Genomic DNA, 115343 nt, shown 5'->3' on the forward strand with positions numbered 1-115343 from the left:
GATTCAACAACAGAAATGGCTTGATTTTCCATTTCATGTCTTTCTGAAGACAAAGATACACTCTTTTCTTGAGATTTGCGAATACGATAAAGCCATGTTCGCACATTACGCGGATTAATGAAGTACTTGTCTGATATCGCTTTTATTGACAAATTACTTGTCGAAATCTCATGCAGAATTGCTTCTCGAACACTTGCTTCACAGCGTTCATAAGGACGCCTTTTTCTAATTATATTATCCATAGTTTACATTTTAGTGTAAACCTTTTCTGCTATAAGACATTATAAACACAGGGCTAGTGACAAAGTGACATTAGTGACATTGAAAAAACTTTTTCTGGTAGCGTGTCTTTAGCTGGAATTGTTTTATCACCCCAAAAATTGACGTAGAACCAAAAAAGTTTTTTGTCAATTAATAATTTCGATGAAAATAAGTTTCTTGTGGTAAGCAAATAAAAATAACTCTATCAACAAAAATTGGTTCATTCGATTTTAGTCGAATGAACCAATTCTGATTATACGTAATGCTGACGAGTGTTCATGCGTGCTTCAACAACGTTTACTACATAATCGCCAAGCTTCTCACATTCCTGAATGATGTCCATATACATTGTTCCAATGGCATATGTATATTCATGAGAATTTACATCGTTGATGTTTTGTGTCTTCAGTTGATTGCGGAAATTATTGATTTCATTCTCAATATTGAAAGAGCGGTTTACGTCAATGTTTTCCTTGTTGTGAGTAAACATATAGTTCATATGTTCTAGGGCACTTTCTGTTAGTTCAAACATCTCATGAATGTGTTCATATTGTTTAGGAGTGAAATCTTCTTTGCCTGTTACACGACGATTTATAGTACGTGCAATGTTATAGCAACTATCTCCGATACTTTCAATCTCGCTTATCTCGCGTAGCATGGCACGAATCTTAGCCTTGGTCTCATCACTTAAATGTGCATCGCTTACCTGATCAAGGTATTTAGCGATTTCTATTTCCATGTTATCGCTGATGCCTTCGTATTTTTCAATACGACTGAAAATCTTAAGCAAATTCTTTTCGTCTTTTTCTTTTAAAAGATCGCGCACCATACCAAACATCCTTTGTATACGTTCTGAAAAACTGCATATCTCTTTTTGAGCTTCAAGTACACTTAGCTCTGCAGTTTTCATGATACCTGTCTGGATAAATCTCAGGCGGAAGTCATCTTCATCATTTTGCTTTTTAGGTCTTATAACTTTGCATACAATCTTTTCCATTTGAGGTATGAAACCTACAAGAACCAATGTGTTTGCTACATTGAATGTAGTGTGGAAAGCGGCTAGTACGAAACTTAACTTAGCGGTATTTCCAAGAAAATTTGGATCGGCTTTTGTTATAGTCTCGTCATATCCTACAAAGCCGCAAACCATATCTATAAACGGTTTGAAGATGCAAAGTACCCATACCACACCAAACATATTGAAGAACATGTGAGCAAAAGCGGCTCGTCTTGCCTGCGTGTTTGCCGTTAGTGCAGCGAGATTCGATGTTACGGTCGTTCCTACATTCTCGCCCATCACAAGTGCTATACCTTGATATATCGGTAACACCCCATTTGAGCAAAGAATCATTGTTATTGCCATTATGGCTGCCGAACTCTGCACGCACATTGTGAGTACACTTCCTATTAATAGGAATACCAATGTAGTAGTGAAACTATTTGGATCGAATGATGCAAAGAAAGCCAATACTGGTTGGTTGTGAGCCAAGTCCATATCAATACCGGTTTGTCTTAGAGTTCCCAAACCAAGGAACATAAATGATACTCCGAATATGAAGTCGCCAAGTATCTTACGCTTTTTTGAGTAGATTAGTAGTATAGCAATAAAGAAAGCGGGCCATACAAAATCTGTGATGTTGAATGAGAATCCTGCACTCATTATCCATGCAGTCAAAGTGGTTCCTATGTTTGCACCCATAATTACCGATATTGCCTGTGCGAGGGTTAGAAGTCCTGCGTTAACAAATGACACTGTCATTACTGTTGTTGCGGTAGAGCTCTGTACTGCGGCGGTAATGAATGTGCCGGTAAGGATTCCTGTGAAGCGGTTAGTGGTCATTGCTCCTAATACGTGACGAAGTTGGGGACCAGCCATCTTCTGTAAACTGTCGCTCATAGACTTCATTCCGAACATGAGAAGTGCGAGCGAACCAATAAGTTTAAAAAATATCCAAATCGACATAATTTATTTAATTTGTAATGTCTAAATTTTGTGGAGATGCAAAACTTTTATACCTTTGGAGAAAAGATGTTATAACAGTTAAGTTAACATTATTATTATATATATTAAATGCCAAGCTATGAAACAAGTAATACAAATCCGTTGCAAAAATAATAAAAAAACTCAAGACGTGGTAATAGGAAGCACACTTTCTGATGTTTTTTCTCAATTTAATATTGATATGCCATTCGGTCCCATATGTGCAAAAGTGAATAATAAAGTTGAAGGAATGCACTACAGAATATATCATAGTAAGGATGTAGAATTCCTTGATATGTATTCAGCGTCAGCTTCCCGTAATTATACGCGTACATTATTTTTCGTATTGTGCAAGGCTGTTCATGATATTTATCCCAAGAGTCGTGTAGTAATAGATATTCCTGTATCTAATGGGTATTATGTAAATCTGCAACTCGGACATACTGTAGGCCTTGAAGATGTTGATAACATAAGGGAACGGATGCAGAAAATTATCAGTGAGCATATGCCGGTTACAAGGCATGAAGTGCCAAGTGAGCAGGCGATAAAAATGTTTCGTGACCGTGGTGATGCGGCTAAGGTAAAGCTTCTCGAAAGCAGCGGTAGATTATATACGACATATTATCAGATTGGCAACTATGTTGACTTTTATTACGGTTCACTTCTCACTAATACTAGAAAATTGTATCTGTTTGGATTGGAAAAGTATTATGATGGACTTTTGTTACGTATTCCGTCCTTGAAAGATCCTTCTGCGTTACCTGAAATGACACGACAAGATAAAATGTTTGAAATATTCAAGGAACACCATAGATGGCAAGATATTATGGGTGTAAGAACCGTTGGGGATTTTAATGAGTCGGTGACAAATGGATATGCTACAGGACTAATTAATGTAAGCGAGGCTTTGCAGGAAAAAAAGATTGCTATGATAGCCGATGAAATAGCAAATCGCAAGGGAGTGAAGTTGGTGTTGCTTGCTGGACCATCATCTTCAGGAAAGACAACTACTTGCAAACGATTGTCAATACAATTACTTGCAAATGGAATAAAACCATTGCAAATAAGTCTGGATGACTATTTCGTGGACCGTGAACATACACCAAAGGATGATAATGGAGAATTTGATTATGAAAGTATATATGCACTGAATCTAAATCTTATCAATGAACAGTTTAATGATTTGTTCAGAGGTGAGGAAGTTGAATTGCCTAAATATAATTTTCAATCAGGGACAAGCGAGAAAAGTGGTAAGAAATTGAAAATGAGCGAGCATAACGTGTTAGTAGTTGAAGGAATACATGCACTTAATCCAGAACTGACATCACAAATACCTGAAGAACAGATATTTCGTGTTTACGCATCTGCCCTTACCACAATATTGCTTGATGATCATAACTATATACCTACAACTGATAATCGCTTGCTAAGGCGTATTGTAAGAGATTTTAAATATCGTGGAGTTACAGCTAAGGAAACTATCCATAGATGGCCTTCGGTAAGGGCTGGCGAAAATAAATGGATATTCCCATATCAGGAAAATGCTGATGCGGTTTTTAATACTGCTATGTTGTTTGAACTTGCAGTGCTCAAAACACAGGCAGAACCTTTGTTGGAGCAGGTTCCTGAAAATTGTGATGAATATAGTGAAGCTTACCGACTTTTGAAGTTTCTTAAATATTTTCAGCCGATTAGTAACAGGGACATTCCGCCAACATCTTTGTTGAGAGAATTTCTTGGTGGAAGCTCGTTTAAATATTAATTTACAAAAAGCGTGCTTTTTCTTTTGATAATCAATCAGCTAAGTTTTTAAAACATGCTGATACTTAAAAGATTAAGCACGCTTTGTAATCGTAATTTTTATAATTTATCTCCGTAACATAAATCACCAGCATCACCGAATCCTGGTACGATATATTTATGTTCATTCATTCCTGGATCAATGGCAGCGCACCAAATAGTGGTCTTGTCTTCTGGGAAAGTATTTTTTATATGTTCAATACCTTCTGGGGTTGCAATGACACAACATACGTGAATCTGTTTAGGAGTACCTTTAGTAACAAAAGCCTTATAACCAAGTTCCATACTTCCACCGGTTGCCAACATTGGGTCGGCGATGATGAGAATTTTCTCGTCAATGCTAGGTGTTGCAAGATACTCAATGTGTATGTCAACCTCATGATGTTCTTGATCTTTGTATTCGCGGTATGCACTTACAAATGCATTGCCGGCATGATCAAAAATATTAAGGAACCCATTATGAAATGGGAGTCCTGCACGGAAAATTGTTGCAAGTACAATTTTATCTGTTGGTACATTAATTTTAGCTATGCCTAATGGAGTGGCAACTTCCTTTTCGCTGTATTCTAATGTCTTTGAGAGTTCAAAAGCCTCGAATTCGCCGATACGTATAATGTTGTTTCTAAACAGTAATCTGTTTTTCTGATAATCAACATCCCGTATTTCAGCCAGATATTGGTTGATGATGCTGTTCTGCTCTGAGAAATTTACTATTTTCATAGGTCGTTTTATAATAATTTGTGCAAAGTTAGACAATTCTATTTATTTTGCAAAGTCTATTTTGCAAATGTCTTTTCAATCATGTTTTTTTTTAATTCTTTAACCTAAAAGTTTTTGTGTTATATGTTTTTTGATGGTGTAAAGTTTGTAATTCGATACAAATTCGTTATCTTTGCGGTCGAATTTTAAGGTAAAGCTAAGGATATAAATTTTTCACAACTTAAATACATTTGAATAATGGCAAAGTTTGACAAGTCTGTACTTGCTAAGTACGGTATCACAGGTACTACAGAAGTACTTTACAATCCTTCATTTGAAGTATTGTTCAACGAAGAGACAAAAGAAGGTCTCGAAGGTTTCGAGGTAGGTCAGGAAACAGAGCTAGGCGCTGTTAACGTTATGACCGGTGTCTATACAGGTCGTTCACCTAAAGATAAGTTTATCGTTGACGATGAGAATTCTCATGACACTGTATGGTGGGATTCTGATGAGTTCCATAATGATAACCACCGCACATCTAAGGAAACTTGGGGTGCAGTAAAGGAAATCGCAAAAAAAGAACTTTCAAATAAGAAGCTTTTTGTTGTTGATGGTTTCTGTGGTACACACAAGGACACACGTATGAAGGTTCGCTTCATCGTTGAGGTTGCTTGGCAGGCTCATTTCGTAACAAACATGTTCATCCGTCCTCAGAGCGAGGCTGACTTTGAGCAGGAGCCTGATTTCATCGTTTACAATGCTTCTAAGGCAAAGGTTACTAACTATAAGGAACTTGGTCTTAATTCAGAGACAGCTGTTGTATTCAACGTTACTTCTAAAGAGCAGGTTATCGTAAACACATGGTACGGTGGTGAAATGAAGAAGGGTATGTTCTCAATGATGAACTACTTCCTCCCACTTAAGGGTATGGCTTCTATGCACTGTTCTGCTAATACAGATATGAGCGGTGAGAATACAGCTATCTTCTTCGGCCTTTCTGGTACAGGTAAGACTACATTGTCAACAGATCCTAAGCGTAAGCTTATCGGTGATGACGAGCACGGATGGGATGATAAGGGTGTGTTCAACTTCGAAGGTGGTTGCTACGCTAAGGTTATCAACCTTGACAAGGAATCAGAACCTGATATTTACAAAGCAATCCGTCGCGATGCTCTTCTTGAGAACGTAACTGTAGCTAAGGATGGTACAATTGACTTCAATGATAAGAAGGTTACAGAGAATACTCGTGTATCTTATCCTATCTACCACATCAAGAATATTCAGCGTCCTGTTTCTCAGGGTCCAGCTGCAAAGCAGGTTATCTTCCTTTCAGCAGATGCATTCGGAGTTNTTCCTCCAGTGTCTATCCTGAACGCAGAGCAGACAAAATATTACTTCCTTTCTGGTTTCACAGCTAAACTTGCAGGTACAGAGCGTGGTATCACTGAGCCAACTCCTACATTCTCTGCTTGTTTCGGTCAGGCTTTCCTTGAGNTTCACCCAACAAAGTATGCTGATGAGCTAGTTAAGAAGATGGAGAAGAGCGGTGCTAAGGCATACCTCGTAAACACAGGTTGGAATGGTACAGGTAAGCGTATCTCTATCCGTGACACACGTGNTATCATCGATGCAATCCTTGATCACTCTATCGATGCAGCTGACACAAAGATAATCCCATTCTTCGATTTCGTAGTTCCTACAAAGTTGAATGGTGTTGACACTAACATCCTTGACCCACGTAATACTTACTCAGACGCTAGTCAGTGGGACGTTAAGGCTAAGGATCTTGCAGCCCGTTTCATCAAGAACTTCAAGAAATATGAAGGCAATGAAGCAGGTAAGGCTCTTGTAGCTGCTGGTCCAAAGCTATAATCTTTGAAGATTAAAACTTTATATATTAAGCTCGCTTTCTTTGGGAAGCGAGCTTTTTTATTTTTTCCACCTTTTAACTAATATAATATTCTATCAATTAGTTTGCTAAAAAGCATTGACCGAATGATTTAATCACTGTTTGCCGCTTTAAAGTAATAGTTTTAAGTAAAACAAACTTAAAAAACGTTCTTATAATCATTATTTTACATAATAAAGGATAGAATTATTGCCCTATTTGCAGAATTCTGATTAAATTTGCAGACAAAAACTTGCGGGAACGTATTTTCTCGTGGCATTTAATAATATAATAGAGTGTAATGAAGAGGAAGTTATTATCCTTGGCAGCGCTGCTTTCAGCCATATTTGTTTTTACATCTTGTTTAAACAGTGATAATGAAGTAACAACTTATTATGGCGATACCGCTATAACAAGTTTTTCTGTTGGTACGCTTAAATATTATGAGCATACTACATCATCAACCGGTAAGGACAGCGTTTACCAGACCACTCTTAGTTGTAGTGGGTATAAGTTTTACATAGACCAGGCTAAACGTGAGATATACAACCCTGATTCATTGCCATATGGTATTGATGGTAAAAAGGTGTTGTGTGCGGTTTCGTCAAAAAACAGTGGAAGTATTGTTATAAAGAGCACGAATAGTGACAGTTTGGCTTATTATTCAAGTACTGATTCCTTAGATTTCAGAACTCCACGTGAATTCCGTGTCTATAATCAGGAAGGTACAGCTTATCGTGCATACACAGTCCATGTAAATATTCATAAAGAGGTAGCTGACTCTTTCCGTTGGGATGCTACTTCTGCGGTGAATGATGACATAGCAAATCTTTCAGCAATGAAAGGTGTTGCTCTGAATAGTCAGATATTCCTTATGGGAAACAATGGTGGGGTTGTAAAACTTTTCACAACTTCGCAGAACAATGTTGCAGGGTGGAGTGAACTTACTCCTAATGTAGCACTGACAACTGATGCTTATAAAAGCCTTATTGTAAAAGACGATTATATATACACTTACAATAATGGGAGTGTAATAAGAAGTAAGGATGGGAAATCTTGGGAAACAGTAAGTAATGAACCGCTTACTAGGCTCGTGGGAAGCACATCAACCAATTTATATGCATTAAGTGAAAGTGGAATAAAGAGTTCTGCAGATAACGGTGCAACTTGGACTCTTGATAGAGTTGATGATGCTCTGACTTTGCTTCCAACTGACAACGTTAATATGTTTAGTTTCGCTTCTATTGTTAATGATAATACTAATAACCTTGTCCTTGTAGGAAATCGTGACGCATCTTATACTACTGATGCTTATGCGATGGTATGGGGAAAGGTAGAGGAAAATGCGGCTGGAAGTGAAAATCAGCCTTGGACGAATTACAATATAACAGAAGATAACAAATATCCAGCTCCACGTCTTACTAATCTCCAGACTGTAAAATACGGAGACGCAATAATGGCATTTGGTGGAAGTGGACTTGGTGCAAGTACAGAGAAAGCCTTCTCTAAATTCTATATGAGTTATGATAAAGGCATAACTTGGCAGAAAGACTCGTTGATGTCGGTGCCAACTGGATTTAAATGTGCTGCTGCTTCTTTTTCTCTTGTTGCCGATAACAATAGTTGTATCTGGGTTATATGTGGAGGAAGTGGACAGGTCTGGAAAGGACACATAAATCAGGTGGCCTGGAAAGAAGAATAGTTTGAAAAAATGCGAAAGGTCGTTTTGATGATAATGCTGATTATCTCTGCCGCTTCAATGAGTGCGCAGAAAGATTACGACTATCGTATGGAAATCGGAGGCGGCTTGGGACTGACTGGATATCTTGGTGATTTTAATGGTAATATCACTAAAGATTTGAAGCCAATGTTCACCGTAGTGCTAAGACGCAACATAGACCATTATATGGCATTGAAGTTGGCTACGTCATATGGAAAGCTGAAAGGCAGTTCAGCAGAGGCAAATACATTTTATACTGAATATGCTGATGGCAAATATAATTTCAATAATTCTATTGCTGACGTGAATCTCAGCTATGAGTATAATTTCTGGCCTTACGGTACAGGATACGACTATCGCGGTGCGCAGCGTTTTACGCCATTCATAAGTGGTGGTATCGGTGTCACATATTGTGATTGCTCGAGTAATGTTTTTACTGCTAATATTCCACTTGGTGTGGGCCTTAAATACAAAATAGGTGAAAGACTAAATGCAGGACTTGAATGGGCTATGCATTTTTCGTTAAGTGATAAGCTCGATGGAGTTAAAGATCCCTATGGCATAAGTAGTTCTGGTTTGTTTAAGAATACTGACTGCTACTCATCACTGCTTTTAACAATCACTTATAGTTTCATGCCAAAGTGTACAACATGTAATAAAGAGTAGACTATATATATGAATAAATCATTGGATATGACACGAATACCAGAGCATATTGCCATTATTATGGATGGTAATGGACGCTGGGCTGCCGAAAAGAATAAGCCGAGAAGCTTTGGTCATCAGGCTGGTGTTGATGCCGTTAGAAGAATAACATCTGAATGTGTTCGCCTTGGTGTTAAATATCTCACCCTATATACATTCTCTACGGAAAACTGGAACCGACCAGCTGATGAGATAAGCGCACTAATGGGACTTGTACTAAGTTCTCTTGAAGATGAAATATTCATGAAAAACAATGTGCGTTTCAGAGTTATTGGTGATATAAAAAGACTGCCACAACAAGTGCAGGATAAGTTGGGTGAAACCATGGAGCATACAATCAACAATAATGCAATGACGATGGTTGTTGCTCTGAGCTATTCAAGTCGTTGGGAGATAACAAAGGCTGTACATGATATAGTTAATGAAGCTGCTGATAAATTTGTTTCAGGACAACTAGATGAAAGTGCTGTTGAAAAAATGATTACTGAGGAAACAATAAGTAAGCATCTTGAAACAAACTTTATGCCTGACCCGGATTTGCTGATACGTACCGGTGGTGAATTGAGAATAAGCAATTATATGTTATGGCAGATCGCCTATTCTGAACTCTATTTCTGCGATACATATTGGCCAGACTTTGGTAAAAATGATTTGCAGGAAGCAATTTTAAGTTATCAGAATCGTCAAAGAAGATTTGGCAAAACTGAGGAGCAAGTTGAAGCAGATAAGTAAATTACAGATAATAATAGTAAAGATTCGAAACATCTTTTAGAATGAATAATATAAAGAAGGCAATTATACTGACAGTGGGTCTTACCCTTGGACTGTATGCACAAGCACAGGACAAAATCCTAAACCCTGATATTTCTTATGCAGGTACACCGCGTACTTGTACTATTGGTGGTATCAATATCTCTGGTGTTGAGGGCTATGAAGACTATATGCTTACTGGAATTTCTGGTTTGCAGGTAGGACAGGAGATAGAGATTCCTGGATCTGAGATTACAAATGCTGTAAAGCGTTATTGGCGTCACGGTCTATTCTCTGATGTTCAAATCTCAGCAGATTCCATTGTCGGTAGAAAGGTATATCTACACATTGCATTGAAGACTCGTCCTCGAGTTTCGACTATCAACTACGAAGGATTGAAAAAGAGTGAACGTGAAGATATGGAGCAGAAGCTCGGTCTGCTTAAAGGTTCACAGATTACGCCTAATATGATTGATAGAGCAAAGATTCTTGCGAAGAAATACTTTGATGATAAAGGCTTTAAAAATGCAGAGATTGTTATTAATCAGCATGATGATGTTGCCAATAAAAACGAAGTTATTCTTGATGTTATCGTAGATAAGAAGCAGAAGATGAAGGTTCGTACGATTACTATTGATGGCAACAAGGAACTTGCTGACAGTAGGATAAAGGGTGGATTATTTAAAAAAGGTGCTTTTGCTAAGACTCATGAGGCGGGTAAGTTAAGCAGTTTCCTTAAGGCTAAAAAATACACACCTGAGAGATGGGAAACTGATAAGAAAAAGCTTATAGAAAAATATAATGAACTTGGTTATCGTGATGCTACAATATTAAAAGACAGCGTTTGGAATAATGATCCAAAGCATGTTAATATATATATAAAGTTAGATGAGGGACAGAAATATTACCTTCGTAACATCACATGGGTTGGTAATACGGTATATACGACAGACTATCTGAATAATATCTTCGGTATGAAGAAGAATGATGTTTATAATCAGAAACTTCTCCATAAACGTTTGAATGAAGATGATGATGCGGCTGCTAACTTGTATTACAATAATGGTTATGTGTTCTCAAGCATTACTCCTACGGAGGTGAACATTGTAGGTGATTCAATAGATCTTGAACTACGTGTTATTGAAGGGCCTCAGGCATATCTTAGTCATGTCCGTATCAATGGTAACGACCGTCTTTACGAGAATGTTGTTCGTCGTGAGTTGCGTACGAAACCTGGTGACCTTTTCTCAAAGGAAGCCTTAATGCGTTCTGTACGTGAGTTGGCATCAATGGGACATTTCGATCCTGAAAAAATCAATCCTGATGTTAAACCTTCTCCTGAGGACGGAACTGTAGATGTAAACTATAATCTTGAGCAGAAGAGTAATGACCAAGTAGAGTTCTCTCTCGGTTGGGGACAGACTGGTGTTATAGGTCGTATAGGTTTGAAGCTTAACAACTTCTCTATGGCAAACCTATTTAATAAGAATAAGGAACATCGTGGTATAATGCCAATTGGTGATGGTGAGGTTTTAAGCCTCGGTGCACAGACCAATGGTACATACTATCAGAGTTATAATGCTAGCTACTCAACTAACTGGTTTGGTGGGAAACGCCCTAACCAATTTAGTGTGAGTGCATATTTCAGTAAGCAGACTGACGTTTCTAGTACATATTATAATAGTTCTTACATGAACAACTATTATAGTTCTATGTATGGTTATGGAAACTACAACTACAATAATTACGAGAACTATTACGACCCTGATAAATACGTAAAACTTTATGGTGTCAGTTTAGGATGGGGTAAGCGCCTCCGTTGGCCTGATGATTATTTTACTTTGTCAGCGCAGTTGTCTTATCAGCGTTACGATTTGAAAAACTGGAGCTATTTCCTGATGACGAATGGTTCTGCAAACAACCTCAATATTAATTTGACTTTAAGTCGTACATCAACTGATAACCAACTCTATCCACGTAAGGGTTCTGAATTTAGCGCAAGTGTAACGCTTACTCCACCATGGAGTGCCTGGGATCACAAGGATTATAAGAATCTTGCAAATAATCCATATTCTGCGACCTACTCTGCCGAACAACAGGAAAAGTACAGATGGGTTGAATATCATAAGTGGAAGTTCAAAGCAAAGACATATACAGCACTTAGTGGAGGACAGAAATGTTTCGTTCTCATGACACGTGTTGAAATGGGATTGCTCGGAAGTTACAATAAATATAAGAAGTCTCCATTTGAAACATACTATGTCGGTGGTGACGGTATGAGCGGATATTCTACAGGTTATGCTGAAGAGACTATCGGACTCCGTGGTTATGAGAATGGTTCACTTGCATATAATGGTTATGCTTACGACCGTTTCACATTGGAACTTCGCTATCCGTTCATGTTAGGCAACACAACTATCTACGGTCTTGGATTTGTTGAAGCTGGTAACGCATGGAGTGATACTAAATACTTCAATCCATTTGACATGAAACGTAGTGCTGGTCTTGGTGTGAGAATCTATTTGCCAATGGTCGGCTTGATGGGTATTGACTGGGCTTATGGTTTTGATAAAGATAATGTCAATGGAACAAAGGGTGGAAGTCAGTTCCACTTTATCTTAGGACAGGAATTCTAACATATAAAAAAATAAAGTATGAAAAAAACAGTATTGATGTTTGTTATGCTCTTATCGGCAATGACAATGAGCGCACAAAAGTTTGCTCTCCTTGATATGGAATACATACTTAAGAATATACCGGCTTACGAACGTGCAAACGAACAGCTGGATCAAGTGAGCAAGAAATGGCAGGCTGAAGTTGAAACTTTGAATACTGAAGCCAGCACGATGTATAAAAACTATCAGAATGAAATAGCTTTTCTTTCTCAGGAACAAAAGAAGGCAAAGCAGGAGCAGATAATGGCTAAAGAAAAATCAGCTGCAGAACTTAAGAAAAAGTATTTCGGTCCTGAAGGTGAATTGTTCAAGAAGCGTGAAAGCCTTATATCTCCAATTCAGGATGATATCTATAATGCAGTAAAAGAAATTTCTGATATGCGTGGATATAGTTTAGTTCTTGACCGTTCAAGCGATCAAGGAATTATATTCGGAAGTCCTCGTATAGATATATCTAACGATGTACTTCAGAAATTAGGATATGCTAAATAATTAATATAAATATAAATTTAGAACACATGAAAAAAATTATTTTAATGTTGATGTTGTTCGCTCCTCTAGCTACATTCGCTCAGAAGTTCGGACATCTTAATGCTCAGGAAGTAATGTCTCAGATGCCTGAATTCATTAAGGCTCGTGGTGAGATGGAAGCAACCGCAAAGCAGTATGAGAATGATCTTAAGGCTATGCAGGATGAACTGACTCGTAAGAGCCAGGAGTATGATAAGACAAAGTCTACTATGAATGCTACAAAGCAGCAAGAGACCGAAACTGACCTTCAGACAATGTATCAGAAGATTCAGCAGACATACCAAGACAACCAGCAGGCTCTTCAGAAGACTCAGCAGGAAAAGATGCAGCCTATTACTACCAAACTTGTTAATGCTATTAAGGCTGTAGGCAAACTTGGTGGATATGTTTACATCATGGATGTAAGTGCAGGTATCCCATATATCAGCGATACTCTTAGTAAGGATGTTACAGCAGATGTTAAGACACAACTTAACAAATTGAAGTAATTTTCATACTCCGATATGAATAGAGTAGGGACGGAATGATATTCCGTCCCTACTTTCTCATAAAGGTAATCATATATTTTTTGTACAATTTCAATAATTAAGATAAGTAATACTTAATATTTGTTCAATTATGAAAAAGCTATTCTTGTTTCTTGCTTTCGCTGCATGTACCTTTGCAGCCAGTGCACAAGCTCCTTTAAAATTCGGCTATTTTAGCTTTGAGAATGCAATGAAGCAGATGCCTGATTATGCATTAGTGCAGCACAATATTAATGATTTGCAAGCTAAATACGATGCAGAGACCAAGCGTGTAGAAGAAGAGTTCAATAAAAAATATGAGCAGTTTCTTGACGGTCAGCGTGATTTTGCACCTACAATATTGCAGAAGCGTCAAGCTGAGCTTCAAGACATGATGGAAAAGAATGTTGCTTTCAAGCAAGAGGCTGCCCGCCTGTTAGCACAAGCACAACAAGAGGCCTATGATTCTTTAAAGGTAAAACTACGTCTTGCAGTAAAGGTAATTGGTGACCAGCGTGGATATGCTTTTATATTGAATACAGATAATGATGCAGTTCCATACGTAAATAATGCTACGGGAGAAGACATCACTGACATAGTTAAAGCGGTTATAAATAAATGACAATGTCGTTTCCTAAGGATCCAGGACCTATTGGAGTCTTTGACTCTGGCTATGGTGGCTTGACAATACTTCATGGTATTCGTCAGATGCTACCTCAGTATGATTATCTCTATCTAGGAGATAATGCACGAGCACCTTATGGTGATCGTTCTTTTGATGTCGTATATCAATTTACACGACAGGCTGTTATTAAGATGTTTGAAATGGGTTGTCATCTTGTTATACTAGGATGCAACACGGCTTCAGCTAAGGCTTTGAGGAGCATACAGACGCGTGATCTCCCGGAATTGGATCCATCACGTAGAGTGCTAGGAGTAATAAGACCTACTGCAGAAGTTATTGGTACGCTCACAAAAAATAATCACGTTGGACTTCTTGCTACAGAAGGAACTGTGAAAAGTCATAGCTATGATTTGGAAATAAAGAAGTTATGGCCTGATATTCAGGTAAGTGGAGTCGCTTGCCCGTTCTGGGTACCATTGGTTGAGTATAACGAGGCTGATAGTCCAGGTGCTGACTATTTTGTTAAGAAACGTATTGATGAGCTTATGCGAAAGGATAATGATATTGATGCTATAATATTAGGCTGCACTCACTATCCTATCCTTATGCCAAAGATCATTAAGTATGTTAAGCCTGGAGTAAGGATTATCCCACAGGGAGAATATGTTGCAGGCAGTCTTAAGAGCTATCTTGAACGTCATAATGATATAGAGAAACAAATAACAACTCAAGGTTCTTGTAGATATTATACCACAGAGAACCCTGATAAATTTAAGGAAAGTGCACAAGTATTCCTCCATGAGGAGGTTCTTGTGAATCATGTGGATTTAGAATAACAATCGCTTGCTGAGGTATCTTACGGGATACCACACAGCAAGCCAACCAACAGCAAGTACTGTTACAAATATTATGGCGATATCACCATAGTGAACACTTACTGGATATGCATTAACGACAAAGTTGCCACTGCTGTCACCAAGAGAAACTATCCCATATTGCTGTTGAATAAAGCACATTAATAATCCAAAACCAATACCAATAATAGCACCGATTGTCGAAATCATACGACCTTCAAACAAAAATATCTGTGATATCTGCTTATCTGTGGCTCCAAGATTTCTTAATGTGTTAACATCGTTTTTCTTCTCGATAATAAGCATAGATAGAGAACCGATGATATTAAAACATGCTACAACAAGTATGAAAGTAAGGAATATGTATGCAATGATTTTCTCTATCTGCATAATCTTGAATGTATCAGCTTGCTGTTCAAAGCGGTCCATGACCTTGTATTTGCTACCAGCTAAGTCTTGCATCTCCTTCTTTACATTATCAAGGTTGCTGCCGTCTTTTAATCTTATTTCAAGAGAAGACAACATACCTTGCTGCCCGAAGATGTTGCGTGCGAACGCAATAGGAGCTATAATATAATTTTTATCGTATTTGCTTTGGTTTACTGCAAAAACTACTCCAGGAGATAATAATGAGTCTACAACAAATGCTGATTGTGGGTTTGACATGTCAAGTTGCCCCTCTCGTTGTGGAGCGTATATGCGCATATAATCGCCAAATCTTGCACCTGTACCTAGAGTCGTGGCAAGTCTTATACCCATGATTCCATATTGCAGTTCGCCAGCATGCAGACTATAGTGCCCATCTCCGTAAAGAATATCCGTGATATGTGTAAGCTGATCAAAGTTGTCATCAACACCTTTCACCGTTACCATAGCCTGTTTGTTGTTGTATATAGCCAATGCCTGATCTTCTACGCTTTCTGTAGCTACATCCACTTCAGGTAAATGCCTGATTTTTGTAAGAATTGGATCGTCTGCAGGAGCTGTCTTACCTTTTGTAGGAACAACCTCTATCTGTGGGTCGAAGTTAGTGAAGAATGTTGCTACCAAATCATGGAAACCATTGAAAACGCTCAATACTATTACCAATGCGGTAGTCGCTACAGCGACTCCTATTACCGATATAATCGATATAACGTTGATAACGTTTGTGCTCTTCTTCGAGAAGATATATCTTTTAGCTATATAATATGGAAAGTTCATAATTGTGCCTACCCATGTTAAACAGGGTCGGATATTTGAAATAATCTATTTTTTCAGAAGTTCGTCGATATGTTCGATATAATCCAAACTATCATCAATAAAGAATCTAAGTTCTGGAATTATTCTAAGTTGATTGTGTACTCTTTGTCCAAGATTGAATCGAATAGCCTTTTCGCTTTTTGTGATGTTGGCTATAAGTTCCTCGCCTTTATCACTTGGGAATATACTAAGATATGCTGTGCAAATGCTTAAATCAGGACTTATTCTTACACGTGTGACACTCACCATTATGCCGTGCATCATACGAGTTTGTTCCTGAAAAATTGTCGCCAGTTCTTTTTGCAGTAGGCGAGATATGCGGTTTTGTCTTGTTTCTTGCATTGTTTATATTTTATTTAGTGCAAAGATAGTGCAAACGAGTGGAAAAGCAAAGAAAAATTATATTTTTCTTTGCTTTACAGAGTGTAGCTCATCTTCAATGTAAGTTATAGTAACTAGCTAAGGTAATACAAAACAAAAAAGTCTCTATGTATTTCGAGAGATGCTGTTTGTAATAAATAGTATATAATTATAAGAACTTAGATAAGTGATTGTCCACTATTGTGATTCATAAGTATATCTGTTGATGAGTATTCTTTTACAGGCTTAACTGTGGAAAATAAAATGTCCTAAAACTTTTGTTTTTCCGTAATCGTAAATGTAATAAAAATCTTTTGTGTATTTAATAGACTCAAGTCCCATAAGGATATTGGAAGCTGTTGCTAATTAGAGTAATTTATTTTATTACAGATTCAAATACACTAATTGATTTAGGAGAATATTCCTTTTTGAGACTTTACTTAATCATCCTATATTTATGAACTAAAAAACGTTAGATAATGTATCCATAATTTTATGGAAAAGGTAAAAATTATTGCAAATGTTTTGTATTTTTACAAAGTTTCTCTATCTTTGCATAATATAATCCTAAGATTTTTATAAACTAAAACTTTTATACATGAGACTTAAAAATTTACTGGTAGCAGCGTTGCTTTTGCTGGCAGGTGTAGCTCAGGCACAACCACAGATGACTGTCCCTATTGACAAGGACGTGCGTATCGGAAAGTTGGCTAATGGATTGACTTATTATATCCGTCACAACAACTGGCCTGAAAATCGTGCGAACTTCTATATTGCACAAAAAGTTGGTTCAATTCAGGAGGATGAGACACAGCGTGGGCTTGCCCATTTCCTTGAGCACATGGCTTTCAATGGTTCTGATAACTTTAAAGGAAACTCTCTTATTGAGTGGTGCCGTGCTAATGGTATAGAATTTGGCGGTGACCTTAATGCCTATACAAGTATTGACCAGACAGTTTACAATATAGACAATGTTCCTACACAGCGTGCAGGAGCTATTGACACTTGCTTGCTGATTCTTCGTGATTGGTCTACTGGTCTTACTCTAGATAAGGAAGAAATAGAAAAAGAACGTGGCGTTATTCATGAGGAATGGCGTTTGCGCACAAGTGCTTCAAGTCGAATGTTTGAACGTAATCTTCCAAAGTTATATCCTGGAAGTAAGTATGGTGTGCGTTACCCTATCGGATTGATGAGCGTTGTTGATAACTTTAAACCAAAGGAGTTGCGAGACTATTACGTAAAGTGGTATCATCCATCTCATCAGGGGCTTATCGTTGTTGGTAATGTTGATGTTGATAAGGTAGAGGCTCAGATAAAGAAGCTTTTCGCAAATATACAGAATCCAAAGAACGAGGCTCCTATAATTGATGAGCAAGTTCCTGATAATGCACAGCCGATAGTTGTCATTGATAAGGATAAAGAACAAAGATCTTCTGAAGTAGAACTTATGTTCAAGCATAACGTGTTCCCTGATTCTTTGAAGAACAATGTTTCTTATTTGGTATACCAATATGTGAACGGTGCTCTATCAAGTATGCTTAATAATCGTTTTACTGAGGCTGCCCAGAAAGCAGACTGCCCCTATGTAATGGCATCTGCCGGAGATGGTGATTATATTTTTGCAAAGACAAAGGATGCTTTTGATCTAAGTGTGTCTCCAAAGGATATGAACGTTGCCGCAGATGCATTGAAAGCTGCTTTGGTAGAATTGCGTCGTGCAGCTGAATTTGGTTTCACTCCTTCTGAATATAGCCGTTTTCAAGCTGACTATATGAGTGCTCTTGATAAGTCTTACAGCAATAAGGATAAGCGTTATAATTCTCAATTCTATCGCGAGTGTCTTGGGCATTTCCTTACCAACGAACCAATGACTGGTATTGAATATTCATATCAGACAATGAAGCAGATTGTTCCAATGATTCCTCTTGAGGCTATCAATGCACAGATCAAGGAACTTGTTTCAAAGAATGATTCTAATATGGTTATCATTAACTTTAACAATGAGAAGGAAGGTAATGTATATCCTACAGAATCACAACTTCTTGATGCAGTTAAGTCTGCACGTGCAGAGAATATTACAGCTTATGTGGATAACGTGAAGAACGAGCCTTTGATTAAAGAACTTCCAAAGGCTGGTAAGATAAAGAAGGAAACGAAGAGTGATAAATTTGATTATACAACTCTTGAACTTTCAAATGGCGTAAAGGTTATCTTGAAGAAGACTGATTATAAGAAAGATCAAGTCATTCTGTCTGGTACTGGTGGCGCTGGTTCTTCTTTATATGGAATGGCTGATTTTGTTAATACAAAGGTATTCAATAATGTTATTGGTATAAGCGGACTTGGTGATTTCTCAAGTACTGAACTTCAGAAGGCAATGGCAGGAAAGATAGCCAATGCAAACTTGAAGATGAGCGATAGAAAGATGAGTGTTGACGGTAACTCAACACCAAAGGATATAGAGACCATGCTTCAGATGGTGTATCTATATTTTACAAATATAAAGAAAGACAATGATTCATACAATAACCTTATGCAGCAGTATGAGGTAGGTCTCAAAAATCGTGAATTGTCTCCAGATATAGCTTTTAGTGACTCTCTTACAGCAGCATTGTATAACCATAACCCAAAAACAGCTCCTCTGTTGCTTAAGGATTTAAAGGACGTAAACTATGATCGCATCCTGCAGATGGCAAAAGATCGTACTGCAAGTGCAAAGGGTTGGGAGTTTACTATAATCGGTAATTTTGACGATGCTGCAATACGTCCACTTATCTGTAAGTATCTTGGATCTTTACCATCAAAGGATAATAATGCTGCTTCAAAGCGTGACCTCATCCCACAAAAGGGACAGATTGAAAATACATTCTATCGTAAGATGGAAACTCCAAAAGCAAACTGCTACATGGTTTGGCATAATATGAACCTTCCATACACCTTAGAGAAGTCTATACAGGTTGATATGATAGGACAGGTTCTTTCAATGGAGTATCTAAAGCAAATCCGTGAAGAAGCCAGTGCCGCATATTCTTGCGGAGCTTATGGAGGTGCAAGTGCTGCTGATGATGGATTCAAAATCTATCAGATTGTCGGTGTGTGTCCTATGAAACCAGAGAAGAGAGACATCGCATTGAAGATTATGACCGATGAGGCAAATAAGCTCGCAACAACATGTGACGCGGAAATGCTTAATAAGGTTAAGGCTTTGATGTTGAAGCAGATAGACGACCGTGCAAAAACAAATGGATTTTGGGACGGAGTAATCTATGAATATGATAAGCTGGGTGTTGATACATATTCTGACTACAAAAAACTTGTAGAAGCACAGACCCCACAGAGTGTATCTGCGTTCATGAAGGAATTCCTTGGAACTGGCAGCAAGATTACAGTTGTCATGCTTCCTGAAGGAACAAAGTAAAAACAATAAACAGTCTTTTATATACGTGGGTGTACGGATAAAGTTTCGTACACCCATTTTTTTGTTGTAGAAATATAAAAGGAGTGGTTTTTCTTTGATATTCAGCGAAATAACTGTAACTTTGCAGCCTAAAAGTTTTTAATGTATATTTAAAAGAAAGGATTAAGATATATGCCTTATTTATTTTCTTCAGAATCAGTTTCAGAAGGACATCCTGATAAAGTTTCAGATCAGATATCAGATGCCTTGCTTGATCAGTTCCTTGCGTATGATGAGAATTCTCATTGTGCCATAGAGACATTCTGTACTACCGGACAAGTAATTATAATGGGTGAAGTGCGCTCAAAAGAATACATTGACTTGCAGACTATTGCGCGCAACACTATAAAAAATATCGGATATACAAAGGCCGAGTATCAGTTTGATGGTGATTCTTGTGGTATTCTTACCGCTATTCACGAGCAGAGTGATGATATTAATCGTGGTGTAAGCCGTGCTGATGAGGAAAATCAAGGAGCTGGTGACCAAGGTATGATGTTTGGATATGCTTCAAATGAAACCGAGGATTATATGCCTGTTTCCCTATATTTGTCTCATCTTCTTATGAGTACGCTTGCCGAAATACGTAAGGAAGGCAACGTGATGACATATTTGCGTCCAGACTCAAAGAGTCAGGTTACGATCAAATACAGTGATGAGAATGTGCCTTTGGCTATTGATACAATTGTTGTGAGTACACAGCATGACCAGTTCGATGACGATGACGATGCAATGCTTGCCAAAATCAAGGAAGATGTGATAAATATTCTCATTCCACGAGTAAAGGCAAAACTTGGCGACAAGGTGCTTGCTTTGTTCAATGATGATATTAAGTATTTCGTTAACCCTACGGGAAAGTTCGTTATTGGTGGCCCTCATGGTGATACAGGACTTACAGGTCGTAAGATAATTGTAGATACTTATGGTGGTAAGGGTGCTCATGGTGGTGGCGCTTTTTCAGGAAAAGATCCTTCCAAGGTAGACCGTTCTGCAGCTTATGCAGCACGATATATAGCAAAGAACATGGTCGCAGCAGGCGTTGCTGATGAAATGTTGGTGCAGTTGGCTTATGCAATAGGTGTAGCACAACCTGTAAGTATTTATGTTGATACATACGGTCGCAGCAATGTTAAGATGTCTGATGGTGAGATTGCTGAGAAGATCAAACAGATGTTTGACCTTCGACCAAAGGCAATAGAGCGCATATTGAAATTGCGCCAGCCTATTTATCTTGAAACTGCCGCTTATGGTCACATGGGAAGAAAGAACCAAACAGTGACAAAAACGTTCACTAGTAGATACCATGAGACAAAAATGATCCAAGTGGAATTATTCACATGGGAAAAGTTAGACCGTGTGGATGAAATTAAGAAAGCGTTTGATATTTAATTAAAACCATAAAGAGGGGACGGGAAAATTTCAGACCCGTCCTTTTTTATATGATACAGCAAGAAGATTCCATAGTAAATGAAAATGCACAGCAGAAAGCCTTAACAGGAATTCCGCATGTGAAAAAGCAACCTACACCGGCGCAGATACTCAGTTGGTTGCCTAAGGATGCTACGCCCGAGCAGCAAGATTCAGCTATTCAGGCAAATATAAAGCCCAGTGATATTCATTGGAGCGATATGCCCGACACCTTACACCTTCCAGGACAACCTGTTGGTAAGAGCTGGCGTGATGTAAGCCTGCCAAAGTATTACAAGGAGTCGTTCTTCTCGAATTCACCTTGGTTTCATCCAGAATTGTCAGGCGGACGTATTGGTGTTGCTGGTGACCCTGTGCCTTATACCATTGCTGGTGATAATCTTATAACAGGAATATTACTTGCTTGTTTTATATTGGCAATGGTGGCTTTCGCTCAGTCTCATAAGTTCATCGTGCGTCAGGCAAAGAACTTCTTTTATGTTCAGCATGGTGAAACAACCACGATAACAGAGACGTCAGGAGAATTTCGTTTTCAGTTCTTTTTGATGTTGCAGACATGTCTACAGTTTTCGTTGTTATTCTTCCTTTATGCGCGTTCGGTTATCAGTGATACATTCATAGTTGAACAATATAAAGTGGTGGGCTTTTTCTCGGGAGTAATACTGGTTTATTTCCTATTCAAGTTTGTCGCTTATACGATAGTCAATCTCACATTCTTTGACAAAAAGTCAAATGAACAATGGATAAAATCATTTTTATTTATAATTTCTGTCGAAGGATTGTTGGTGTTTCCTGTTGTAATGTTAGTCGCATATTTTGGATTGGCATTAAAAACCGCATTTATTTATACTGCTATAGTAGTGGTTTTATTAAAATTACTGTCTCTATATAAGACATATATAATCTTTTTCAGGCAAAAAGGCGCCTTTTTGCAAGATATTTTGTACTTTTGTGCACTCGAAGTTATGCCTTTACTCACATTATGGGGAGTATTGACAGTTATAAATGGTTATTTGAAAATAAATTTTTAGGACATAATGATTAAGAAGATTCTGATCTCTCAGCCTAAGCCAACAAGCGAAAAGTCACCATATTATGACATCGCAAATCAGTTTGGTGTGGAATTGGATTTCCGTCCGTTTTTCAAAATAGAGGGTATCTCTTCAAGAGAATTCCGTGAACAGAAAGTTAGCTTGCTTGCTCATACAGCAGTTGTCTTTACATCGCGCCATGCTATAGACAATTATTTCAAGCTAGCTAAAGAGTTACGTGTTACTATTCCTGAAGATATGAAGTACTTTTGTCTTATTGAGACGGTTGCACTTTATATCCAGAAATACGTGCAGTATCGTAAACGAAAAATTTTCTTTGGTACAACAGGTAAAGTTGATGGTCTGTTGCCACTTTTGCTAAAACATAAAACGGAAAATTTCCTTGTTCCATTAAGTAATGTCCATAATGATGACATTAAAGATATGTTTGATGCCAAAAATATAAAGCATACTATTTGTACGATGTATCGTACCGTGAGCAATGATTTTACGGATGAAGAAAAGCAAAACTTTGATTATGATATGATGATCTTCTTTAGTCCAACTGGTGTTAAGGCTTTAAAGAAGAATTTCCCTGATTTTAAGCAGGGCGATATTAAGATTGGAGCCTTTGGTCCTGCTACTGCTAAAGAAGTGGAAGCTCAAAATTTACATCTAGACCTCATGGCACCAAGTAAAGATTATCCTTCAATGACCGGTGCACTAAAGGCTTTTCTTGAGAAAAACAAAAAATAATGTCGGCATCCCAAGCTGAAACTCTGACTAAGCAAGAGCGTGTTTGTAGCAAGTTGCTAATAGACCGACTCTTTAATGGGGGCAAAAGTCATTCTATGTCTGCTTACCCACTAAGGGTAGTCTATATGTATATGCAGTCTGATGATATAGCTGACGATGCCCCAAATACTCAGATACTTGTCAGCGTACCTAAAAAATGCTTTAAACGTGCTGTAAAGCGTAATCGCGTGAAAAGACAGATAAGGGAGGCGTATAGACGAAATCGTATTCTCGCATCGGAAAAGGTGTCAGATGGATGTAGCTTGGTGATGGCTTTTATATGGCTTGATTCAAAATTATATGATACAGCTGTTGTAGAAACAAAGATGAAAAATCTTATTCAACGTGTTAGTGAGAAAATATGAAATTACTAATAAACATATTGCATCATGTGTCGAGAGCCATTGTGTGGATCCTCGTATTGCCAATATTGTTTTATCAGAAATTCATAACTCCTTATACTCCGCCTTCTTGTAGGTTTACTCCCACATGCTCTGAGTATGCGCGGCAGGCAATTCTAAAGCATGGACCAATAAAAGGGATGGGGTTGGCTATATGGAGAATATTAAGATGTAATCCTTGGGGTGGTAGTGGATATGATCCGGTGCCGTAAGTTTCCTGTAACGGGCCCCAGTAATATAAATAATAATTAGACGAGAATATTTGTTCGTCTTTTAATTGGAATAATATAATAATGTCAAAAAACTTTGTTGAAGAACTGAAATGGCGTGGTATGCTTGCTCAGATTATGCCGGGTACAGAGGAATATTTACAGTCGCACATGGTATCGGCTTATTTGGGTACAGACCCAACGGCAGACTCTTTGCATATTGGTCACCTTTGTGGAATTATGATGCTTAGTCACTTGCAGCGTTGCGGTCATAAACCATATCTCCTTGTAGGTGGTGCTACAGGTATGATTGGCGATCCTTCAGGCAAGAGTCAGGAACGTAATCTTTTGGATTCTGAGACATTATATCATAACCAGGAAGCAATAAAGCAACAGGTTGCAAAGTTCTTGGATTTTGACGGTGATGCTCCAAACAAGGCAGAACTTGTCAACAACTATGATTGGATGAAAGATTTCTCTTTCCTTGATTTCGTTCGTGAGGTTGGAAAGCATATCACTGTTAATTACATGATGGCTAAAGACTCTGTGCAGAAGCGTCTTAATGGAGAGGCTCGTGATGGTTTGTCTTTCACCGAGTTTACTTATCAGTTGCTTCAAGGTTATGACTTCCTTTATCAATATCAGAAATACGGTGTAAGATTGCAGCTTGGTGGTAATGACCAGTGGGGCAATATGACAACAGGAACAGAGTTAATACGTCGTACTCTCGGTAGCGAATCTGAGGCTTTCTGTCTTACGTGTCCTTTGATAACAAAGGCAGATGGAAAGAAATTTGGTAAGACTGAGAGTGGTAATATATGGCTTGACCGTAACCGTACGACTCCTTATGCTTTCTATCAGTTCTGGTTGAATGTAAGCGATGATGATGCTGAAAGATATATAAAGATATTCACAAGTCTTGAAAAGGATGTAATTGATGCTCTTATTGAAGAGCATAAGCAAGATCCTGGTAGACGTGTTCTTCAGAAACGCCTTGCAGAAGAAGTTACGGTAATGGTTCATTCTAAGGAAGACCTTGAAATGGCTATTGCTGCAAGTAATATTCTCTTTGGAAAGGCAACAAAAGATAGTCTTTCAAAACTTGATGAAGCTACACTTAATGATGTCTTTAAGGATGTTCCTCATTACACTATTGATAAGTCTTTACTCGGCGGAACTGCTGTAGATTTATTTAATCAGGATGGTATGGAGATATTCCCAAGCAAGAGTGAAATGCGTAAGTTGGTAAAAGGCGGTGGCGTAAACTTGAATAAAGAGAAGATTGCAGCTTTTGATCAAATGATAACTTCTGATGATCTTATTGACGGAAAATATCTCCTCGTACAGCGTGGAAAGAAGAATTATTACTTAATTACAGTAAAGTAAACGCTTAAAAATTTGGTAGTAGATGAAAAATCTATTACCTTTGCACCCGAAATTGGAAACAATTCATATTGATTGTCCCATGGTGTAATGGTAGCACTACAGTTTTTGGTTCTGTCAGTGGTGGTTCGAATCCGCCTGGGACAACATAAAAAATCCGCGATTCCTAATATAAAAGGATTTGCGGTTTTTTTATTTTGTACAAAAAATGTGCAATATTAACCGCTAATCATAAAAAAAAGATGGATTTACCTTTTACTGCTAAAGCATGCAAATACCCCAAAAGCGAAAAGAATTATGCCCAATAACCATATTTGTAACAATTTGACAAGTATATAATATGTGAAAATCAACAAATATTTATTATATTAAACCAATGAAAAAACAATTATTTTTTTTAGCAGCTTTACTTATGACTGTTTCAAGTGTATGTGCTCAACAGAAGGCTGGTACTTTCTCTATTACACCAAAAATTGGTGTTACAGCAAGTAACTTCTCTGGTAATATGCCAATTAATGTAGCTTACGTAGTGATTCCACAAATGTCACCTAGTGAATCATTAATTTTTCACACTTTATCAGAAGAAAATATGGTAAAAGCAGGGGGGATAGGATTTAATGAAAGCAAAAACAAGTTTGGATTTACTGCTGGTGTTGAAGCACAGTATCAATTCTCTAAAATCATCGGTCTTTCTTTAGGAGTATTCTATACTCAACAGGGTGCAAGCTATGACACAAAAAAATTCTCAGAGACCTCAAATGATGGAGTTAAAGTTGCGATTAATGATAATTTGAAGATTAATCTCAACAGTATTACAATGCCAATTTTGGCTAATGTTTATATATGGAAAGGTCTTGCCGTAAAAGCGGGGCTGCAGCCTGAATTAGCAGTTAGCAAGAAAACGGGTGGTGATGTCACAATTAGCTATCAAGGTCAATCGTTATCAGCAGTTCATAGTGATGTAGAAGGGATAAAATCATTCTCTCTTTCTGTACCTGTAGGTGTAAGCTATGAATACAAGAATATGGTTGCTGATCTGAGATACAATATTGGTGTAACCGACTTGCGTAAGGATGGCGATGCAGGATGGGGTGGAAATAATTCCAGATCAACCTCTCAAAATAGAACCTTATCGTTTACCGTTGGTTATAAGTTTGAATTATAGTCCAATTATAATACAAAGTCTGGCTGGGTTATGTTCCGCCAGACTCTGTTTTTCTTCAGCCTTACATGCAAATTAGAATACTAACTGGGATGGCATGTGGAACAAGAATAATAGTTTCTGTAGTCACTGATATTATACACTTCAGATGAAAGATAAATGTTGAAAAATAGGTCGTTTCAAATTAATTTTGTATTTTTGCATCAGACTACTCTGATAACTTAATAGTAAAACAAAAATAATGGATACATTTTCAAAAAACTTTTCTTTGGAAGGTAAGGTGGCATTGGTAACAGGTGCTGCTTATGGTATTGGATTCGCTATTGCTGAAGCTTATGCTAAGGCAGGAGCTAAAGTTGCGTTCAATTGCCGCAGTCAGAAACATCTTGATCAAGCAATGGCTGATTATAAAGCAAAAGGTATTGATGCTAAAGGGTATATTGCTGACGTTACTGATGAAGCGCAGGTAAAAAACCTTGTTTCTGAAATTGAAAAGGAACTTGGTACTGTTGATATACTTGTTAATAACGCAGGTATTATCAAACGTATTCCTATGGATGAGATGAGTGTCGAAGATTTCCGTCAGGTTATTGATATTGATCTTAATGCACCTTTTATTGTTTCTAAGGCTGTTATCCCAGGAATGAAGAAAAAAGGTCACGGTAAGATTATCAATATATGTTCAATGATGAGTGAACTCGGACGTGAGACTGTAAGTGCCTATGCTGCTGCTAAAGGAGGATTGAAGATGCTGACACGTAATATCTGTTCTGAATTTGGTGAGTATAACATACAGTGTAATGGTATAGGCCCTGGTTATATCGCAACTCCACAGACAGCACCTCTTCGTGAATTACAGCCAGATGGAAGTCATCATCCTTTTGATAGCTTTATAATAAGTAAAACTCCTGCTGCGCGTTGGGGTACTCCTGAAGATCTTATGGGGCCAGCAGTATTCCTTGCTTCAGACGCAAGTGATTTCGTAAATGGCCACGTTTTGTATGTTGACGGAGGAATTCTAGCTTATATTGGTAAACAGCCAAAATAAAGTAGATTAACAATATTTAAAAGAAAAGAGCGGCTCGTTAGAGTCGCTCTTTTATGTTGAATAATCTTTTACAATTATTTATTTACTGCATCAGAAAGCTCTGCGCCAGCCTTGAACTTTGCAACCTTCTTTGCTGCAATCTGAATCTTAGCCTTTGTAGCTGGGTTAATGCCTTCACGAGCAGGGCGCTCGTTAACACTGAATGTACCGAAGCCTACAAGCTGGATTTTGTCACCTGCAACTAAAGCGTCTTTAATTGCAGCTGTTGTTGCGTCCAATGCCTTTTTAGCATCTGCTTTGCTCAGACCTGCGCCTGCAGCAATCTTGTCGATTAATTCTGTCTTGTTCATAACTTTGAATTATTTAATGATTATTTATATAAAAAATATCTTTTCTGGTGACAAATATAGGTTATTCATTTTAAAAAACAAACAAAAAAACAAAAAAAGTGATTTATTTTTCGAAAATTTGTGGTAAACCTTGTGCATTAGTAGTGTTTAAGGGATATTTTTAGTAATTTTGCAACCATAATACAACATTTGTCGAACTATAAGAAATTACATAATATGATGCGCATTCCAACGGTAACAAAGAACTTACTTATAATAAACGTATTGGCATTCTTTGCTATGTACGTACTTCGGTCTGTTAACTTGTTTGGTGGTTCTCCAATAGACTTAAATGATGTCCTAGGATTGCACTTCTTTCTAGCCCCAGATTTCCATATTTATCAGCTGGTAACTTACATGTTTATGCATGCCACTTTTACACATATATTTTTCAATATGTTTGCCTTGTGGATGTTTGGTATGATAGTTGAAAGAACATGGGGTGCAAAGCGCTTCCTTTTTTATTACATTTCTTGTGGAATTGGTGCAGGACTCTTTCAGGAATTGGCGCAATTCTTTGATTTGTATTTTATGCTTTCATCTCAGAATGCCAATGTTTCCGTAATGCATTTGCCTGAGGTAGCAAGACAAGCACTTAACGCATGGACTACAGTTGGTGCGTCTGGTTCCATTTACGGTGTGCTTTTAGCATTCGGAATGTTGTTTCCAAATGAAAAATTATTTATTATCCCAATCCCTTTCCCTATCAAGGCAAAATGGTTTGTCATGATATATGCAGGTATTGAACTATTTTCAGCAATGGCTACGACTGGTGATGGGGTTGCTCATGTTGCCCACCTTGGTGGAATGGTTGTCGGTTTCTTCATGATTAGATATTGGCGTAGTCATGCTTATCGTGGGTCTAATATGTCTGGTGGTAATCAATTTTTTGATAACTTGAAGCGCAAATGGGATAAGCGAGGTAGTGGAAAGAAATTTAGTACATGGCATAATAAAAATGCAGAACCTGAAAATTATAATTCACATAACAGCGACTGGGATTATAATGCTCGCAAAAAGGCTGAACAAGATAATATAGACCGTATTCTGGACAAAATACGCAAGAGTGGATATGATAGTCTGACTGCAGACGAGAAGCGTTGCCTTTTTGAAAGCAGTAAGAAGAATTGAAAGTATTATTATGTTTGGTTCGTTAAGGAAATTCCTTCTGCAACTGATAGCTGGAGCTAATCTGGCAACGATCTTTATAATGTTGTTTATAGGTTATTCAGATCGACTTGACCCTGTGAAGCATGGAGTGTTGGCTAATGCTGGATTGGTCTTTCCAATATTCTTGCTGATAAATTTTTGTTTTTTGATTTTTTGGCTGTGCTTCAAGAAAATTGGAATATTAATACCTTTGCTTGGATATATATTTTGTTATATCCCTATACGCACATACATCCCATTTAATATACCTAGCACTCCGCCAGATGGTGCTATAAAAGTGATGTCATACAACGTATGGTCGTTTGCTGGTTGGGAACGTTTTCCTGATGGTAAATTCCCTATATTGGAATATATTCGTGAACAGAAGGCTGATATTCTTTGTTTGCAGGAAGCTTTAACAAATGAGATAGGAAAGGCAAGAGTTGACTCTGTTATGGATAAGTTATATCAATATCGAGATACAGCAATGAGTAGACCGGGAGGAGATTGCATTGCAATATATAGCAGGTATCCAATAGTTTCTCGAGAGCGCATTCAATATCCTTCAAAGGGTAACCTTAGTATGGCTTATGAAATAAAGAAAGGCAACGATACAATCATTGTTGTTAATAATCATCTAGAGACAACTGGACTCTCAGTTGAGGATAAATCCAGTTTTAAGTCCATGGTGAAAGGAAAACTTGAAGGAACTGCCGCAAAAAAAGCCTCTTATCATCTAGTGGACAAACTTAGTGAGGCATCGATAAAGCGTGCCCCTCAGGCTGACGCTGTGGCTAGATATTTAAGCAAGCACCTTGGTAGAAGTATTATTCTTTGTGGAGATTTTAACGATACTCCTATATCGTATGCTCATTATGTAATATCTAAGAATTTAAAAGATTGCTATGTAGAAAGTGGAAACGGACCAGGCTTCAGCTATCATGAAGGTGGAATGTATGTGAGAATAGACAATATTATGTGCTCAAGTGATTGGCAACCTTTTGAGTGCAAAGTTGATAGTAAAATAAAAGATTCTGACCATTATCCAATCTTTTGTTGGCTAAAAAAGCGGGGAAAACCCTAAAAAATGAATAATTACAGGCTATAAATTTCTTAAAGTGACAAAAAAATGTTATTTTTGCACTTCTATATATAGTCTGTGAATTATATAGAGAACATAGAAAAACAAATAATTTATAACATAATAAAAAATGCAAAACAAAGGAATTGTAATTTGTACAGCTGTCCTACTGACACTTGCAAGCATTTTCTATCTTTCATTCTCGTTCGCCACACGTTATTATGACGGCGAGGCTGCAAAGCTTAAAGACCCTATTGCACAACAGAATTATAAAGATTCTGTTAAGTATTTGGGTATTTATTCTTATCAGAAGTGCTTGGAAACTCAAATTGGTCTTGGTCTGGATCTTAAGGGTGGTATGAATGTAGTTTTGGAAATATCAGTACCTGATGTTGTCGAGACTCTAGCTGACCACAAGACAGACCTAGCTTTCACTAAGTCAATGAAGCAGGCTAAAGCCGAACAGGAAATTAGTCAGAGTGATTTTCTCTCTCTCTTCGTTAAGTATTATCATCAGAATGCACCGGGACATCATCTCGCAGAAATCTTTGCTACTCAGCAATTGCAGGGTAAGGTTTCTCCACAGAGTTCTGATTCTGAGGTAGAGAAGGTTCTTCGTGCTAATATTCAATCTGCGATAGATAACTCATTCAATGTAGTTCGTACTCGTATTGATAAGTTTGGCGTAGTTCAACCTAATATCCAAAAACTTGAAGGTCAGGCAGGTCGTATCATGGTTGAAATGCCAGGTATTAAGGAACCTGAACGTATGCGTAAGCTACTTCAAGGTAGTGCAAATCTAGAATTCTGGGAGACATATAATGCTAGTGAGGTTATCCCTTATCTGACACAGCTTGATTCTCGTCTTGCAAACGGTGGTGACGCTGATACTGCAACTGTAAAGAAGGCTGCTCCTAAGAAAGCTATCGCAACAGCTCAACCTAAATTTAAGATTAAGGGTGCTGCTAAGGATGACGCATCTGAGGCAAGCAGAGCACAGATTGATGCTGCAAAGAAAATGCATCCATTGCTTGCAATGTTGCAGACAACAGGACAGAATTCTCTTAGCGTTGTTGGATATGCAAGCGTACGCGATACAGCTGCTGTAAATAGAGTAATCCATAGTGCTGCTGCAAAGCAGATATTACCATCAGATCTTAAACTTCTTTGGAGTGCTAAGCCTGCTGATGGTATTCAGGCAAAGAATATATATGAACTTCATGCTTTGAAGATTACTACGACCACAGGTCGTGCACCACTTGAGGGTGATGTTGTTACAGATGCAAGTGATCAGTTTGATCATCTGTCTGGTTCTCCAGAGGTTTCAATGACAATGAATTCTGACGGTGCACGCCGTTGGGGAGCCTTGACAAAGGCTAACGTTGGTAAGGCTATTGCTATTGTTCTTGATAACGCTGTATATTCAGCTCCTCGTGTAAATGGTGAGATTGATGGTGGTCAGTCTTCTATCAGCGGAAACTTCACAATTGAGGATACAAAGGACCTTGCTAATACATTGAAGTCCGGTCGTATGCCTGCACCTGCACATATAGTACAGGAAGATATTGTGGGTCCTACATTGGGTGCCGCTTCTATACAGCAGGGTATTGTTTCATTTGTTATAGCTTTCGTCCTTTTGATTTTCTACATGGTTGCCATGTATAACTTCATCCCTGGTATGATTGCTAATGCCGCTCTTATTGTTAACGTATTCTTCACACTTGGTATATTAACGTCTTTCCAGGCGGCACTTACAATGAGTGGTATAGCGGGTATGGTGCTGACGCTCGGTACGGCGGTTGATGCCAATGTGCTTATATATGAACGAATAAAAGAGGAACTTCGAGCCGGCAAGGGCATGAAACAGGCTGTATCCGCAGGTTATAGCAACGCTTTCTCTGCCATCTTCGACTCTAACCTCACATCACTTATTACAGGTGTAATCCTTTATATCTTCGGTACAGGTCCTATTCAGGGATTTGCTACAACATGGATTATAGGTCTTATTTGTTCATTCTTTACTTCCGTATTCTTGACACGTCTTGTTTATGAATATAAGCTTAACCATGACCGTTGGATGAAGCTTAAGTTCTGGACAGGTATTAGCAAGAACCTTATGCAGGGTACAAATATCCATTTCATGTCAATGTATAAGACGACATTTACTATTACTGGACTTGCTATTGTCTTGTTTGCAGGAAGTTTCTTTGTACGTGGCTTGTCAAAGGGTATAGACTTTACTGGTGGTCGTAACTATGTTGTTCAGTTTGTGAAACCTACACAACCAGAGCAGGTTAGTCAAGTTCTTGATGGTATCTTCCCTGGCTGTACATCTAGTGCCATATCACTTGGTACAGATAGCAAGACTATCCGTATTTCAACGAACTACAAGATAGAATCTAATAGTTCTAATGTTGATGATCAGGCAGAAACACTGCTTTATAAAGGCCTGAAAAAGGCTGGCATGGTAAGTCAGAAGAATCTTCAGTCATTTAAGAACCCAGATATTCGTAGTGGTGGTTCAATAATAAGTTCTTCTAAAGTTGGTCCTTCTGTAGCTAAGGATGTTACTTATGGCGCGATTTTCAGTGTGGTTATCTCAATGGTTGCTATTTTCTTGTATATCCTTCTGCGTTTCCGCAATGTTGCGTTCTCAGTAGGTTCAACAGTAGCTCTTGCATTTGATGCCTTGACTGTAGTCGGTCTGTTCTCATTGCTGCAAGGGGTTATGCCTTTCTCTCTGGAGGTTGACCAGACGTTCATTGGTGCGGTGCTGACCGTCATTGGTTATTCTATTAATGATAAGGTTGTGGTATTCGACCGTATTCGTGAGAATTTGAAACTACATCCTAATGAAGACTTACAGGTATTGTTCAATGATTCAATTAATCAGACACTTGCCCGTACTGTTAATACATCATCAACAGCATTGATAGTTTTGATAGTTATCTTGTTGCTTGGTGGTAAGAGTATTCAACCATTTGCATTCGCAATGTCAATTGGTGTTGTATTCGGAACATTGTCTTCAATATTCGTAGCTTCACCTATTGCTTATCTTGTAACTGGTAAGGAAATCCGTGATCATAGAAAACTTGAGGCAGCTAGAGCAGCTGTAGAAGTTAAGTAATTTCAGTCTTAAATATAAGACAAAACATATTAAAGCCCGTCAATATTAATTGTTGACGGGTTTTTCTTGTTATATAGCAATACCTTGATAATATCCATTGCTATACAAACATATATTAGTCATACTTACGTGTATGATATTAAGCCATGCTGTTTGTTTAGTTATAAGTTATATTAGCAAGCAATAACGATTAACTGTAAGTGGGGCTCTGCGAAATACGAGGATTCATTGTTGATATTTTTGCATAAGTTCTTCCTCAATAATAATATCTACGTGACTTTCTCTTGATATTAGTGAGTTTATCTTGTTCCCATAGTATTGTAAAGCCGATAACATGGTGTCTTTATGTAAAAGAATAGAAAGGAAAATCTAATGTTAGAAATTATGTTATTACTATATTATATATTTTTTTAAAGAATTCTTCCCCAATGATATTATAAACCATTAATGTGAGCATCCTTGCTCACATTAATATATATGATTATACCCAACTTCGTATTTGTTATTGTCAAATTATCTGTAACTAGTCTAATAATATGTTGTTTGTTTTATTGCAATGTTAAAATTGAGTGTTTAGTAAATGCATTTATGAAAGCATGATCTTAAATCTTGTGGCGCATGTTTTTTATTGCTATTTTTTGCCATTCATAAAAAGCAAGCCAAAGCAATCGTAGTTTATTTATTATAGGCGAAGAATCAGACAATACTATTTTTTCAAAGCGCTCTGTTCGTTTAGATAGTGTAATATGTCTGTCATAAGAATAATTAGAGAGGAATCTTTTTAATTCTTTTTTGTCTAAAGTGTTTGTAAGCTTCTTCGCTTGATGGTAGGCATAAAAATAGCCACATCTCTGATATAGATATGCATTAAACCAATAGTTTATAACTCGAAAGTTAAGATAATGGGAGATATCTTTATCTTTAAATTTATTTGCAATTTCAGAAATACTATTATTTATAATAATAAACTCATCTAATGAAGGTAATTCTTTACTTATTCCTATACCTACTTGATAAAAATAGATAGCGTCATTAATTGTGTTTACAAGATTGGTATATTTTGTATATTCCAATGTAAATAGTTCATCTTCTGCATGACTAATATTCTCATCAAACAACAAATTATGAGATATTATGATCTCTCTCTTAAAGCATTTATTCCAGGTATAGACAAAATCCCAATATTGATTTTGTTCTAATAATACATTAAGAAATGTAATATCTGCTCTGTTATTATAAGAATGTTTTTCATCTTTACCATCTGCCTTTTGGTGTATGCTGCTAAAAAAAAGAATATCACAATTCATATTCTTAAGTATCTTTTCAACATAGCTAGATGAAACAAAATCATCAGAATCTATAAATGAAATAAATTCTCCTTGTGCATATTTTAATCCAATGTTTCTTGCAGTACTTGGTCCTGCATTTTTTTGATAGTAATACTTGAAATTAAAATCATTTAAACAGTAATGTTTGCATATGTTGGCAGAATCATCCGTACTACCATCATCTATCAATATAACTTCAAAGTTTTTATCTGTTTGGGATGCAAGACTATCAAGACATCTTTGGAGATATATCTCTGAATTATAAATTGGAATTATTATTGATAACATATTTTTTTTACAAAGATAATTAATGTTTATCAAAGAGCAAAACAAGTAAGTAAAAATATATATTAATCTGCAAAAATAGGATAGATAACTATTTATATGTAACTTTGCAGTCTGATATATAGTATTAGCAATTATGAATGCTTGTTATCTACTATTTGCATTAAATGATTAATTGAAATATAGGGGAAAAATGTCTGATAAAGTTTTAAATGTCATAGTTACTTATAATCGTCTGAATGATCTTAAAGTTTGTGTTGAGAACGTAAAGCGTCAAACATACACGAATTTAGATATTCTTGTGGTTAACAATGGGAGTACAGATGGAACAACAGAATACTTAACAGCACAAACAGACATTAAGGTTATTAATCAAGATAACTTAGGTGGTGCTGGAGGGTTTTTCGCCGGCATGAAATATATGATGGATAACGGCTATGAGTGGCTTTGGATGATGGATGACGATGGTATCCCTGACTCTAACCAATTGGAAACGCTGATAGACTTTAATAAAAAAACGAATTTTGTTTTTCTTAATGCATTGGTTATAGATAAAGATGATCACAAAAAACTTGCTTTCGGACCGCTAAATGGACATAAATATATATATGTTGATGATGTAACAAAAAACGAAGATTTCGATGTAATGATTTATCCTTTCAATGGAACTTTGATTAAACGTGAAGTTATTGAAAAAATAGGATTGATAAAAAAAGAATGTTTTATTTGGGGTGACGAGCAGGAATATACAGCGCGCGCACGACGAGCAGGATACGTCGCTCATACTGTTACTACAGCTATACATTATCATCCTACAGAAAAAGGACGCAAGGGACGAGTTTCTCCCGGTTTTTCACACAAAAATGTTCTTGTAAAACCGAAACAGCTCTCACATTATTTTTATAGGAATCAAGGGTATATTGACCATACTTATAATAATTATCACCATATATTCACAAAGTTCATAATAAGAAATTCTGTTTACTTTATACGTACAGGACAATTTGAGGAACTATGCAAGCTCTTCAAATATTATATCCGCGGATGGCATAATAATTACGAAAACTCTTAATGAAGTCTAGATTGACGTGTGGCATATTCCGCCGTCTGAGTCATAGAGAATACATAGTTGCGAAGATATGAGAATTGCTTTACATTCTTATTCTGTTGCAACTTTCCATTTGGAGCTACATCATAGCAGAAACTACTATTCATTGATGGATTGAAAATGTAACAACGTTTAGCGTCACGTCCTACAATTTCATTGTCAGCAGAATAAAAGGCTTTAGTTCGCTTTCCCTTTATTGCGTTTATTCCAAAACCATTGTATTTGTAAGACATGTTTAGCAGTTGCAGTAAAGTTGGCATTACGTCAATTTGCTCCATAAGGTTATTGCACTTCATTGTAGGAATATCTGCACCAAATATCATAAGTGGAATGTGATTGTATGAAACAGGCAGTTCGCAATTACTATTACCAACAAGCTTTCCATGATCGGCGAGTATAACGAAAACAGTGTTTTTATACCATGATTGTTTCTTTGCCTTTTTAAGGAAATCGCCAATTGCCCAATCTGCATATTCAACAATCTGTGTTTCAGGCTTTGAGGTCTTTGCATGGAAGAAAGACGGAATGATATATGGAGGGTGATTACTAATTGTAAGTAGAGTAACAAAGAAAGGTTTTCCGCTCTTAGATACCTTATTTATAATAGGGAGTGAATAGTTGAATAAGAAATGATCGCTTACTCCGAAACTATTCACAACTTGATTCTTTGGATAGTTCTCTTGAGAGTAAATATCATCGTAACCGTTTGTTGAAAAGAATGCCTTCATATTATCATACTGTGCCTCATGAGTCATAAAAAATAAATTATGATACCCATATCTTTTCAATACAGTAGGGATACCGTCACGATGTGGTGTAACAGTACCTTTCATAAGGTTTCTCGACATTATGGCAGGGAAGGAATAAAGCGCAGCTGTCATTCCTTGGTTTGTATGTATACCAGCACTATAACAATTAGTAAAGGCTAATGAATGATTAAATAATGAATCAAGATTAGGGGTGAGCCGTTCATTTTGTCCAAAAGTCTGCATAAGACTAGCAGACATCGACTCCATTAATATTACTACGACATTGTGTTTCTTTGCAGGTCCACAAGTCTTTATATCTTGTGAAAGTACATTAGTACTGTCTATCTTGCCTGTAATTCCAAGTGAAGCCCTTGCCTGTGTTATTGCTTTTCCATAAGGCATTAGGTGGATCTCTCGATTCTCTTTGCGCATATCGTCAAGCGAACTAGTAAGAAGATTAAATGCCGGATTAATGCCGAGCTGATTTAGAAAAGAATCATTGCAATAATATGCCTCACTAATTTTTATCGGGTTATATCCAACTCTGCCACGAATACCGAAAATACAGCCTCCAACGAAAGCGAAAGTTACAATTAGACGCAAAGACATCTTGGGTAAAGTGTAGAAGTCTGCATGGCTTTCGTCTATTCTTTTCCAGAAAAAAGTGTATAGCCGTTTTAGTAAATAGACAAAAATGGAAATAATAATAAAATAAGATGCTATATATAGCCAGTAAGACGATTCTTGAAACAACATCCCAGAAGTAGTTGAAGCATAGCCAAACCATTCAAATATACTCGAATTGATATTTTTAAAGAAATACGCAAAATATGGAGTGTTGGCTGCAGATGGTATAAATGCTATAGCAAACCAAATTGAATACCATATCATTACGGCCTTTAACATCCATTTGTGATAATAGTTGAAACTGGCAGAAAACAATATTACAGCCAATGGTAACACTGATATATAAGATGCAACAACATTATCAAACCATAATCCGTTGACAAACGCGATAAATCTATCAGCTCTATTATCCGTTATCATTCCATGAAGAGAAATGTACTCTATAAGTCTGAATAATGATAATGCTAAAATAGCTAATATATGGATTGATAATATATATTCAATAGTTTTTGTAAAGCGTTTCATTTCTTATGCGTAATAAATTCAATACAAAAGTATATAAAATTAAGAGAATAATGCAATAAATGCACTATCAAATAAATAATTATTTGTAATTTTGCCAAAAGTAAAGATTTATCTAACAAAAATGAAATTATTATTCCGCAACAAATACTTCTGGTTGCTTTTATTAGTGTGCTCATTCACACTTCTGCCGTTTCTTGGTATGTCTGATTTTCATACTAAGGGCGAGCCTCGTGAAGCTATTGTCTCATATACTATGCTTGCCAGTGATAATTGGGTGCTACCAACAAACATGGGAGGCGAAACGGCTTATAAGCCACCATTCTTTCATTGGTGTGTAGCTGTTGTAAGTAGTGTTTATGGATCAGTGACTGAAGCAACGTCACGTATCCCTTCTGCAGTGGCATTGATAATAATGACTATGGCAACTTTTGCGTTTTTTGCAAAACGAAAGGGCAATAAGATTGGTATTATCACAGCATTGACAGCCTTCACTAGTTTTGAACTTCATCGCGCCGGTGGTAATTGCCGTGTAGACATGGTGTTGACAATGCTAACGGTCTGTGCTATATATGACTTGATGAGATGGTATGAGCACAATATGAAAGGCATTCCTTGGATAGCGATAGTACTTATGGGACTAGGCACAATGACAAAGGGACCTGTTGGCTCTATTATACCATGTATGGTGATGGGGATCTTTATGTTGATGCGTAAGGTGAACTTTTTCCGTGCTTTCTTTACCCTAGTTGCATTTGGATTACTATCGCTTTTGATTTATGGTGCATGGTTCTATGCTGCATATCGTCAAGGGGGACAGTCGTTCCTTGATCTTATGTATGAAGAGAATGTTGGTAGAATGACCAATACAATGAACTATGATTCATGTGTGAATCCGTGGCCATACAACTTCCTGACTGTATTCACTGGATACTTGCCTTGGATATTGTTGCTGATAACGACACTGTTCTTTGTGCATTGGAATTTTAAAAAGAAAATCAATCTGAAGAGTATATGGAGTAATGTGCTCTCTATGGATAATATAGATTTATATTCATTGATAGCAATAGTCTCAATATTTGTATTCTATTGTATACCACAGAGTAAACGTTCTGTGTATCTAATGCCTATATATCCGTTCTTGGCATATTTCATAACTAAGCTTCTTGTGTGGCTTTCAGATAGGCAACAGAAACCTTTGCGCATATATGGTGGAATACTTTCGGTGTTATCTACTTTGCTGTTTGTTGTCTTTGTCTTGATAAAGTCTGGTATAGCACCTTTAACTATACTTGGAGGACACGGGAAACACGCAATTACAAATATCGCAACTATGCAGGCTTTCGCAAACATAGGAAGTTGGTGGCAATATGTTTTGATACTTGCAACTACCGTCATAGGATTAGCATGGTGGAGATATCAGAAAAGACACAATGACGACAAATTGGTTTATGGCATATTAGCCCTTACTTTTGCGCTTTATCTGTCGGTAGACGGCGTTTATACACCTGCTGCCTTAAATGTTAAGTCTCAAAGAGCAGTCGCTGGATGTATAGATAGAATAGCGCCTGAAAGCAAAGGTAAGATATATGAATATATTGATTACGCTATAAGAACTCCTGGAGACAAGCCACACTTCTTTGAGCTGAATTATTATCTTAATAACCGTGTGCATAATTTTTATAACGAGAAGCCTCAAAGCGGTTTCTTAGTGATAACTCATTCTGATTATGAGATGTGTGTAGACGGATTTAAGAAAGAGGGATATAAATTCAAATTCATCAAGAATTGGGCAGAGTTTGATATGGATTTATATCAATTCAATAAATAAAAGTTATTTGTATTCGTGAGACTTATTTTAGTTTCACGAATACAAACCTTAATAATAAAAAGTTTATTGGTACAATCATAACCAGTGTCATAATGCCGGCAAGTTGTTTCCCGAATTCAAAGTGCATCAACAAATTAAGAAGTCCTATCTCTAGAAGGTAATTAATGATGTGACTTGCAAGGAAACCTGCTGCATTCTTCTTTGAAGATTGTTTCTTGAAAGTGAAATGGGTTGTCATGAAATAGTTGAATACTAGCCCAACACCATATCCAATAGTATATGATATAGTTGCGTTGAAAGCTAGCAATGCAAGTAAATAAGCACAATAGTGCAAACCCGTGGATAATGATCCCGTGACACCAAAGCGCAATACTCTACCCACATCCTTATGGCATTGAGGATGATTATTCCAAAAAGACTGCAGTTTATTCCTCATTCCCTAGTATCTCTGCGATATTATAAAGCGGACGATGTTTCACCTCAATATATATCTTTCCGATATATACACCTATCACGCCAATAGAAATAAGCATTATTCCTCCTACAAACCAAACAGAAAGCATCAGTGAAGCCCAACCGTGCACGGCTGTTCCTGTAATTAGAGCATGAATTACATAAATTGCTATGCCTATACATACAAGCAGGAAGAGAATTCCCATGTATATGATATTATATATCGGTTTTATTGAGAACGATGTTATTCCATCGAGCGCAAGCCCCAACATCTTACGAAGAGTATATTTTGATTTACCAGCCTGACGTTCACTTATTGTGTCATCAACAGTTGTTGAAGAAAGTCCTATTAATGGGATGAGTCCACGCAAATATAGATTTCTCTCATCGTATTCTGCAAGCATTTCTAATGCACGTTTACTCATCAGTCGGAAATCAGCATGATTGAAAACGCTCTTCACGCCCATGCGGTCCTGTAGCTTATAGAAAGCCTCTGCTGACATTCTCTTCAACAAAGGGTCGGCTGTACGTGATACTTTCACACCATATACAATGTCGTTGCCTTGTTCAAAGTCATCAATCATCTGCTCAATGGCATTGATATCGTCTTGAAGGTCTGCGTCAATAGTGATTACGGCGTCTACCCAGTCTTTAGCAACCATCATACCAGCCATGATAGCATTTTGATGTCCGCTATTGTGGGCTAATGAGATACCCTTTACATAATGGTTCTCATTATGCATCTTTCTGATGATATCCCAAGTTTGGTCTTTACTACCGTCATTGACGAAGACCATCATGCTGTCTTTTGATATTTTCCCTTTAGCTACAAGACCATCAAAAAACTCTGTGAGCTTTTTCACAGAATCTTCTAAAACTGGTTCTTCGTTATAGCATGGAGAAATAGTCGCTAATTTTATCATATCCTTTTCTTTTCTACAAATTCACTGAACGTAATAAACTCCTCGTTTTTATTCTTAAGGTATTTTATCAATTTGTCCAATCGCTGCGCCATTTGCAGTCCACTGTGATTCTTAATAATAAATGGCATTTTGAATTCTGGATGTTGCTTAAGTTCGTAAAATTCCCATGGGTGGAAATAAGTGACAAAGTATCCGTCGTGCTTTAACACTCTATCTGTCATCCAATAATATATGCTTTCTGGTAAATTGTGTAGTGCAAGCCAGAATAGCGGAAAACGTATAATTGGAGTTACAGATGCTGGTATCTCCATTACCCCCTTACGCATGAAATATGTGCGTGGAGTGTTCAGATGTATGTATCTTCCAGGGATAAATGCTGGATTGAGTGATGAATTATATTCAAATCCTGCATTTTCTATGTCGTCATCAGAGACAGGGAACATTCGCGGTTGGCGATATCCTCTTGTCTTGACACCCGAAACACGCTCAACAATTTCCTTTGAACGGAAAACGTCGTTAGCATTCGGACGCCAATGGTCTACACCATGGCAAGCCACTTCGTGACCTTCATCAATGATGCGTTTAATAACTTCGGGAGCATTTTCAGCGAAATTTCCAGTACAGAAAAATGTGGCTTTTACGTTATTTGTTTTAAGTGTATCAAGGATTCTGTTTGTTCCCAATATGGAAACCTTCATCCCTTCTTCTAATGAATACTCAACCCCATGCTCGCGGGGTACGTCAAATTCTTCTGTGTCAAAACTTAGTAAAATCATAGCAATGATATTATATTGCGTTGCGAAATTACGAAGTTCTAGTCAGATTTGCAAATTTAGGACATCATATTTACATTATTATACCTAAAATTTATATCTAAGCTGCAAGTCTATATCTGTCTGACTGCTACCATGTATCTGTTGTGGACCACTTGAAATGTCAGAACGGTCCAGATAATCTGTGCATCCAACCTTTGCTATCATCATGATGTTTTTGTTTATATCGGTGCGCAAGTTTATGGAATAGCGTATACCTTCACCTGAGAATGCTGGGAAACTGAAATTATACATTACTCCACGTTCGTAAGCATATACTCTGCTCTGATAATCAGCTGTGTGAAAGTATCCGATGTTTGCGGCGGCATTGATCCAATGATATTTGTATAATACGCTTTGCGACATCATGTATCCCATGCTTCCTGTATTTTGTCGTGAATATACTATATCTGCTTGTGAACGGCATTGAATGTTTTTTATGTTATATCCTAATTGTAAACGCCCACGATGCTCGTTCACATTGTCTAGGGCTGTCTTATTAATATTGTCTCGTTGCTTTATCTTTAATCTGTAACGTGCAAGAAGTGAAAACTGTTTTTTATTGTAAACCAACTGAATCATGTTGTCCAAAGAATGCGTTTCAGGAAAACTCTGCATGTATTTTGGCCAAGCGAAATATGCGTAATCGGTATACATCATTATTGTGGTATGTTTACTTGCGTTCCAGTTTATTCCACAATATATTCCGCTCTCGTCCTGTATACTTCCTGCATCACTAAAACTGTTTGCATACATTCCGTAATATCTATATGAGTAGAATCTCTGTAATGCCATAATCTGCAAATTGCTAAGTAACTTATAACTCAAGCTATTGATAGTGGCAATAGCATGACTGTCGCCTGTCGCCGTTTCTCCATTGAAAGAAAATTTACCGCAAATATAGCCATAGTCTATGCCGGCATTCCAAAATTTTGTACCATTTGCTGACCATCGCTTGTATATACGTGCAGTGTCTGGACGTAGTTCTCTGTTTAAGGAAGAATATATTGCTGACATGCCGATATGGAAACCATTATTAAAATACCTTATGTTTCCACCTCCTGCAAAGATAGATGCATTGTGCTTTCGTGTTATTTCTGATACTGTGCGGTGATATCCATTACCTGTAATAGTGGCTATAGTGTTTAGTGAATCCTTGTTTAGTGTAGCGTCTATATCTCTGTATGATGCAAATCCTGTAATGTCAAGTCCTTTTGATATATTGATAGTTGCAGCAGCTCCTTGCATGTAATTGGCTTCTGAACGGGAAGAATGTTCACGAATGCTGTTAGATGAGCGCCCAAGTGTTTGAAGTGTTGCCAACTTTCCGAAGCTATAATCATTATTTATGACTAGTCCCATTCCGAAACTTAACCTGTATCTTCCTAGAGCCAGAGATTTTAATTTGCCTATATTTCGAAGCATTACATAATATGAATAATAATCATATCCAAGTTTGTTTTTTCCCTTGAAAAAAGGTTCTCCGGCATCCTGCGCACCAGTAAAACCTAACTTCAGCATGTTTCCGAAACTGAATGTATAACGAAACCAATGTTTTATATTGTTTCCTTGGTAATCACCGCTAGTATATCCGTCACGTTTATATGTTGGTACATTAGCAGTGGCTACTATTTCATTTTTTCCATATTTCAAAATTTCACCAATAGTTGGTAAACCCTTTTCTGGCGGATTACCTATGTATAAGAAATATGATAAAAGGCGTGCGTATATATCATCAAGATCTGTAATCATATGGAGTTCACCTAAACTTTGCATCGTATGGTATTTATACATGTATTCCATAATAGATTCCACTTGCTGACTGCTTAGGAAAGGGATGCGCTCAAGATCTTCACGCGTTGCGGCATTGATGTTTATAGGATGCAAAGCTAGTTCGTTTAGAATATCATAGTCTGCTTCTGTGTTAATATCTTCTTGTCCGTCTATTGAATGAATTTCATCATAGCATTCTTCCCAACTTTGTTCGTTTTGTGCATCTAAAGAGCTAGAATAGGTTATAGATGTGATAAGAAAAATATATCTTAATATTTTTTTCACGGTTATATTTTATGTTTTAGCTGTTGTTAAGCAGTGCAAAATTAGCCTAAATAGGTCAATTAAACAAATTAAATGGAATTTATTTCTTCGTATGCAAAAATATAATTACTTTTGCGCTGTTATGAAAAGTAGATTACTCATAGTATTTATGTTTGTCATATCTGCACTGAGTGCTAATGCCCAAATAGGCAATGACAGACCAGGACATGTTAACCCTGAAGATATGAAGGTAGACATGGATAATCCAACTTTTGTGCCAATGGTGAAGGTCGGTAAAGTGCTAATGGGAGGCGATTCAATACAATATGTGGAGTTAAACAATATATATGTTTTTCCACAGCCTGTTTTTAATGATCCTAAACAGCGTGCTGCATATAATATTCTTGTTATGAATGTCAAGAAAGTGTTGCCTATAGCAAAGGAGGTTAACCAAATTATTGTTGAGACGTACGAATATATACAGACTCTACCAAACAAGAAAGCTCGTGACAAGCACCTTAAATATGTGGAGGAAAGTATAAAAAAAGAATATTCTCCTAGAATGAAAAAACTTACTTATGCACAAGGTAAGTTATTGATAAAACTTGTTTATCGTGAATGTGGAAGTTCTGCTTACGGTGCACTTCAAGCTGTACTTGGTCCTGTACGTGCTGGATTCTGGCAAGCTTTTGCGTGGACATTTGGTGCGAGTCTTGCAAAAAAATACGACCCTAACGGAGTAGATAGACTAACCGAAAGAGTCGTTTTGATGGTTGAGGCTGGACAACTTTAACGTTCAGTCCAAAGAACTTGGACTAGAGTTTGTCCAACAGCCTTCAATGTATTTTTGTCAATATTATCCATATTATCAGCTAAAGTATGCCATGTAGGTCCAAAACTGCTCTGCTTGCAATTTGGATAATATGGAATAATGTCTATTGTAGGAATCTTTGCATCTTGATTTACAGGAATGTGGTCATCAGTAATCATACCTCCATCACTATCTGGGAAGGATGAACCGAAACCAACTTGGCGTGCAGCTTTCCAAACCTTATTAACAATTTCAGGAGCATATTGCTTTGACATACCTTCTTGATAAAATTGTGCACCTACGCCGCCGACCATATCAAGCAGGATGCCATAACGCGCTTCATAACCTTGTGGTAAGTTCTTGCTCCAATATTGTGCACCAAGAGCCCAACTACTGCCATCATCTTGAACATTAGCCCATTGAGGAGTTCCCCAGTCTTCGGCATCAAAGCATACAAAATCAATTCCGAATTGTGAATTAAGTGCTCCTTTTTTGCCTTTTTGACTATCTAATAAGCGTGCAAGTTCTATCATTACAGCAACTCCGCTTGCAGCATCGTTAGCTGCCATAATAGGTTTCTTCCAATTAGCCTTGTCGGGATCATTATCAGCCCAAGGTCTACTGTCCCAATGAGCACAGATTAGGATACGTGTAGTAGCTTCAGGATTTACCTTTGCAATGATGTTCTGGCTTTTGAGAGTTGTGCCGTCATAACCTTTAAGATTAGCCTTCTGACTTTCAACCTTACAGCCATATTGTTTAAATTTAGCGATTATCCATTCTGCGCAACGATCATGTCCTTCACTATTCATGTTTCTAGTTCCAAAATCACACTGTGCTTTAGTATAAGCATAGGCGCTATCAGCATTGAATGACGGACCAACAGGTTGTACTTTCTCTATATCCTCAGTCATATTAATGTCTGAAATTTGATTGTTAGCACTTTTATAATAGTAAGCACTGCCTCCTAAAGTGGCAGCAATAGCCAATCCTATTCCTATCTTCATATATTTCCTCATAATGTAATAATGTTAATATGCGTGTATTTGCTACTTCTTTTTCTGAACCATCTTCATGATTCTAAGCCAGTTGCCACCCCATATACTGCGTATATCTTCCTCTTTGTATTTACGGCGTAGTAGCATGATCGTAAAATTGATTAGTTCAGAAGCATCTGCCAAACCTGATATTCCACCGTCACCATCGAAATCTGTACCGATACCTACGTGTTCAATTCCCATTATATCTATAGCGTGTTCAAGATGTGCTATCGCATCAAGAATACTAGCCTCACCTTCTTTGCGCAAGAAACCATGGTACATCGTGACTTGTGCTACTCCTCCTTTTGCTGCCAAGGCACGCAGCTGGTCGTCGGTGAGATTTCTTGGTACATCACATAATGCTTTGCTGTTGCTATGGCTACAAACAATAGGCATTGAACTGATCTCGAGTGCATCATAGAAGCTTTTTTCGCCACCATGGCTTAGGTCAACCATGACACCTAATCGGTTCATCTCTTTTATTACCTTTTCACCGAATTCACTTACGCCACCATGAGTATTTTTGCCACGTGCACTATCACAAATGTCATTGTCTCCATTGTGGCACAATGTTATGTAAGTAATACCACGTTTAGCAAAATGTTCAATATTCTTTATGTCGTTTTCAATAGCTAAACCATTTTCTATGCCAATCATTATGCTCTTGCGACCTTCAGCTTTATTGCGGTAAAGTTCATCTGGAGTTCGCGCTAATGCAACATAATTGCTCTTAGCTGCTACTATATCGTCAATTTGATTGAATATGCTGTCTGCGTATTGTTTTGGAGACATCCCTGTTGGAATTTCTCCTGGTTTTGGCTTTTGTGGTAAATATGCAACCATAGTTACTACATCTTGATGTCCGTCATACATTTTATGAAGATCATAAAGTATGCGTGGGTCACGATGGTCGAATTTAACACCTTGAGGGAAAAACATAGGTGTGTCGCAATGAGAGTCAAGAGTAAGAATCTTGTTATGCAGTTGTTTTGCTCTGTTAAATTCATCACCGCGTTTTACAAGCCAATCAAACAACTTTAATCCTTCGTTGCCAAGCCACTCAGGATGCCATTGAACACCTATTATAGATTTGTATTCACAACTTTCAATAGCTTCAATAACTCCATCTGGAGCGGTTGCGACAACATGGAACTTGTTGCCAGGAGCGGCAACAGCTTGATGGTGGAATGTATTAACAAACGCACTGTTTCCATATATATCTGAAAGCACACTGTTGTCTTGTATATTTACAACATGTGTTGGTTCCGACCTGTCGGCATCCTGTGAATGTTTAATATGTTTTTTAAGTGATTTATCTTCATTCACCAAAGGATTTTCGATGTCTTGTTCAACTCTTCCACCAAGAGCCATGGCAAGCGTTTGTATACCACGACATATTCCAAGCATCGGTATTTGGCGATTGTAAGCTAATTGTGTTATGAGGAGTTCCGCTAAATCGCGTTCCTTATTTATATTATGTAGTTCCTTTATCGGCTGTTCTCCAGCCCACAAAGGATTATAATCAGCACCACCAGTGAGCACAATAGCATCAATGTGTTCTAGGGTGTTTATTATAACATTTTTGTCTGCTATAGGTGGAATAATAAGAGGAGTTCCGCCAGCTTTTACTATTTGTTTATAATATGCACTACATATAGTGGCATCTATGTCACTATAATTAGCAGTGAGTCCAATAATCGGTTGATGATTGGACTCTGGAAATTCTGAATATATCTCATCGAGATATGATTTCAGATCAAATTGTCTTGTCATTATTCTGCGTCGATATTAACAGGTATCTCACGCTTAATGCTTTGTTCAAGTGAAATTAGGGTTTCTGTTGATACAACTCCTGGAATACTTTGCAATTTGTTGTTAAGCAAATCCATTAATTGTTCGTTGTCCTGTGCGTAAAGCTTTAAAAGCATAGTGTAAGGGCCAGTAGTGAAGTGGCACTCAATGATTTCAGGAATGTTGATAAGTCGCTGTACTACATTCTTATACATACTACCTCTTTCAAGATTTAGTCCTACATAAGTGCATGTCGAGTAACCTAAACTCTTTGGATTTACGTCAAATCCACTACCTGTGATTATACCATTTTCCATCAAATGCTGCACACGCTGATGAATGGCTGCGCGAGAGACTCCGCACTCAGCAGCTACGTCTTTAAAGGGAATACGAGCGTTCTTAGATAGAATACTCAGTATCTTTTTATCAAGATTATCAATCTTATCCATTTCTTTTATTATATTTTGTTATTATTGTTTTATCAAAAAGTTTATCATTGTGTTAGCAAATATAGAAATAAATATCAAATCAAGCAATAAAATGCGCGAAAATCTTTCGATAATCGCGCATTTTCAATTATTTTATGACAAATTATTTGTCTATGCTAATCAACTCAACGGTAAATACAAGAGTAGAATAAGGCTTGATTTGACCTGCTTGACTAGAACCGTAAGCAAGGGCCTGAGGGATACATACCTCCCATTTGCTGCCTACAGGCATCATAGTTAATGCTTCTGTCCATCCCTTTATAACTTCATTACAATGGAATGATGTAGTTTGTGGATTGCGCTTATAACTGCTGTCGAAAACAGTTCCGTCAATCATTCTACCTTCATATTTCACTGTAACTTTGTCTGTTGCTTTTGGAGTGGCACCTTTACCTGCGATAAGAACCTTGTACTGTAAGCCTGAAGCTGTAGTTTTCATGCCTTCCTTATTGGCATTTGTCTTTAGCCAATCTTCGTTCTCTTTTTTGTATACGGCATTCTTACTGTCACGAATGGCTGTACGTTTGTCGCTGAACATCTTGCTTGCAGTCTTCTGTGTAAACAGAGTGGTGTCGTTCTTTAACGCAGCTATAAAACCTTCATTGAAGTTTGCGCTGTTAATAGAATCGTTTGATCCTACAAAGTCTGTCTTCATGTTTGGCATTATACGGTCGTTAACCATGCCTGCAATCTGCATACCTGCTGCATAAGCCTTAAAAGCTGGATCTTTTACGCGAAGCTGTGCTTCCTTAAAGCCCTTCACAAATTCAGCCATGTTAGCAGTGTCAACGCCAAGTTGCTGCTGAAGATAAGGAACAAGTCCCTCTGTTGCAGCCATACCGGCAGCATAACTAATAGAATCAGAAGAACTAACTAGTTTAATCTGAGCATTCTGCTCAACAGTTACAGGCTTAACTTTCTTATCCTTCTTGTCTTTAGCCTGAACTAAACTAAAAGTAGCGCTCGTCATAATGACGAGCGCAATAATGTATGTCTTTTTCATTTACGATATAAATGATGGTTTATTTTCCTGCACTTAAAAGCTCAATCTTAAAGATTAGAGTTGAGAAAGGTTTGATCTGACCCTGTTCACGATCTCCATAGGCAAGGTTCTGTGGAATATAAACTTCCCATACAGAGCCAGCTGGCATATGAACAAGTGCTTCTGTCCAACCTTTGATAACTTGATTTGCACGAAGAGTAATAGGCTGACCGCGCTTGTATGAACTGTCAAATACCTTACCATCTATGGTGCGACCTTCATAATTTACCTTTACAGTAGATGTATCTTTTGGAAGAGGACCGTTGCCAACTTTGATAACTTTATACTGAACACCAGAAGGAAGAGTCTTTACTCCAGCTTTGGTCTTGTTTGCTGCAAGCCATTTCTCACCAGCTGCCTTATTAGGACCATACTGTTTTTCCATGTTCTTGCTCTTAATAAGCATCATCTTACTCTGGGCAATCATCTGTGCCTGAGCGATAGTCATCTTTATATTACCAGTTTTACCTGTTGTTCCTGCAACGAAACCAGCCATAAAGTTTTTAAGAGAGATACTCTTTGTAGAGTCTTGACCGTAAACTTCTGTATTGATACCTTTTATCATTTGGTTTGCAATCTGTTGGCCAATCTGAATTCCTGCGTAATAAGCAGACTTCTTCTTGTCATCACCAGCATTAGCACCGTCGTTAAGACCTTTAATAAACTCATCCATGTAAGTTGTGTCAACCTTCATGCGACCTACTAAAAATTCTTTCAAACCTTGAGTCTGTGACATACCCATTGCATAACTCATAGAATCAACATCGCTCTTAAGGTCAGCCTTAGGAGTGGAGTTTCCACATGACATAAATGTAGCGGTTGCAATAGCAACAAGCGCTACCAAAATGATTTTCTTCATTATTTGTATTTAAGGATTAATTATTTCACTGCTACTAATTCTACATCGAATACCAATGCTGCGTATGGAGGGATAGATGCTCCAGCACCACGCTCGCCATAACCAAGTGTGTAAGGGATGAAGAAACGATATTTAGCGCCTTCTTTCATTAGCTGTAGACCTTCTGTCCAACCTGCTATTACTCCATTAAGTGGGAATGTTGCTGTTTGACCACGGTCATAGCTACTATCAAACTTTGTTCCGTTGGTAAGTGTTCCTTCATAGTGGCACTCTACCTGATCGGTAGCTTTAGGACTTTTTCCGTTACCTTCGCGCAAAATCTGGTATTGCAAGCCTGAAGCGGTTGTGATAACACCCTCTTTTTTACCGTTTTCGGTAAGGAAGCACTCACCCTCTTCTTTTGCAACTTTGCCAAGAGTTTCAGCTTCAGCATGCTGTTTTGCTTCTTGCTCAGCAAAGAAGTTTTGTACAAGTTCTTGTGCTTCTTTGTCGGAAACTTTTAAATCGCCATCAGAAATGACGTCTTTAATAGCTTGTGCAAAATCATCTATATTCAATTTTGATGCGCCCATCTGCGCTAGCTGACGGCCAATACCTATGCCGAGAGCGTAACTTACTTTATCCATAAAATAGAAAAATCGTTTATATTAATATTGTAAATCTGTTTTAAAACTTTGCAAAGATAGCAGAATTAAACTAAATATGAAAGAAACGACTATTTAATTTTATTAAAATAACATGATGAAGACTATTTTTAGTTATTATTATTTTTGTTTCTCTATGCGATTTCCTACATGTTTTCGTGAAATGCATTGTTATACAGTTTGTTAGCTTATGTATGATAGTCTAAAAACATACATAGAATTGAGTAATAAGGGCCTTATTACCCTGCAAGCCTACATGCACTGTTGAGTAATATGGGCCTTATCACTCAACAGCGCATCGAAAAAGGTGATTTTATTTTTGTTATGCATCATGAGTTTTAACTATAAATAGAACTTGATTATTATTATTTGAGGTTTTATTTACTGAATCTCCATAGTTTTTAAAAGCTGTTATTGATAATCTTTTTTATCTACTAAAATATATTATAGCAATAGTTAACATGGAAAAATATTTTATTAAACAGCTTGCTTTTAAATTTTTATTTACAAACGTTGATAGTATAGCAGCCTTTGAAGTTCACGTGAAAGATGCTCGATGCATGACCGAGGTATTTGAATTCCCCAAAAACTGTTTTTGCTGTGATTGGGTCAACTTCTAGCATTTTATGTAAAAATAAGCAATTGCTATGTAGGAAACATGTAGGAAATAGCACTAATATACATAAGCTAACGTGTTGGTTATTAATTGCTTGTGTTGAAAATGTGTATAATGTATGTTTGTTTAATGTTTTTTTTGTGGCTACGTTAATTTTGAAGATGATATCCTCTGTAAATGGGCTTTGATTTCGCTAGTTCTACACTCCGTTTATTCAATATTGAACTTTTTAATTACATTAATTATATTGACAGTCATTTTTCATACTGTCCTTTTGTAAGAAAAAATCAGATAGGAATGAAAATATAACTAGATAAACGGATATAGAACACCACTGATGCATTTGCAACTGTTTGATGTGAAGCAATGTATTTTAGCGTTTGTTTAGCAGTAATTAAGTATCTATTATTTTAGCTCAAAAATTGATGAAGAAAAGCTAATTAAAATATCATATTCGGACAATCAGTATTAATGCTCTATCAAATTAAGCCTGTGATATAATAATTAAAATCCGTAGTTATATTAAAATTAGTGAAATTTTACCCTATTACAAAAGTTTGGACTAAATTTGCAGTTTAAACTGATAATACGCAACAATGAATATAACTAGCATTGCGGGAAAATTATTCCTACCAAGGCAGAAACAACTTGAATCATATTTAAGTCATGGTGAAGAACTGCAGCATGAAGTACTGAAAAAACTTATAGAGCGCGGTAAAAACACCGAATATGGAAGAAAACATTTGCTCAATAATGTAAATTCGTATGAAGATTTTATTTCTAATGTTTCGGTGAATACTTATGAGGAGTTGAAAGGGGATATAGACCGTATGAGACATGGTGAGGAAAATGTTTTGTGGCGTGGACAGGTTAAATGGTATGCCAAGTCTTCTGGTACTACTAATGATAAAAGTAAGTTTATTCCAGTCTCACAAGACGGATTGAATCATATTCATTACCAAGGTGGTAAAGATGTTGTTGCCTTGTATTTGATGATGAATCCAAGTAGCAAAATGTTTGATGGTAAGGGCTTGATTTTGGGAGGTAGCCATTCTCCGAATTACAATGTAGCTAATTCTCTTGTTGGTGACCTCAGTGCAATACTTATAGAGAACATAAATCCTCTTGCAAATTTGGTTCGTGTGCCTAAAAAACAGACAGCATTGTTGAGCGACTTTGATATAAAACGTGACAGAATTGCTCGTGAGTGTGCTAATCTGAATGTAACTAATATCTCTGGAGTCCCAAGTTGGATGCTTAGTGTGTTGGTAAGGGTTATGGAAATCTCAGGAAAGAAACATCTTCAAGATGTTTGGCCAAATTTAGAAGTCTTTTTTCATGGCGGTATAGCTTTCACCCCTTATCGTTCACAATATGAACAATTGATAACAAGTCCAAATATGCATTATATGGAAACATATAACGCTAGTGAAGGTTTCTTTGGCATCCAAAATGATGCGACAGACAAGAGTATGCTACTTATGTTGGACTATGACGTGTTTTACGAGTTCATTCCGATGGATGAATTTGGTAACGATAATCCAACAATAGTTCCTCTAGAAGGAATTGAAGTAGGAAAGAACTATGCAATGTTGATAACAACAAGCTGTGGCTTGTGGAGATATATGATTGGTGATACTGTGAGCTTTACAAGCAAAAATCCGTATAAGTTTGTGATAACAGGGCGTACAAAATATTTCATTAATGCCTTTGGGGAAGAACTTATCATGGATAATGCTGAGAATGGTTTAGATTATGCATGTAAACTTACTGGTGCTGAAGTTAGTGAATATACTGCTGCGCCTGTATATATGGATAGTAAAGCCAAATGTAGACATCAATGGCTGATAGAATTCGCAAAAGAACCTGCAGATATTAATCAGTTTGCTACTATTCTTGACAAAAAGTTACAGGAACTAAACAGTGATTATGAAGCAAAGCGTTTTCATGATGTAACGCTGCAACATCTTGAAGTGGTAAAAGCACGCACAGGGTTATTCAACGATTGGCTTAAAGCTAAGGGAAAACTTGGTGGACAACACAAGATACCTCGTTTGAGTAATAGCAGAAAAAACTTAGATGAGTTGCTGGAACTTTTAAGTCAAGCATGATTATAAAAAATATGAAAATAAAGAAGAAATATACTATACTATATATACTCGCAATTACGCTCTTTGCAAGTTGCGCTCGTATGGGTAATCCTGATGGTGGTTGGTTTGATGAAACTCCACCAAAGGTTATTGGGGCGTCTCCTGCAGATAGAGGGATTGGAGTTAAAAGTAAAAACGTAAAAATCAACTTTGACGAATATGTTAAGATTGATAATGCCACAGAGAATGTTATTGTGTCACCGCCACAATTGGAGGCTCCTGAAATAAAGGCTGCTGGCAAAAGTATAGATGTGAAACTTCTTGATTCTTTGAAAGCTAATACTACTTATACGATTGACTTTAGTGACGCGATTTCAGACAATAACGAAGGAAATCCTTTGGGTAACTATACTTACAGCTTCTCTACAGGTGCCGAGATAGATACAATGGAGGTTTCTGGTTATGTGCTTGCTGCTGATAATCTTGAACCGGTAAAAGGTATCCTTGTTGGATTATACAGTAATCAGGCTGATTCTGCATTCCAAAAGACACCAATGCTTAGGGTTAGCCGCACAGATAGTAGAGGACACTTCATCATAAAAGGAGTGAAAAAAGGTTCATATCGTATATATGCTTTGCAGGATGTTGATGGTAATTATATGTTCAATCAAAAGAGCGAAAAAATAGCTTTTTCACATGATCCGGTAACTACATCATTAAAAGCTGATGTAAGGCAGGATACGCTTTGGACTGACTCTCTGCATATTGCAGACATTAAACGACATGACTATACGCACTTTCTGCCTGATAATGTTACATTATCAGCATTCACCGAATTACAGACAGACAGATATTTGCTTAGTGTGACAAGAAAAGAAGCGAATCATTTTGTGACTAATTTTAGTTATGGCAATAAAGAACTACCAAGAATCAAGGGCCTGAACTTTAATGAGAAAAACGCTTTTGTGGTTATTCCTAATGTAAAAAGGGATACTATCTCATATTGGTTGCGTGATTCAGCTCTTGTTAATCAAGACACGCTACGGATGGAGATAAATTATCTGAAGACAGATTCTCTAGGACATCTTGTGGTACAAAATGATACGATGGAAGTGCTTTCAAAACAACCGTATGAAAAGAGGATGAAAACTGCCCAAAAAGAGTTGGAAAAATGGCAGAAAGCACAGGAAAAAGCAAAGAAAAAGGGTGACCATTATGAAACGGTTAAACCTAGAGACAACATGAAACTTAACGTTAATGTTCCTACAGAGCTTGACCCAGACAAGAATATTCCGATAAGTGTTGATGCGCCACTTGAACAGGTGGATACCTCAAAGATACACTTGTATACCAAGATCGATACTCTTTGGTATAAAGCTAAATTTGCATTTAGGCCATTGGCACATAGGGATGCTAATGGAAAGTTAGTTCGAAGCGACACGTTAAAGTATGGAATGGATTATGAACTAGTCGGTGAATGGCGTCCTGGACAGGAATATAGTCTTGAAATGGATAGTATGGCTTTTGTTGATATATACGGAAACGTGTCAGGAAAGGGTAAGCATGGCTTTAAAGTAAAGAGCAATGACGAATATAGTACTCTCACCATATCTTTAATTGGTATGGATAATCAACATTGTATTCTGCAACTTTTGGATAAGAGCGATAACGTTGTGAAGGAGTTGGAGGCAGAAAATGGACAGGCAGAGTTTTTCTATCTTGCAGCAGACGATTATTATCTAAGAATGTTTGTGGATCGTAATAATAATGGTATCTGGGATACTGGCGATTTTGTGAAAAACATTCAGCCTGAGGAGGTGTATTACTATCCTGGTAAGATAGAGTGTAAGGCTAAATGGGATGTTAGAGAATCTTGGAACCCTATAGATAAACCGCTTTATTTGCAGAAACCAAGAGAAATTACAAAACAGAAAGTCGATAAACAGAAAACTGTTAAAAGACGCAATGCTGACAGAGCAAAGAAGTTAGGTATAGAATATATACCGACTGGTGGTTAATTTACAAAGTGTAAAAACTAATAATTAACAATATGGGACAACTAAGGAACTTAATAATGACTGTGGCACTGACATGCTTCGCAGTAGCATCGAATGCGCAGTGTTCATTTCGCAATACTGCTTTCAAGTCTGGCGAATTTCTCTCTTATAACTTGTATTATAATTGGAAATTCGTTTGGGTTAAAGCAGGAACGGCAGCCATGTATACTGTAGAAAGCCGCTTTGATGGTAAGCCAGCTTATAGGGCTAGTCTTACAACTCGTGGTAACAGCAAGGTTGACAATATGTTCGTGCTACGTGATACATTGTTATGCTATAATACATTAGACCTGGCTCCGCTCTATTATCGTAAGGGAGCACACGAAGGTAGTCGATATACTGTTGACGAGGTTTTTTATACATATCCTAACGGAAATTGTAGCGTCAGAATGCACCGACAGCATGCTGATGGAACACACTCCTGGGAAAGACATACGTATGAGGACTGTGTTTATGATATGATGAGCATATTCTTGCGTGCAAGATCTTTTAATCCAAAGAGTTGGAAAGTGGGATCTATTGTGAAGTTCCCTATCGCTGATGGCAACGGACGTACTCCAGCGCAACTTAGATATAAAGGTAAGACCGTTATAAAGGCTGATAATGGAGCGAAATATCGCTGTTTACAACTTTCATATTTGGAATTAGATGATGGAAAATATAAGAATATTGTTGATTTCTATGTGAGTGATGATGAGAATCATGTGCCAATAAGATTGGATATGTTTCTTAAATTCGGTTCGGCAAAGGCTTTTCTTGTAGGAATGAAAGGGCTTGCTAATCCAATGGAATCACAATTGAAATAATATAAGAACACAAAAAAACCAAATATACATATTTGTATATCTGGTTTTTTAATATCTGAATTTCAAAAACTTACTTTTAAAATAAATCCCTTAAGGGTTTATAAACCCATAGAGATTTTGTCGTTTACATTCACTGCGAGTGAAATTGATGCAGCGACTACTGCTAAAATAATCATTAATGTTACCATAATCTTTTTACTTTTCTTTTAATTAATTCGGTACCCGTTTGGTATCCGTTTGTTTTTATTATCCTTTTATTTTCACTGCAAAGATACAACTGTTTGCGCACACACCAAAGGAAATGCATCATTTCTAATTAAAAAACATTATTTTCTTAATCTATATCAATTCAACGAAGTCATAATGATTGTTTATAATAAAATATATAGGGATTAGTGATTCAAAATAAAATACAATGTGGTCTTAAAGCATCATTAGACCTCATTTAACTAATAAATATTTGTGACTTTAAAAATAATTGCCTATTTTTGCAGAATAAACTTAAAATAATATTATAAGTATGTCTTTTACACAGCATTGTAATGAGATTTTTAATAAGGCAATCAATGATTACCATGTTTATGACAATATAGATACCCCTATTAATAATCCATTCGAAAAAAGGACTATTGAAAACAAATTGTATCTGAAATGTTGGATAGACACAGTGCAGTGGCATTTTGAGGATATTATCCGTGATCCGGAAATAGACCCAGCAGGTGCGCTTACCCTAAAGCGACGTATAGACAAAAGCAACCAAGATCGTACAGATTTGGTTGAACAAATAGACTCTTACTTTTTAGATAAATACAAAAATGTGAAAGTTCTTGATGATGCGCGAATAAATACAGAGAGTCCGGCTTGGGCTGTAGACCGTCTCAGTATTTTATCTCTCAAGATATTTCATATGAAAGAAGAGGCTGAACGTAAGAATGCTAATGAGGCTCACATTGCAAAATGCAAAGCTAAATTAGGAGTATTGCTTGAACAACAGCATGATCTTGGGACAGCAATAGATCAGTTGATTGAAGATATAGAAGCTGGTCGTAAATATATGAAGGTGTATCGTCAGATGAAGATGTATAATGACGTAGACACAAATCCAATATTGTATAAAAAATAAATGAATACTGAGCATTTGCTTATAATGCGCTTCTCGGCTTTGGGTGATGTGGCGATGACTGTTCCTGTGGTTTATTCATTGGCGAGCCAATATCCAAATCTACGCATAACAATGTTGAGCAAACCTTTTGCTCGCCCTTTCTTTGAGAATATAGCTCCCAATGTAGGCTTTATGGCTGCAGATATCAAAAAAGAATATCATGGAGTTAGGGGATTGAATGCACTCTATAGAAGATTGACAGCGAAGAACTTTACTGCTGTTGCTGATTTTCATAGTGTGTTGCGTTCTGATTATCTGCGTATGAGATTCAACCTAAACCATTACCCTGTTGAGAGTATTGACAAGCATAGAAGTGGGAAAAGCAAACTCATAGCAGATCACAATAAAGAATTGATACAGCAGCCTACATCTTTTCAGAACTATGCCGATGTGTTGGAAAAGTTGGGTTATCCAATAAAACTGGAATTCAATTCGTTGTTTTCAGTTGAAGGAGGTAATCTGAGATTACTCTCAGATAAAATTGGAGAGAAACGCCCGTTCCAACAATGGATTGGCATAGCTCCGTTTGCAGCACATGAGGGTAAGATGTATCCGTTGCCATTGATGAAAAATGTCATAAGGATGCTGGTTAATAAGCATCCTTCGTGCAGAGTATTCCTCTTTGGCGGAGGAAATGAAGAAATGAAACTACTTGATGAAATATCTTCAGAGAGTAAACAAATAATAAATGCGTCGCGATTGATGAGTGGACTACAGCAGGAGTTAATCCTGATGAGTCATCTTGATGTAATGGTGAGTATGGATAGCGCAAATATGCACTTGGCTTCGCTTGTCAAAACACCTGTCGTGAGCATCTGGGGTTCAACACACCCATTTGCTGGTTTTATGGGTTGGAATCAGAGCATTGATAATGTTGTACAAGCTGATTTACCATGCCGCCCATGTAGTATTTATGGAAACAAGCCATGTTTGCGTGGTGATTGGGCTTGTATGCATAATATCAGTCCAGAAGTTGTTGTTGAGCATATAGAACGAATATTACAAACAAAGTGAAACTAATTGATATTTCGTAAATTACAGCATGAAAAGCCCAAAATAATGCACACTGTTGGGGTGTTTGTGCAACCCTAAGTGCTTTTTTGGATAAAATATTTGCGAAATTAAAAATAAATTCGTTCCTTTGCACCCGATTTTTAATTAGAAATTATTTATAAACATTTTAAAAAGTTACAATTATGTCAGAAATTGAAAGCAAGGTAAAGGCTATTATCGTAGACAAACTTGGTGTAGACGAGGCTGAAGTTAAGCCAGAGGCAAGCTTCACAAACGATCTTGGTGCTGATTCACTGGATACTGTAGAACTTATCATGGAATTCGAGAAAGAATTCGGTATTTCTATCCCAGACGACAAGGCTGAGACAATTCAGTCTGTAGGTGACGCAATCAAGTACATCGAGGAAAACGCAAAATAATAGTCAATAATTATTTTTGCAAATTTATACGATTAGGGATTAGTGATTAAGGATTGAAAACGTCATTAAATGTATTTTCAATCACTAATCCCTAATTCCTAGTCATTTTTTATATATACACGCATGGAATTAAAGAGAGTAGTAGTAACAGGTCTTGGTGCAGTGACTCCGGTAGGAAATAATGCTGAGGAAACTTGGAATAATTTTCTTGCAGGTAAGAGTGGTGCCGCTCCTATTACACATTTCGATACGACAAATTTCAAGACTAAATTCGCATGTGAGGTTAAAGACCTTAATGTGACTGATTATCTTGATCGTAAAGAAGCCCGCAAGTTGGATAGATATACTCAACTTGCCATGATTGCAGCAATGCAAGGTGTGAATGATTCTGGTCTCGACCTTGAGAAAGAAGACAAAAACCGTATAGGTGTTGTCTATGGTGTTGGCATCGGTGGTATCAAGACATTCGAGGAGGAAGTTTCATATTATGCTCTGCACAAGGAAGAAGGACCTAAATTCAGTCCATTCTTCATTCCTAAGATGATTGCTGATATCGCTTCAGGCCAAATTAGTATTCATTTTGGTTTTCGCGGTCCAAACTATACAACAACTAGTGCATGTGCTTCTTCAAGCAACGCTCTTGCTGATGCTTTCAACCTTATCCGTCTAGGAAAGGCTAATGTTATCGTTGGTGGTGGTGCCGAAGCTGCCATTTGTGAAAGTGGTGTTGGTGGTTTTAATGCCATTAAAGCTCTTTCTACTCGCAATGATGACCCTGAGCATGCAAGTCGCCCATTCAGCGCAAGTCGTGATGGATTCATCATGGGTGAAGGTGCTGGCTGTCTTATCCTCGAGGAATTGGAACATGCTAAAGCTCGTGGAGCAAAAATTTATGCCGAAATGGTTGGCGAAGGCGCAAGTGCTGATGCTTATCATATTACAGCCTCTCACCCAGAGGGATTAGGTGCAAAACTTGTTATGAAGAATGCACTTGAGGATGCAGGCATGAAGCCAGAAGATATTGATTATATCAATGTTCACGGAACATCTACTCATATTGGCGATCTTTCTGAGGCTTTAGCTATTAAGGACGTATTTGGTGAGCACGCTTACAAACTCAATATTAGCTCTACTAAGAGTATGACTGGTCACCTTCTTGGTGCTGCTGGTGCGATAGAGGCTATGGCATGCGTACTTAGTGTCAAGAATGACATTGTACCTCCTACCATCAACCATGAGGAAGATGACAAAGATCCCGATTTGGACTACAACATGAACTTTACTTTCAACAAGGCTCAAAAGCGCGAAGTGCGTGCAGCACTTAGCAACACCTTCGGCTTTGGAGGTCACAATTGTTGTGTCATTTTCAAGAAATATGCTGAATAACATAATAGACAGAATAAAGCTTCCTTTCCGTAAGGAAAAGGAACTTTATTCTTCTTTATACGCCATTCTAGGTTTTTACCCACATGACATCAGCTACTATAAGTTAGCTCTGATGCATAAAAGCGTAATGAAACGTAACGCAAAGGGAAAGCCTGTGAACAATGAACGCCTGGAATTTTTGGGCGATGCTATTCTTGACGCAATCGTAGGAGATATCGTTTATAGACATTTCCCGGGTAAGCGTGAGGGATTTCTTACGAATACTCGTTCAAAACTTGTACAGAGAGATACTCTTAATAAACTTGCCAATGAGATGGGCATCAACAAGTTAATATTAAGCAACGGACGCAGTTCTTCTCATAATAGTTATATGGGTGGAAATGCTTTTGAGGCACTTGTTGGCGCAATGTATTTAGACAGAGGTTACAACATATGTATGCGTTTTATGGAAAAACGTATATTATCACAGATGATCAACATTGATAAGGTTGCTTATAAAGAAGTGAACTTTAAAAGCAAACTCATTGAATGGGGACAGAAGAATCGTGTGAAGCTAACCTTTGAAATGCTTGAACAGAAAAAAGATGATAACGGCAGCCCAATGTTTAACTATAAGGTTTGCATCGAAGGTGTTGATGGATGTTCAGGTGGAGGATACAGCAAGAAAGAAAGTCAGCAGCTAGCTAGTAAGCTGACTCTTGAGAAGTTACGCAAGGAACCTAAATTTATTGACGAGGTATTTGCTGTTAAAGCCAGTCGTACAAAAATGGAGGAAGAGCCTGTTGAGGATGTTCCGAGTACAGAGGTTAATGATGGTTTCATCATCAAGCATGATATTGAGGAACCTGAAGATAAAAAACGCGTAACAGCATTCAAGGAAGAAGTCTTTGACGATAAGAGCCGTAAAATGTCTCGTCGTTCTCCGATGTATAGAAGCGACAATGAGGTTAAAGATGCCGAAGTTGCAGAACCAGAAGATCTTAACACAGAAGATGAAGATTTTGATTTGAGCGACATAAGTTCACGTCCACAAAGTCGTGATAGCATAATAGAAGCCGCAGAGTCTGCTGCGTTTTCAGAATAAGATAAATTCTGATATAGTACAGATAAGCCCGGATAGGTAAAACAAGTTTCCTATCCGGGCTTATTGTTTTATCAAAGATATAAGACTCTTATAGACTTTATGGTAAAAGCTATTGAACTTTAAAAAAGATAGTCTATAGATATATGAGATGAATCTTGCAGAAATAAATCTTTCTTTTGTGAAAAAAGACGTAACTTTGTGGCGTTATTATTATTTATCTAACTTAAACAATATGGCAAATAGAGAATATATCAATAAAAATAAGAAGTGGCTGATTGATAAATCACGTGAAGATGGAGTGTTCACAATAGTGAAAGGTGTATCATATAAAGTTATATCTTCCGGAGATGTGAATGGTAAGCAACCATCTGCTCGCAGCATTGTGACTACTCACTACACTGGACGTACTATAGACGGAAATACTTTCGACAGTAGTATTGGTGGAGTACCTTTGGCAATACGTCTTTCTGACGTTATCGAAGGTTGGGTTATTGCCATGCAAAAAATGCATGTGGGTGACAAGTGGGAGGTATACCTTTCTTCAGACATGGGATATGGTAAGTTTGGACAACCAGGAATCCCTGGCGGCTCTACTTTGATATTCGAAATAGAACTGCTTGACGTTGGATAAAGAAAAGCTCCATCAAGAGGCATGCTATCTTACGATGCGTGCCTTTTGTGGATTCATCATATCTTCATCCCATTCGTCAAGATGATCTTTGTAGCGCTCTGTCTCGTATGTGTGAACAGTTATTTGATATAAGCAGTGGGCTGCAAAAACATTATCTGGAATGTTTTCTAGTTTTTTATACCTACGTCCGGCAAGGTCTGCAAGACTACCAAGATGAGTGTTGCTTACGTATATTTTGCCATTATTTTCTTTCACTTCAATTATCATGTCGAAATAGTCAAACGTTGGTTTGATCGTACGCAGAGAATTGAATGTGTTTTCAAATTCCTTTATGTTTTCTATCTCTAGAGAATATAGTTCCTTTAAGACTTTACTTACCTCATTAAAACTCACCTTGTTCATTAAATCTTTTATAGATGTCATATTTCTTTCTTGGTTTTACTATAATAATTGCTAGTATTCTAATTGAATGTTGTCAATGTTATTACAAAATTATGGTATTTTTACGAACCTGCAAAATAAAAAGAGATATTATTTGTTTGAAGATAATGATATAGTCATTATCCATGTTTGATGTAAATTGCGTATCTTTGCAATTACTTTATGGATCGCTTAGACCGCAAGATAATACATATTGACATGGACGCATTTTTTGCTAGCGTTGAGCAGCGTGATAATCCAGATTTACGTGGCAAACCTGTTGCTGTGGGTTATGACGGTGAACGTGGCGTTGTGTCTACAGCTAGTTATGAGGCCCGTAAATATGGTGTGCATTCTGCAATATCTATGATTGTTGCAAAGCGTCTTTGTCCCCAGTTGATTGTTGTTAGGGGTAGTCATGAACACTATAGTGAAGTGTCGTCACAAGTACATGCTATATTTAAGGACTATACAGATGCCATTGAACCTTTATCCATTGATGAGGCTTTTCTTGATGTTACAGAAAACAAACGCGGAATAGAACTTGCTATAGATATAGCGAAAGAAATAAAGCAACGCATAAAAGACGAGTTAAATCTGACTGCTTCTGCAGGAATATCATATAATAAGTTTCTTGCTAAGATAGCCTCGGAATATCGTAAACCAGATGGTATATGCACTATACATCCCAATATGGCTCTTGACTTTATCGGCAAATTACCGATTGAAAGTTTCTGGGGTGTTGGACCTAAAACAGCAAGGCGCATGCATCATATAGGAATATTTAACGGTGCTCAGCTTAGGGAATGTTCATTAAAACATCTATCTGAAGTATTCGGAAAGGCTGGACCTGTATTCTATAACTTTGCAAGGGGTATTGATGATCGTCCTGTAGTTGTGGAGCGTATAAGGAAATCTGTTGGATGCGAACAGACATTTCTTCAGGATATAAGCATAAAGTCGGCTGTATTAATAGAACTTTATCACTCAGTGTTGGAACTTTGTGAGCGTATTGCAAAAGATGATTTCGAAGGAAAGACACTTACATTGAAAATTAAATATGGTGATTTCCAGCAGATAACACGTAGCATTACTGGTAACAGGATATTGAAGACTAAAGATGATATTCTGCCTTTAGCAAAGAAATTGCTTAAACAAATTGCATATAGTGCCGAGCATCCAATAAGATTATTAGGGTTGTCGGTTTCAAATCCTGGTGGGAATGAAGAACTCCCTACACCAGAATGGATACAGTTGGAGCTGGAATTTAAAGATTGGGACAAGTGATGATGGAAACAAAAGAAAAACTTTGGAATGGAGCGTATATAAAAGTAATGACAGCTAATTTTATGATGTATTTTGCCTTTTATATACTTACCCCTTTGCTACCAATATATCTTAGCGAAAAATTTGGAGCTACTAATGATGTTATAGGACTAGTGCTTTCTGGATATACAATAGCATCGTTGGTTGTACGCCCGTTCAGTGGTTTCTTTGTAGATAGTTTCAATCGTAAGAAAGTACTTATGATTTGTCTTTCCCTGTTTTTTGTGTTTTTTGCAGGATATATAGCAGCAAGCACGCTTCTTATGTTTGCCATAGTCCGGACATTACACGGAGGCCCATTCGGTGCTGCTACAGTGGCAAATAGCACAGTGGCAATAGATGTACTTCCTTCAACCCGTAGAAATGAAGGCTTGGGATATTTCGGACTAAGCAATAATCTTGCAATGGCTATAGCACCATCAATAGGAATATATTTATATAAGTTATTGGATGATTTCAGTGTGTTATTCTGGATAGCGCTCGTCGTGGCTTTTATGGGCCTGCTTATTGATGGAACAGTGAAATTGCCTGTTAACTCTATCGTTAAGAATACAGAAAAGCTTTCTCTTGACAGGTTTTTTCTGACTCGCGCATGGTTGCTTGCCATCAATATTGCTATGTTTGGTTTCTGTTTTGGAGTCTTGAGCAACTATCTTGCAATATATAGTAAACAGGAACTGGGTATTACTGGAGGTACAGGCACCTATTTCGCATTACTTTCAATAGGACTGTTTAGTTCTCGCCTTCAGGGAGCTAAAGCTTTGCGTGAAGGTCGCCTCACTCACAATGCCGCATACGGAATTTGCATAGCTCTTATTGGTTACATTATGTTTGTTGCCTGGATAAATCCTGTAGGCTATTATCTGTCGGCATTCCTTATCGGATTAGGTAACGGTCACATGTATCCTGCGTTTCTTAATATGTTTGTAGCCGTGGCTCATCATAATGAACGTGGCACGGCTAACTCGTCAATCCTTACTTCATGGGATTTGGGCTTTGGCATAGGAATACTTCTTGGTGGAGTAGTTTCCGAAATGGTTGGTTATAAAGCAGCTTTCTGGATGGTAGCCATTGAAAATGCATTTGGAGTGTTACTGTTCTTCCTGTTTGCCAGCAAGTTTTTTGTTAAGAGACGCATTGATGTTGCTTCCTTTTGATATGACCGTATAGCCAGATAAATGCAGGGATAAGAAACATATCAGCCATTATCCATGCCACAGGATCACCATAACATACACCAGTGAACTTCAGCGCGGGTACAATCCAAATACTTACACCACATCGTGCAATCATCTCCATAACTCCACTCATCATACTTAGGTTGCTGTATCCAAGTCCCTGAATGCTATAGCGGAATATGGTGAGCAGTCCTAGTGCAGGGTAGAAGTAGTTTGCTATGCGCATAAACATTGCTGCGTTGCTTACTACATCTTTTTCGCTGCCATCTACAAAAAGCATCATCATATAGTCGGCAAAAGGATATATAATAATAAACGTGATGACAAAATACACAAGCATGATTTTTATTGCAGCGTATATTCCTGTCTTTATTCGATTAATTTTTCTTGCGCCTATATTCTGTCCGCAATACGTAGCCATAGCAACTCCGATGTTTTCAAGTACGCATGTGAATAGATATTTTATACGCATGCTTGCCGTGAACGCAGCTACATAGGTGGTACCAAGCGCATTATTGGCACTTTGCAGCATAATGATTCCAATAGCAGTGATAGAGAATTGCATTCCCATTGGCATGCCGTTGTTGAGCAATATATTTATTAGCTTGTTGTCAAAATGTGTTTCCTCTCCCGTTGGTATCAGTAGTTGCAGTTTCCGTTTTATATATATCCAGCACATCAACGATGCACAGCATTGTGATATCAGTGTGGCTATACCTGCGCCCTCTACACCCATTCCGAGAATCAGAATAAGTATTACGTCAAGTATGATGTTGATAAATGATGATGCAATAAGAAAATAAAATGGCTGTTTACTGTTGCCAATAGCACGTATGAATCCTGAAAGAAGATTGTATGCGATTGTAAACGGTATGGCAAGAAACTGCAGAAAAAGAAATATGTAAGCATGGTCGAATATATCTGTAGGAGTGTTTACGATTTTCAAGACTCTTCCGCAGAATATACAGCTCATGAATGTTATCACTACAGCCATTACTATTGCAATACGTATGGCATTGCTCACGTATGACCGCATCTTCTTGTAGTCTTTTGCTCCAAAAGCTTGAGCAATAGGAATGGCGAAACCTGCACATGAGCCGTTGCAGAATCCCATGATAAGAAACATGATGCTGCTTGATGTTCCCACAGCTGCAAGAGCATCTACACCAATCCATCTGCCCACAATTGCTGCGTCAATGATAAGATACATCTGTTGCAGTATATATCCCAATATCAGTGGAATTGCAAATTTAAGGATGTCTCTTACAGGAGACCCTATTGTCATATCATTAGTGTTAGCCATCAATCTTCTTCGTTAATATATTCCCATAGCTTATTATAGAATGGGTGACGACACAGTGTTTCTTTGTCGCCTATTATTATCAGTTTCATCCTTGCACGTGTTATGGCGACATTCATTCGTCTAAGGTCATGCAGAAATCCTATTTGACCATCGGTATTACTTCTTACCAATGAAATCAGTATCACATCACGTTCCTGACCTTGGAAACCATCCACGGTGTTGATGCTTATTAGATGCCTATATGGTTTAAAGAATTCTTTTTTCATTATAAGTCTGCGCATGTATTGCACTTGTGCCCTGTATGGAGATATCACTCCTACATCAATTTGTTCTTCAAGAATCTTTTGCTTGCCAATCTTCGTGAAATAATCTTCAAGTTTTTCAAGAGTTATGCGAGCTTCTTCCTTATTAATTATTGATTCTCCGTCTTTGCCTTCACCACTTGTGGCTTTAGTGTTATTTTTGTCATTTGTTACCGGTGCTGTTTCTGTCCATTCTATAGGTGTGTCATAGTCAAGTATACCACGGAATTTAATCTGTGGTGCACTTTCCACTTGCCCGTGGTAGAACCAATCGCTGGAGAAACGCATGATTTTTTCGTTCATTCTATACTGTATCTTCAACAACGTAACTACTTCTGGTTTGTTTTCTACAATACGTTCCATCAGCGTCTTACCTAATCCGGCTTTAAGTGCAGAAATACTTTTAATTGTCGGTGGAAGTTGGCAGTGGTCTCCTGCCAAGATTACTCTTGTTGCTCGTTTTATCGGTATCCAGCATGCCGCTTCAAGAGCCTGTGCTGCTTCGTCAATGAACAACGTTCCGAATTTCTGTCCTTCAAGAAGTCTGTTTGCCGAACCGACAAGTGTAGATGCTATTACTCTTGCCTCACCAAGTAATTCTGAATTAATTCTTATTTCTATTTCAGTGGCGCGTGCTTTCAGATGTTCCAACTTCTGATGATATTTTTCGTCACGGCTTTTTCTTTGGCCTCTCAAATCTCGTATAGCTCTTCTTATAGCCCATAGCTGAGAATATTCTGGATGCCCCTCAAACTTCCGCTCATAAGTAAATCCAAGCATTTTATCGTTCACCTTAGTTGGATTTCCTATTCTCAACACGTTTATTCCCCGGTCTACAAGCTTCTCGCAAATCCAGTCAATAGCCATGTTGCTTTGTGCGCAAACCAAAACTTGATATTCTCGCATAAGCGTCTCGTTGATGGCTTCAACAAGAGTTGTTGTCTTCCCTGTTCCAGGAGGACCATGTACAACTTCAACATCTTTAGCCCAAAGTACTTCGTTTACGGCTTTCTCCTGAGTTGGATTAAGCCAAGGAAAGCGTTGTGCTGTAAAAGAGAAACGTTCCGCTTTCTGATGCGAATAAAATAAATCACGCAAATATGCCAGTCTGTTTCCCTTTGCTTTGATTACTCTGTCAAGAGCTTCAAACATCAGCTTGTAGCTTGTCTCGTCAAAAAACAGTTGTATACCTATTTTTTCAGTACATCCTTGAAGATCTATGGCATGTCCTCCATCTGGAATAATCACGACCATTCTGTTGCCATCGACAAAAGATACAGTACCTGTAAAATTAAAGTAATGTAATGATTTTCCGTCTGTTTTAAAGAAAGCTACAGGTCTTCCAAATTCAAAGTTATGTTCTGTATCTGTATCCGTGTTTCTTGTTACCTCTATTGCCATTTGGTTTAGAGAGTTATAGTAACTTGCCCCTATATTTAGAGGAAACCATGCTTCTCCCTTCTTTACCTTACGCATTAGTCCTGTGGATTCTGTTTGTTTGCGAAAAGCTTCTTTTTCTGAATAATACTCTATTTCCAAGAGCATTTTTTGTCTTTGTAGTTCCTGTATTGGTGACGTCTGTTGATTCATATTGAGTGCAAAGTTACTAATTTTTTTTCTTTTACTTTGATTTTCCACTTGTTTGGAGCATCTTTAACTAACATTGAACAAAGACTGCGTCTTAATAATAAAAACAAAAAACACCTTTTTTATTTTGTATTGTGTTATACTTGCTGTATCTTTGTCATATGGAATCAGTTGTTCTGCATGATTTGTCTATCGGATATAAGGATAAAAAAGTGAGTGAAGAGATAAATGCTTCGCTTAGCAGTGGTGAATTTACATGTCTGCTTGGATCAAACGGAGTAGGGAAGTCTACACTGCTTAAAACAATATCTGGATTTATTAAACCACTTGCCGGTGATGTGATTATCGACGATGTTAATATCAATGACTATTCTTCCGCTAAACTGGCACGTAAGATAAGTGTTGTGCTAACAGGAAAAGCAGGAGTGGAAAACATTTCTGTAGGAGAGTTGGTCGGTATGGGACGATATCCTTTTACTGGTTTTTGGGGAACACTGAATAAGGATGACAAGAAAATTGTTGATGAATCTTTGGAAATGGTTGGAGTCTTAAAATTGAAAGACCGTATGGTTCAGACGCTAAGTGACGGTGAACGACAGAAGACAATGATTGCCAAAGCACTTGCCCAGCATACTAAAATGATTTTTCTTGATGAGCCTACTGCCTTTCTTGATTTTCCCAGTAAGATAGAAATGATGCAGCTATTACAGAATCTTTCACATCAGTTGGGTAAGACAATATTGCTTTCCACACATGATGTGGAGCAGGCTTTACAGTTGGCTGACAAACTGTGGCTTATGAATGATGAAAAAATGTGTATAGGAACACCTCGGGAATTGTCAGCAAACGGTACTTTGGGAAATTATATCGAACGCGATAGTATAGAGTTTGATAAAAAAAACATGATAGTTAAGATAAAATCATAAACTATCATGTTTCAATATAACTATTGATTATTTTATAATCTTCTTAATATCTTCTATGCTTTTGTCGAAAGGACCGCTATGCTCAAGTTTAAGGGTACACATGGCTGCTGCAAATTTTCCTGCATCCGAATAGTTCGCACCTAAACTTCTCATATAAAGATATCCTGCAGAATATGTGTCACCACATCCTGTTGCATCAACAACAATATTGGGTTCATAAGCAGGAATCTCATAGAACTTGCCTTCTGCATATATTACGCTGCCATAACTGCCAAGGGTTATCACTACCTCGCGCACTCCCATTTCTGCTAGTTTAATAGCTACAGTACGTGGATTTTTTGAATTTGTGATAACTTCCATTTCATGCTCGTTTAGCTTTATGATATCTGTGCATTCAAGTATTCGCTCTTTGTCTTTCCAATCCGTAGCGAATACATTTTCTCCTCTAACCTCACGCAGATATCCCTGAACATCAATTGAGATAAGTCCTTTTGTTGAGAGATATTCTACAACTTCCGGCGAAAAGTCATCAGCAAGCAGACTGCCAAGGTGATATACACGGGCGTCAATACCTTTCATCTCGTCAACTGTGAATGGATCAGCTTTAGCTAGAACACGTTGTGTACGGTTGTTTGTGTTGTCGCCATATTTGTTTTCAAAGAAAACGCTCTTGTTACTTTTATGACATTCCACGTCTATGCCGAGTTTTCTCATATTCTCAACTTCGTCAAGAGATTCCTTTCCTACCTTTGTGACGAGTTGATATGAAACGTCATTTGGAAGCCGATTCATACCATAAGACATATAAAAGGATGTACCTCCAGCCATAAAGACTGTATCTTTAGGAGTGATGATTTTATCCAGAGTTATATGTCCAATGCAGCAAATATCTTTCATTATCGTTTTTTAATTTCTGCAAAGTTACAAAAATAATTTGTAATCAAAAACTAATTATTACGTTTAAGTTTTTGTAACTGCTTTTTTCTCGCTATTATTATATATTATTTCTACTAATTTATTTAGATAAAAAGTCTTATCTGCGGTATTCTTCTGTTGTCATTCCTGTAATCTTCATGAACAGTTTAGTAAAGTTTGCAACTCCGCCGAATCCAAGTGCAAGCGCTATATATGCATCACTTTTTTTGTTTTCAACAATCATTTGTTTTGCTATGTCAATACGTCTTATTTGTAAATAGCTGGCAAAGTCTTTCCCACTCTCATGCTTTATGAGATCATTGATATATGCACTTGATAAGTTTAGTCTCTTGCTGAAACAGCATGTGCATGGCATACCCATTTTGTGTATCTTGCCATTTAGCATATAATCATCTATCTCATTGCGTATAGTATTGTATGTTTCGTCAGATGCATCATGACGTGTGATAAACTGCCTTTCATAAAAACGGCAACAGTAGTTTAGTAGCAATTCAATTTTGTTACTTATGATAGTTGAACTGAACTTGTCTATACCCCATTGTAGTTCACGATTAATGTTGTCAATGCAGTTGTATATAGTCTTAAGTTCAGCAGCTGAGATGTGCAAAGATTCACTTTCTGGCTTATATTTAAAGAACGTGTAGTTCTTGATTTGTTTGCCTAAACTTGTTCCACATAAAAGATCAGTATCAAAAATCAGTAGTTTACCTGATTGCAGACAATCTTTCTCGCCAGCAATTTTAATCGTTTTGTCTGGTGATCTGAAGAATATGGTGGCAGCATTGAAATCATAGAGCTTTCTTCCGCCACTTCTGAGTAACGGATGTTCCTGTATCAGTACCGAATAAGTGTTCAACTTTATCTCTTTTTCCTCGCATTTCCCTGATAAATTAATAATGCTTACTAGAGGATGAAGAGTCTTTGTATTGAACAGTTTATTGCAGTTACATACCGTATTTATATCTTTGCAATGGTTACCCATCAGAATAATCTTAATGTTTTTTATAAAAGCTTTTATGCTTCAGCTATTTGTTTCCTGAATTGGCTTGGAGTTATGCCAACGTTCCTCTTAAAGTAACGATTGAAATGCTGGCTGTATTGAAATCCGAGATGATATGCTATTTCGTTTATAGTGTCCTCTGAACTTGCAAGTTCCTCTTTGGCAAGGTCTATAATCTTGCTTTGTATGTGATCCTGCGGAGTCTTTCCAGTTTCCTTTTTTACCAAATCGCCGAAGTAATTGGGTGATAGAAAACATTCCTCGGCAAAGTATTTTACAGATGGCAGACCGTCATGTAATGCTCTGTCGCCAGTGAAATAAGTGTTAAGTAGCTTTTCAAACTTGTCAAGAACATCACGGTTGGCAGCTTTACGGGTTACAAATTGCCTTTCATAGAATCGCATGCAATAATCAAGTAGTAACTCTATGTTTCTACAAATAAGTTTTTTGCTGTGATTATCTATCGGATGGTCTAGTTCCAGTTTAATTCTGTTAAGGCTGTCTTTGAATATAGCCTTTTCATCCTCGCTTAGGTGCAATGCCTCACGCGAAGAATAGTCGAAAAAAGCGTATTGCTTAATGTCGTGACCAAGAGTTGTTCCGCGTATAAGGTCAGGATGAAAGATAAGTCCAAGTGCCTGTGGCTTATAATCTTTTATCGGTTTGAAATGTACCACTTGGCCAGGTGCGAAAGATGTGACCGTGCCTTCCTGATAATCGTAGGGTTGGCGTCCGTAAGTGATGTCGCCACACATGGTCTGCTTAAGCCAAACGGAATAAACTTCATATTCTAAAGTCTTTTCTTTTCTGGCATTTTGATAATTAGCTTCAGACATGTCCACAATAGCAATCAGTGGGTGCTTTGTCTCAAGTCCCATCATCTCATTGTACTTGTCAATGGAGTCTATAATAACAACATCATTCTCAGCCATATTTACTTGATTATAATTTTATGGTTGCAAAGATAAGCATAATCAGGCAACACTTAGTTATATAAATTACGGATATTCCAACCATTTTTACATTATCATGGTTGCGACAGCAAATCTACATTTCCTATAGTGAATAATGATAGCGTATCTACAGTGCTTAAATGTGGGGAATTTCGTGTGATAACAGTCCTCCTATTTATGCTTTTTACCGTTGACCCAAGCTATGCATCGAGTAGCGTTGTCTGTGATAATATTTTTTCATTAGAGGTTAGGTAGATTTTTATGCAAATATAATGAAATTATTAGTATAAACACCTTTCATATCTTAACTTTTTACTACCTTTGCCCCCGAAATATTAATTTAAGGATGAATAAGAAGCAAATTCTTCTGATAAATGATATGGCGGGATATGGCAAAGTTGCTACGGCAGCAATGCTTCCGATATTGTCTTATTTCGGACATCCCACATATAATCTTCCCACAGCCTTAGTGTCTAATACACTTGACTACGGAAAGTTTAATCTACTTGATACCACAGACTATATAAAAGGCGTGTTTCCCGTATGGAAGGAACTTGGGTTTTCTTTTGATGCCATCGCCACAGGATTTATAGCCAGCGAGCGTCAAGCCGACATAGTGTCGCGCTATTGCCTGGAACAAGCGTCAACTGGAACTACGATTTTTGTTGATCCTATAATGGGCGATGAGGGTAAATTGTATAATGGAGTAACTCCTGCAGCGGTAAAAAGTATGCGTGAGATGTTGAGTGTTGCTCATTTATGTTACCCAAACTATACAGAAGCATGCTACCTTACCGGACGCGAATATAAAGCCGAAGGCGTTACAAATGATGAGGCTCACAGCCTTCTTGAACATTTGCGTAAAATAGGGTCCAAGTCTGTTCTCATAACAAGTATCACTGTTGATGGGCAACCTTCAGTAGTTGGATACAATAATATACATAACGAGTATTTCAAATTATGTTATGATGAGATTCCTGTTCATTTTCCTGGTACAGGAGATATTTTCTCGGCTATACTTATCGGGCATCTGCTTGACGGTGAGTCGTTGAAAGATTCAACTAGAAAGGCTATGGACGGTGTTTACAAACTTATTGACCTGAATAAAGACAACATAGATAAAAACAGGGGAATACCCTTGGAACAGTATCTGAACATTTTATAATTAAAATGGACTGGATTAATAGTTTATTTAACATTCATTCTTCAATACAGACCTTAGTTATTCTTTCTTTAATTATCGCCTGTGGTCTGGCTCTTGGCAAAGTCAGGGTGATGGGAATATCACTTGGAGTAGCCTTTGTATTTTTCGTTGGTATCTTTGCCGGACACCTTGGTTTTACAATAGATCCAGTCTTGTTGGATTATATTGAAACATTCGGGCTATCAATGTTTGTTTATTGCCTGGGACTTCATGTAGGGCCTAACTTCTTTGGATCATTGCGGCATGAAGGCATGGCGCAGAATCTCTGGAGCTTGGCGGTTATCGTTTTTGGTACCGTCTTTGCCTTGTTGCTTATTCCTTTAACAGGAGTAAGTCTGCCTAATATGGTAGGTTTGCTTTGTGGTGCTACGACAAATACTCCTGCTCTTGGTGCAGCCACTCAGGCTATAAATCATCTTGGAATGGCTAGTGGTAGCACAGCTTTGGCTACAGCTGTAACATATCCCCTTGGTGTACTTGGTGTAATATTTGCGATGCTGTTCCTGCGTAAAGTCTTTGTAAAACCTGAAGACTTGGCTGTTAAAAAGATAAATGAGGAGGATCATACATATATAGCTCAGTTTGAAGTCGTTAATCCTGCTATTGGCGGAAAGTCTATTTCAGACGTCTCACAAATGACTCATCTTCGTTTTATTATATCACGTATATGGAGAGGCAAGGAAGTTATTGTTCCTATGGTTGAGACAAAACTTATGGAAAATGATAGCTTGCTCGTTATTACCAATCGTGAAGATGAGGCTGCAATGGAAATACTTTTCGGAAAGAGAGTTAATAAAGACTGGAACGGAGAGAAGATTGACTGGAATGCTATAGACTCAAAGGTAGAGAGCCGTGTTTTGGTTCTTACAAGAACAGAACTCAATGGTAAGAGACTTGGTGAACTGCATCTACGTACTTCTTATGGAGTTAACGTGAGTCGTGTCACCCGTGGTGATATAAAACTTCTTGCCACAGACGATTTGCGATTGCAATATGGCGACAGAGTTACTGTTGTTGGCCAGCATGATTCAGTGAATAATATGCAGGGATATTTTGGAAACTCGGTTAAGACTTTGAATGAGCCTAATATCGGCAGCATATTACTTGGTATCATCCTTGGTTTGGGACTGGGAAGTATCCCTATCTCGTTACCAGGAATGGCTAGTCCTGTGCGTCTTGGTATTGCTGGTGGCCCTATTATCATGGGTATAATCATTGGTGCTTTAGGGCCGAAACTCCATTTTATATCATACACCACACGATCTGCGTCGCTGATGCTACGTAAGTTGGGACTTAGCATGTATCTTGCATGCTTGGGACTTGATGCAGGAAAAGACTTTTTTGCTACAGTTGTTCGTCCAGAAGGTCTCGCCTGGGTAGGAATAGGTTTCCTCATAACCGTGGTGCCAGTTATCATCATCGGACTTATTGCATTGAAGACGCATAAGTTTGATTTCGGTACGATCTGTGGAATACTTTGTGGAAGTATGGCAAATCCAATGGCATTGGGATACGCCAATGATTCATTGAAAACTGATAGTGCAAGCATTAGCTATGCATCTGTATATCCACTAGGTATGTTTATAAGGGTTATTATTGCTCAAATGATTATAATGTTTCTGGCATAGCTAATGCCGTTATTAGTATAATTGAACATTGGAGAGTCCTTGTCATTTAATTATGTGGCAATGTCTCTTCAATGTTTTTTTGTTTTTTAGCTACGGATACTACGTCATATATTTTATTCCCTTTATGAAAAGCGTATCCAGCTGATGATGTAGCTTTGTAGCTAAAAAAATGAAAAGCCTGGGGCCTTTATCAATTTATGGGGGTGATACCCTGAATAAATGATTATATCTGGTGACAACCATATTGGATTGAATGTCAACCAATCTGGTAAGATGAGACAACTTATTTAATAACAAATGTAAACCTATTCCGGCTAAAGACGATAAGGGCTGAGCGAGTACATTATCGGTGTAAAAGTGATATTATCCCCCAGAGTACACCTGTTTTTGGCGATTTTTTGCCAAATATACTAGTACATATCTAGACACTTTTTCGTTTATAATGGTCTGTACTCGTCATTATGTGCGCTATATTTCGTAACACGTTCAGCTTTTATCTCAGAACCCAACTGTATAAATAGTGATAATTGTCATAAGCTTATTTTTATTGTCATGTTGACCATCGCTCGTTTACCTGTGCTAAGTAATCACTTTTTTCACGTTAGGTAATTCAATTACCTAACGTGTGTAATCGTGTTTTTCACGTTGTGTAACGCGGTTACACACGTTGTGTAATCGGATTACACATATGCTAATGTAATTGAATTACTTAAATATTGCGAAAATTTAGGTGATAGTTTGTGCACTCTGTTTCAAAATATATATCCATATTTCAAATTCATTCTATCGCGTCAATGTGTGTATGGAGTTGCTTTTTGTATTATCCATGCTGTTCAGAAAGCAAAAATATGTATTATGTAAATAGCATAATTGCGAAAAAATCGCCAAAAATAGGTGCGCTCTGGGGTATAATGTCACTTTTACACCGATAATGTCACTTAATGTCACTCGCTAAACCCTTATAAACAAAGGGCTAGTGACAAAGTGACATTAGTGGCATTAAAAAAACTTTTTCTGGTTGTGGGATATAATCATTTGTTGAGGATATCCCCCTAAATTGACGAAGAACCAAAGTCCGTGGGGAAGTATATAAGAATACGTAGAAATTATCATTTGTATTATTCACTAATCATTTGGTTGGGTGTGCAAGTACTTAAAATAGTACTAAATTACTGATTTGTGTACAAAAGTTTATTTTATATAATATTTCATGTTGTAATTTTGCAAATTATAAATTACAAATTTGTTGTACCTAAACATGAATAAGCAAAAACTAATTTACGGCATCGTCTCTATGATGCTATGTGTGAGCGAAAATGCTTTCTCACAGCGTGATACTATAACTATAGATAATTGGCAATTTAGTAGAAATACGCTTACTGCCAATGAAGCTACACAGCAGAATGGTACTTGGAAAAACGTAATAATTCCACATGATTTTCAGATGGAGCAACCTTGGGTAGCTCCTTCTAAGGATGAACATGCCGATAATTCTGATCAAGCGGCTAATGTAAAGAGCCGCCTTTCAGCACGTGGCTTTAAGGAAATGGGTATAGGATGGTATCGTAAGGTATTCACTCCAGCTCAAGATTGGAAAGGAAAAAGATTGATGTTGGAATTTGGTGGTATAATGCTTGTTGGTGATGTTTATCTTAATGGCGAGCGTATAGGTGGAACAGAATACGGTTATGTAGGATTTGGTATAGACATTACTGATAAAATTAAATATGGCAGCGAGAATGTTCTTGTTGTAAAAGCTGATACGAGAAAAGAAAACAATTCACGCTGGTATACTGGTGGTGGTCTGTTCAGAACGGTTAAACTTATCATGACAGATAAGCAACTGTATTTTGCACGCCATCCGCTTTATATTACAACAAAGGATAACAACACCGTAAATATTCAGGCAGAGATATTTCGTTATAATAAGCAAAAAAACGGTGACGTAAAAGTACGTATACTTGATGCCAATGGCAAAGTTGTAGCAGAGAAGAATAATGATGTTAGATTTTCACCACGTAGCCGTGATGCTGAATACAAATTAGAACCTATACATATTTCAAACGCTAATTTGTGGGATATAGATTCTCCTTATTTGTATACGGCAGAAGTTTCTGTGTATGATGAAAGTGGTAAGGTTGCCGATAAAGTTACAGAGCAGTTTGGTATACGTACCATAGAATTTTCTCCAGAATTTGGATTAAAACTAAATGGTAAAAAAGTTATATTGAAAGGTATAGCTAATCATAGTAGTCTGGGTGCATTAGGAGCAGCTGCCTATTCACGTGCAATAGAAAAAAGAATAAAGCTGTTGAAAGAATTTGGTTTCAATCACATTCGTTGTTCACATAATCCATACAGTGAAGACTTATATAAATTATGTGATAAATATGGTATTCTTGTTGTTGATGAAGTCTATGATAAATGGCTTACCCAATATTCTGGTGGAAGAGAATCTTGGTCTAATCATTGGCAGTATGATATTCCTGAATGGATACAGCGAGATAGAAATCACCCATCTGTGATATTGTGGAGTCTTGGAAATGAATTGCAGACATATCCAGACTTGCCTTATAATGATTGGGGAGTAACTGCGTATAGATTGTTAAAGACATTACTGAATCGTTATGATAGCACGCGTCTGACAACAGTGGCAATGCATCCAAGAGGACGTAATTGGGAAACAGATTCATTACCATGTGATTTGGCTATGATTACTGATATTCAGGCATATAATTATCGTTATATGTATTTTCCTGGTGATGGGCGTCGTTTTCCAAATATGATATTCTATCAGAGTGAGGCAAATATGCCAATGATGGGGCCAAACTATTATGAGATGAATTTAGATAAGGTCGTCGGATTAGCATATTGGGGAATGATAGACTATCTTGGCGAAAGTCTTGGGTGGCCAAAAAAAGGCTGGGATAATGGTGTGTTTGATATTTCATTAGAACCTAAACCACAAGCATATTTTCTGAAATCAATATTTTCAGATAAGCCAGTTGTTCACATCGGTGTCACAGATTCTAAGGATGATGCAGAGATGTGGAATGGGGTAAAATTTGATGGAGACAGAATTTCTGATCACTGGAATCGTACTCCTGGGAAAAAATACACAGTATATACGTATACAAATGCCGAGGAAGTTGAATTATATCTTAATGGAAAAAGCCTTGGAATAAAGAAAAACTCTCTTGATCCAAAGGTACGTAATAAAATAAAGTGGACTGACGTGGTGTACCAAAAGGGTATACTTGAAGCAGTAGCAAGGACCAAGGGTAAAATAGTAGCACGTCATAAGATAGAAACTGCTGGAGAGCCAAAGGAACTTAAACTTATTCCAGATGTTGAAAATTGGAAAGCTGATGGCAATGATTTAATGCATGTACGTATATTGGCAGTTGACCATAAAGGATTGCGTTCACCTATGGCAAACAGCAAATTGATGTTTGACGTTTCTGGTGATGCTGACATCATTGGTGTAAGCAATGGTGATATTTCTAGCGATGAATTGACTGTTGGTAACTCTCGTAGCCTTTATAATGGTTCTGCTATGGTCATACTTCGTTCTGGTAGGAAACCAGGGAAAGTAAAACTTAAGGTTAGCGGACAAGGATATAAACCAAAGACCATATCATTATACTTAAAATAAAAGAATTTAGCGTTTATTTGTATTTTCGCACGTTTTTACCAATAAACGTACGAAAATACCGTTTGGCGTTAATTAAGTATATGTATATTTGCGACGAATTAACAAACTAAGCCTAAATAATAATTAAATGAATCGTAGAAAATTGTTAAAAGGTACAGTATTACCAGTAGCCGTGATTAGCGCGACTATGACTTTTACACCAGCGATTGGTGTGCAACATGCGTTTGCCAATACCCAACAGGTAGGACAGAATGATGTTCGCGGAACCGTTGTTGATGAACATGGTGAGACTGTAATCGGTGCGACCGTAATGGTTGTTGGTCCTGGTTCTAATGGAACTGTGACAGATCTTGATGGTAACTTTAATCTGAATGTAAAGCCAGGTACAAAGTTAAAAATCTCTTTTGTGGGGTATGACCCAATTACCGTGATTGCAAAGAACGGAATGAAAATCACACTGAAGGAAAATACAAACAACTTACAGACTGTTGAGGTTGTTGCCTACGGTGTGCAGAAAAAGGTTACCGTTACAGGTGCCCTCTCTAGTATTAAAGGTGAAGACCTGACTCGTACTCCTGTAAGTTCAGTTAACAATGTCCTTGCTGGTCAGTTAAGTGGTGTGACAACAGTACAATATTCTGGTGAACCAGGTAGTGATGCCGCAAAGGTGTTTGTACGTGGTCAGGCAACATTCAATAATGCCGAACCTCTTGTTCAGGTAGATGGTGTTGAGCGCAGCATGGGAGACATTGACCCAGAGGAAATTGAAAGTATTACTGTGTTGAAGGATGCTTCTGCTACAGCGGTATTCGGTGTACGTGGTGCAAACGGCGTTGTCCTTATCACAACTAAACGTGGTAAAGAAGGTAAGGCTACAGTTACAGCCAATACTTCATTCTCTATATTGACTCCAACCAAGATGGTTGAGCAGGCTGATTCTTACGGATACGCTACATTCTATAATCAGATGAATGACAATGATGGTAAAGCACATCAGTTTTCAGATGCCATCGTTGAAAAATTCCGTACAGGAAGTGATCCGATTCGTTTTCCAAGTATTAAGTGGGATGACTATATCATGAAGAAGTCTACCATGCAGACGAAGACAAATGTCAGCATTAGTGGTGGTACTAGCAAAATGCGTTATTTTATTGACGCTGGTATGTACACGCAAGGTGGACTTTTTAAAGAATTCGGACAGGATTATAAATTTGGCTATCAATATAATCGTTTCAACTATCGTGCGAATTTAGACTTAGATGTAACTAAAACTACAACATTGTCATTTAACATTGCTGGTAGTGTTGATAATTCAAATAAGCCCCATACGGGTCAGGGGGCTACTGGAATGGTTCAGGCTCTTTATCAGGCGACCCCATTCTCAAGTCCTGGTATTATAGATGGCAGGTATGTTGAGACAACAACTGATTATTCAGATTTAAGATTACCGTTTGTTGGTGGCAGTGGTATTACTTATTATGGTAATGCTGGCGTAAATGGCGGTTTTTATCAATATAGTAATAACAAGCTTCAGTTAGATGCACAGTTAAATCAGAAACTTGATATGATAACTAAAGGTCTTTCTTTTAAGATTAAGGGTTCATACAATAGTTTGTTTGGTTCTACAAAGGAAGGCTCACGTGCAATGGCTACATATTATCCTGTATTAAAATCTGATGGTTCGCTTGGATATAAGATGGCTGGTCAGAATGGTCAGATTGCTTATTCTGAATCAACAGGTAAAGATCGTGATTGGTATTTTGAGACATCTCTTACATATAATCGTTCTTTCGGATTGAATAATGTCGGCGCTTTGTTGTTGCTTAACCAGAGTAAGAACTATTATCCTTCAACATTCTCTGATATTCCACAAGGATATGCTGGTGTTGTAGGTCGTTTGACGTACGACTGGAATAACCGATATATGGCAGAGTTCAATATTGGTTATAACGGTTCCGAAAACTTCGCACCTAGCAAACGTTACGGAACATTCCCTGCTGGTTCTTTAGGCTGGGTAGTCAGTGACGAGTCTTTCTGGAAATCATTGAAAAAAGTTGTTAGTTTTCTTAAACTTCGTGTAAGTTACGGTCTTGTTGGTAATGATAAGATTGGAGGTAGTCGCTTTATGTATCTTGATGACCCATACAATGTAAACAACTCTGGTATTTATTCTCGTGGTGGTCGTGGCTATAACTTCGGTATTGAAAATAACACAGTATCAAAGGGAGCTTACGAAATGTCAAGAAACAATCCTGATGTTACATGGGAGAAGGCATTTAAGCAAGATTATGGTGCTGATATTTATTTCATAAAAGATAAACTTCGTGCTACTGTTGATTATTACAAGGAGCACCGTACTGATATTCTACTTCATGATGGAACGGTACCTTCAATTATAGGATTCACAACTCCTGCCGAGAACCTTGGTGTGGTTGACAGTTGGGGTTATGAGTTGTCTCTTAAATGGAATGATAAACTAGGAAAAGATTTCTTCTATTGGGCTGGTGTAAACCTCAGTTACAATCAGAATAAGGTGAAGGAAGCTAAGGAAGCTCCTTATAATAATCTGTATCAGTATGCTAAGGGACATCGTCTTGGAGCACGCTCAGAATATAAATTCTATCGTTTTTATGATGCAGAGACTCCTGCTCTTTATGAAAAAGAATTTGGTGAGAAGTTCCCTACGCAGCTTGCTGGTGCTAATTTGAAACCTGGTGATGCAGTTTATGTAGACCTTGATCATAATGGTATAATTGACGGAAATGATATGAGTCGTAGTAATGGTTACACAGACGATCCTGAATATGTAATGGGTGTTAACTTTGGTTTTACATATCAGAATCTTTCTATCAGTACTCAATGGACTGGTGCGTGGAACGTAAGCAGAATGCTTGATGATGTATTCCGTCAGCCATTTAAAAATCGTACTGGTAATACTCAAGGTGGTTTGCTTCAGTACCATATAGATAATACTTGGAATGCAGAAAATCCAGGTCAGAATTATGAGTACCCACGTGCAACTCTGGACAATGCTGTCAATAATTATGCTACATCTACATTATATGAAAAAGATGCTAAGTATCTGCGTCTGAAAACGTTGCAGGTAGCTTATGATTTCCACATGGCATTTATGAAGAAGCTTGGACTAAATCAGCTTCAACTTTCGTTCAGTGGTTACAATCTATTGACTTTCACTCCATATAAATGGGGTGATCCAGAAGCAACCGCAAGTGGCTCTCCTTCTTATCCACTTCAGAAGACATATACATTCTCTTTAAAGGTGGGATTCTAACGCAAAAGAATGATTTTCGCTTAAACAATAAAAAACGCAAATTAATATGAAACTAAATAATAAGACTTTTATTGGAGCATTCCTGACATTGTCTTTAGCCTTAGGATTTGGTTCTTGTACAGATGATATTGCCTTTGGTAATAAATTTCTTGGCAAGGCTCCGGGTACTGATGCTACAATAGATACAGTGTTTAATAATGCCGAATATACACGACAGTTCCTTGTTGGTACTTATGCACTGCAATATTATGGTCTACCATATACAAGTTCTCATAACTCTGCTAGTTATTGGAACGGTAAGTTTGATGCTTTAACAGACTGTTGGCAGTTGCATTTCACGCAATCATCAGTTTTTCAAACATATTATTCAGGACAGCTGAACGCAACATCAGGTAACTCTTCTGTCTTTGGTTATCTTAATGAGAATTGTTGGGAACTGATACGCTCAGCTTATTTGCTTCAAGAGAATATTGGTAGAACTCCAAACATGGAGGAAACTGAAAAGACTCAGATGAAGGCAGAGGCTAATTGCCTTATTGCTTCTACATATTTTAATCTTTTTAGAATGTATGGTGGCCTTCCTATAGTAAAACGCAGTTTTAACGTTGGTGAAACTTCTTATAATTTACCACGTACTTCTGTTGAAGAAACTGTAAACTTTATGGTTGGTTTACTAGATGAGGCTTCTAAAGTTTTACCTTGGACGCCAGAAGATCCTACTTCTGAAACAGGTAGATGGACAAAAGCTGCAGCTATGGCTTTGAAATGTCAAATTCTGCAATTCGCAGCTTCACCATTGTTTAATTCTGATAAACCATATTATGGTTCAACTTATTCAATGAGTGATAGTAGTCCTGTATGGTATGGAAATTACAGCAAGGATCGCTGGACACGCTGTAAAACTGCATGTGAAGATTTCTTGCAGCAGTTGAATGCGAATGGAGGTTATTCTCTTGTTCAACCTGCTACAAATACTATTGAGGGTTATCGCTATGCATTCCGTTATGGTTATGTAAATCAGAAGAGTCCTGAAGTTATATTTGCAACACGTGTATCTTCTTTTGGTAAAGATACACAATATATGTGGACACAGCTTGGTGGAGGATTGAATGAACGTTATTCTTATGCTCCAACTCAGGAATATGTAGAAATGTTCCCTTGGGCAGACGGAAAACCATTTAATTGGGATGAAACAGCAAAGGCTGGAAAATTAGACCAGATGTTTGTTAAGGGTGATACTATCGCTACTAAACAGGAGCTACAGCATCGTACTTATACACGTGATCCACGTCTTTATGAGACTGTAATGGTGAATGGTGACCTTGAAACATCTTCTTTGAACTCAGGAACAATGAGTGGTAATAATTTTGAGTTGTGGGATGGCGGTTCTAGAGCATTGAATGGTCCTGCTACACAAAGTGGATACTTTGCTACAGGATATGGCAATAACAAATATATTACAGGTACAAATAATGTATATTTGCGTGCTCAGCCTCAATGGGTTGTTCTTAGTTTGAATGATTTCTATCTTACTTATGCAGAAGCTTTATTACAGGCAGATGACAATTTCACAGGAGCATTGCAATATGTGGATAAGATTCGTGCACGTGTAGGTCTTAAGGGGCTGGTTGCATGTAATCCTGATAAGGATTTGACATCAAACAAGGCAAACCTTTTGAATGAAATTCTTCGTGAGCGTGTTTGTGAACTTGGTATGAGTAATTCTCGCTATTTCGATGTGAAGAGATATAAACTTGGTGATGAGGTGCTTTCTAAGCAGTTACACGGATTAAGAATGTATCGATTGAGAAAAGTTAACGGCCAATGGATTCATGTAAATGACATAACTGGTGCCAATACACAATGGTGGAATGGTGATAAGTTGACAGACAAAGGTAGTAATAAGAATCCGGGGTTCTATGAACCTACTCATTTTAATTATGAAAAGTTTGGCTTAAAGAATACTCGCGCATGGTGGTCTGGTTATGATCCAAAATGGTATCTTGAGCCATTCCCACAGACTGAAGTTAATAAGGCTTATGGTTTGACTCAAAATCCTGGTTGGTAATTTAAAGTTAATTGTTAACATATAAAAAGTTAATAGCAATAATGAATAAGAATAATATATTAGTGTTGGCAATGTTGGCAAGCCTTGGCTTGCCAGCTGCTGCACAGAAAGATACAACTGCATTCAAGGACCAGCTAGTTGATGTTGGCGCTGATGTAAACTTTTCACGTGAACAGTCTACAGCTGCCGTTTCTATTATCACGAATAATACAACAGATAAGCGTAGTGCAAGAAACATTGGCAATTCTATTATAGGTCAGGGACTTGGTCTTATTTCTTTGCAGAATTCAGGTAATTATGCTGCACAGAATCCAACATTCTATGTACGTGGATTACAGAGCTTATCTGGTAGCTCACCATTGATACTTGTAGATGGTATCGAACGTGATATTGATAATCTTTCTCCAGAGGAAGTTGAGTCTGTTCAGATATTGAAAGATGCAGCTGCTGTCGCATTGTACGGATATAAAGGTACTAATGGTGCTGTATTGATTACAACAAAACGTGGTAAGTATAATTCTCAGGAAGTAAAGTTCACATATGATCATCTATGGAACTTTATGGCAAATAAACCTAAATTTGTTGATGCATCTACTTATGCACAGGCTGTAAATGAAGCTCGTGGTAATGATGGATTAGCTGCAAAATATTCTGATGCAGAAATTGCTGCATTCCAAAATGGTACATACCCAACAATGTATCCTAATGTAAATTGGGTTGATGAAGCATTCCGCAATACTGGAGTAACAAATAAATTTAATATTGAGTTCCGTGGTGGTGCGCAAAAATTCCGCTACTATACAATGATTGACCTTATTTCAGATAAGGGATTCATTAAGAATTTTGATATGAATGACGGTTATTCAACACAGAATAAATATGTTAAGGGTAATCTTCGTACAAATTTGGATATAGACCTTTTCGATAAAACAAAACTAAAAGTTAATCTTTTGGGTGTTTTAGCTGAGGCTAGTCGTCCTGGTAATTCAGCTAATATATGGGATATGGTTTATTCAGTTCCATCTGCAGCATTCCCAATAAAGAATGATAATGGTATGTGGGGTGGTAACGCTACATGGAATGGAACTGTAAACCCTGTTGCCCAAAGTGCTGGTGCGGCTTATGCTAAGAACCATTCAAGAAGCCTTTTCTCTGATGCCACTCTTACTCAGGATTTATCTGATTGGTTGGATGGTTTAGGTGCAACATTAAGAGTAGCTTATGATAACTCTTCAAATATATTGGAGAATCATAGCAAAGGATATGCATATGGTATGAATAGTGCTACTTGGGCAGCCGATGGTACAGCCACAGCTGGAACTTTATATACTGGCGGTGCAGAGACTGCTATGGGAGACGGTGCTACAACAAATAGTTTCAGCAAGCGCTTCCATTTTGATGGTGGATTTAACTATAATAATACATTTGGCAATCATTCTGTATATTCTCAACTAAAATGGGATTATGAGTATCAGGAGACAAACGGTATAAATACTGTAATTTATCGTCAGGATGCATCTTGGTATACTCATTATGGTTTCAAGAATCGCTATTTTGCAGATTTAGCTCTTGTTGAATCTGGATCAAGCAGACTTGCACCAACTACCAAATGGAACTTTTCACCTACGTTGTCAGCAGCTTGGGTTATATCAAAGGAACATTTCATGAAGAATATTTCTTGGGTTAACTTCTTAAAACTACGTGCTTCTGCAGGTATAATCAATGCAGACTTCTTGCCAAATAATACATGGACATATTATACTCAGCAGTATACTATGACTGGAGGAACATATCCTTTCAATGAAACTTGGCAGTCTTCTTTTGGACGAACAACTCTTGATCGCTATGCTACAGAAAATCCTTCTCATGAAAAAGCTTATAAATATAATGTAGGTATTGATGCTACTCTTTTCCATGGTTTGGATGTAACATTAGAAGGATATTTTACACGTCATAATAATATATGGGTAACTTCTGATGGTAAATATACAGATGTTATTGGTCAGGACGCTCCTTATGAGAATGGTGGAGTTGTTGATAATTCTGGTTTTGAAATCGGACTTGATTACAACAAGACAATCAGTGAAGTGACATTTAACATTGGTGGTAACTTCAATTATAATCATAATAAGATTAAGGAACAATATGAGCAACCACGTCTTTACAGTAACCTTGTACAGACAGGTCACCAACTAGGTCAGATTTATGGTTTGAAGGCTATTGGACTCTTCAAGGATGCAGCTGACATTGCAGCAAGTCCTAAGCAGAATTTCTCAACAGTTCAGCCTGGTGATATAAAATATCTTGATGTAAACGGCGATAATATTATCGATGCAAACGACGTATGTGCAATCGGTCATAGTACTACTCCGGGTATGTATTATTCTTTGCACCTTGGTGCTGAATATAAAGGCTTTGGTTTCTATTGCCTTTTCCAGGGTACTGGTCTTTATTCAGGGGTACTTAATACAAAGAGTATGTATTGGCCACTCATAAATAATACAACTATATCACAGTATTATTATGATAACCGTTGGACTCCAGCCAATCAGGATGCAAAGTTTCCTCGTCTAAGCAATGAGAATAATGCAAACAATTATCAGACAAGCACTTTATGGTTGGTAAATCGTTCTTTCTTTAAACTTCGTAATATTGAGCTTTATTATAATTTACCTAAGTCTATACTTGATAAGACTGGTTTTGTTAATGGAGCTAAGGTTTACGTTCGTGGAACAGACTTGTTCAGTGTTGATCATATGGATGTCTCAGATCCAGAGTCTTATGGTGCGACAAATCCATTGACGAGAAGTATTGTCGCAGGTCTTTCAGTTACATTCTAATAAATAAAACGAGTGAAAATATGAAACTAAATAATATACTTTGTTCTTCGCTTGCTGTTCTTGCTCTTGCTTCTTGCAGTGACAAGATGGATTATAACGAGTACAATATTTATGATAAGGATTATGTATCACAGACATTCAACAATGTTGGTGGCTTTATGACTGATATATATAATACTATCGATTATGATTATGGCAGTTATGGAAATGCTATAATGGGTAGTACAACTGATGAATCTGAATTTTCGGTAAGTGGTACCTCTATTGATGACTTCTTTAATGGAGCATGGAGTGCTACCAATGCAAAAAGTTCTGTTTGGAGCAGTATGTACACAGGAATCAATGTTTGTAATCAGGTTATGGATAAGTTTGTTGGACTTACTTTCCCTGATTATGAGATGAACTCTGACTACGATAAGCAAATGGCGCGCTATAATAATTATAAATGGGAAGCTCGTTTCTGGCGTGCTTATTTCTATTTTAATCTTGCCAAACAATATGGTGGTGTGCCATTGATAACCAAGGTACAGTCACCAGATATTACTAATAAAACTCCAAGAGCAACATCTGACGAAACATTTAAATTTATTATTGATGAATGTAATCTTGTACAGGATAGCATAGTTAATAATCCTTCAGATTTCAACTTGCCTTCTGAAAATGATAATGGTCGTGCTTGTCGTATAACAGTTTTAGCTTTGAAGGCTCGTGCTGCATTGTATTGGGCTAGTCCGTTGTTTAATCCACAAGGTGATAAAGAACGTTATCATACAGCTGCACTATACACAAAGCAACTTCTTGATGAATGTAAGCTGAGAGGCATGGACCTTGCTGCTAATTATGCTGATCTATGGTCTGTGAATAACTGGAAAGATGCTAACATCACTAAGGAAATCATTTTTGGCAGACGTATCTATGGTTCTGGATCAAATGGTGCTTCAAATACTTTTGAAAGCCGTAACTATCCTATCGGTATTGAAGGTGGAAATGGTGGTAACTGTCCTACTCAGAATCTAGTTGATGCTTATGAAATGAAAGATGGTACTAAATTCGACTGGACCAATACGCAAGAAGCAGCCAACCCTTATGCCAATCGTGATCCACGTTTGGATGCTACTGTTGCTAAGAACGGTGATGTTTGGCCAACATATCAAAAAGCTAAACTTGAAACTTTCTATGGTGGTGCAAATGGACAACCTATTTCTGGTGGAACCTTAACTGGTTACTATGTGAAGAAGCTATGTCATGGTGCAATTAATCTTACGGCAAGTAGTAAATATACTGTTGATAACCATACTTGGGTTACATTCCGTCTAGGTGAATTCTATTTAAATTATGCTGAAGCTGTATTTAAGTATCTTGGTAGTGCTGATGCTACATCTGCAGAATTCCCAATGTCGGCACGTGAAGCTGCTAGTAAGACTCGTGTTCGTGCAGGTATGCCAGCATTCCCTGTAGGTATGGGCAATGATGTTTTCTGGGCAAAATATACTAACGAACGTTTCGTTGAATTAGCTTTTGAAGGACATCGTTTCTGGGATGTACGCCGTTGGAAAGAAGCTGACAAGTATTTCACAAAGATAACAGAAATGAAACTTACGAAGAATACTGATGGATCTATTTCTTATACTCCTAACACAGTGACTCGTCAGTGGGATGACAAAATGTATCTTTTCCCAATTCCAGAGACAGAAATTCTTAAGAATGGTAATCTTACACAAAATCCTGGATGGAAATAGATTCGACTTATAATGAATAATATGAATAAAAAAATATTATTATCTTTACTATCTCTACTTATCGTGGCTGGCGCTTATGCTCAGCCACGATATATTTGGGGGAAGATGAAGCATGAAACCCTCAATCGTGGATTGGTTGCAATTCGTCAAAGTAATGGTGATGTAGCTGTTGCGTGGCGCATGCTACGTGCTGATAATAGCAAATGTGGCTTTGATTTGTATCGTAATGGTATTAAAATAAATAAAAAGAAGATAACAGGTGCAACATTCTTCACTGATACCATCCATGTTAATGGTAATGTAGAGTATACCGTAAAAGGAGGAAGTGTTGATGGGAGATATTTGTTGAAAGCCAATGCTCCAAATGATTATATTCCAATAAAGATAAACAAGCCAGAAGGTGGAATAACTCCAGATGGACAGAGATATGATTATTCTGCAAATGATGCAAGTATTGGTGATGTTGATGGAGACGGACAGTATGAAATTATTCTGAAGTGGGATCCTACAAATTCTCATGATAACTCTCAGCCTGGATACACAGGTAATACATATCTTGATTGTTATACGTTGGAAGGCAAACAATTGTGGCGTATTGATTTAGGTAAGAATATCCGTTCGGGCGCTCATTATACTCCATTTATGGTTTACGACTTTGATGGTGACGGCAAGGCTGAGGTAATGATGAGAACATGTGATGGAACAGTAGATGGATTAGGAAATGTGATAGGTGATCCAAAAGTAGATTGGCGCGAGACAGCAGAGAATAAATGGAGAGGAATAATAAAGCATGGCAATGAGTATCTTACTGTTTTTGACGGATTGACCGGAAAGGCTCTTTCTACTGTCAATTATGTACCTTCACGTGGTAGAGTGGAAGATTGGGGGGATGACCATTCTAATCGTTCTGAGCGTTATCTTGCTGGAGTTGGATATCTTGATGGTGTGCATGCAAGTGCGATATTCATAAGAGGATATTATACCCGTACCGTAGTTGCAGCATGGGATTGGGATGGAAAAGAACTTAAACAGCATTGGGTTTTTGATACTAATAATCCTAAATGGAAAGATTATGCAGGAAATGGTAATCATAATATAAGAGTTGCAGATGTTGATGGTGATGGTTGTGACGAAATAACATTAGGTTCTGTTGCTATTGATAATGATGGTAATGGCTTATATAATACTCATATGGGACATGGTGATGCCATTCATCTTACAGCGTTTTATCCAGACTCAGACAAACTGCAAGTATGGGATTGTCATGAAAACCGTCGTGACGGAAGTGATTTCCGTGATGCGGCTACAGGTAAAGTAAAATTCCAAATACCGAGTAATGAAGATGTAGGTCGTTGTATGGCTGCTGATATTGACCCTACAAATCCAGGATTGGAAATGTGGAGTGCTGACAGCAAGGGTTTGCGTAATGTAAAAGGCGAAATCCTTAATGGAAGAGTTCGTTCTACTAACTTTGGAATTTGGTGGGATGGAGACCTTTTGCGCGAATTGCTTGACCATGAGCGTGTGCTTAAATATGATTGGAAAGCAGGTCGTACCTATACATTGTTGCAGCTTAAGAACTGTAAATTTAATAATGGAACAAAGTCAAACCCATGTCTGAGTGCTGATATACTAGGTGACTGGCGTGAAGAAATACTTACACGTGATGAAGCTAGCAGCGAACTTCGACTTTATGTTTCAACGATACCTACAACCCATCGTATAAATTGTCTTGAGGAGGATATTCCATATAGACTTGGTGTAGCTGCAGAAAACTCTGGTTATAATCAACCGCCAGAGACAGGTTTCTATTTGGGAGCAGAATCTAAATTCTAGAAATATGAAAGTATCAAAGCGTTTATTCTTATTATTCATTATCTTTGCGATGACAGTATCTGCCGTTGCCCAAGAAATGAATTTTAAATTATCAAAGCAGTCAGAAACACCGTTTTACTTTTCAGTAAAGGTTCCTGACGGCAATTATAAGGTAACTGTTACACTTGGATCACATAAAAAAAAGGCTATAACTACCGTTCGTGCTGAGTCACGAAGACTAATGGTCGAGAATTGTGCAACGTTAAAAGGACAATTCAAAACTTATGAGTTCATAGTAAACAAGCGTTCTCCAAGAATCAGTGACACAAAGAAGGTTATTCTTAAAGACAGAGAAAAATATTATCTTGATTGGGATGATAGTCTCACCCTTGAGTTTAATGGAGTTAATCCATGTGTTAAGAGTATCGAGATACAACCAGACACCACTGCTCTAACTGTATTCCTGTGCGGAAATTCTACTGTAGTTGATCAGAGTAAAGAACCTTGGGCTAGTTGGGGACAGATGGTAACACGTTGGTTTGGACCAAGCGTGTCTATTAGCAACCATGCTGAAAGTGGACTGACTGCTGGTAGCTTTTTGGCAGGAAACCGCCTTGATAAAATACTATGCATGATGAAGAAAGGTGATTATGTCATGTGCGAGTTTGGTCACAATGATCAGAAAGAGAAAGGACCTGGTTCTGGAGCTTGGTATAATTTCTCGTATAACCTGAAAAAGTTTATAGATGAGGTTCGTGCCAAAGGTGGTAATATAATCTTTGTAACTCCAACCCAAAGACGCAGTTTTGACTTGGCTAAAGTTCATATACAAGAAACTCATGGAGACTATCCTGATGCCATGCGTGCTGTGGCTCGTCGTGAAAATGTACCAGTTATAGAACTTCATGATATGACTCGTACCTTCTTCGAGACTTTGGGATTTGAGAACAGCAAGAAAGCTTTAGTGCATTATCCTGCTGGAACATTCAAGGGACAGGACAAGGCTCTTGCCGATAATACTCATTTCAATCCTTATGGTGCTTACGAAGTTGCTAAAATGATCATAATGGGAATGAAGAAACTTAATCTTCCAATGGTAAAGGCTTTGCGTAATGATTGGAAGGATTACAGTCCTTCTTCTCCTGATGATTATAATAAATTTCTATGGTATCCGGCTCCTGTCAGTGATACTATAAAACCTGATGGAAATTAAAATATTTGATAATAGAACGATGATAATCAAAACAAAATTATTTTTCACTGCATTTTGTATGTTGGCATTGCCTTCAATGGCTCAGAATAATGTGCCAAAACCATTGGCGGATGTCAATAATGTAGTTGATCTTACTCTCGACAGTCTTAACAAAGCGCAGACTGCCCGTATCCCAGCTGGTAGTAGTCGTAATGGAAACAATCCTGTATTGTTTCTTGTCGGTAATTCTACAATGCGTAATGGAACTTTAGGTAACGGTAATAACGGACAATGGGGCTGGGGATTCTTCGCCCATACGTTTTTTGACGAAAATAAGATAACCGTAGAGAATCAAGCCTTGGGTGGAACAAGCAGCCGAACATTTTATAATAAGTTGTGGCCGGATGTAAGGAAAGCTCTTAAACCTGGTGATTGGGTTATCATTTCAATAGGTCATAATGATAATGGTCCTTATGATAGCGGACGTGCTCGTGCCAGTATTCCTGGAGTTGGTCATGATTCTCTGAATGTTACTATAAAAGAAACAGGAGTGAAAGAAACTGTTTATACTTATGGCGAATATATGCGTCGTTTCATTCGTGATTGTCGTGCTGTTGGTGCACATCCTATTCTGATGAGTCTTACACCACGTGATGCTTTTGATGAGAAAACAGGAAAGATTGTCAGAAAGATACATACTCAGTGGCTTATGCAGGTTGCAGCCGAAGAAGGTGTTCCTTTTATAGATCTCAATGAAATATCAGGAAAGAAACTTGATGGTTACAGCAAGTGGAAAGAAAAGTATTTTTTCTATGGAGACCATATTCACGGTAGCCGTTTTGGTGCAATGATGAATGCTAGGAGCGCAGCAGAAGGTATTGCCATGAGTGATAATCCTGCTTTGAAACCGCTTCAGAATATGATGCTTACAGTAGAACTTCCCGCATATAAAGTTCAGCGAGAGAAGGATAAACCTGTTGTGTGGTTTACAGGCGACAGTACTGTCAAGAATACTGATAAGGATAAAAATGGTATGTGGGGACTTGGTTCTCAAGCTTATACCGTATTTGATAAAAAGAAAATAACATGTTATAATGCTGCTCAAGCAGGGCGTTCTACACGTACATATCTGAATGAAGGTCGTTGGGATAAGGTGTATAATGCGCTTGAACCTGGAGACTTCGTGTTTATACAATTTGGTCATAATGATATTGGTGGTATAGATAAGGATAAAGAACGCGGCGTAATTCCTGGAGCTGCTGATACATGTCATGTATATAAATCAGCTAAGGATGGTACTTATGAATTGGTTTATAGTTTTGGTTGGTATTTGAAGAAGTTTATTGATGATGTCCGTGAGAAGGGTGCAACACCAATCCTTGTTTCTCTTACACCACGTAATGAATGGAGTAATGGTAAGATTGAACGCCGTAACGATTCTTATGGAAAATGGTATCGTGAGGTTGTCAGTCAGACAGGAGTTGAGTTTGTTGATTTGCATAATATTATGGCTGATTATCTTGATAAGAAATGCGGAAGCAAGGAAAAGGCTGATAAGTATTATAATCATGACCACACCCATTCTTCACTTTTGGGTGCTAAGACAAATGCAAACAATATTGCTAAAGGTCTAAAAGCTATACACAGTAAACTTGCTGGTTATTTAAAATAAATGTTTATGAAGAAACTGTTTTCATTGTTATTGCTGACTGTATGTATAGTCTCTAATGCGCAGTCATGGCAGAAGAAATGGCGTGTTGAATCTGAATCATCACAATATAAGGTTATACAGAATGGTGGTGATACTTTGGAAATAGTTTCCCCAAAAGGGCTTACATTATGGAATGTAAGCCCTCTTCATGGTGATGTTACAGTAGAGTTTGATGCACAAGTTGTAATGACTAGTCCGAACGACAGACTTAGTGACCTCAACACATTCTTTATGGCTTCAGATCCAAAAGCCAAGAATATTTGGACCAATATGTCTGCCAGGGATGGAGTATTCAGCAGACAGATTGCTTTGCAGATGTATTATCTAGGTTATGGAGGGAACTATAATACCACTACACGTTTCAGACGTTATACAGGTAATGGTCAACCTCCTGTAATTAGAGAGTATCAGGATGCTTCACATCTTCTTAAATCAAATCATTGGTATCATATCAAGATAGAGAAGGTAGGAAACAGAATAAGATATTTTTTTGATGGCGAATGCATCGTCGATTATATTGATGCAAAACCTCTTGAACAAGGCTGGTTTGGCTTTCGTACAACGCTTTCACATACTCGTATAGCGAACTTCCATACATATAAAAGTAGTTTATCTGACGTTTCACTCCATTGGGTTGGAAATGTCCCTGATGTAGCTATGCCTGTAACATTTGGTGTGCCTTTTGCAAAAGGTGAAGTTACAGATAAGTCATTACATAATTATGGAATTTGCAATATTCCTGTTGATAGTTGGACAAATGCACGTTGGCAAGATGGAAGTGTTAAATGGGCTGCATTCTCTGCTTTAATACCTAAAGGAGTTAATGCTACCACATTAAAGGCTGGTTATGGACAGCATGTAAAGCATAAACTTGTGGACATTTCCAAAAATGGAATTACTGTAAATACTGGTGATATGAAAGTGCTGTTCCCAAGACATGGGAATAGTTTTATGGATTATATAATTTATAAGGGAATAAAGGTAGCCGACATGGGGCGTGTCGTAGCGTCAACATCTTTATCGTCATATAAGTCTGTCATAGATACTTCCTATATAGAGAGCTGTGGTAATATTAGGGCGGTAGTACGTATTAATGGTCATATGACTAGTGATAAAGAACCAAACATGACGTTGCCATTTACGCTTCGTTTTTATCTTTATTATGGGAGTGAGCAAATAAGAATTCAGCATAGTTTTGTTTATGACGGGAATCAAAATAATGATTTCATTAAGAGCTTGGGACTTCAGTTTGATGTTCCTTTCCGCGAAACCGTTTATAATCGTCATGTTGCGTTTTCTTTTGATGAGGATAGTATATGGACAGAATCAGTGCAGCCTCTTGATGGAAGGCGTGAATTAAGCAGAGAACACGATTTTCTTACTGATCAGATGAACGGGTTACGTATTCCTGAATATGCGACCTTCGATGATGAGCAGAAAAAACTATTGGATGATTGGGCTGCTTGGGACGGGTTCAGACTCTCTCAACTTAATGATGGTTCGTTTACTATTCGCAAACGTGTTACGGGTAAATCTCCTTGGATAGGAACCTTTACTGGCACAAGATCTTGTGGACTTGCTTATGTTGGTGATGTAAGTGGTGGTATATCTGCTACGTTGAAAGATTTTTGGCAAAGTTATCCATCAACACTTCAGATAGACAGTGCACGAACAAATATGGCGCGTATGACTATTTGGTTGTGGAGTCCTGAAGCGGAACCTATGGACTTGCGCCATTATGATGACAGGGCACATGGACTGGAGTCTAGTTACGAGGATGTTCAGAAAGGCATGAGTGAACCTTACGGAATAGGGCGTACAAGTATTATCACGCTTCGTCCATATTCTTCTGCTCCGGGAACACTTCGTTTAAAACAAGATGCAATCGTTTCTGCAGACGATGCTCGTCTACTTCCTACAGCTGAATATCTTCATGATAAGAAAGCTTTTGGTGTTTGGTCCTTGCCATCCCAAAGTAAAGATACGCTAACATCTGTTGTTGAGAATAAACTTAATTGGTGGATAGAAACATACAAAAAAGCTGTAGCAGATTATCATTGGTATGGTTTTTGGAATTATGGAGATTTCATGCATGCATATTCCCCAGAACGTTCAGAATGGCGTTATGATGTTGGTGGATATGCGTGGGACAATACAGAGTTAGCGAGTCCTGATTGGCTATGGTATAGTTTCCTCCGTACCGGGCGTGCTGATATATGGAAGATGGCAGAGGCTATGACAAGGCATAACTCAGAAGTAGATGTATATCATCTAGGTGATATGAAAGGACTAGGAAGCCGCCACAATGTAAGTCATTGGGGATGCGGAGCTAAGGAGGCAAGAATCTCGCAGTCAGCTTTTGATAGATTCCTATATTATCTAACATCTGACGAACGACTTGGTGATATTATGCATGATGAAACCGATGCAGATATTATGTTATATCACATTGATCCTATGCGACTTGCCGAGCCGATCTCTGAGTATCCTTGTACAGCACCAGCTCGTTTGCGTTTTGGTCCAGATTGGCTTGCTTATGCTGGAAACTGGATGACAGAGTGGGAGAGAACTGGTAATACCAAATATCGTGATAAGATTATTGCTGGTCTGAAAAGTATTTCTTCGCTTCCTGACGGAATTTTCACTGGGAATCTTGCTAAAGGATATGATCCTGCAACTGGTATAATTAGTTATGAAGGTGACGTTAATATGAAGGAGACAAATCACTTAATGACTATTATGGGCGGTTTCGAAGTTATGAATGAACTGCGTCAGATGATAACAGTCCCTGAATTTGAACATACATGGCTTGATTTTGCTCGTAGATATCAATTCATGGCTGCGAAGAATCATAATCATTTCCCTGTAAGACGCCTGCAGGCTTTCGCAGCATATTCGCTTAACGATAAGGTTATACGAAACGCTGCTTGGAATAGCCTACTTAAGGATATAGATAACTTCTCAACAAATGATGCTTCACTTTGGAGTCTTGATGCAATCTATATGTTGGAAGTGATTCCAGAGAAGTAAAGAGATTGGCTCTTATGTTGATATAGTTCCTTCTTTGATTTTTATAGTTTGGTCAAACTATTATTTCATCATTTTGAACTTAAAGAAGTCCATATCAACATAACCGCCTGCTTGTTTTGTCGCATAATTGAAGATGGCAAATCTTGTACCCATAAAGAAACGGCGATAGTCGAAAATCATTTTGTAATCGCTTCCTATTCTATTCCAATTCTTGTTGTCAAGGCTGTAATAGAACTTTGCAATGTCCTTACCTGGATTGAAGTCTACGTCAATGCGCAGATAAATTTTGTTTGATTTTATCTCCACGCTGTCTTTTGCGTTTTTCTTAACGCCGGTAATCTCTTTTGCACGATCGCTGAGACTAACAGACTCTTCACTCATTGTTAATACATTCTTTTTACCTGTCTTTTTTATAGTGAGTATACCCGAATCACCATTGAAAGCTGCGAACCCAGTGTTATCACCGTCTTTCATCTTACTGATGTCAAGACTTATAACAGCACTGCTCTTCGGACCTTTCATGCGTTGTGATATAGTGTTAGGTGCGTCAAAAATGCTATTTGATATGCGGCTAGTTTTAAGTCTAAGATAGCCACTTCGTTCTGATAATGACCATGCATTGTCAATAGGGTTGTGATTCCATTGCCAATACATATTTAGTTTCTTACTGTTGAAGTCATCGCTTCCCACAATATCCGTAGTCTTACATCCTTGTACTGGTTTGTCCATTATCTCTGGAACGTGACCTTTCTCGTCACCAAGAATAGGCCATTCATTAATCCAAGTACATGGTTCAAGAGTCAACACACGACCGACTCCACCACGATCCTGAAATATAATTCCATACCATTTGCCGTCTTTTGCATCAACTATAGTACCCTGACCTACATAAGGAAAACCTCCGAATGGAGTTTCCAAAATTGTCTTCTTCTCAAATGGACCATGAATATTGGTTGCACGGTAGCATACTTGATGGCGAGCTTTCCCTGCAGGCCATGAGATCATCAATAGATAGTATTTGCCGTTATGCTTTATCATACGGCTACCCTCAAGAAGTCCGGTCTCGTCAGCTTCACGATTGAATAGTTTAACATCGCTGCCTTCTTTCACGCCTTTCAAGTCAGGAGTGAGTTCACACATCTGTCCTGTGCCATATACAACATAAGCACGGTCGTCATCGTCAAAAAATAATGTAGCATCATGAAAATGTCTCAATCTTGAAACTAGTGTCCATTTGTCTGTAGGATTCTTTGCTGTGCAAATATATGTGTCTCCTCCGGGATTATCATTTGGTGCAAACAGGGCATAGAATCTGCCATTATGATATTTTAGTGATGTAGCCCATTGACCACGACCATAAACAGTACCTTCTTTCATGTCGTATTTGGGCGAATCTGTAAGTTTGTCAAATATGTAGTTAACTGTTTCCCAGTTCACTAAGTCCTTTGATCGCATGATTGGTGCTCCAGGCATAAGATGCATGGTTGTAGTCACCATATAGAAATAATCCCCGACCCTTATCACATCTGGGTCTGGAGCATCTGCCCAAATCACAGGATTTGTGAATTGACGACTAGTGATGTTACTACTCTCCTTATGGTCCTTTCCAAAACAAGTGGATGCAGCCAATGTAAGAAATAAAAAAAGTAAAAAACGATTGCGGATCATATCAAATATTATATTAGTTCCCGCAAAAATACAAATTTTTATAATGCAAAGAAAACTGCCATGTTTCATAAACTTTTTGTTATGTAACATGGCAGTTTTTTTTATTAAATATGTGCCTTTATTTCGCTTCCATTGTAATTAATGTGATACTTTTTACCGTTTGGCGTTACGATATTAAATTGCCTATCTTTTATTATTCCTGGATAGTTGCCTTCTTGTTTACCTATTGTTAGGATTTTGTTGGCATTGTCCCAATGGAAATTTATAGTGGCATACATTCCTTTCTCGTAATTATAATTATCTCCCTCGTCTTCATACAGTGTAAAGTCACCGTCAGCACCAGGGTAGAGTCTTATTTCCAGATTGTCCCATTTCTTTTCGCCAGTATATTCCATTTCTGGTGCAAGTGGAATTATACTTCCGGCGCGCATAAACATAGGTACATCGGCTAGTGGTGTGTTGAGGTTGACATATTGGCCTCCTTTGTATTCTTTGCCAGTCCAGAAGTCAAACCATTTGGTTCCAGCAGGAAGATACTTAAGTGTGGTCTTATTTTCTTTAAAGTTTATAGCTGAGTTCTCTGTCTGTGCATTGACCTCTTTGCTGTCCCAGCCAGTCATGGCGTTTTCCTTTATTATCTTTTCCTGTGTATAACTTGCCTCTACTATTGGGGCTGCGAGGATAGAACTTCCAAACATGAATTCATTAGGCATATTCCATACTTTACGATCTGATGCAAAGTCTGAGAATAGTGGACGCATATAGCTATAGTCTTTGCTAGTTACTTGCCATGCTGTTGAATATATATAAGGTAGTAGTCGGTAGCGAAGATTAATCATCTTCTCTATGGCGTCGTATATAGGTTCGCCCTTTTTGCCAAACTGATAAATTTCACGTGGTGCGTCTGTTCCATGACTTCTGAATACAGGACAGAATAAACCATATTGCAACCAACGTACATATAGTTCTTGGTATTGTGGGTTATGTGTGGCAGAACCGCTGCCGTTGTTATTATATGAACCACAGAAGAAACCACCTATGTCTGTGTTGAAGTTAGGGTCTCCAGTAAGTGAGAAGTTAAGTCCTGCAGGAATCTGCTTTCTCAGCATATCCCATGAAGAAGCCACATCACCGCTCCACATATTTGAACCATATCTCTGTTGACCTGCAAAGGCAGAACGTGTCATGATAAACACACGCTTATCGCTGTTCTCCTTGCGCTGACTGTCATAAACTCCACCAACTGTGCATAGTGGGAATGCATTCCTTAGGCTACGCCATGTGCCGTTGCCTGCTTTATGTTCATAGTCCTTGTCTGTTGGATTAAAAAAGTCAGGATCTGTAGAGTCCATCCACCAAGCATCAACGCCTTGATTGAAAAGACGCTTTAAGTTTTGCCAATATATATCACGTGCATCTTGGCTAAAAGCATCATATACACGCACTCCTGATGGATAGTCCATACGTGGTGGCCAAGGGGTGAGTCCGCTTTGTGGCCAAGTTTGGAAATCAAACAACAGTCCTTTTTCGTTTAGTTGTTTGTATGCTTTTGTCATAGGTCCGAAACTTGCCCATATAGATATCATTAAATGTGCGTTCATGCTGTGTACCTTTTCAATCATCTTTGCTCCGTCAAGGTAATCGTCGGCAAGAAATTCCATTGCGTTCCAGTTATAGTTGCTTCCCCAATATTGCCAGTCCTGTATTATTCCGTCAAGAGGGACATGCAGTTCTCTGTATTTATCTACTACGTCAACAACTTCCTTGCTACTCTTGTATCTTTCCTTGCTCTGCCAATATCCGAATGTCCATAAAGGGAACATAGGAACTTTACCAGAAAGATGTCTCATCTGTGATATCACCCCATCGGCATTCTTGCCATACATGAAGTAATAATCCATTCCGTCTCCTACTTCTGATGATAACGACATTCCATTTGCGTCGTCGTCATAGTTCGTAGGAGAATAATTGTCCCAGTATAGTCCCCAACCTTTTATTGACTGCACAACATTCTGAAAGTCTTCCAAATTAGACTGTTCCATAAGTTTGTGAGTGTTTCGGCGGTTGAGAATGCCGTTTTGTATCGTTCCAAGACCATATACTGGTTCGTCTTTTTCTAATGAGAAAGTCTGACTAACTTTGTATGCTCCTTTATCAGCACCATCTGTACGTAAAACAAAATTACAGTTCTTTTCTTTAAGAAGTAACTTTCCTTTTTTGTTTTTGAAAGTAATTCTGCCAAGATTGTCAACAGTTATGCTTAAAGAATCACTTGTAACTTTGTTGCCATTTCTTGTTATCGCCACGTCTAGCGGATTGGCAATAACAACAAGACTTTTCTTGTTGAAAGTGTGACCTATGGGGACCTTTACGATCCTCACGATAGACGGAGTATAAAACTCTACCTTGATGTTGCATGACTTAGTGGTAAACTCCACTTCATTTTTTGCTGTTGTGGTCATGGCAAAGCCTATAAACCCTATCAGAAATAGTTTTCTAAATATCATGATATATTTTAAAAATAATATTAATTCAATGTCTTTATTTAATACGTGCAAATATACGATATTATTTTTTATTTTAGCCAATCATTATGTTTCAAATTCTTTTTGCGGTGTAACATTGCCTGCAATAATAAAATAATATCTAATAAAAATTGTTTTTGTCATTTCTTTTTTGTTACTTTGTGGAAAGAAAATTATTAGAACATATAAATATGGGAAAAGGAAAGAAAGGCGGTAAACGCATGACAAAGGGGCAACTGCGCGAAGTATTGCAAGGTTTCTTCTCTTCTCAGCCAGGTAAGACGCTGAGTTTTAAGGAAATATTCCGTACCCTAAGATTAGACACTCATCCACTGAAGATGCTTGCCATTGATATAATGGAAGAAATGGTTTGGGATGATTTTATTACGAAGGTTACAGACAGTTCATATAGTTTGAATACAAAGGGACAGTTACAGGAAGGTACTTTCCTCAGAAAGTCTAATGGTAAGAATTCATTCTTGCCTGAGGGTGGCGGTTCTCCTATTTTTGTTTCTGAGCGTAACTCTATGTGGGCACTTAATGGTGATCGTGTGAAAGTAAGTTTTATGGCACGTCGTCAAAACCATATTAAGGAAGCACAAGTAATTGAAATCCTTGAAAGAAAGAAGGATCAGTTTGTCGGCAGACTTCGTGTAGACAAGAGTCTTGCTTATCTTGTAACTCCTGATAACACGTTCGTTCATGACATCATTATCCCGAAGAATAAACTTAAAGGTGGACAAAGTGATGATAAGGCTGTTGTAAAGATTACTCAATGGCCTGATGCTGAACATAAGAACCTTATGGGTGAAGTTATTGACGTGTTGGGACAGACTGGCGACAACGATGTGGAGATGAATACTATTCTCGCACAATATGGGCTACCTTATAAATATCCTAAAGTAGTAGAGGATGCCGCCAACAGCATTACTGGTGAAATCACAAAACAGGATGAGGCTGAACGTGAAGATTTCCGTGATGTATTCACTTGTACCATTGACCCTAAAGACGCAAAGGACTTCGATGATGCCCTTTCAATTAAATTGCTTGATAAAGGTTTATGGCAGATTGGTGTTCACATTGCTGATGTTAGCCATTATGTAACTGAGGGTTCTATCATAGATAAGGAGGCTGTAAAACGTGCCACCAGTATTTATCTTGTAGACCGCACGATACCGATGTTACCTGAACGCTTGTGTAACTTAATCTGCTCTTTGCGACCTGATGAGGATAAACTTACGTATAGTGTTATTTTTAACATTGATGAAGAGGCTAACATAAAGAGTTGGAGAGTCGTTCATACTATAATCCGAAGCAATAGAAGATATGCTTACGAAGAGGTACAGCAACTGCTCGAGGATAATGGTGTCGTTGATGGTACTGGTGAGCCTGCTCCTATAGCTCCTGCGGGAGGATATAAGGGCGAGAATGCTGATCAGTTGATTATGCTCGACAGAATTGCAAAGATGTTTCGTGCTAAACGCTTTAAGGGTGGGGCTGTTAAGTTTGATCGTGAGGAACTTCATTTCGATATTGATGAGACCGGCAAACCTACACGTTGCTATTTCAAGCGTTCAAAAGATGCTAACAAACTTGTTGAGGAATTCATGCTTCTTGCCAACCGTACTGTTGCCGAGAGTATAGGTAAGGTGAAGAACGGTGCAAAGGCAAAGACACTTCCTTATCGTATTCACGATAATCCAGATCCTCAGAAGTTGGAAACACTGCGCCAGTTTATCGTTAAATTCGGATATAGGGTAAAGACAGAAGGAACTAAGGGTGCTACTGCACGTAGTCTTAACAAGTTGATGGATGATTGTGATGGCAAACCAGAACAGAAGATGATTCAGTCTGTTGCCTTGCGTGCTATGATGAAGGCAAAATATAGTGTTCACAATATCGGACACTTCGGATTGGCTTTCGACTATTACACTCATTTCACGAGTCCTATACGTAGATACCCAGACACTATGGTACATCGTCTCCTTACAAGATATGCAGAAGGTGGACGAAGTGCAAACGAGAAGCATTACGAGGAGCTTTGTGAGCATTGTTCTGATATGGAAATTATTGCTCAGAGTGCCGAACGTGATTCTATAAAATATAAGATGGTTGAGTTCATGAGCGATAAAGTTGGAGAAGTCTTCGAGGCTCATATCAGTGGTATCACAAGTTATGGTGTTTATGCAGAAATAGATGAAAACCATTGCGAGGGTATGATACCTATGCGTGATTTGGATGATGACTATTATGATTTTGACGAGCGTAATTTCTGTTTGCGTGGTCGTCGTCATCACCATACATACCAACTTGGTGACGCTATTAAGATTAAAGTTGCAAAAGCCAATCTTGAAAGAAAACAACTTGATTTCGGGCTTAGCGAGTAATTCGGTATTCTTCAGGACATAGTTGTTCAACTTAAATATAAAAAGCTGAGAGTGAGTTTTTCACTCTCAGCTTTTTATATAAATAGAAATCAATCTTAAAGAATTGTTGTAAGAATCATTACTTATAATTGGACAAAATATTTAGCGGTAGCATCTTTCTTCAGCTTTTTAATAAGATAAGCGCAAATTCTGTGGTTAAGTAAAGCTAAAGGTTAGAATTATATTTAAAAATTAATTTATAAATGTTTCAATTTTAAATTAATGCTTTTATCTTTGTAATCTGAATAGATAATTATATAAAATAAATATATGAGAAGATTTAAACTTTCATTTTTACTTGTGTTAATCTCCATCAGTTCTTTTTCACAGATAAGTACTATTAAAGATAAGATAAACAACGTTATCAATAATAAGAATGCAGGAATAGGGGTCGCAATATTAGACCTTAATAGCAACGAGTCTGTTGTTATTAATGGTGAAGAGCATTATCCAATGCAAAGCGTCTTTAAATTTCCTATAGCTCTAAAAGTTTTGAATGATGTTGATAATGATAAGATAAAACTTAGTGATTCTATATTTATTAGTTCTGCAGAATTAAAGAAAAAAACATGGAGTACTATACAAGAAAAATATCCAAATGGGAATATTAAAATGGCACTTTCTGATATCATATATTATATGGTAGCTATCAGTGATAATATCGGGTGTGACGTCATTCTGAAAAACAATGGAGGTGCTTCGTCTATCAATCATTATTTAAGATCTATTGGGGTTAACAATATGACAATTAAGATAAATGAGGCAGAACAACAAGCAAAGCCTGATAAGCAATTTCAAAATTGGGCAACTCCTAATGAGGCTATAAATTTGCTTACAATGTTCTATAAACATAGTTTATTGAAACCTGCTACTCAGAATTTTTTATGGGATACAATGAAAAAGACAGCTACTGGCTCTATTAAAAATAAACTGCCAAAAGGAATTACTGTTATACATAAAACGGGATCTGCTCCAAATATAAAGAATGGAACTGCTGTTAATAATGATATTGGTATAATGGTCTTCCCAAATAAAAAGGCTGTTGCCTATGCTATATTTATTAAAGATTCCAAAGAGACTTCTGATACTAACTATAATATTATAGCTGAGATAGGGAAAATCATAGCTGAAAATAAAAAGTAATCGAATATAGATATTAAAATGCCCCCGAAAGTTAATTGTCATACTCTCGGGGGCATTTAATATTTAGTGAAATAGTTATTTATCGTTTCCTTCCGCTGGTCCTCTGTGTCCACGCTGAGGCATCATACTTTGGTATGTTGTATATTGACTTGAAGATAAAATGTCCTTCAACTCCTTTTCATAAGCCTGCTTCTTTGCACGATGTTCTTCCATCATCTTTTTCATCTCTTCTGTCATCTGTGGCTGCTCGCTGTTATCCATATTTTCCATTCTAGGAGGACGCTGACCTCTCATTCCCTGATGACCTTTAAGTATGTCGGCGTATTTCTCGTTCAAAGCCTTAACCTTTGCATACTGTTCATCTGTAAGCCCTAGTTTGTTTTGCAGCTGTGTTGTTATCTGTTCCACAGTCATTGGCTCTGGATGATTTTTAGGTCTACCGTCTGATGGATTTTGAGCCATTGCCAGTGACATAGTCATTGCGGCAATCATTGTCAACATAATCTTTTTCATAATTCTCTTTTTTTGTTGATATTACTATTGTTTAAATTTTAAACTTATGCAAATATATGCCCTCGTTTCAATAAGTCAAAAATAATTCAGTCAACAGGTTATTTTTTTAAGTAAAACATCTGATTATGTACAAAACATCATTCAACAGCCTTACTTGTCTTCCCAGAATTATATCTAATTATATAGAGCCCCCTTTTCTGCATGCTGTTGGTACGCATTCCGTTTATAGTATATATAGCTGTGATGTCGCCATTTGCATCATCTCCTTTTATGTTTTCCACGGCAGCAGTAGAACTATATTCAACGTAGCCTATGTCTTTTGTGCTGCCTATACTATATCCCCTGCTAGCCACCTCTGTAAGTTTTGCAGTAAGGTCAGTTCCTGCGCCAATAAGTTTTGAACCAGAACTTAGATGAAGCAATGAACTCTCGGCAATACTTCCGTCGCTATTGCGTGAGGCAAGCACCTTTGATGTGTCTATACTTGCAAAATCAGAGGTACTTACACTGAACCCTGAGTTCCATGTGTTGTTTTCATTCACAAGGTTGCTGCATTTAAACGAGTTTGTACCCTTTGAATCAAGACTTATACAGTTTTCTATATCAAGACTATAACCATTGTCATTGTAGAAACCATAGTTGCTTCCGCCATTATTTCCGTTAGCGTATGATGTGCAGTTGTATATCTGTATCTTGCCCGCGTCACTGTTCTGGTCGAAACCTTTTACAGAGTTTCCAATAGAAAGACAACGGAACAGCAATACATCATGCTTTGTATTCGCTCCACCAATCTTGAATCCGTTCCCGTTTCCGTTGTTATAATATTCCTTCAATGAGCATTTGTGAGTTTTACCATTGTCATCGGTAATTGTTATTCCGTCTCCAGCAAACTGATTAAACCATGCTGCGTCTTTCTCCAGTCTGGGGAAATTGCTTAAGTCGAAAGTTGCAGGACCGTTTTGAAAACAGATACAGTTTATGAATACTGTTGTTCCTCCAATACGTTGATAGAAGTCCCATCCGTCATCAGAATTGTTCCATGATCTGCATCCAATATAAGTGTTTCCTGGAGACGCCTCGTATTGCTTGTCTCCGAATCCGTCAGCATTGCCTCCGAAGTCAGCAGCCGTAATACCACCTTTCTCATAGTCAAAGTTGTCGTGTGAGTCGCAGTTCAGTATAACGTTGTTTTTGCCTCCTTTTTGTTGTATACCTGTATCACTGTTGCCATATACGTCCATTAGTTCCATCATGTTATATGAACCATTGTTCTGGAATCCTTGTTTGCCGGCATATCTCACGGTAACTCCTTTTATATGAACGTAGTCTGCATTAAGATCAATACCATGATTTCCATAAGTTTCGTTCCTGAAATCTAGAATAGGTTTGCTATTTTTGTAGGCACCTATGAATATCATGTTGTTTTCTGTTCCTGATTTGCTTATTTTAATAGTGGAAGTCAAGTCGTATTGTCCGTCAAGCAGATACAGGTTGTCGCCAGCAACGAGCTTGTCTACAGCAGTAGTTAATGCCATTGGAGAATCTGCACTGCTACCATCTCCTGTGGCATCAGGTGCGGTGTAGTAGTCTGTTGCCTTCATTCCAAATGGGCATAAGACTAACATAGTTATTAATAAATCGTGTTTTAGTTTCATACTATTGTTATTTGTAGATTAATTCTAATACGCAAAGATATATAAATAGTCGTTTAGTGATATTATCTTTGATTATAATTAATGTTAGCAAATATACTTTTAACAAAGTGTTATTTTTTGCATTTTATGTCGTGGTTAGTTATGTTTTTATTATTTTTGTATCCCACATTTAATATACTAGATATCGTATTATAAAGAAATATAAGTAAGGAATGCAAGGAATAGATTTTATAGCAATAGATTTTGAAACCGCCACAGGTAAGCGTGCTTCCATTTGCGAAGCTGGTATCTGTGTTGTGAAAGATAGCAAAGTGGTGGAAACTAAATCATGGTTAGTACGTCCAGAAGACAATCAATATAGCTTTTGGAACATACAAATTCATGGCATACATCCTGAAGACACAGAAGATGCTCCCGAATTTCCAGATGTATGGAATGAAATAGGACAATACCTTAATGACTGTCCTGTACTCGTTGCCCACAATGCCGCTTTCGATATCAGTTGCATTCGCAAATCCTTGGAATATTATGGATTGAAGCATCCTGATATCACATATTATTGTTCATTGCGTGCTGCTCGTCACCTCTATGATTTTGGGTGCAATAAGTTAGACTACTTGTGTGAGCAGTTTGATATTTCATATGAAACTCATCACCGTGCAGGGGATGATGCAAAAATGTGCGCTCGATTATTTTTAAAGGAAATAAAGGATGCTGGTTGGGTAGAGCTAAAGGAAATGAATTATTGTCAAGGCATCTTATAATGATTGATAACTCAAGAGCATTGATGACGCCTAAACAATCATGATAATCAATTCTTATGAAAACATCCTTCCAAACAAAATACTGTTAGCTTTTCTACCGAATGATTTTTCTCGCAAGAACCTTGCATGTTACACCAATTGCATAGTTCAGGTGGTGTCATATCCAATGTTCCTTGTTTTTCATGAAGAGAATATAGGTACTTTAAATATTTGCCTTCTGCTATTCGATCAATCCTATCTTTATTTTTGTAGCCAGACCATTCATAAAGTCTTTTGCCTCCTTTTGAAGAATTACAATGTTTACAAACCCTGATCACATTTTCAGGGATGTCTTCACCGCCACAGCATCTAGGCAATATATGTTCTGTGGTTAGATCTGTTTTTTCTCCGCAATAAATACATTCGTCTGGCTTTTCTTTTTCTTTTAACCATTCTCTAACAGATGAAGACCAATGAATTTCACCGGACAATAGTTGCTTATACTTTGTCGTAATCATACCATAGTTCGTCTTCCCCCAATGAGCAGATTCTGATATAATCTTTGCGTATTGATAGTATAACAATTGGCGTACGGTTTTTACATAATTTGCAGGCATGGCTTGTTTTTTATATATTAATATTCAACATGGTTTTAAATAACTTCCCTGCAAAAGTAACAAATTCTATTTATAATGCAAATAAATATAAAAAAATCATTTTGTAATTTATTGAAGCTTACATTGTTGATCATGAATAAACTAATAATTAAATTAAGTTGTTATGTTTTTTTTATTTCAAGCTGTTGTATTATTCACTTGAATTAGAATTACTTATTTTGTAACTCTTGATTCTTATTTGTAATGTTATAAAAATGTATGAACGATTAAAGTGAATTTGTATTTTTATGACAGATAATTTTTTCTTACGTAAGAAATTTGTCGAAAGATAAAAATCACCCAAGAGTTTAAAACTGCTAAAAAACCTCCACGCATAATATAATTACCTAGTTTGTAATGTGTTGAGAGTGGAGGATATTTCGTGATTTTGAACAAAAAAAATATTAGTGTTTTAAATCATATAAGATTTATAATACCATCGGCAATCACAGAGAACCAACTTTCTTATATTTGAACTGTTTTCGTTTCCCATTATTTACTAGAGCAATTGTGCCAAGGAATAAAATAGTTAAGAGCATAAATCGTTATCTTTACAATTCATTTGCAATATGCAAAATCACGTTTTGCTTTTTGTGATTACAAAACTAGGATAATATCGTCTTAAATAGAAAAACGACCCTATACATCCGTAATGATGAAAAGAGCTTTCAATATAATATTCCTGATAATTACAACATTTTTAGTATCATGCAGTAGTGACATATATATGTATAGCAGTTTCCATGAACCTGCTACAGATGGATTGCGCTATCTTTGGAGTCGTGATGGTATGCATTGGGACTCAATACATGGAACATGGCTATCTCCGAAAGTTGGAAAGCAGCACGTGATGAGAGATCCTTCAATACAGTCAACACCAGATGGTGTTTTCCATATGGTTTGGACAAGTAGTTGGCGTGGTGACCGTGGTTTTGGATATGCATCTTCTCGTGACCTCGTGCATTGGAGCAAAGAAAGATTCATTGAGGTTATGCCAGATACGACAACTGTTAATGTATGGGCACCCGAACTATTTTATGATGATACACGTCGTGAAATGATGATCGTGTGGGCTTCTTGTGTTCCATATAAATTTGATAAGGGACAGGAAGAGGAGAATAATAATCATAGACTTTACTATACCACAACAAAGGATTTTGTGACATTCTCCCCTACAAAGTTGCTTGTTGACACCCATTTCAGTGCTATCGACGCTACGATATTAAAGCGTGGTAAAGACGATTATGTAATGGTAGTAAAAGATAACACGCGCCAAAATCGCAATCTTCGTATTTCTTTTGCTCGTGATCCCCATGGCCCTTGGACAAAACCATCTGAGACATTTACTGAGAATTTTGTTGAAGGTCCTACTACCGTTAAGTTGGGCAAAGACTATATTATATATTATGACCGTTACCAGAAGCATGACTTTGGTGCAATGAAGACACGGGATTTTATTCACTTTACAGACATTACATCTGAAATAAGAATACCTAGTCTGCATAAGCATGGTACAATTTTCAAAGTTCCAAAGCATTTGGTAAATAAATTGATAAAATGAAGAAACTGTTTTTTGTTACAATTGCACTATGTTCATTGGCTTTACCAATGAATGCGCAAGGAGCTCATTATTCAGGCAGTCAACTGAGTGATCCTAATCGTCATGACGGAGGACTCTCGCCTGTTGTTGGAGTGCACAATATACAAATTCTTCGTGCTAATCGTGAACATCCTTCTTTGCAGAACGGAAATGGTTGGACATATAATCATCAGCCAATGATGGCTTATTGGAAAGGTAAGTTTTATGTACATTATCTTTCTGATCCTTCGGATGAGCATATTCCACCTTCGCATACCAATCTGCAAACATCACTAGACGGATACCACTGGACTTCACCCGTTGCGATATTTCCCGAGTATCGTGTGCCTGAAGGATATACTAAAGTTGGTAATAATATAAAAGCCCATAATCTGATTGCTGTAATGCATCAACGTGTGGGTTGGTATATAAGCAGTGAAAACCGTCTGTATGCTTTAGGGAATTATGGAGTAGCATTAGATCCCAAGGATGATCCAAACGATGGTAACGGCATCGGACGTGTGATAAGAGAAGTGAAAGCTGATGGTAGTTTCGGAAAGATCTACTTTATATATTATAATCACTCTTTTAATGAGTCGAATACTGATTATCCATATTTCACTCATGCTGACAGACACCTTGTAAAGGCAGCAAAAGAGATTCTTGCTAACCCTCGTTATCGTATGCAATGGGTGGAAGAGGCTGACAGAAATGATAAACTTATTCCGCTTAACAAACCTTATAAGGCTTATAATGACTATACGTTGCCTGATGGTCACCTTGTTGCTTTGTGGAAACATGCTCTTACATCAATATCCGCAGATGGTGGAAATACGTGGAGCCAACCTGTAGAACGTGCGGCGCGGTTCGTAAATAGTAATGCTAAGATTTGGGGACAGAGATTGTCAGATGGCAGTTACGCAACTGTATATAACCCTTCTGAATACAGATGGCCACTTGGCATATCTTTGTCGGCAGACGGACTTAATTACACAACTCTCAATCTTGTATGCGGAGAAGTTCCTCCAATGAGATATGGGGGCAACTATAAAAGTTTTGGACCACAATATGTAAGAGGAATACTTGAAGGTAATGGAATGCCGCAAGACGGCAATATGTGGGTAAGCTACTCAATGAATAAGGAAGACATTTGGGTGGCACGCATACCTGTACCTGTGCAGATAGATTCACATAGTCAGGCAGACGATGACTTCTCTCGTTATTCGTCATTGTCACAACTTACCATGTGGAATATATATTCTCCTTTAATGGCACCAGTTGGAATAAGTGACAAATGGCTTACATTGAAAGATGAAGATCCTTTCGACTATGCACGTGTGGAGCGCAAGATACCTGCAACACGCGAGTTGACAGTTGACTTTGATTTGCAGGCAATGCAAAATCATAATGGAATATTACAGATAGAATTTCTTGATGATAAAGGAATATCAGCATCTCGTATAGAACTTACCAATGAGGGCATTATTCGTGCGAAGAGTGGGGCACGATATGGCAAACTATGTGATTATGTTCCTAATCAGGTATATCATATTAAGGTACATCTAAGTGTAGATCACCGCATGGCAGAATTCTTTGTTGATGGAAAAAATGCAGGAAAGAGAATATTCTATGCTCCAGTGCATGAAATAGAGCGGATAATGATGCGTACAGGTATTCAGCGTACAAGTCCCGACGTTGATTCTCCTGCTGACTGGAACGGAATATTAGATAATGCTGGCGCAATAGACTCACTTGCTGAATATCATATTGCAAATTTCAAGACTACAAGTGACGATGCCAGTGCCGGAACGGCTGTGTTAAAGTCATCTGATTATCACCATTATGTTGATTACTTCAATAATATGGAAGATGAGAATATCGTTCAGGCTATTCCTAACGACAGCGCATGGCAGTGGATGGAAAGCAATATACCTTTGTTTGATTGTCCGCAGAAAGACTTTGAGCAGACATGGTATTATCGCTGGTGGACACTTCGCAAGCATATAGAGAATACTCCAGTAGGTTATGCGATGACGGAATTTCTCGTAAAGCGAAACTATGCTGATAAATATAATTTGATTGCGTCTGCCGTCGGGCATCATATTACTGAGAGTAGATGGTTGCGCAATCCAATATATCTTGACCAGATAATCAATACATGGTTTCGAGGCAATGACGGAAAACCGATGAAGAAGATTAATTTCTATAGTTCATGGATTGCGTCAAGTATATGGAACCGCTATCTCGTTGATCATCGCAAGGACAATGCAACAGCGTTGCTGAATGATTTGGTCTGGGAAAATAAACTGTGGGATAGTCATCGTTGGATAAATGAAAACAAACCGTCTCTATATTGGCAATATGACGTGAGAGACGCTATGGAAGAAACTATAAGTGGAGGACGAAAAGAAAAGAATGCACGCCCTAGCATTAACAGTTATATGTATGGAAACGATCGTGCTATTGCTAATATAGCACGTCTTGCAGGAAAGAATGATGTTGCCACACTATACAATCTTAAGGCAGATACGATTAGAAATCTTGTAGAAACTAAGTTGTGGAACGACAGTGCAAAGTTCTTTGAAGTGAAATATCCAAATAATAAGTTTGCTGCTGTTCGTGAGGAAATAGGTTTTCTGCCATGGTATTTTAATCTGCCGACAGACAATAGCGACTTTTCTCAGGCATGGCTTCAGGTGACTGACGAGAAAGGATTTTCCGCTCCATTTGGGTTGACAACTGCAGAGCAACGTCATCCTGCATTCCGCAGCCATGGAGTCGGTAAATGTGAATGGGACGGTGCCGTATGGCCTTTTGCCACTAGTCAGACGCTTACTTCAATGGCTAATCTTCTGAATGATTATACCCATCTACCTATCATAAATAAAGATGGTGATAATTATGATTCGTGGCACAAAGCATATTTCACGCAACTTGAGAAATATGTGCAGAGTCAGAACTATCGTGGTAAACCATATATCGGTGAATATCTTGATGAGACAACAGGATATTGGTTGAAAGGAGACCAAGAACGAAGCAGATACTATAATCACAGTACTTTTGCTGATCTTGTCATCACAGGATTGTGTGGTCTTCGCCCACGTCAGGACAATACCCTTGAAATAAATCCATTGTTACCAAACGGAAAATGGAAGTGGTTCTGCCTTGATAACATCCTTTATCATGGTCATAACTTATGTGTTGTTTGGGATGAGACTGGCGGTAGATACCATATCGGACGAGGCATGACGATATTCGTTGACGGAAAGAAGGTCGCCAACAGCAATAAACTCGGCAGAATAATCGTTAAAGATATATTGAAGTAACTCTAATATATAAAACAAACTGATCATGCAAAATATTAAATCAATATTGGCATTGGCATTTTTGATGTTTATACATCAATCTCCAATTCAGGCACAGACATATTCTACAAAATATGAGAAACCATTAAGCACCGTAATGAACGGTTTGGAAAAACGCTTTAAGGTTAAGTTTAAGTATAATGTTGATACAACAGGATTGAAGTTAACTTATGCCGATTTCAGGGTGCGTGCTTATTCATTGGAAGAGTCGTTGAGAAATATTCTCGCTCAGTTTGATTTTAATTATTGGAAGCAGTCAGATAATGTATATAAGATAAAACCTTACGAATATCCTAGACGTCATGTGCAGGAAGGTGAGCAGATGCTTAAATACCTCAGTGGTATGTATTCAAATCGAGAACAGTTTGAAATGCGTCGTGACAGCGTGAGACGCGAGGTAAGAAAGCTACTGGAGATAGATAAATACAAAGACAGTCTTGTGCATCATAAGGCTATACTTGGTAAGATCATAAAGAATGACGGATATACAGTACAGAACATTTGTATAGAAACTTTGCCAGGTGAACATCTGTTTGGAAGTATATATAGTCCTGCTACAAAGGGAAAACATCCACTTATCATTTGTCCTGATGGACATTTTAATGGTGGGCGTTATCGTAAAGACGAACAGCAACGTCTTGGGACTCTTGCCAGAATGGGCGCAATATGTGTGGACTTTGACCTATATGGATGGGGAGAAAGCGAAATGGAATATGGCAAAGATAGCCACCAGACTGATCGTGCCCATGTGATACAGGCTTTGAATGCGGAAGTGTTGCTTGATTATATGTGGAATAACAGAAAAGATGTTGACAAGAAGCGTATCGGCGTAAACGGCGGTAGTGGTGGAGGTACTCATACCATTCTGCTAACGGTTCTTGATAATCGTATTACGGCTGCTGCACCTACGGTTAATCTAGCTAGTCATTTCGACGGAGGATGTCCTTGCGAAAGCGGTAAACCTATCCAATTGGCAGGCGGTGGTACATGTAATCCTGAACTGATATCATTCTTTGCACCACGTCCTTTGCTCATTGTTAGTGATGGTGGCGACTGGACATCAAGCGTGCCAGAACTGGAGTTCCCGTTCCTGAAACGTATATATGGCTTTTATGGAGCTGAAGATAAATTAACGAATGTGCATCTGCCGAATGAACGCCACGACTTTGGAATCAACAAGCGTCAAGCCAATTATGATTTTTTTATAAAAGTGTTTAATCTTGACAAGACAAAACTTGACGAAAGCAAGGTGAAGATATTGGAACCTTCAGCCCTGCAAAGTAATATTAACGGAAAGTAATTTCTATCCCTGATATTTGCTTGGTACGATGCCGTATCTAGCCTTGAAGCATTTGTTAAAATACGATGAATCCAGAATGCCGACTTTATAACTGATTTCTGATATCGTGTACTTTCCTTCAAGAATCAGTTTTGCGGCATATTCCATACGCTCGTTAATTAGATATCTGTTTGGTGATACGCCATATACTTCTTTCATCTTTCCATAGAACTTAGTTCGTCCCATGCACATTATCTGTGCCAGTCTGTCGACATTGAAATCTGCGTCACCGATATGCTGACTGATGATTGAAGCCACCTGTTGGCGGAAAATCTTATCAGCTTTATTGGTTAGTATAGGAGTGTCGGTTGCAACTGTATTGTTTTCGGCAGGCGTGCTTTCTACTTCGCCACTTGCTGCATTCCACTTTATAAGTTGAATCATACGTGCGATAAGAAGATTGAAATTGCAAGGCTTTATCATATAGTCGTCAGCTCCGGCTTGATATCCTTTTATCTGATGATTTTCGTCATCAAGGGCTGTAAGCATTATCACAGGAATATACTTGAATTCATTGTGCTCCTTGAGTTTCTTTACGATTTCATATCCGTTCATATCTGGCAACATGATGTCGCATAGTATAAGGTCGGGATGTTCTTTTATGGCACCTTCATATCCAGATTTTCCGTTACAGAAGCCTATGGCGTTGAAATAAATACCTACTTCTCCTTTGATTTGCTCCATCATGTCGGGATCATCCTCTATGATTACAATCTTTTGATTGTTGAGAGCTTCGGGAGCCATTTCCTTAATCAACTGGACACTGTGCTCGTCGTCTTTGTCATCTGTGTTTATAGCTGTGTCTGCGCAATAGTCTTCTGGCTGGAAAATGTCTTTGTCGGTAGGAAGGGTTATCGTAAATAAGGAACCACCTTTCGGTGAAGTTGGCTTATAGGTAAGATCTCCATAATGCTGTTGTGCCATCATGTGGGCTGTATAAAGTCCGATACCCATTCCGCCTTTTGATACATATCCGTGCATAAATGGTTCGAATAGTGTTGCCTGCTGTTCTGGACTTATGCCAACTCCGTTGTCTTCAACCTCAATAAATAGTTTGTCATTTTCTTCATCGTGCCTTACACGTACTAGTACATTTCCGTATTCTGCAGTATATTTCACGGCATTTGAAAGCAGATTATAAACCATCGTCTCAACTATCTGATGGTCAAAGAGCATTTCGTAGCTTTTTTTGAAAGGAAGGAAACTGTAACTTATATCCTTCTGGTTTGCTACGCTCCATAAATCTTGGTATATCTCATGTACGAAAGCAATGATATCATCTTTTTCAACATTAAGTTTTACGTTTCCGGTATCAATTTTTCTGAATTCCATGAATTGATTTACTAATCTCAACAGTCTATGAGTACCTCGTTTCGCTGTCTGAATATTACTTCTTGTAGGCACACCAGGTTGTGCTAATTTGTCGATGGCATTCTGTATGATAGCCAAAGGAGTGCGGAACTCATGAGTTATGTGGGTGAAGAAGTTAATTCTGAAATCAGCCAGTTCCTTCTCAACTCGCATTTGCTGACTAAGTTTTAGTCTTTCTTTAGCGTTTCTATAGAAAGAATATCCTGCTATGAATATTATTGATAGATATATTATCCAAGCTAACCACGTGTTATACCAAGGTTGCTTAATCACGATAACAAGTTGTGTTTCGCTACCCCATACATTTTTAGCCAATGCCTTTATATGGAATACATATTTACCAGGTGAAAGATTAGAGTATTCCACATGCGAATCACTTG

The 115343-nt window shown here is 37.7% G+C and carries 84 protein-coding genes and 1 tRNA gene (1 of these 85 running past the window's edge); 55 read left to right on the forward strand and 30 right to left on the reverse strand.

What is annotated here, in order from left to right:
• A partial coding sequence (locus B045_RS15535; protein WP_044067755.1) for a hypothetical protein occupies positions 1–242 on the reverse strand: 242 nt, incomplete at its 3' end.
• A gap of 272 nt (positions 243–514) precedes the next feature.
• Positions 515–2224, reverse strand: coding sequence for a Na/Pi cotransporter family protein (locus B045_RS0110070; protein WP_025883451.1), 1710 nt, complete (start codon positions 2222–2224; stop codon positions 515–517).
• A gap of 118 nt (positions 2225–2342) precedes the next feature.
• Here B045_RS0110070 and B045_RS0110075 point away from each other — a divergent pair, with 118 nt between their 5' ends.
• On the forward strand, positions 2343–4004 hold the full coding sequence (locus tag B045_RS0110075) for a nucleoside kinase (RefSeq protein ID WP_018464139.1): 1662 nt from the start codon (positions 2343–2345) through the stop codon (positions 4002–4004).
• A 98-nt stretch (positions 4005–4102) separates the two neighbouring features.
• Here the strand turns inward: B045_RS0110075 and upp are convergent, their stop codons facing one another.
• A complete protein-coding gene (gene upp / locus B045_RS0110080) occupies positions 4103–4762 on the reverse strand; it encodes a uracil phosphoribosyltransferase (protein ID WP_018464140.1) in 660 nt (219 codons plus the stop codon).
• A 237-nt stretch (positions 4763–4999) separates the two neighbouring features.
• Between upp and pckA the strand changes: the two genes are divergently transcribed.
• The 9 genes from pckA (at position 5000) to murI (ending at position 14977) form a co-directional block, all read left to right on the forward strand.
• A complete protein-coding gene (gene pckA / locus B045_RS0110085) occupies positions 5000–6613 on the forward strand; it encodes a phosphoenolpyruvate carboxykinase (ATP) (RefSeq protein ID WP_018464141.1) in 1614 nt (537 codons plus the stop codon).
• 317 nt (positions 6614–6930) lie between these two features.
• Positions 6931–8331 (forward strand): DUF6242 domain-containing protein, encoded by a 1401-nt coding sequence (locus B045_RS0110090; protein WP_018464142.1) that lies wholly within the window; start codon positions 6931–6933, stop codon positions 8329–8331.
• A 9-nt stretch (positions 8332–8340) separates the two neighbouring features.
• Entirely contained in the window at positions 8341–9015 is a 675-nt protein-coding gene (gene porG, locus B045_RS0110095; RefSeq protein ID WP_025883456.1) for a type IX secretion system protein PorG, read from the forward strand.
• Between the two features lie 9 nt (positions 9016–9024).
• Positions 9025–9786: an isoprenyl transferase gene (locus B045_RS0110100; RefSeq protein WP_025883458.1), complete on the forward strand. Its 762-nt coding sequence runs from the start codon at positions 9025–9027 to the stop codon at positions 9784–9786.
• Between the two features lie 41 nt (positions 9787–9827).
• Positions 9828–12440, forward strand: a complete 2613-nt coding sequence (locus tag B045_RS0110105) for a BamA/OMP85 family outer membrane protein (RefSeq protein WP_018464145.1) — start codon at positions 9828–9830, stop codon at positions 12438–12440.
• A gap of 18 nt (positions 12441–12458) precedes the next feature.
• Positions 12459–12971 carry an OmpH family outer membrane protein gene (locus tag B045_RS0110110; protein ID WP_025883459.1) on the forward strand — a complete coding sequence of 171 codons (513 nt, stop codon included), beginning with the start codon at positions 12459–12461 and terminating at the stop codon, positions 12969–12971.
• 26 nt (positions 12972–12997) lie between these two features.
• A complete protein-coding gene (locus B045_RS0110115) occupies positions 12998–13498 on the forward strand; it encodes an OmpH family outer membrane protein (RefSeq protein ID WP_025883462.1) in 501 nt (166 codons plus the stop codon).
• Positions 13499–13628: 130 nt separating this feature from the next.
• Positions 13629–14138 carry an OmpH family outer membrane protein gene (locus B045_RS0110120; RefSeq protein WP_018464148.1) on the forward strand — a complete coding sequence of 170 codons (510 nt, stop codon included), beginning with the start codon at positions 13629–13631 and terminating at the stop codon, positions 14136–14138.
• Between the two features lie 2 nt (positions 14139–14140).
• A complete protein-coding gene (murI, locus tag B045_RS0110125; RefSeq protein WP_373277742.1) occupies positions 14141–14977 on the forward strand; it encodes a glutamate racemase in 837 nt (278 codons plus the stop codon).
• On the opposite strand, the gene B045_RS0110130 is transcribed toward murI, so the two are convergent.
• A complete protein-coding gene (locus tag B045_RS0110130) occupies positions 14969–16198 on the reverse strand; it encodes an FtsX-like permease family protein (RefSeq protein WP_018464150.1) in 1230 nt (409 codons plus the stop codon). The two genes, murI and B045_RS0110130, sit on opposite strands and share 9 nt — an antisense overlap.
• 45 nt (positions 16199–16243) lie before the next feature.
• The gene (gene rbfA, locus B045_RS0110135) at positions 16244–16579 is read right to left on the reverse strand and encodes a 30S ribosome-binding factor RbfA (protein WP_018464151.1); all 336 of its coding nucleotides are present in this window, start codon (positions 16577–16579) and stop codon (positions 16244–16246) included.
• A 616-nt stretch (positions 16580–17195) separates the two neighbouring features.
• Between rbfA and B045_RS0110140 the strand changes: the two genes are divergently transcribed.
• The 10 genes from B045_RS0110140 (at position 17196) to B045_RS0110180 (ending at position 27514) form a co-directional block, all read left to right on the forward strand.
• Positions 17196–20018: a M16 family metallopeptidase gene (locus tag B045_RS0110140; RefSeq protein WP_018464152.1), complete on the forward strand. Its 2823-nt coding sequence runs from the start codon at positions 17196–17198 to the stop codon at positions 20016–20018.
• A 171-nt stretch (positions 20019–20189) separates the two neighbouring features.
• The gene (gene metK, locus B045_RS0110145) at positions 20190–21446 is read left to right on the forward strand and encodes a methionine adenosyltransferase (RefSeq protein WP_018464153.1); all 1257 of its coding nucleotides are present in this window, start codon (positions 20190–20192) and stop codon (positions 21444–21446) included.
• Between the two features lie 50 nt (positions 21447–21496).
• The gene (locus tag B045_RS0110150; RefSeq protein WP_018464154.1) at positions 21497–22516 is read left to right on the forward strand and encodes a DUF4271 domain-containing protein; all 1020 of its coding nucleotides are present in this window, start codon (positions 21497–21499) and stop codon (positions 22514–22516) included.
• A gap of 6 nt (positions 22517–22522) precedes the next feature.
• Positions 22523–23272: a uroporphyrinogen-III synthase gene (locus B045_RS0110155; protein ID WP_018464155.1), complete on the forward strand. Its 750-nt coding sequence runs from the start codon at positions 22523–22525 to the stop codon at positions 23270–23272.
• Entirely contained in the window at positions 23272–23676 is a 405-nt protein-coding gene (locus tag B045_RS0110160) for a ribonuclease P protein component (protein WP_025883466.1), read from the forward strand. Before B045_RS0110155 ends, B045_RS0110160 begins: the two co-directional genes overlap by 1 nt.
• Entirely contained in the window at positions 23673–23924 is a 252-nt protein-coding gene (gene yidD, locus B045_RS15125) for a membrane protein insertion efficiency factor YidD (RefSeq protein ID WP_081618627.1), read from the forward strand. Before B045_RS0110160 ends, yidD begins: the two co-directional genes overlap by 4 nt.
• 81 nt (positions 23925–24005) lie before the next feature.
• Positions 24006–25307: a tyrosine--tRNA ligase gene (tyrS, locus tag B045_RS0110165; protein ID WP_018464157.1), complete on the forward strand. Its 1302-nt coding sequence runs from the start codon at positions 24006–24008 to the stop codon at positions 25305–25307.
• A gap of 73 nt (positions 25308–25380) precedes the next feature.
• A tRNA-Gln gene (locus B045_RS0110170) sits at positions 25381–25451 on the forward strand.
• 229 nt (positions 25452–25680) lie between these two features.
• Positions 25681–26469, forward strand: a complete 789-nt coding sequence (locus B045_RS0110175) for a porin family protein (RefSeq protein ID WP_154650152.1) — start codon at positions 25681–25683, stop codon at positions 26467–26469.
• A 238-nt stretch (positions 26470–26707) separates the two neighbouring features.
• Positions 26708–27514, forward strand: a complete 807-nt coding sequence (locus B045_RS0110180) for a gluconate 5-dehydrogenase (protein ID WP_018464159.1) — start codon at positions 26708–26710, stop codon at positions 27512–27514.
• 74 nt (positions 27515–27588) lie between these two features.
• Here the strand turns inward: B045_RS0110180 and B045_RS0110185 are convergent, their stop codons facing one another.
• Positions 27589–27864, reverse strand: a complete 276-nt coding sequence (locus tag B045_RS0110185) for an HU family DNA-binding protein (protein WP_018464160.1) — start codon at positions 27862–27864, stop codon at positions 27589–27591.
• 216 nt (positions 27865–28080) lie between these two features.
• On the opposite strand from B045_RS0110185, the gene B045_RS0110190 reads away from it, so the two are divergent.
• The 3 genes from B045_RS0110190 to secDF all read left to right on the forward strand — a co-directional run bounded on the left by B045_RS0110190 (position 28081) and on the right by secDF (position 33260).
• Entirely contained in the window at positions 28081–29034 is a 954-nt protein-coding gene (locus B045_RS0110190; protein ID WP_018464161.1) for a rhomboid family intramembrane serine protease, read from the forward strand.
• 10 nt (positions 29035–29044) lie between these two features.
• A complete protein-coding gene (locus B045_RS0110195) occupies positions 29045–30136 on the forward strand; it encodes an endonuclease/exonuclease/phosphatase family protein (protein ID WP_018464162.1) in 1092 nt (363 codons plus the stop codon).
• Between the two features lie 127 nt (positions 30137–30263).
• Complete coding sequence (gene secDF, locus B045_RS0110200; RefSeq protein ID WP_018464163.1) at positions 30264–33260, forward strand: protein translocase subunit SecDF; 2997 nt, start codon at positions 30264–30266, stop codon at positions 33258–33260.
• A gap of 602 nt (positions 33261–33862) precedes the next feature.
• Here secDF and B045_RS14935 read toward each other — a convergent pair.
• Positions 33863–34876 carry a glycosyltransferase family 2 protein gene (locus B045_RS14935; RefSeq protein WP_018464164.1) on the reverse strand — a complete coding sequence of 338 codons (1014 nt, stop codon included), beginning with the start codon at positions 34874–34876 and terminating at the stop codon, positions 33863–33865.
• A 190-nt stretch (positions 34877–35066) separates the two neighbouring features.
• Here B045_RS14935 and B045_RS0110210 point away from each other — a divergent pair, with 190 nt between their 5' ends.
• A complete protein-coding gene (locus tag B045_RS0110210; protein ID WP_018464165.1) occupies positions 35067–35945 on the forward strand; it encodes a glycosyltransferase in 879 nt (292 codons plus the stop codon).
• Here the strand turns inward: B045_RS0110210 and B045_RS0110215 are convergent.
• Complete coding sequence (locus tag B045_RS0110215) at positions 35942–37882, reverse strand: LTA synthase family protein (RefSeq protein WP_018464166.1); 1941 nt, start codon at positions 37880–37882, stop codon at positions 35942–35944. The two genes, B045_RS0110210 and B045_RS0110215, sit on opposite strands and share 4 nt — an antisense overlap.
• 121 nt (positions 37883–38003) lie before the next feature.
• On the opposite strand from B045_RS0110215, the gene B045_RS0110220 reads away from it, so the two are divergent.
• The gene (locus tag B045_RS0110220; protein ID WP_018464167.1) at positions 38004–39710 is read left to right on the forward strand and encodes an ArnT family glycosyltransferase; all 1707 of its coding nucleotides are present in this window, start codon (positions 38004–38006) and stop codon (positions 39708–39710) included.
• Positions 39711–39732: 22 nt separating this feature from the next.
• Here B045_RS0110220 and B045_RS0110225 read toward each other — a convergent pair whose 3' ends face one another.
• From B045_RS0110225 to B045_RS0110240, 4 genes are all read right to left on the reverse strand, one after another.
• Complete coding sequence (locus B045_RS0110225; RefSeq protein WP_018464168.1) at positions 39733–40146, reverse strand: GtrA family protein; 414 nt, start codon at positions 40144–40146, stop codon at positions 39733–39735.
• A complete protein-coding gene (locus B045_RS0110230) occupies positions 40136–41086 on the reverse strand; it encodes a glycosyltransferase family 2 protein (protein WP_018464169.1) in 951 nt (316 codons plus the stop codon). Before B045_RS0110230 ends, B045_RS0110225 begins: the two co-directional genes overlap by 11 nt.
• Entirely contained in the window at positions 41083–41862 is a 780-nt protein-coding gene (locus B045_RS0110235; protein ID WP_018464170.1) for a polysaccharide deacetylase family protein, read from the reverse strand. Before B045_RS0110235 ends, B045_RS0110230 begins: the two co-directional genes overlap by 4 nt.
• 84 nt (positions 41863–41946) lie before the next feature.
• Positions 41947–43956, reverse strand: coding sequence for a helix-hairpin-helix domain-containing protein (locus B045_RS0110240; protein ID WP_018464171.1), 2010 nt, complete (start codon positions 43954–43956; stop codon positions 41947–41949).
• Positions 43957–44104: 148 nt separating this feature from the next.
• Between B045_RS0110240 and B045_RS0110245 the strand changes: the two genes are divergently transcribed.
• The gene (locus tag B045_RS0110245) at positions 44105–44728 is read left to right on the forward strand and encodes a DUF4294 domain-containing protein (protein WP_018464172.1); all 624 of its coding nucleotides are present in this window, start codon (positions 44105–44107) and stop codon (positions 44726–44728) included.
• Here B045_RS0110245 and B045_RS0110250 read toward each other — a convergent pair.
• The 6 genes from B045_RS0110250 to B045_RS0110275 form a co-directional block, all read right to left on the reverse strand.
• Positions 44725–45765 carry a M28 family peptidase gene (locus tag B045_RS0110250; RefSeq protein ID WP_025883480.1) on the reverse strand — a complete coding sequence of 347 codons (1041 nt, stop codon included), beginning with the start codon at positions 45763–45765 and terminating at the stop codon, positions 44725–44727. The genes B045_RS0110245 and B045_RS0110250 overlap by 4 nt on opposite strands.
• 30 nt (positions 45766–45795) lie before the next feature.
• Positions 45796–47559, reverse strand: a complete 1764-nt coding sequence (locus tag B045_RS0110255; RefSeq protein ID WP_018464174.1) for a fused gamma-glutamyl-gamma-aminobutyrate hydrolase/peptidase — start codon at positions 47557–47559, stop codon at positions 45796–45798.
• Entirely contained in the window at positions 47559–48026 is a 468-nt protein-coding gene (locus B045_RS0110260) for an Lrp/AsnC family transcriptional regulator (RefSeq protein WP_018464175.1), read from the reverse strand. The genes B045_RS0110255 and B045_RS0110260 overlap by 1 nt, the downstream gene beginning before the upstream one ends.
• 142 nt (positions 48027–48168) lie before the next feature.
• Positions 48169–49068: an FKBP-type peptidyl-prolyl cis-trans isomerase gene (locus B045_RS0110265; protein ID WP_025883482.1), complete on the reverse strand. Its 900-nt coding sequence runs from the start codon at positions 49066–49068 to the stop codon at positions 48169–48171.
• A 19-nt stretch (positions 49069–49087) separates the two neighbouring features.
• Positions 49088–49966 carry an FKBP-type peptidyl-prolyl cis-trans isomerase gene (locus tag B045_RS0110270; protein ID WP_018464177.1) on the reverse strand — a complete coding sequence of 293 codons (879 nt, stop codon included), beginning with the start codon at positions 49964–49966 and terminating at the stop codon, positions 49088–49090.
• Between the two features lie 20 nt (positions 49967–49986).
• Positions 49987–50592, reverse strand: coding sequence for an FKBP-type peptidyl-prolyl cis-trans isomerase (locus B045_RS0110275; protein WP_018464178.1), 606 nt, complete (start codon positions 50590–50592; stop codon positions 49987–49989).
• 1230 nt (positions 50593–51822) lie between these two features.
• On the opposite strand from B045_RS0110275, the gene B045_RS0110280 reads away from it, so the two are divergent.
• From B045_RS0110280 to B045_RS0110320, 9 genes are all read left to right on the forward strand, one after another.
• Positions 51823–53337: a GH3 auxin-responsive promoter family protein gene (locus B045_RS0110280; RefSeq protein ID WP_018464179.1), complete on the forward strand. Its 1515-nt coding sequence runs from the start codon at positions 51823–51825 to the stop codon at positions 53335–53337.
• Positions 53334–55334 carry an Ig-like domain-containing protein gene (locus B045_RS0110285; RefSeq protein ID WP_018464180.1) on the forward strand — a complete coding sequence of 667 codons (2001 nt, stop codon included), beginning with the start codon at positions 53334–53336 and terminating at the stop codon, positions 55332–55334. Before B045_RS0110280 ends, B045_RS0110285 begins: the two co-directional genes overlap by 4 nt.
• Before the next feature lie 32 nt (positions 55335–55366).
• Entirely contained in the window at positions 55367–56179 is an 813-nt protein-coding gene (locus B045_RS14550; protein ID WP_018464181.1) for a DUF3108 domain-containing protein, read from the forward strand.
• A gap of 520 nt (positions 56180–56699) precedes the next feature.
• Positions 56700–57302 carry a DUF4254 domain-containing protein gene (locus tag B045_RS0110295; RefSeq protein WP_018464182.1) on the forward strand — a complete coding sequence of 201 codons (603 nt, stop codon included), beginning with the start codon at positions 56700–56702 and terminating at the stop codon, positions 57300–57302.
• Positions 57303–58355: a glycosyltransferase family 9 protein gene (locus B045_RS0110300; protein ID WP_018464183.1), complete on the forward strand. Its 1053-nt coding sequence runs from the start codon at positions 57303–57305 to the stop codon at positions 58353–58355.
• 182 nt (positions 58356–58537) lie between these two features.
• A complete protein-coding gene (locus B045_RS0110305) occupies positions 58538–58774 on the forward strand; it encodes an acyl carrier protein (RefSeq protein WP_018464184.1) in 237 nt (78 codons plus the stop codon).
• A 123-nt stretch (positions 58775–58897) separates the two neighbouring features.
• Positions 58898–60160, forward strand: a complete 1263-nt coding sequence (fabF, locus tag B045_RS0110310; RefSeq protein WP_018464185.1) for a beta-ketoacyl-ACP synthase II — start codon at positions 58898–58900, stop codon at positions 60158–60160.
• On the forward strand, positions 60150–61244 hold the full coding sequence (gene rnc / locus B045_RS0110315; RefSeq protein ID WP_018464186.1) for a ribonuclease III: 1095 nt from the start codon (positions 60150–60152) through the stop codon (positions 61242–61244). Before fabF ends, rnc begins: the two co-directional genes overlap by 11 nt.
• Positions 61245–61476: 232 nt before the next feature.
• A complete protein-coding gene (locus tag B045_RS0110320; protein ID WP_025883484.1) occupies positions 61477–61875 on the forward strand; it encodes an FKBP-type peptidyl-prolyl cis-trans isomerase in 399 nt (132 codons plus the stop codon).
• A 24-nt stretch (positions 61876–61899) separates the two neighbouring features.
• On the opposite strand, the gene B045_RS14555 is transcribed toward B045_RS0110320, so the two are convergent.
• The gene (locus B045_RS14555; RefSeq protein ID WP_018464188.1) at positions 61900–62298 is read right to left on the reverse strand and encodes a DUF6557 family protein; all 399 of its coding nucleotides are present in this window, start codon (positions 62296–62298) and stop codon (positions 61900–61902) included.
• Positions 62299–62478: 180 nt separating this feature from the next.
• On the opposite strand from B045_RS14555, the gene dinB reads away from it, so the two are divergent.
• Together dinB and B045_RS0110335 are read left to right on the forward strand one after the other, a co-directional pair.
• Positions 62479–63582: a DNA polymerase IV gene (dinB, locus tag B045_RS0110330; RefSeq protein ID WP_018464189.1), complete on the forward strand. Its 1104-nt coding sequence runs from the start codon at positions 62479–62481 to the stop codon at positions 63580–63582.
• Positions 63582–64778, forward strand: coding sequence for an MFS transporter (locus B045_RS0110335; RefSeq protein WP_018464190.1), 1197 nt, complete (start codon positions 63582–63584; stop codon positions 64776–64778). Before dinB ends, B045_RS0110335 begins: the two co-directional genes overlap by 1 nt.
• Here B045_RS0110335 and B045_RS0110340 read toward each other — a convergent pair.
• Positions 64747–66102 carry an MATE family efflux transporter gene (locus B045_RS0110340; RefSeq protein ID WP_018464191.1) on the reverse strand — a complete coding sequence of 452 codons (1356 nt, stop codon included), beginning with the start codon at positions 66100–66102 and terminating at the stop codon, positions 64747–64749. The two genes, B045_RS0110335 and B045_RS0110340, sit on opposite strands and share 32 nt — an antisense overlap.
• Entirely contained in the window at positions 66102–67994 is a 1893-nt protein-coding gene (locus B045_RS0110345; RefSeq protein ID WP_018464192.1) for an AAA domain-containing protein, read from the reverse strand. The genes B045_RS0110340 and B045_RS0110345 overlap by 1 nt, the downstream gene beginning before the upstream one ends.
• 158 nt (positions 67995–68152) lie before the next feature.
• Here B045_RS0110345 and B045_RS0110350 point away from each other — a divergent pair, with 158 nt between their 5' ends.
• Positions 68153–68917 (forward strand): ABC transporter ATP-binding protein, encoded by a 765-nt coding sequence (locus tag B045_RS0110350; RefSeq protein ID WP_018464193.1) that lies wholly within the window; start codon positions 68153–68155, stop codon positions 68915–68917.
• 27 nt (positions 68918–68944) lie between these two features.
• Here B045_RS0110350 and B045_RS0110355 read toward each other — a convergent pair whose 3' ends face one another.
• The 3 genes from B045_RS0110355 to B045_RS0110365 form a co-directional block, all read right to left on the reverse strand.
• A complete protein-coding gene (locus tag B045_RS0110355) occupies positions 68945–69814 on the reverse strand; it encodes a PfkB family carbohydrate kinase (protein WP_018464194.1) in 870 nt (289 codons plus the stop codon).
• Between the two features lie 136 nt (positions 69815–69950).
• Positions 69951–70835 carry a helix-turn-helix domain-containing protein gene (locus tag B045_RS0110360; RefSeq protein WP_018464195.1) on the reverse strand — a complete coding sequence of 295 codons (885 nt, stop codon included), beginning with the start codon at positions 70833–70835 and terminating at the stop codon, positions 69951–69953.
• A gap of 32 nt (positions 70836–70867) precedes the next feature.
• Entirely contained in the window at positions 70868–71785 is a 918-nt protein-coding gene (locus tag B045_RS0110365; protein WP_018464196.1) for a helix-turn-helix domain-containing protein, read from the reverse strand.
• A gap of 367 nt (positions 71786–72152) precedes the next feature.
• Between B045_RS0110365 and B045_RS0110370 the strand changes: the two genes are divergently transcribed.
• The 11 genes from B045_RS0110370 (at position 72153) to B045_RS0110420 (ending at position 95980) form a co-directional block, all read left to right on the forward strand.
• Positions 72153–72971, forward strand: coding sequence for a pyridoxamine kinase (locus B045_RS0110370; protein ID WP_018464197.1), 819 nt, complete (start codon positions 72153–72155; stop codon positions 72969–72971).
• 5 nt (positions 72972–72976) lie between these two features.
• Entirely contained in the window at positions 72977–74638 is a 1662-nt protein-coding gene (locus B045_RS0110375; protein WP_025883490.1) for a putative transporter, read from the forward strand.
• 1258 nt (positions 74639–75896) lie between these two features.
• Entirely contained in the window at positions 75897–78293 is a 2397-nt protein-coding gene (locus tag B045_RS0110380) for a glycoside hydrolase family 2 protein (protein WP_018464199.1), read from the forward strand.
• Between the two features lie 127 nt (positions 78294–78420).
• Positions 78421–81585 (forward strand): SusC/RagA family TonB-linked outer membrane protein, encoded by a 3165-nt coding sequence (locus B045_RS0110385; protein WP_018464200.1) that lies wholly within the window; start codon positions 78421–78423, stop codon positions 81583–81585.
• A gap of 46 nt (positions 81586–81631) precedes the next feature.
• Entirely contained in the window at positions 81632–83653 is a 2022-nt protein-coding gene (locus B045_RS0110390) for a RagB/SusD family nutrient uptake outer membrane protein (protein ID WP_018464201.1), read from the forward strand.
• A gap of 41 nt (positions 83654–83694) precedes the next feature.
• The gene (locus tag B045_RS0110395; protein WP_018464202.1) at positions 83695–86493 is read left to right on the forward strand and encodes a SusC/RagA family TonB-linked outer membrane protein; all 2799 of its coding nucleotides are present in this window, start codon (positions 83695–83697) and stop codon (positions 86491–86493) included.
• A gap of 20 nt (positions 86494–86513) precedes the next feature.
• Positions 86514–88232, forward strand: a complete 1719-nt coding sequence (locus B045_RS0110400; RefSeq protein ID WP_018464203.1) for a RagB/SusD family nutrient uptake outer membrane protein — start codon at positions 86514–86516, stop codon at positions 88230–88232.
• Between the two features lie 21 nt (positions 88233–88253).
• On the forward strand, positions 88254–90068 hold the full coding sequence (locus tag B045_RS0110405; protein WP_026234399.1) for a rhamnogalacturonan lyase: 1815 nt from the start codon (positions 88254–88256) through the stop codon (positions 90066–90068).
• A gap of 49 nt (positions 90069–90117) precedes the next feature.
• The gene (locus B045_RS0110410) at positions 90118–91260 is read left to right on the forward strand and encodes a rhamnogalacturonan acetylesterase (RefSeq protein ID WP_018464205.1); all 1143 of its coding nucleotides are present in this window, start codon (positions 90118–90120) and stop codon (positions 91258–91260) included.
• A 58-nt stretch (positions 91261–91318) separates the two neighbouring features.
• Entirely contained in the window at positions 91319–92911 is a 1593-nt protein-coding gene (locus B045_RS0110415; RefSeq protein WP_238312063.1) for a rhamnogalacturonan acetylesterase, read from the forward strand.
• Between the two features lie 6 nt (positions 92912–92917).
• Positions 92918–95980 (forward strand): exo-rhamnogalacturonan lyase family protein, encoded by a 3063-nt coding sequence (locus B045_RS0110420; RefSeq protein WP_044067765.1) that lies wholly within the window; start codon positions 92918–92920, stop codon positions 95978–95980.
• A gap of 60 nt (positions 95981–96040) precedes the next feature.
• On the opposite strand, the gene B045_RS0110425 is transcribed toward B045_RS0110420, so the two are convergent.
• Both B045_RS0110425 and B045_RS0110430 read right to left on the reverse strand, forming a co-directional pair.
• Positions 96041–97648 (reverse strand): glycoside hydrolase family 43 protein, encoded by a 1608-nt coding sequence (locus B045_RS0110425; protein ID WP_018464208.1) that lies wholly within the window; start codon positions 97646–97648, stop codon positions 96041–96043.
• Positions 97649–97752: 104 nt separating this feature from the next.
• Positions 97753–100155 (reverse strand): glycoside hydrolase family 31 protein, encoded by a 2403-nt coding sequence (locus B045_RS0110430; protein ID WP_052328433.1) that lies wholly within the window; start codon positions 100153–100155, stop codon positions 97753–97755.
• Between the two features lie 209 nt (positions 100156–100364).
• Between B045_RS0110430 and rnr the strand changes: the two genes are divergently transcribed.
• Positions 100365–102560, forward strand: a complete 2196-nt coding sequence (gene rnr / locus B045_RS0110435) for a ribonuclease R (protein ID WP_018464210.1) — start codon at positions 100365–100367, stop codon at positions 102558–102560.
• Between the two features lie 309 nt (positions 102561–102869).
• Positions 102870–103742 carry a class A beta-lactamase gene (bla, locus tag B045_RS0110440; protein ID WP_018464211.1) on the forward strand — a complete coding sequence of 291 codons (873 nt, stop codon included), beginning with the start codon at positions 102870–102872 and terminating at the stop codon, positions 103740–103742.
• Positions 103743–103817: 75 nt separating this feature from the next.
• Here bla and B045_RS0110445 read toward each other — a convergent pair whose 3' ends face one another.
• Entirely contained in the window at positions 103818–104255 is a 438-nt protein-coding gene (locus B045_RS0110445) for a DUF4890 domain-containing protein (RefSeq protein WP_018464212.1), read from the reverse strand.
• Between the two features lie 137 nt (positions 104256–104392).
• Positions 104393–105910, reverse strand: coding sequence for a right-handed parallel beta-helix repeat-containing protein (locus B045_RS0110450; protein ID WP_018464213.1), 1518 nt, complete (start codon positions 105908–105910; stop codon positions 104393–104395).
• Between the two features lie 212 nt (positions 105911–106122).
• Between B045_RS0110450 and B045_RS0110455 the strand changes: the two genes are divergently transcribed.
• Positions 106123–106674 (forward strand): 3'-5' exonuclease, encoded by a 552-nt coding sequence (locus B045_RS0110455; protein WP_018464214.1) that lies wholly within the window; start codon positions 106123–106125, stop codon positions 106672–106674.
• A gap of 47 nt (positions 106675–106721) precedes the next feature.
• On the opposite strand, the gene B045_RS0110460 is transcribed toward B045_RS0110455, so the two are convergent.
• Complete coding sequence (locus tag B045_RS0110460) at positions 106722–107270, reverse strand: HNH endonuclease (RefSeq protein WP_018464215.1); 549 nt, start codon at positions 107268–107270, stop codon at positions 106722–106724.
• Positions 107271–107964: 694 nt separating this feature from the next.
• Here B045_RS0110460 and B045_RS0110470 point away from each other — a divergent pair.
• The 3 genes from B045_RS0110470 to B045_RS14560 are packed head-to-tail and all read left to right on the forward strand — an operon-like array spanning position 107965 to position 113553.
• A complete protein-coding gene (locus B045_RS0110470) occupies positions 107965–108870 on the forward strand; it encodes a glycoside hydrolase family 43 protein (protein WP_025883497.1) in 906 nt (301 codons plus the stop codon).
• Between the two features lie 47 nt (positions 108871–108917).
• Complete coding sequence (locus B045_RS0110475; RefSeq protein ID WP_044067768.1) at positions 108918–112214, forward strand: MGH1-like glycoside hydrolase domain-containing protein; 3297 nt, start codon at positions 108918–108920, stop codon at positions 112212–112214.
• Between the two features lie 25 nt (positions 112215–112239).
• Positions 112240–113553, forward strand: coding sequence for an alpha/beta hydrolase family protein (locus B045_RS14560; protein ID WP_202900288.1), 1314 nt, complete (start codon positions 112240–112242; stop codon positions 113551–113553).
• Between the two features lie 3 nt (positions 113554–113556).
• Here B045_RS14560 and B045_RS0110485 read toward each other — a convergent pair whose 3' ends face one another.
• A protein-coding gene (locus B045_RS0110485) for a hybrid sensor histidine kinase/response regulator transcription factor (RefSeq protein WP_018464220.1) crosses the window boundary here: on the reverse strand, positions 113557–115343 show its 3' portion. The gene runs 2467 nt beyond the window's last position; the window shows 1787 of its 4254 coding nt (coding positions 2468–4254); its start codon lies beyond the right edge, outside the window; it ends in the stop codon at positions 113557–113559.

Source organism: Segatella paludivivens DSM 17968 = JCM 13650 (assembly GCF_000373185.1).
Classification (GTDB): Bacteria; Bacteroidota; Bacteroidia; order Bacteroidales; family Bacteroidaceae; genus Prevotella; species Prevotella paludivivens.

What these genes read in the sequence shown, in the direction of transcription:
- B045_RS0110405 (WP_026234399.1), top strand. Translation starts at nt 88,254, where the DNA reads ATGAATAAAAAAATATTATTATCTTTACTATCTCTACTTATCGTGGCT.
- B045_RS0110450 (WP_018464213.1), bottom strand. Translation starts at nt 105,910, where the DNA reads ATGAAACTAAAACACGATTTATTAATAACTATGTTAGTCTTATGCCCA.
- B045_RS0110190 (WP_018464161.1), top strand. Translation starts at nt 28,081, where the DNA reads ATGATGCGCATTCCAACGGTAACAAAGAACTTACTTATAATAAACGTA.
- B045_RS0110265 (WP_025883482.1), bottom strand. Translation starts at nt 49,068, where the DNA reads ATGAAAAAGACATACATTATTGCGCTCGTCATTATGACGAGCGCTACT.
- B045_RS0110340 (WP_018464191.1), bottom strand. Translation starts at nt 66,102, where the DNA reads ATGGCTAACACTAATGATATGACAATAGGGTCTCCTGTAAGAGACATC.
- B045_RS0110420 (WP_044067765.1), top strand. Translation starts at nt 92,918, where the DNA reads ATGAAGAAACTGTTTTCATTGTTATTGCTGACTGTATGTATAGTCTCT.
- B045_RS0110400 (WP_018464203.1), top strand. Translation starts at nt 86,514, where the DNA reads ATGAAACTAAATAATATACTTTGTTCTTCGCTTGCTGTTCTTGCTCTT.
- rbfA (WP_018464151.1), bottom strand. Translation starts at nt 16,579, where the DNA reads ATGCAAGAAACAAGACAAAACCGCATATCTCGCCTACTGCAAAAAGAA.
- upp (WP_018464140.1), bottom strand. Translation starts at nt 4,762, where the DNA reads ATGAAAATAGTAAATTTCTCAGAGCAGAACAGCATCATCAACCAATAT.
- B045_RS0110335 (WP_018464190.1), top strand. Translation starts at nt 63,582, where the DNA reads ATGATGGAAACAAAAGAAAAACTTTGGAATGGAGCGTATATAAAAGTA.
- fabF (WP_018464185.1), top strand. Translation starts at nt 58,898, where the DNA reads ATGGAATTAAAGAGAGTAGTAGTAACAGGTCTTGGTGCAGTGACTCCG.
- B045_RS0110305 (WP_018464184.1), top strand. Translation starts at nt 58,538, where the DNA reads ATGTCAGAAATTGAAAGCAAGGTAAAGGCTATTATCGTAGACAAACTT.
- B045_RS0110370 (WP_018464197.1), top strand. Translation starts at nt 72,153, where the DNA reads ATGAATAAGAAGCAAATTCTTCTGATAAATGATATGGCGGGATATGGC.
- yidD (WP_081618627.1), top strand. Translation starts at nt 23,673, where the DNA reads ATGAAATTACTAATAAACATATTGCATCATGTGTCGAGAGCCATTGTG.
- B045_RS0110475 (WP_044067768.1), top strand. Translation starts at nt 108,918, where the DNA reads ATGAATGCGCAAGGAGCTCATTATTCAGGCAGTCAACTGAGTGATCCT.
- B045_RS0110160 (WP_025883466.1), top strand. Translation starts at nt 23,272, where the DNA reads ATGTCGGCATCCCAAGCTGAAACTCTGACTAAGCAAGAGCGTGTTTGT.
- B045_RS0110295 (WP_018464182.1), top strand. Translation starts at nt 56,700, where the DNA reads ATGTCTTTTACACAGCATTGTAATGAGATTTTTAATAAGGCAATCAAT.
- B045_RS0110180 (WP_018464159.1), top strand. Translation starts at nt 26,708, where the DNA reads ATGGATACATTTTCAAAAAACTTTTCTTTGGAAGGTAAGGTGGCATTG.
- murI (WP_373277742.1), top strand. Translation starts at nt 14,141, where the DNA reads ATGTCGTTTCCTAAGGATCCAGGACCTATTGGAGTCTTTGACTCTGGC.
- B045_RS14555 (WP_018464188.1), bottom strand. Translation starts at nt 62,298, where the DNA reads ATGACATCTATAAAAGATTTAATGAACAAGGTGAGTTTTAATGAGGTA.
- B045_RS0110415 (WP_238312063.1), top strand. Translation starts at nt 91,319, where the DNA reads ATGTTGGCATTGCCTTCAATGGCTCAGAATAATGTGCCAAAACCATTG.
- B045_RS0110245 (WP_018464172.1), top strand. Translation starts at nt 44,105, where the DNA reads ATGTTTGTCATATCTGCACTGAGTGCTAATGCCCAAATAGGCAATGAC.
- B045_RS0110115 (WP_025883462.1), top strand. Translation starts at nt 12,998, where the DNA reads ATGAAAAAAATTATTTTAATGTTGATGTTGTTCGCTCCTCTAGCTACA.
- B045_RS0110380 (WP_018464199.1), top strand. Translation starts at nt 75,897, where the DNA reads ATGAATAAGCAAAAACTAATTTACGGCATCGTCTCTATGATGCTATGT.
- B045_RS0110090 (WP_018464142.1), top strand. Translation starts at nt 6,931, where the DNA reads ATGAAGAGGAAGTTATTATCCTTGGCAGCGCTGCTTTCAGCCATATTT.
- B045_RS0110110 (WP_025883459.1), top strand. Translation starts at nt 12,459, where the DNA reads ATGAAAAAAACAGTATTGATGTTTGTTATGCTCTTATCGGCAATGACA.
- B045_RS0110255 (WP_018464174.1), bottom strand. Translation starts at nt 47,559, where the DNA reads ATGACAAGACAATTTGATCTGAAATCATATCTCGATGAGATATATTCA.
- B045_RS0110350 (WP_018464193.1), top strand. Translation starts at nt 68,153, where the DNA reads ATGGAATCAGTTGTTCTGCATGATTTGTCTATCGGATATAAGGATAAA.
- dinB (WP_018464189.1), top strand. Translation starts at nt 62,479, where the DNA reads ATGGATCGCTTAGACCGCAAGATAATACATATTGACATGGACGCATTT.
- B045_RS0110300 (WP_018464183.1), top strand. Translation starts at nt 57,303, where the DNA reads ATGAATACTGAGCATTTGCTTATAATGCGCTTCTCGGCTTTGGGTGAT.
- B045_RS0110285 (WP_018464180.1), top strand. Translation starts at nt 53,334, where the DNA reads ATGATTATAAAAAATATGAAAATAAAGAAGAAATATACTATACTATAT.
- B045_RS0110225 (WP_018464168.1), bottom strand. Translation starts at nt 40,146, where the DNA reads ATGAGGAATAAACTGCAGTCTTTTTGGAATAATCATCCTCAATGCCAT.
- porG (WP_025883456.1), top strand. Translation starts at nt 8,341, where the DNA reads ATGCGAAAGGTCGTTTTGATGATAATGCTGATTATCTCTGCCGCTTCA.
- B045_RS0110175 (WP_154650152.1), top strand. Translation starts at nt 25,681, where the DNA reads ATGAAAAAACAATTATTTTTTTTAGCAGCTTTACTTATGACTGTTTCA.
- B045_RS0110210 (WP_018464165.1), top strand. Translation starts at nt 35,067, where the DNA reads ATGTCTGATAAAGTTTTAAATGTCATAGTTACTTATAATCGTCTGAAT.
- B045_RS0110230 (WP_018464169.1), bottom strand. Translation starts at nt 41,086, where the DNA reads ATGATAAAATTAGCGACTATTTCTCCATGCTATAACGAAGAACCAGTT.
- B045_RS0110425 (WP_018464208.1), bottom strand. Translation starts at nt 97,648, where the DNA reads ATGATCCGCAATCGTTTTTTACTTTTTTTATTTCTTACATTGGCTGCA.
- B045_RS0110445 (WP_018464212.1), bottom strand. Translation starts at nt 104,255, where the DNA reads ATGAAAAAGATTATGTTGACAATGATTGCCGCAATGACTATGTCACTG.
- B045_RS0110250 (WP_025883480.1), bottom strand. Translation starts at nt 45,765, where the DNA reads ATGAGGAAATATATGAAGATAGGAATAGGATTGGCTATTGCTGCCACT.
- B045_RS14550 (WP_018464181.1), top strand. Translation starts at nt 55,367, where the DNA reads ATGGGACAACTAAGGAACTTAATAATGACTGTGGCACTGACATGCTTC.
- B045_RS0110120 (WP_018464148.1), top strand. Translation starts at nt 13,629, where the DNA reads ATGAAAAAGCTATTCTTGTTTCTTGCTTTCGCTGCATGTACCTTTGCA.
- B045_RS14935 (WP_018464164.1), bottom strand. Translation starts at nt 34,876, where the DNA reads ATGTTATCAATAATAATTCCAATTTATAATTCAGAGATATATCTCCAA.
- B045_RS0110275 (WP_018464178.1), bottom strand. Translation starts at nt 50,592, where the DNA reads ATGGATAAAGTAAGTTACGCTCTCGGCATAGGTATTGGCCGTCAGCTA.
- B045_RS0110280 (WP_018464179.1), top strand. Translation starts at nt 51,823, where the DNA reads ATGAATATAACTAGCATTGCGGGAAAATTATTCCTACCAAGGCAGAAA.
- B045_RS0110220 (WP_018464167.1), top strand. Translation starts at nt 38,004, where the DNA reads ATGAAATTATTATTCCGCAACAAATACTTCTGGTTGCTTTTATTAGTG.
- B045_RS0110130 (WP_018464150.1), bottom strand. Translation starts at nt 16,198, where the DNA reads ATGAACTTTCCATATTATATAGCTAAAAGATATATCTTCTCGAAGAAG.
- metK (WP_018464153.1), top strand. Translation starts at nt 20,190, where the DNA reads ATGCCTTATTTATTTTCTTCAGAATCAGTTTCAGAAGGACATCCTGAT.
- B045_RS0110100 (WP_025883458.1), top strand. Translation starts at nt 9,025, where the DNA reads ATGAATAAATCATTGGATATGACACGAATACCAGAGCATATTGCCATT.
- B045_RS0110365 (WP_018464196.1), bottom strand. Translation starts at nt 71,785, where the DNA reads ATGGCTGAGAATGATGTTGTTATTATAGACTCCATTGACAAGTACAAT.
- B045_RS0110355 (WP_018464194.1), bottom strand. Translation starts at nt 69,814, where the DNA reads ATGAAAGATATTTGCTGCATTGGACATATAACTCTGGATAAAATCATC.
- B045_RS0110360 (WP_018464195.1), bottom strand. Translation starts at nt 70,835, where the DNA reads ATGGGTAACCATTGCAAAGATATAAATACGGTATGTAACTGCAATAAA.
- B045_RS0110105 (WP_018464145.1), top strand. Translation starts at nt 9,828, where the DNA reads ATGAATAATATAAAGAAGGCAATTATACTGACAGTGGGTCTTACCCTT.
- B045_RS0110150 (WP_018464154.1), top strand. Translation starts at nt 21,497, where the DNA reads ATGATACAGCAAGAAGATTCCATAGTAAATGAAAATGCACAGCAGAAA.
- tyrS (WP_018464157.1), top strand. Translation starts at nt 24,006, where the DNA reads ATGTCAAAAAACTTTGTTGAAGAACTGAAATGGCGTGGTATGCTTGCT.
- rnr (WP_018464210.1), top strand. Translation starts at nt 100,365, where the DNA reads ATGGGAAAAGGAAAGAAAGGCGGTAAACGCATGACAAAGGGGCAACTG.
- B045_RS0110395 (WP_018464202.1), top strand. Translation starts at nt 83,695, where the DNA reads ATGAATAAGAATAATATATTAGTGTTGGCAATGTTGGCAAGCCTTGGC.
- B045_RS0110410 (WP_018464205.1), top strand. Translation starts at nt 90,118, where the DNA reads ATGACAGTATCTGCCGTTGCCCAAGAAATGAATTTTAAATTATCAAAG.
- B045_RS0110430 (WP_052328433.1), bottom strand. Translation starts at nt 100,155, where the DNA reads ATGATATTTAGAAAACTATTTCTGATAGGGTTTATAGGCTTTGCCATG.
- B045_RS0110235 (WP_018464170.1), bottom strand. Translation starts at nt 41,862, where the DNA reads ATGATTTTACTAAGTTTTGACACAGAAGAATTTGACGTACCCCGCGAG.
- B045_RS0110215 (WP_018464166.1), bottom strand. Translation starts at nt 37,882, where the DNA reads ATGAAACGCTTTACAAAAACTATTGAATATATATTATCAATCCATATA.
- B045_RS0110455 (WP_018464214.1), top strand. Translation starts at nt 106,123, where the DNA reads ATGCAAGGAATAGATTTTATAGCAATAGATTTTGAAACCGCCACAGGT.
- secDF (WP_018464163.1), top strand. Translation starts at nt 30,264, where the DNA reads ATGCAAAACAAAGGAATTGTAATTTGTACAGCTGTCCTACTGACACTT.
- B045_RS14560 (WP_202900288.1), top strand. Translation starts at nt 112,240, where the DNA reads ATGCAAAATATTAAATCAATATTGGCATTGGCATTTTTGATGTTTATA.
- B045_RS0110470 (WP_025883497.1), top strand. Translation starts at nt 107,965, where the DNA reads ATGAAAAGAGCTTTCAATATAATATTCCTGATAATTACAACATTTTTA.
- bla (WP_018464211.1), top strand. Translation starts at nt 102,870, where the DNA reads ATGAGAAGATTTAAACTTTCATTTTTACTTGTGTTAATCTCCATCAGT.
- B045_RS0110390 (WP_018464201.1), top strand. Translation starts at nt 81,632, where the DNA reads ATGAAACTAAATAATAAGACTTTTATTGGAGCATTCCTGACATTGTCT.
- B045_RS0110260 (WP_018464175.1), bottom strand. Translation starts at nt 48,026, where the DNA reads ATGGATAAGATTGATAATCTTGATAAAAAGATACTGAGTATTCTATCT.
- B045_RS0110070 (WP_025883451.1), bottom strand. Translation starts at nt 2,224, where the DNA reads ATGTCGATTTGGATATTTTTTAAACTTATTGGTTCGCTCGCACTTCTC.
- B045_RS0110320 (WP_025883484.1), top strand. Translation starts at nt 61,477, where the DNA reads ATGGCAAATAGAGAATATATCAATAAAAATAAGAAGTGGCTGATTGAT.
- B045_RS0110460 (WP_018464215.1), bottom strand. Translation starts at nt 107,270, where the DNA reads ATGCCTGCAAATTATGTAAAAACCGTACGCCAATTGTTATACTATCAA.
- rnc (WP_018464186.1), top strand. Translation starts at nt 60,150, where the DNA reads ATGCTGAATAACATAATAGACAGAATAAAGCTTCCTTTCCGTAAGGAA.
- B045_RS0110345 (WP_018464192.1), bottom strand. Translation starts at nt 67,994, where the DNA reads ATGAATCAACAGACGTCACCAATACAGGAACTACAAAGACAAAAAATG.
- B045_RS0110155 (WP_018464155.1), top strand. Translation starts at nt 22,523, where the DNA reads ATGATTAAGAAGATTCTGATCTCTCAGCCTAAGCCAACAAGCGAAAAG.
- B045_RS0110385 (WP_018464200.1), top strand. Translation starts at nt 78,421, where the DNA reads ATGAATCGTAGAAAATTGTTAAAAGGTACAGTATTACCAGTAGCCGTG.
- B045_RS0110185 (WP_018464160.1), bottom strand. Translation starts at nt 27,864, where the DNA reads ATGAACAAGACAGAATTAATCGACAAGATTGCTGCAGGCGCAGGTCTG.
- B045_RS0110195 (WP_018464162.1), top strand. Translation starts at nt 29,045, where the DNA reads ATGTTTGGTTCGTTAAGGAAATTCCTTCTGCAACTGATAGCTGGAGCT.
- B045_RS0110075 (WP_018464139.1), top strand. Translation starts at nt 2,343, where the DNA reads ATGAAACAAGTAATACAAATCCGTTGCAAAAATAATAAAAAAACTCAA.
- B045_RS0110270 (WP_018464177.1), bottom strand. Translation starts at nt 49,966, where the DNA reads ATGAAGAAAATCATTTTGGTAGCGCTTGTTGCTATTGCAACCGCTACA.
- B045_RS0110140 (WP_018464152.1), top strand. Translation starts at nt 17,196, where the DNA reads ATGAGACTTAAAAATTTACTGGTAGCAGCGTTGCTTTTGCTGGCAGGT.
- B045_RS0110375 (WP_025883490.1), top strand. Translation starts at nt 72,977, where the DNA reads ATGGACTGGATTAATAGTTTATTTAACATTCATTCTTCAATACAGACC.